The sequence below is a fragment of the Flavobacterium psychrophilum genome, from assembly GCA_001708385.1.
Taxonomy (GTDB): Bacteria; Bacteroidota; Bacteroidia; order Flavobacteriales; family Flavobacteriaceae; genus Flavobacterium; species Flavobacterium psychrophilum_A.
On the sequence record CP012388.1, the window covers coordinates 2,076,178 to 2,191,520 of the forward strand.

The 115,343-nt window shown below is 39.8% G+C and carries 89 protein-coding genes, 3 tRNA genes and 3 pseudogenes (1 of these 95 running past the window's edge); 47 read left to right on the forward strand and 48 right to left on the reverse strand.

Features of this window, described 5'->3' with window-relative positions:
* The 4 genes from ALW18_08990 to ALW18_09005 form a co-directional block, all read right to left on the reverse strand.
* Positions 1-361, reverse strand: the start of a protein-coding gene (locus ALW18_08990; protein ID AOE52632.1) for a multidrug ABC transporter substrate-binding protein. It extends 2,075 nt beyond the left edge of the window; 361 of the gene's 2,436 nt are visible here — the first part of the coding sequence; the start codon lies at positions 359-361; its stop codon lies beyond the left edge, outside the window.
* 147 nt (positions 362-508) lie between these two features.
* Positions 509-1,219 carry a phosphonate ABC transporter ATP-binding protein gene (locus ALW18_08995; protein AOE52633.1) on the reverse strand — a complete coding sequence of 237 codons (711 nt, stop codon included), beginning with the start codon at positions 1,217-1,219 and terminating at the stop codon, positions 509-511.
* A gap of 110 nt (positions 1,220-1,329) precedes the next feature.
* Positions 1,330-1,722 carry a hypothetical protein gene (locus ALW18_09000; GenBank protein ID AOE52634.1) on the reverse strand — a complete coding sequence of 131 codons (393 nt, stop codon included), beginning with the start codon at positions 1,720-1,722 and terminating at the stop codon, positions 1,330-1,332.
* A gap of 41 nt (positions 1,723-1,763) precedes the next feature.
* Positions 1,764-3,008, reverse strand: a complete 1,245-nt coding sequence (locus ALW18_09005; protein AOE52635.1) for an RND transporter — start codon at positions 3,006-3,008, stop codon at positions 1,764-1,766.
* A gap of 142 nt (positions 3,009-3,150) precedes the next feature.
* Here ALW18_09005 and ALW18_09010 point away from each other — a divergent pair, with 142 nt between their 5' ends.
* Positions 3,151-4,497, forward strand: coding sequence for an AAA family ATPase (locus ALW18_09010; GenBank protein ID AOE52636.1), 1,347 nt, complete (start codon positions 3,151-3,153; stop codon positions 4,495-4,497).
* Positions 4,498-5,826 carry a histidine kinase gene (locus ALW18_09015; protein AOE52637.1) on the forward strand — a complete coding sequence of 443 codons (1,329 nt, stop codon included), beginning with the start codon at positions 4,498-4,500 and terminating at the stop codon, positions 5,824-5,826.
* Between the two features lie 105 nt (positions 5,827-5,931).
* Here ALW18_09015 and ALW18_09020 read toward each other — a convergent pair whose 3' ends face one another.
* A complete protein-coding gene (locus tag ALW18_09020) occupies positions 5,932-14,061 on the reverse strand; it encodes a hypothetical protein (protein AOE52638.1) in 8,130 nt (2,709 codons plus the stop codon).
* 343 nt (positions 14,062-14,404) lie between these two features.
* Entirely contained in the window at positions 14,405-16,324 is a 1,920-nt protein-coding gene (locus tag ALW18_09025) for a hypothetical protein (GenBank protein AOE54365.1), read from the reverse strand.
* Positions 16,325-16,724: 400 nt separating this feature from the next.
* Between ALW18_09025 and ALW18_09030 the strand changes: the two genes are divergently transcribed.
* Entirely contained in the window at positions 16,725-17,474 is a 750-nt protein-coding gene (locus ALW18_09030) for a hypothetical protein (GenBank protein AOE52639.1), read from the forward strand.
* Between the two features lie 68 nt (positions 17,475-17,542).
* Here ALW18_09030 and ALW18_09035 read toward each other — a convergent pair whose 3' ends face one another.
* The 4 genes and pseudogenes from ALW18_09035 to ALW18_09050 all read right to left on the reverse strand — a co-directional run bounded on the left by ALW18_09035 (position 17,543) and on the right by ALW18_09050 (position 20,138).
* Entirely contained in the window at positions 17,543-18,601 is a 1,059-nt protein-coding gene (locus tag ALW18_09035) for a histidine kinase (protein AOE52640.1), read from the reverse strand.
* 191 nt (positions 18,602-18,792) lie between these two features.
* Positions 18,793-19,116, reverse strand: a pseudogene (locus tag ALW18_09040) (hypothetical protein).
* A 226-nt stretch (positions 19,117-19,342) separates the two neighbouring features.
* On the reverse strand, positions 19,343-19,906 hold the full coding sequence (locus tag ALW18_09045; GenBank protein ID AOE52641.1) for a hypothetical protein: 564 nt from the start codon (positions 19,904-19,906) through the stop codon (positions 19,343-19,345).
* 152 nt (positions 19,907-20,058) lie between these two features.
* Positions 20,059-20,138: transfer RNA gene (locus ALW18_09050), tRNA-Leu, on the reverse strand.
* A gap of 190 nt (positions 20,139-20,328) precedes the next feature.
* Here ALW18_09050 and ALW18_09055 point away from each other — a divergent pair.
* From ALW18_09055 to ALW18_09065, 3 genes are all read left to right on the forward strand, one after another.
* Positions 20,329-21,270 carry a ribose-phosphate pyrophosphokinase gene (locus tag ALW18_09055; protein ID AOE52642.1) on the forward strand — a complete coding sequence of 314 codons (942 nt, stop codon included), beginning with the start codon at positions 20,329-20,331 and terminating at the stop codon, positions 21,268-21,270.
* 32 nt (positions 21,271-21,302) lie between these two features.
* On the forward strand, positions 21,303-21,911 hold the full coding sequence (locus ALW18_09060; GenBank protein ID AOE52643.1) for a 50S ribosomal protein L25: 609 nt from the start codon (positions 21,303-21,305) through the stop codon (positions 21,909-21,911).
* A 207-nt stretch (positions 21,912-22,118) separates the two neighbouring features.
* Positions 22,119-22,685, forward strand: coding sequence for a peptidyl-tRNA hydrolase (locus ALW18_09065; protein AOE54366.1), 567 nt, complete (start codon positions 22,119-22,121; stop codon positions 22,683-22,685).
* A 92-nt stretch (positions 22,686-22,777) separates the two neighbouring features.
* Here the strand turns inward: ALW18_09065 and ALW18_09070 are convergent, their stop codons facing one another.
* Positions 22,778-23,386, reverse strand: a complete 609-nt coding sequence (locus tag ALW18_09070) for an FMN-dependent NADH-azoreductase (protein ID AOE52644.1) — start codon at positions 23,384-23,386, stop codon at positions 22,778-22,780.
* Between the two features lie 852 nt (positions 23,387-24,238).
* Positions 24,239-26,773 (reverse strand): annotated as a pseudogene (locus ALW18_09075) (hypothetical protein).
* Between the two features lie 121 nt (positions 26,774-26,894).
* Here ALW18_09075 and ALW18_09080 point away from each other — a divergent pair.
* From ALW18_09080 to ALW18_09165, 18 genes are all read left to right on the forward strand, one after another.
* Positions 26,895-27,398, forward strand: coding sequence for a hypothetical protein (locus tag ALW18_09080; GenBank protein AOE52645.1), 504 nt, complete (start codon positions 26,895-26,897; stop codon positions 27,396-27,398).
* A gap of 118 nt (positions 27,399-27,516) precedes the next feature.
* Positions 27,517-28,452 (forward strand): riboflavin biosynthesis protein RibF, encoded by a 936-nt coding sequence (locus ALW18_09085; protein ID AOE52646.1) that lies wholly within the window; start codon positions 27,517-27,519, stop codon positions 28,450-28,452.
* A complete protein-coding gene (locus ALW18_09090; GenBank protein AOE52647.1) occupies positions 28,449-29,777 on the forward strand; it encodes a hypothetical protein in 1,329 nt (442 codons plus the stop codon). The genes ALW18_09085 and ALW18_09090 overlap by 4 nt, the downstream gene beginning before the upstream one ends.
* Positions 29,778-29,962: 185 nt before the next feature.
* On the forward strand, positions 29,963-30,436 hold the full coding sequence (locus ALW18_09095; GenBank protein AOE52648.1) for a hypothetical protein: 474 nt from the start codon (positions 29,963-29,965) through the stop codon (positions 30,434-30,436).
* A 113-nt stretch (positions 30,437-30,549) separates the two neighbouring features.
* Positions 30,550-32,217, forward strand: coding sequence for a hypothetical protein (locus ALW18_09100; protein ID AOE52649.1), 1,668 nt, complete (start codon positions 30,550-30,552; stop codon positions 32,215-32,217).
* 151 nt (positions 32,218-32,368) lie between these two features.
* Positions 32,369-38,320, forward strand: a complete 5,952-nt coding sequence (locus ALW18_09105) for a hypothetical protein (protein AOE52650.1) — start codon at positions 32,369-32,371, stop codon at positions 38,318-38,320.
* A gap of 137 nt (positions 38,321-38,457) precedes the next feature.
* Positions 38,458-39,393, forward strand: coding sequence for a hypothetical protein (locus ALW18_09110; protein AOE52651.1), 936 nt, complete (start codon positions 38,458-38,460; stop codon positions 39,391-39,393).
* Between the two features lie 17 nt (positions 39,394-39,410).
* On the forward strand, positions 39,411-41,282 hold the full coding sequence (locus tag ALW18_09115) for a cell envelope biogenesis protein OmpA (protein AOE52652.1): 1,872 nt from the start codon (positions 39,411-39,413) through the stop codon (positions 41,280-41,282).
* A gap of 164 nt (positions 41,283-41,446) precedes the next feature.
* A complete protein-coding gene (locus ALW18_09120) occupies positions 41,447-42,319 on the forward strand; it encodes a cupin (GenBank protein AOE52653.1) in 873 nt (290 codons plus the stop codon).
* Positions 42,320-42,381: 62 nt separating this feature from the next.
* Complete coding sequence (locus tag ALW18_09125) at positions 42,382-42,846, forward strand: recombinase RecX (protein AOE52654.1); 465 nt, start codon at positions 42,382-42,384, stop codon at positions 42,844-42,846.
* Positions 42,847-42,929: 83 nt separating this feature from the next.
* On the forward strand, positions 42,930-44,786 hold the full coding sequence (locus tag ALW18_09130) for a hypothetical protein (GenBank protein AOE52655.1): 1,857 nt from the start codon (positions 42,930-42,932) through the stop codon (positions 44,784-44,786).
* Positions 44,787-44,808: 22 nt separating this feature from the next.
* Positions 44,809-46,626, forward strand: a complete 1,818-nt coding sequence (locus ALW18_09135; protein AOE52656.1) for a hypothetical protein — start codon at positions 44,809-44,811, stop codon at positions 46,624-46,626.
* 25 nt (positions 46,627-46,651) lie between these two features.
* Complete coding sequence (locus ALW18_09140; GenBank protein ID AOE52657.1) at positions 46,652-48,469, forward strand: hypothetical protein; 1,818 nt, start codon at positions 46,652-46,654, stop codon at positions 48,467-48,469.
* 550 nt (positions 48,470-49,019) lie between these two features.
* Positions 49,020-50,717, forward strand: coding sequence for a hypothetical protein (locus ALW18_09145; GenBank protein ID AOE52658.1), 1,698 nt, complete (start codon positions 49,020-49,022; stop codon positions 50,715-50,717).
* 699 nt (positions 50,718-51,416) lie between these two features.
* Positions 51,417-52,577, forward strand: a complete 1,161-nt coding sequence (locus ALW18_09150) for a transporter (GenBank protein ID AOE52659.1) — start codon at positions 51,417-51,419, stop codon at positions 52,575-52,577.
* A 310-nt stretch (positions 52,578-52,887) separates the two neighbouring features.
* On the forward strand, positions 52,888-53,400 hold the full coding sequence (locus ALW18_09155) for a hypothetical protein (GenBank protein AOE52660.1): 513 nt from the start codon (positions 52,888-52,890) through the stop codon (positions 53,398-53,400).
* 2 nt (positions 53,401-53,402) lie between these two features.
* Positions 53,403-53,630, forward strand: coding sequence for a hypothetical protein (locus ALW18_09160; protein AOE52661.1), 228 nt, complete (start codon positions 53,403-53,405; stop codon positions 53,628-53,630).
* Positions 53,627-53,965: a hypothetical protein gene (locus tag ALW18_09165; protein AOE52662.1), complete on the forward strand. Its 339-nt coding sequence runs from the start codon at positions 53,627-53,629 to the stop codon at positions 53,963-53,965. Before ALW18_09160 ends, ALW18_09165 begins: the two co-directional genes overlap by 4 nt.
* A 130-nt stretch (positions 53,966-54,095) precedes the next feature.
* Here the strand turns inward: ALW18_09165 and ALW18_09170 are convergent, their stop codons facing one another.
* From ALW18_09170 to ALW18_09200, 7 genes are all read right to left on the reverse strand, one after another.
* Positions 54,096-54,497, reverse strand: coding sequence for a hypothetical protein (locus ALW18_09170; protein ID AOE52663.1), 402 nt, complete (start codon positions 54,495-54,497; stop codon positions 54,096-54,098).
* A 138-nt stretch (positions 54,498-54,635) separates the two neighbouring features.
* Positions 54,636-54,923: an ATP synthase subunit delta gene (locus tag ALW18_09175; protein AOE52664.1), complete on the reverse strand. Its 288-nt coding sequence runs from the start codon at positions 54,921-54,923 to the stop codon at positions 54,636-54,638.
* A gap of 77 nt (positions 54,924-55,000) precedes the next feature.
* Positions 55,001-56,512 carry an ATP synthase subunit beta gene (locus ALW18_09180; protein ID AOE52665.1) on the reverse strand — a complete coding sequence of 504 codons (1,512 nt, stop codon included), beginning with the start codon at positions 56,510-56,512 and terminating at the stop codon, positions 55,001-55,003.
* Between the two features lie 284 nt (positions 56,513-56,796).
* Positions 56,797-57,225, reverse strand: a complete 429-nt coding sequence (locus ALW18_09185; GenBank protein AOE54367.1) for a hypothetical protein — start codon at positions 57,223-57,225, stop codon at positions 56,797-56,799.
* A gap of 216 nt (positions 57,226-57,441) precedes the next feature.
* On the reverse strand, positions 57,442-59,289 hold the full coding sequence (locus tag ALW18_09190) for a glutamine amidotransferase (protein AOE52666.1): 1,848 nt from the start codon (positions 59,287-59,289) through the stop codon (positions 57,442-57,444).
* 8 nt (positions 59,290-59,297) lie between these two features.
* Positions 59,298-60,923: a hypothetical protein gene (locus ALW18_09195; GenBank protein AOE52667.1), complete on the reverse strand. Its 1,626-nt coding sequence runs from the start codon at positions 60,921-60,923 to the stop codon at positions 59,298-59,300.
* Between the two features lie 20 nt (positions 60,924-60,943).
* On the reverse strand, positions 60,944-61,750 hold the full coding sequence (locus ALW18_09200; protein AOE52668.1) for a glycogen synthase: 807 nt from the start codon (positions 61,748-61,750) through the stop codon (positions 60,944-60,946).
* Between the two features lie 108 nt (positions 61,751-61,858).
* Here ALW18_09200 and ALW18_09205 point away from each other — a divergent pair, with 108 nt between their 5' ends.
* From ALW18_09205 to ALW18_09245, 9 genes are all read left to right on the forward strand, one after another.
* A complete protein-coding gene (locus ALW18_09205) occupies positions 61,859-62,704 on the forward strand; it encodes a pantoate--beta-alanine ligase (protein ID AOE52669.1) in 846 nt (281 codons plus the stop codon).
* A 13-nt stretch (positions 62,705-62,717) separates the two neighbouring features.
* Positions 62,718-63,068 carry an aspartate decarboxylase gene (locus ALW18_09210; GenBank protein ID AOE52670.1) on the forward strand — a complete coding sequence of 117 codons (351 nt, stop codon included), beginning with the start codon at positions 62,718-62,720 and terminating at the stop codon, positions 63,066-63,068.
* Positions 63,069-63,070: 2 nt separating this feature from the next.
* Complete coding sequence (locus ALW18_09215; protein AOE52671.1) at positions 63,071-64,033, forward strand: hypothetical protein; 963 nt, start codon at positions 63,071-63,073, stop codon at positions 64,031-64,033.
* Positions 64,034-64,075: 42 nt separating this feature from the next.
* Positions 64,076-65,221, forward strand: a complete 1,146-nt coding sequence (locus ALW18_09220) for a histidine kinase (protein ID AOE52672.1) — start codon at positions 64,076-64,078, stop codon at positions 65,219-65,221.
* Between the two features lie 176 nt (positions 65,222-65,397).
* Positions 65,398-66,759, forward strand: a complete 1,362-nt coding sequence (locus tag ALW18_09225) for a DNA repair protein RadA (protein AOE54368.1) — start codon at positions 65,398-65,400, stop codon at positions 66,757-66,759.
* 13 nt (positions 66,760-66,772) lie between these two features.
* On the forward strand, positions 66,773-68,767 hold the full coding sequence (locus tag ALW18_09230; protein AOE52673.1) for a glycosyl transferase: 1,995 nt from the start codon (positions 66,773-66,775) through the stop codon (positions 68,765-68,767).
* 68 nt (positions 68,768-68,835) lie between these two features.
* Positions 68,836-70,449 carry a hypothetical protein gene (locus ALW18_09235; GenBank protein ID AOE52674.1) on the forward strand — a complete coding sequence of 538 codons (1,614 nt, stop codon included), beginning with the start codon at positions 68,836-68,838 and terminating at the stop codon, positions 70,447-70,449.
* 74 nt (positions 70,450-70,523) lie between these two features.
* Positions 70,524-71,876: a hypothetical protein gene (locus ALW18_09240; GenBank protein AOE52675.1), complete on the forward strand. Its 1,353-nt coding sequence runs from the start codon at positions 70,524-70,526 to the stop codon at positions 71,874-71,876.
* A gap of 234 nt (positions 71,877-72,110) precedes the next feature.
* Positions 72,111-72,974, forward strand: coding sequence for a hypothetical protein (locus ALW18_09245; GenBank protein AOE52676.1), 864 nt, complete (start codon positions 72,111-72,113; stop codon positions 72,972-72,974).
* Positions 72,975-73,052: 78 nt separating this feature from the next.
* On the opposite strand, the gene ALW18_09250 is transcribed toward ALW18_09245, so the two are convergent.
* Both ALW18_09250 and ALW18_09255 read right to left on the reverse strand, forming a co-directional pair.
* Entirely contained in the window at positions 73,053-74,015 is a 963-nt protein-coding gene (locus ALW18_09250; protein AOE52677.1) for a cell envelope biogenesis protein OmpA, read from the reverse strand.
* A gap of 29 nt (positions 74,016-74,044) precedes the next feature.
* Positions 74,045-74,806 (reverse strand): exodeoxyribonuclease III, encoded by a 762-nt coding sequence (locus ALW18_09255; GenBank protein ID AOE52678.1) that lies wholly within the window; start codon positions 74,804-74,806, stop codon positions 74,045-74,047.
* Between the two features lie 190 nt (positions 74,807-74,996).
* Between ALW18_09255 and ALW18_09260 the strand changes: the two genes are divergently transcribed.
* Positions 74,997-76,817: a glycerol acyltransferase gene (locus ALW18_09260; protein ID AOE52679.1), complete on the forward strand. Its 1,821-nt coding sequence runs from the start codon at positions 74,997-74,999 to the stop codon at positions 76,815-76,817.
* Between the two features lie 32 nt (positions 76,818-76,849).
* Here ALW18_09260 and ALW18_09265 read toward each other — a convergent pair whose 3' ends face one another.
* Positions 76,850-77,233, reverse strand: coding sequence for a hypothetical protein (locus ALW18_09265; protein ID AOE52680.1), 384 nt, complete (start codon positions 77,231-77,233; stop codon positions 76,850-76,852).
* A 567-nt stretch (positions 77,234-77,800) separates the two neighbouring features.
* Positions 77,801-78,745: pseudogene (locus tag ALW18_09270) on the reverse strand (2-hydroxyacid dehydrogenase).
* Between the two features lie 120 nt (positions 78,746-78,865).
* On the opposite strand from ALW18_09270, the gene ALW18_09275 reads away from it, so the two are divergent.
* On the forward strand, positions 78,866-79,879 hold the full coding sequence (locus ALW18_09275) for a hypothetical protein (protein ID AOE52681.1): 1,014 nt from the start codon (positions 78,866-78,868) through the stop codon (positions 79,877-79,879).
* Here ALW18_09275 and ALW18_09280 read toward each other — a convergent pair.
* The 6 genes from ALW18_09280 to ALW18_09305 all read right to left on the reverse strand — a co-directional run bounded on the left by ALW18_09280 (position 79,868) and on the right by ALW18_09305 (position 86,245).
* Positions 79,868-81,220, reverse strand: a complete 1,353-nt coding sequence (locus ALW18_09280) for a magnesium transporter (GenBank protein ID AOE52682.1) — start codon at positions 81,218-81,220, stop codon at positions 79,868-79,870. The two genes, ALW18_09275 and ALW18_09280, sit on opposite strands and share 12 nt — an antisense overlap.
* Positions 81,210-81,989: a 16S rRNA methyltransferase gene (locus ALW18_09285; protein ID AOE52683.1), complete on the reverse strand. Its 780-nt coding sequence runs from the start codon at positions 81,987-81,989 to the stop codon at positions 81,210-81,212. The genes ALW18_09280 and ALW18_09285 overlap by 11 nt, the downstream gene beginning before the upstream one ends.
* 36 nt (positions 81,990-82,025) lie before the next feature.
* Positions 82,026-82,343 carry a hypothetical protein gene (locus tag ALW18_09290; GenBank protein AOE52684.1) on the reverse strand — a complete coding sequence of 106 codons (318 nt, stop codon included), beginning with the start codon at positions 82,341-82,343 and terminating at the stop codon, positions 82,026-82,028.
* Positions 82,344-82,407: 64 nt separating this feature from the next.
* Positions 82,408-84,186 carry a hypothetical protein gene (locus ALW18_09295; GenBank protein ID AOE52685.1) on the reverse strand — a complete coding sequence of 593 codons (1,779 nt, stop codon included), beginning with the start codon at positions 84,184-84,186 and terminating at the stop codon, positions 82,408-82,410.
* Positions 84,187-84,188: 2 nt separating this feature from the next.
* On the reverse strand, positions 84,189-84,896 hold the full coding sequence (locus tag ALW18_09300; protein AOE52686.1) for a hypothetical protein: 708 nt from the start codon (positions 84,894-84,896) through the stop codon (positions 84,189-84,191).
* Between the two features lie 77 nt (positions 84,897-84,973).
* A complete protein-coding gene (locus ALW18_09305) occupies positions 84,974-86,245 on the reverse strand; it encodes a seryl-tRNA synthetase (GenBank protein AOE52687.1) in 1,272 nt (423 codons plus the stop codon).
* A gap of 146 nt (positions 86,246-86,391) precedes the next feature.
* Here ALW18_09305 and ALW18_09310 point away from each other — a divergent pair, with 146 nt between their 5' ends.
* The gene (locus ALW18_09310) at positions 86,392-88,308 is read left to right on the forward strand and encodes a peptidase M1 (protein AOE52688.1); all 1,917 of its coding nucleotides are present in this window, start codon (positions 86,392-86,394) and stop codon (positions 88,306-88,308) included.
* A gap of 63 nt (positions 88,309-88,371) precedes the next feature.
* Here ALW18_09310 and ALW18_09315 read toward each other — a convergent pair whose 3' ends face one another.
* The 8 genes from ALW18_09315 to ALW18_09350 all read right to left on the reverse strand — a co-directional run bounded on the left by ALW18_09315 (position 88,372) and on the right by ALW18_09350 (position 96,329).
* Complete coding sequence (locus ALW18_09315; GenBank protein ID AOE52689.1) at positions 88,372-89,190, reverse strand: hypothetical protein; 819 nt, start codon at positions 89,188-89,190, stop codon at positions 88,372-88,374.
* A gap of 85 nt (positions 89,191-89,275) precedes the next feature.
* On the reverse strand, positions 89,276-90,496 hold the full coding sequence (locus ALW18_09320) for an MFS transporter (GenBank protein AOE52690.1): 1,221 nt from the start codon (positions 90,494-90,496) through the stop codon (positions 89,276-89,278).
* A 13-nt stretch (positions 90,497-90,509) separates the two neighbouring features.
* Positions 90,510-91,511 (reverse strand): alpha/beta hydrolase, encoded by a 1,002-nt coding sequence (locus ALW18_09325; GenBank protein AOE52691.1) that lies wholly within the window; start codon positions 91,509-91,511, stop codon positions 90,510-90,512.
* 17 nt (positions 91,512-91,528) lie between these two features.
* Positions 91,529-92,026, reverse strand: a complete 498-nt coding sequence (locus tag ALW18_09330) for a hypothetical protein (protein AOE52692.1) — start codon at positions 92,024-92,026, stop codon at positions 91,529-91,531.
* A gap of 3 nt (positions 92,027-92,029) precedes the next feature.
* The gene (locus ALW18_09335) at positions 92,030-93,007 is read right to left on the reverse strand and encodes a hydroxyacid dehydrogenase (protein ID AOE52693.1); all 978 of its coding nucleotides are present in this window, start codon (positions 93,005-93,007) and stop codon (positions 92,030-92,032) included.
* 100 nt (positions 93,008-93,107) lie between these two features.
* Positions 93,108-94,058 carry an alcohol dehydrogenase gene (locus tag ALW18_09340; protein AOE52694.1) on the reverse strand — a complete coding sequence of 317 codons (951 nt, stop codon included), beginning with the start codon at positions 94,056-94,058 and terminating at the stop codon, positions 93,108-93,110.
* A gap of 5 nt (positions 94,059-94,063) precedes the next feature.
* Positions 94,064-95,107, reverse strand: coding sequence for an oxidoreductase (locus tag ALW18_09345; protein AOE52695.1), 1,044 nt, complete (start codon positions 95,105-95,107; stop codon positions 94,064-94,066).
* 142 nt (positions 95,108-95,249) lie between these two features.
* The gene (locus ALW18_09350) at positions 95,250-96,329 is read right to left on the reverse strand and encodes an oxidoreductase (GenBank protein ID AOE52696.1); all 1,080 of its coding nucleotides are present in this window, start codon (positions 96,327-96,329) and stop codon (positions 95,250-95,252) included.
* A 240-nt stretch (positions 96,330-96,569) separates the two neighbouring features.
* Between ALW18_09350 and ALW18_09355 the strand changes: the two genes are divergently transcribed.
* The 5 genes from ALW18_09355 to ALW18_09375 all read left to right on the forward strand — a co-directional run bounded on the left by ALW18_09355 (position 96,570) and on the right by ALW18_09375 (position 99,475).
* The gene (locus tag ALW18_09355) at positions 96,570-97,895 is read left to right on the forward strand and encodes a zinc metalloprotease (protein AOE52697.1); all 1,326 of its coding nucleotides are present in this window, start codon (positions 96,570-96,572) and stop codon (positions 97,893-97,895) included.
* Between the two features lie 152 nt (positions 97,896-98,047).
* Positions 98,048-98,124 (forward strand) — tRNA-Asn (locus tag ALW18_09360).
* A 37-nt stretch (positions 98,125-98,161) separates the two neighbouring features.
* Positions 98,162-98,236: transfer RNA gene (locus tag ALW18_09365), tRNA-Arg, on the forward strand.
* A gap of 83 nt (positions 98,237-98,319) precedes the next feature.
* Positions 98,320-98,820 (forward strand): hypothetical protein, encoded by a 501-nt coding sequence (locus tag ALW18_09370; GenBank protein AOE52698.1) that lies wholly within the window; start codon positions 98,320-98,322, stop codon positions 98,818-98,820.
* A 106-nt stretch (positions 98,821-98,926) separates the two neighbouring features.
* Entirely contained in the window at positions 98,927-99,475 is a 549-nt protein-coding gene (locus tag ALW18_09375; protein AOE52699.1) for a hypothetical protein, read from the forward strand.
* 292 nt (positions 99,476-99,767) lie between these two features.
* Here the strand turns inward: ALW18_09375 and ALW18_09380 are convergent, their stop codons facing one another.
* A complete protein-coding gene (locus ALW18_09380) occupies positions 99,768-100,133 on the reverse strand; it encodes a hypothetical protein (protein AOE52700.1) in 366 nt (121 codons plus the stop codon).
* Positions 100,134-100,353: 220 nt separating this feature from the next.
* Here ALW18_09380 and ALW18_09385 point away from each other — a divergent pair, with 220 nt between their 5' ends.
* Together ALW18_09385 and ALW18_09390 are read left to right on the forward strand one after the other, a co-directional pair.
* Positions 100,354-100,920 carry a cyclic nucleotide-binding protein gene (locus ALW18_09385; GenBank protein ID AOE52701.1) on the forward strand — a complete coding sequence of 189 codons (567 nt, stop codon included), beginning with the start codon at positions 100,354-100,356 and terminating at the stop codon, positions 100,918-100,920.
* A gap of 79 nt (positions 100,921-100,999) precedes the next feature.
* Positions 101,000-101,725, forward strand: coding sequence for a short-chain dehydrogenase (locus ALW18_09390; protein ID AOE52702.1), 726 nt, complete (start codon positions 101,000-101,002; stop codon positions 101,723-101,725).
* A 58-nt stretch (positions 101,726-101,783) separates the two neighbouring features.
* Here ALW18_09390 and ALW18_09395 read toward each other — a convergent pair whose 3' ends face one another.
* Together ALW18_09395 and ALW18_09400 are read right to left on the reverse strand one after the other, a co-directional pair.
* Complete coding sequence (locus tag ALW18_09395) at positions 101,784-102,074, reverse strand: hypothetical protein (GenBank protein ID AOE52703.1); 291 nt, start codon at positions 102,072-102,074, stop codon at positions 101,784-101,786.
* A gap of 166 nt (positions 102,075-102,240) precedes the next feature.
* On the reverse strand, positions 102,241-102,744 hold the full coding sequence (locus tag ALW18_09400) for a damage-inducible protein DinB (protein AOE52704.1): 504 nt from the start codon (positions 102,742-102,744) through the stop codon (positions 102,241-102,243).
* A gap of 232 nt (positions 102,745-102,976) precedes the next feature.
* Here ALW18_09400 and ALW18_09405 point away from each other — a divergent pair, with 232 nt between their 5' ends.
* On the forward strand, positions 102,977-104,611 hold the full coding sequence (locus ALW18_09405; GenBank protein AOE52705.1) for an aldehyde dehydrogenase: 1,635 nt from the start codon (positions 102,977-102,979) through the stop codon (positions 104,609-104,611).
* Positions 104,612-104,680: 69 nt separating this feature from the next.
* Here ALW18_09405 and ALW18_09410 read toward each other — a convergent pair whose 3' ends face one another.
* The 5 genes from ALW18_09410 to ALW18_09430 all read right to left on the reverse strand — a co-directional run bounded on the left by ALW18_09410 (position 104,681) and on the right by ALW18_09430 (position 111,019).
* Positions 104,681-105,337, reverse strand: coding sequence for a metallophosphoesterase (locus ALW18_09410; GenBank protein ID AOE52706.1), 657 nt, complete (start codon positions 105,335-105,337; stop codon positions 104,681-104,683).
* Positions 105,338-105,483: 146 nt separating this feature from the next.
* Positions 105,484-107,949, reverse strand: coding sequence for a DEAD/DEAH box helicase (locus tag ALW18_09415; GenBank protein ID AOE52707.1), 2,466 nt, complete (start codon positions 107,947-107,949; stop codon positions 105,484-105,486).
* Between the two features lie 77 nt (positions 107,950-108,026).
* Positions 108,027-109,631: an ATP-dependent DNA ligase gene (locus ALW18_09420; protein AOE52708.1), complete on the reverse strand. Its 1,605-nt coding sequence runs from the start codon at positions 109,629-109,631 to the stop codon at positions 108,027-108,029.
* Complete coding sequence (locus ALW18_09425) at positions 109,628-110,668, reverse strand: mRNA 3'-end processing factor (protein AOE52709.1); 1,041 nt, start codon at positions 110,666-110,668, stop codon at positions 109,628-109,630. Before ALW18_09425 ends, ALW18_09420 begins: the two co-directional genes overlap by 4 nt.
* A gap of 138 nt (positions 110,669-110,806) precedes the next feature.
* Positions 110,807-111,019, reverse strand: a complete 213-nt coding sequence (locus tag ALW18_09430) for a hypothetical protein (GenBank protein AOE52710.1) — start codon at positions 111,017-111,019, stop codon at positions 110,807-110,809.
* A gap of 143 nt (positions 111,020-111,162) precedes the next feature.
* On the opposite strand from ALW18_09430, the gene ALW18_09435 reads away from it, so the two are divergent.
* Together ALW18_09435 and ALW18_09440 are read left to right on the forward strand one after the other, a co-directional pair.
* A complete protein-coding gene (locus ALW18_09435) occupies positions 111,163-111,645 on the forward strand; it encodes a hypothetical protein (GenBank protein AOE52711.1) in 483 nt (160 codons plus the stop codon).
* Between the two features lie 123 nt (positions 111,646-111,768).
* Positions 111,769-112,221 (forward strand): hypothetical protein, encoded by a 453-nt coding sequence (locus tag ALW18_09440; GenBank protein AOE52712.1) that lies wholly within the window; start codon positions 111,769-111,771, stop codon positions 112,219-112,221.
* 37 nt (positions 112,222-112,258) lie between these two features.
* On the opposite strand, the gene ALW18_09445 is transcribed toward ALW18_09440, so the two are convergent.
* Both ALW18_09445 and ALW18_09450 read right to left on the reverse strand, forming a co-directional pair.
* Positions 112,259-114,238 (reverse strand): hypothetical protein, encoded by a 1,980-nt coding sequence (locus ALW18_09445; GenBank protein ID AOE52713.1) that lies wholly within the window; start codon positions 114,236-114,238, stop codon positions 112,259-112,261.
* A complete protein-coding gene (locus tag ALW18_09450; GenBank protein ID AOE52714.1) occupies positions 114,231-114,437 on the reverse strand; it encodes a transcriptional regulator in 207 nt (68 codons plus the stop codon). The genes ALW18_09445 and ALW18_09450 overlap by 8 nt, the downstream gene beginning before the upstream one ends.
* 88 nt (positions 114,438-114,525) lie before the next feature.
* On the opposite strand from ALW18_09450, the gene ALW18_09455 reads away from it, so the two are divergent.
* Positions 114,526-114,831 (forward strand): hypothetical protein, encoded by a 306-nt coding sequence (locus tag ALW18_09455; GenBank protein ID AOE52715.1) that lies wholly within the window; start codon positions 114,526-114,528, stop codon positions 114,829-114,831.
* Positions 114,832-114,894: 63 nt separating this feature from the next.
* On the opposite strand, the gene ALW18_09460 is transcribed toward ALW18_09455, so the two are convergent.
* Positions 114,895-115,200: a hypothetical protein gene (locus ALW18_09460; protein ID AOE52716.1), complete on the reverse strand. Its 306-nt coding sequence runs from the start codon at positions 115,198-115,200 to the stop codon at positions 114,895-114,897.
* Positions 115,201-115,343 lie beyond the last annotated feature (143 nt).

The following is a 115,343-nucleotide window of genomic DNA, read 5'->3' on the forward strand; positions in this document are numbered from 1 at the left end:
TGTTTTGTGCACTTATAATCTTGCTGACAACCTGACCTTTTCCGTTATAACTTACTACGTTTTCATGGTACCAGTCGTCCATATAACAATAGTCGGCAACCTCAGGAAGCAGTGCCTTTGCCAATGCGCCTGTCTGTGCGATATTTGTTGCCCATACATTACCGTTCCCCAAATCGTTTATTACCTGAAAGGTATTGTCTTTATTGGGGTTCCATTGGTTGTACGAATGTTCGTCGTTCCAGTACAATATGGCAAACACCAGCCCGGCAATACCAAGGCTAAGCCCAAGCACATTTAGCGCCGTAAAGAACTTGTTGTTCTTTATCTGATATAAATATATTTTTAGCCAGTTCTTTAACATGTGATTTGTGGATTTGATTATCCGTGATTTGATTGATGATGATTAGTTTGTTGACGGTTGTCAGTTGATGGTTGTCGGAACTCACTCTGATGGAGGCATTCAGCCAATATCTGATCTGACAATCATCAACCGATAACCAAAAACTATTTATGCCTCATTCGTTACAAAAACATCTGTATTCCTGCTGTTTTTTCTTTCGCTAAGCACCATACCGTCTTTCATTATTATGGTTTTCTGCGAGAACGATGCATCATATTCAGAGTGGGTTACCATAAGTATGGTTGCCCCTGCTGCATGCAGGTCGGTAAGTAGTTCCATCACCTCATTACCGTTTTTACTGTCAAGGTTCCCTGTAGGCTCATCGGCAAGTATAATTTTTGGGTCGTTAACCAATGCCCTTGCTACGGCAGCCCTTTGCTGCTGACCTCCCGAAAGCTGCTGCGGAAAATGTTTCAGCCTGTGCGAAATGGCAAGCCTTTCTGCAATAGCTTCCACTTTTTTCTTTCTTTCGCCAGATGGTACATTGTTATAAATAAGGGGTAGTTCTATATTGTCGTAAACCGAAAGCTCGTCGATAAGGTTAAAGTTCTGGAATACAAAGCCTACGTTTTCTTTTCTCATTTTCGACTTTTCGCTTTCGCTGAGTCCGTTTATTTCTTTACCCAACAGCTGATAGCTTCCGCCCGATGCGCTATCCAGCATACCAACAATATTTAAAAGGGTCGATTTTCCACAGCCCGAAGCACCCATTATGGTTACGAATTCACCCTGTTTTACCTCAAGCGAAACATCGTTAAGTGCTTTGGTCTCTACTTCTTCTGTTCTGAATACTTTTGAAAGGTTTTTAATATGTATCATACTATTGATTTTTGGCTGCTGCCTGCCGGAGTTGATTACGCTCCATACATACAGCTTGGTTAATGATTGTTTTTTCTGATTTTTTTGATTGATGACTGAACTCTCCGCTGTTATTTACTCAAACCCCACTTACATTTATACGAGCCGCTGGTTTGCTTTCCTGTAAATTTAATTTTATACTCTTTGCCCGCTGCAAGAGAAATTATTTCAGTGTCTTTTTTGTTTTCATTAAAAGTGTGTTCTAACAATGTGTTACCATCGATGTCGGTTACTTCCATTTCCAGTTTACCTTCTTTTACTACAATATCGTAGGCAAGGTTAACGTTGGCAGCCTTACCGGGAGTAAGCGTAAAATATACCTGTCCTGTAAACTCTTTGTATGTTGCATCGCTATAGGTATCGGTATGATGGTTTGTCCATTGCTTATCTTTTACAGGCTGTATAAAATGCAGCCCCGTAGCCTTAATTGTCCCCTCCTGCGCTGCCATTTTTACTATTGACATAACTATGACAATAAATAATAAAACTAACTTCTTCATAATTCTTATTCGTTTGTTATATTTAAAACTTCTACTTTTTCATAATCTTTATATGATGATGTAACCACCTTTTCGCCAGGTTTAAGCCCTTCGGTAACCTCATAATACAGCGGATTTTCGCGCCCCGTTTTAATAGCCCGCTTTTCTGCCTTATCGCCATTTACCACAAAGATCCAACGCCCGGCTGTAACATCAAAAAAGCTTCCTTTAGGCAATACGGTAGTCTTAGATTTTTCAGAAAGTATAAGCCTTACTCCAAAGCTAAGCCCCTGCTTAACATCGGGCAATACTTTGCCAATAAAGTTAAGCTCTACAATAAAGCGGCCGCCCTTAATTTCCGGTATAACCTTCATTACCTCAACATCCAGCGTTTCGCCTTTAAAGTCTACCTTTCCTTTTTGCCCTACGCCTACACGCTCCAGGTAAAACTCATCAACATCTGCCATAAGCTTATACCCTTTCATAACGTCTATCTTACCTATGCTTTCGCCTGCAATATAGTTTTTACCCAGCACCGGCTCAAACGATGTTAACCTTCCTGCCATTGGCGCGGTAACCAAAAAGTTCTTTTTGTTGGTACGCAGTATGCCAAGGCTTTTGTACATTATCGCCTGCGACTGGCTCATCTGGCCTATCTGCATCAGGTTGGCCTGTTTTTCTTTCTGTATACTTTGCTGGATTATATTCTTACGCTCCTTTTGGAACCTGAAATTCTCCTTTGTCTTTTCCCACTCGTTTTTAGAAAGTATCTCTTCCTTAAACAACTTCTCATTAAGGTCATACAGGTTTTTGGCATCCTGATAGTCATGGTCTATTGCAACCAGGTCTTTTGCCATGTTAAGCTCCTGGTTTCTTAAATCCAGCTTGGCTTTGTTCAGGTTATTTATCTGTTCTATTATAGATGTTTCCTGCGTAACATAGCCCAGTTCGGTATTTGGGTTATACAATCTTGCCAACGGCTGCCCTTTGGTAACCATATCGCCGTTAGATACAAATATCTCCTGAATCGATCCTCCTTCAATAACATTTAGCAGCATCGCGTTTAGCGGCTCTACCTTTGCCTGAAATACAATAAAGTCTTCAAAATAATTATCCTCTACCGCCTTAATTGCAATCTCACTCTTTTTAACGGTTAGTCCTCTTTTTTTGGTTACCGATGCATACACAAAATAGCCTGCCAATAAAAAAGCGGGCAGCGCCATGAGCAGATACTTATTTTTTCTATTTTTACGGGTAACGATAGTGTCCATTTCAGCTTATTTATCTTACAGTAATGCAATTTTGTGCCACAATTTTAAAACCAACAATTTGCTGAAATTGAACAACTTATAAATTCACTTTACTTTGCAAGTGTCCGATAATGAACACCTTTTGTCCGAAAACGTACAGTACATGAAAAAAACACAGGCCAATATTTTAGTAATAGACGATCAGGAAGATATACTCTTTGCCTCTAAAATGGTTTTAAAGAAGCATTTTGAGACCATTTATACCCTGAGCGACCCTAAAAAAATACTCGCAACCCTGGCAGAACACCCCATAGATGTGGTGCTTTTGGATATGAACTACCGTATAGGTTTTGAAGACGGCCGCGAAGGTATTTATGCCCTTAAAGAGATAAAAACCTTTTCGCCACAAACCACAGTAATTTTAATGACAGCCTTTGGCAAGGTAGAAACTGCTGTAGAAGGGCTAAAGCTCGGCGCTTTTGATTATATACTGAAACCGTGGGATAACGAAAAGTTGTTGTTCGTGGTAAAATCGGCAGTAGAAGAAAGCCGCAAAGAGCGTAAAAAAGAAGCACGCCTGCCTAAAAAAGAAGCTTTTTTTGTGGGCGATTCGCCTGCCATAAAACGCGCGTATTCGCTTTCAGAAAAAGTAGCAAAAACCGATGCCAACGTACTTATACTTGGCGAGAACGGCACAGGTAAATATGTAATGGCAAATTACATTCACCAAAATTCTAACCGTGCTGCGCAGCCTTTTATGCATGTAGACCTGGGTTCGCTTAGCGACACCATTTTTGAGAGCGAATTGTTCGGTTATGCCAAAGGTGCTTTTACAGATGCCAAACTTGATACCCCTGGACGTTTTGAACTTTCCAACAACGGAACTATTTTTCTTGACGAAATTGGCAACGTTCCAATTCACCTTCAGTCGAAACTGTTGCAGGTACTACAAAATAAATCGGTTACCCGATTAGGCGAGGCCAAAGCCCGACCGCTTAATGTACGCATTATTACGGCTACCAATATCGACCTGAAGCAGGAAGCTGCACTTAAAAATTTCAGGGAAGATTTATACTACCGCATCAACACTATGGAAATTACCCTTCCGCCACTTCGCGAACGTCGTGAAGACCTTGTTCCACTGGCAGAATTTTTACTGGAAAAGATTGCGGGTAAATACGAACGTGACAGTATTGCCTTTGATGCCGATGCATTACAAAAAATGGCACTGCACTCCTGGAATGGTAACATCCGCGAAATGGAAAATCGTATAGAGCGTGCCGTTATACTTTGTGAAAACAACACTATTACTGCGGGCGACCTTGACCTTACACACGTTACTGCTGTATCTGCAAAAGAAGAGGCACAGCTTTCTGACATTGAAAAAGCAACTATAGAAAAAGCACTGCAAAAACATAGCTTCAACATTAGTAAAACCGCCGAAGAGCTCGGACTTTCGCGCGCTGCATTGTATAGAAGGATGGAAAAACACGAAATTGGCAACCACTAAATGAAACAACTACAACTTTACCAACTGCTCTTCCTGCGCATTGTGCTAATTATAATAGCCGTGGGCAGTGGCTTTCTGCTGTTACAAAAAGATTTGGTATATACCGCTTCTTTCATATTTTTGGTGTTCATACTATTGCTGTTCGAGCTGTTCGCCTTTATCCGTAATACATTCCTATTTTACGACAAGACCATAAGTGCTATACTCAACAATGATTTTTCTGCCGATTTCTCAAGGCTTAGCTCTTTCGAGAATTACCGGAATCTTTTCAGATTATATGACAGGCTTAAAAATATGCAGAACGAACAGGTATCTAAAGATATCGTGTATCGTTCTATCCTGAATAATATAGAGACCGGGGTGCTTATACTGGAAAAAAAGGAAGCCGACTGGGGTATTTTCCTGATGAATGATTACTTTTCTGAGCATTTTACTGTTCCTAAAGTTTCAAAGTGGAGCTACCTGCGCAACCAGATTCCGGCACTATGCTCTATTATAGAGGAGCGCGATTTTAGCGATATGCGTACCTCATTACAGGTGCGTGTTGGCAATACAGACAGCCAGACCTTTATGCTGCAAACCTCTAAAACCAAAACATACGATACCGATTATTATATTATCCTTTTAGATTCTATACAGAAAGTAATTGCAAAAAAAGAGAAGGATGCCTGGATTAACCTAATGAAGGTCATTTCACATGAGCTGATGAATTCCATCACCCCCATACGATCGCTGGCGCAGAATATGGAAGAGATCGTGGCGCAGGATGACCTTTCTAAAGACGATCTTAACGACATCAAGGAAAGTGTATCTGCGATGATACACCGCAGCGACCACCTTCAAAACTTTATAGACAGCTACCGAAAGCTTGCCATGCTGCCATCCCCCAATAAAGAGGTGCTGAACCTTGAAACAACGATGAATGGCGTGCTTAAAATTATGGCACCGCTGTTTAAAAATGCCGGGGTTACCATTCACAACACCATTGGCTTTAACCGCCGCTTTATGGCTGATGCACTGCAACTGGAACAGGTGCTTATTAATCTTTTCACCAACAGTATTTATGCACTTGAAGGGCTGTCTGAAAAAGAGATCACCATTACTGCCGAGTTTAGAAACGGGCGTATTTTTATTACTATTACCGATACCGGAAACGGCATAGACCCCGCCATTGAAGACAAAATATTCTTGCCATTTTTTACCACACGTAAAGAAGGCGCAGGTATTGGACTTACCCTCTCTAAAAATATTATTGAAGCCCACGGTGGCTACCTTACCTACCAAAACGAAGGTAACGTTACACAATTTACTATTTGTTTGATTGAGTAAAGTTTTAGCTACGCATGACACTCGCACCGGCACCCCGGCATAAAAAAAGAGGCCACGCAAATGCGTGGCCTCTCACTTTCAAAAAACTATCCTAAACTAAAACTACTACTTTCTTTTCATTAGTTTGTAAGAGCCTGTTTTCTCGCCTGCATGTACGCGGATGATAAATACCTGTTCTCCTTCAACGCCTGAAAGGTTGATGTCAATTTTCTGTGTTGCTCCGGCAGATTGTCCTTTAGCCTCGGTAACTTTCCTTCCAAGAAGGTCGAATACCTCAACAGAAACATTCTCTCCGGCTGCATCGCCGTTTACCTCTATAGTAACCTTACCATCGGTAGGGTTAGGGTAAAGGCTTACCATATTTTTAAGCGGATTCTCTTCCAGTCCAACAGTTTCGCTTACAAGGATGTAATCTACTTTCTCTGCTGCTGTACTTGTACCTGCCACGTTACCTGTAGTAAGGCTTACGTTATAAGTACCCGGTTCAGCATAAGTAACTGTTGGTTCTTTATCTGTAGATGTTGCAGGGTTACCACCTTCAAAAGCCCATGCCCATGTTGTAGGCTTGTTGGTACTTAAGTCGGTAAACGTTACCGTTTCGCCTGGTTTTACTGTTGTAACATTCGCTGTAAAGTCTGCCACCGGCGTGTGTGCTCCAAGATCCTGATCTAATGAGAACACTACCGACGCCGACTTGTTAAACGCTACATTACCAAAGGTTGCATCCTGTTGGTCAGGATTGTTACCGCTTGGGTGCTGTACAGAGAAAAATCCGTATTTAAAGTCTGGTGTAAAGGTTAAACCTGTTGGCTCTGAACCTGCAGGCATAGACGCGAATAATTTAATATTCGGATTGCTTTGCGTGTGGTCAGGGCGAATTACCCAGATGTAGTTTAATCCACCATCCTGAAGTACCCAAAGGTTACCTTTATTGTCAAACGTAAGGTTGTCGTTACCATCTCTCCAGTCTTCGGTTACAGTACCGTTAGCTGTTTCAATATCGTAACTTCTTCCACCTGCAAAAGTTTCGAATTCAGAGAATGTTTCTCCGTCATCTTTAAACCTATATACACGGTTAAGACCTTTACACGTAAAGTAGATCTTACCATCAAGCGGGCTTATCTCACAGTCTTCAACACCATTAAAACGTGTACCGCCTAAGTTAGCAGCCAGATTGGTAATATTGTTACGGTCTGCCTGTGTAGCATTAGGCACCTGTACCCATGTACCAATAGCAGAACTTGGCTCATCGTTAGATAGTGCAAGATCAAGCTTAAGTACATATACTTTACCCGAAGTAAGGTTACCCGGCGTATCGGCTACAAATTTGTATACACAGTGTGTACCGCCGTCTTCACCATAGTATGCTGTTTTCTGGTCGGCAGCAATCACTACGTTTTCGTGGTTCATTCTACCCATAGCCCACAGTTTCTCCTGTTTGCCATTACCGTAATCTTTAACCTTAGCAGTTGCAGGGTCTATTTCTACAAGCCATCCAAGATCCTGGTAACCGTCGCCGTTAGCGTCGCCACCTGCAGTATCTTCTTCAGCTGTAATTACAGTTCCCCAAGGTGTAATACCACCGGAACAGTTTCTTGACGTGCTTACAAGGTCATTATTGTAAAGGTCTACAGCCTGAGAGCTGTCTACCGTCCAAAGGTTTGTGTCTTCATTTAAATGAAGGTTAAGCATAGATACACCACCCGGTCCGTTTTCCTGGTTAACAGAAAGGTATCCGTTAGTGCTGCTACCCGCTTTCGGTATATAAGCTGTATAATCGTGGTTACCCGGTACATTACCGCCACCAATTGTATACTGCTCTCCTTCTTTAAATATCAGCTGGAAACGGTGGTCTTCCGCGATAATTAAACGGTTTTGCTGTGCTGTAGGCGCAATAGATGTAAAGCAGCCAATGTGTGGCGCATCACACTCAATACTTAAGTCCTGAGTGTTTTTAACATACATATCAAAACCTATATCAGAGCTTGACTGGTCACGGTTGTGAATCTCAACCGATATCCTGTTTACACCATCAACAAATGCTGCTTTTGGCACAAAGTGTATCTGATATCTTTTCTCATCGGCACCATCTACAGTGTTTACAGAATGTGTAAGATAATCTATAGCTCCCGCAGGCATATTGTCGCGGATAACCTCAACACCGTTTACATAAACAACAGCACCATCGTCTCTACGGATACCAAACTCTACCGTATCAGTAAGGTCTGCAGCAGTTACCTGCACATCTCTTGAGAAGTATGACGTGATGTATTTGTTACCTGAATCCGATCCGAAAGAAAGTACCGTTTTCATTGGGTCGCCATAACCAAGTGGTGCCGTTCCTTTGCTCCATGATGTATTGTCAAAAGAAGTAGTGTTCCATGTTGTGCCCTGGTTTGTTCCGTTATCAAGGTACGTCCAGTCACTTCCTTTTGGTAGCGGGAAAGCCGCTGCAGGTAATGGAGGAAGCTCAAAGTCTACCGCCATATCAAAACCAAGGTCAGAACTGTTTGCAGCAGCCTGGTGAAGCTCAACCGCAATTACGTTCTCTCCTGTTTGCAGCAGGTTAGCCGTTTCAAATTCGTAGAATGTAGTTTCAGCAGCATCGTTTACAGCAGCAAGCGCAACGGTAGCCGAAGTGATATCACCCTGAGGCATATTATCCCTGAATGCTTCTACACCATTTACATATACTACAACACCATCGTCTCTAAGTACCTTAAATTTAAGGTTACCTATAGCCGCAGCGTCTTCTACATTAAAGGTATGCCTTAGGTAGGTAGTTATGTGTTTGTTCTGAGCATTGTCTCCATAGCTAAGGGTAGTATTCTGGTTCGGGTCTCCGTAACCTAATACACCATTGCCAAAGAACCATTCGGTATCGTCATATTCGTTAGCCCTCCATTCGGTACCAAGGTTAGCACCGCTGTCGTTATATTTCCAGATGCTTTGAGCAGCAATAGGGAAAGTCCCAACAGGATATTCCGGCTCGTTTTTCCAGGCAAGGTACACAGGTGTGCCGTCAATAGCCATTTCAGAGAAGGTAATAATGTTACCTAACTTAGTACCTGTAGCTGCAATTTCTATCGCTTCGGCAGGATTGCCTTTTAGTAAGAAATACTGCTGAGCAATAAGCTGAACATCGTTAAGGTTTGTGAATATCTTAGAAAGGTCTGCTTTTGGCGAACCGTTCTCTATATATAGCGTAGCCATTTTCCATGGTGTGCTAAGGTATAGTGTATCGTTAACCGTTTCGTTAAGTACGTGAAGCACTTCGCCACCGGCTTGTTTACCAATAACAACATTGCTGTCTACGTTATCAATAACATCGGCAAGGTAAAGACCATTTCTGTTATCGTTTTTAAGGCTCCAGTTACCTGCAACTTTATTACGGAAAGGCGCTTCTATATTACGTACTGGGTCTGTTGCAGGAATAATTGAAGCATTAGTGTAAGCTACCTCAACCTGCTGCGATCCGCTGTTTACAATGAAACCATTGTCGTCATGGTTAAAGGTGTAGTTGTATGGCAGGTTTGCCGTACCTTCCGGCATGGTAAGGTGCATATCTTCACGAATTTCTTCGATCGTTTTTGCTTTTGTCCATATCCTGAATTCATCTATATTACTACGTGTCGGCGAGTTGTTTGCAACGTTTTTACCAAAAGCAAGGTCGTTTGCATTTGCTGTAAACTGACCCACCGGTGTACTGCTTGCAAGCTCTCCGTTGATGTAGAATTTAAACTCACCGTTTGGTGTAAATGTAACCGCTGTGTGGTTCCATTCGTTAAGTTTCCAAACGTGTGTAGAGTTTAGCGAGTTCCATCCTCCGGCAGCACCTTTACCTGTAATGGTTTGTAGTGTCTGGTTGTTCAAGAACTCCATTTCCCATCCAAAGTTACCACCTGTAAGACTTGTAAATCCTACAAGTTTGGTATTGTTACCCGCAGGCTGCGTTAAACGAGCCCAAAGCTCAATAGTAAACGGACCCGAAAGTGCTGTGTTAACACCATCTTTAGGGATTAGCACCGAGTGGTTTGCCTCAAGGTTAAGCGATCCGCCCTGTTGTGCAATTACCGAGTTTACGTCTGTTTTAAACGCAAGATAATAGTTACCGGCTGTAATTGCTACATCGGCAAAATCAATTAAACCATCTAACGCAACACCTGTTGCAACTGTCTGGTAGTTGCTTAACGGATCTCCTTTTATAAGCATAAACTGCTCTGCAAGGTTTTCTATTTGTGTTGGGTTAGCAAATATCTTAGAAAGGTCTGCCTGAAGCGTAGCCGTTTCAAGACCCATAGTATTAAAGTTCCATCCTCCTTTTACGTACGATGTATCTTCAACAGTACCAAGCGGCAATACAGTACTGTCTGTATTACTGCCTATAACAAGATTAGATGTAAAACTGTCAATATCTGTCTTAACATATAAACCTGTTCTTGTTTCATTCTGAACGCTCCAGTTACCTGTAACCGCAGGGAAAGCAGTATTAAATTCTGCTACCGGGCTTGTACCGTCTATAATCTGTGCGCTTGTATATGCTATTGTTCCGCCTTTAGTACCTGTGTTAGTAATTGTACCATTATTTTCCTGATCGAAAGTAAGGTTGTACACAAGGTTATCGTTAGGCGTTTTTATACCATAATGCATCTCAGCTTTAATCTCGTCAGCTGTCTTAACTTTATTCCAGATACGGAACTCATCCATTTTAGAAAGCGTCTGACCATTGTAGTTGGTGCTTCGTCCTAAAGCAAAATTCCAGTTGCTGTTAGGTGCAAAAGCAGTATACGCGCTTTTCGCTTTAAGATCTCCGTTAAGGTAAAGCTTAATAGAATCGCCCGGTTTAGCCGTAACGGTTACATAGTTCCACTCGCCAATAGTAAGCGGAGTACTAGAGTTTATACTGTTCCAGTTAGGTGTGTTAGTACCAAACACTGCAGATATTGAATTATTATCCGGCATTTCAAGTGTTAAACCTGTAGTGTTGTTGTTTACCCTTCCGTGACTAGATACAAGCGGAGTATTATTACCCGGATCCTGAGACATATTTACCCAGAATTCCATTGTAAACTCACCGCCTAATGTAGGGTTGATATCAGCATGAGGTATCTCTACAATGTGACCTCCTGTTAATGATAACGAACCACCTCTGCCTTGGCTGAATGTTGCAATATTCCAACCTAAGAAATACTCCCCTTCTGTAAGGTTCGCATTGTGGAAGGTAGCATTCTGTCCGTCAAAGTCACCTTCTGCAACAGTAAGGTACGATGTGTCAGATTCTTTTTTAAGCAACAGGTATTTACCTGCTACATTGCTTATAGAGTCATATTTAACCAATGCCTCGGCAAGGTTAACTTTTACGGTAGCAAACGGGTTGCTTACAGGATCTATCTTCCAGCCTCCTTTAAGGTAAGAAAGCGTAATGCTCCCCGGTACCGCTGCAACAGCAGTATCGTTGTTTTTACCAATAACCACATTGCTTGCGTAGTTGGTAATGTTATCTGGAAGGCTTAAGCCCGCCACATTTACTGTGTTGTTTTTGCTCCATTTACCTTTTACAACACTTTGGTAATCTGCTGCAACGTTAGCCACAGGAGATGTAGCCGGTGCAAGTATCCCACCATTAAGTGTTATTACATGGGGCGTGCTACCTTTACTTGTAATGGTATTAGCGCCTTCTGTTGTAGGTGCAAAATCGTAGTATAAAGCAAGATCCTGCTCTGTACCTGTAAGGCCATAGTGCATTGTCTCCTTAATTTCTTCGGGAGTAAGTACTTTTTTCCAGATACGCATATCGTCAAGCTCTGCCTGAACCGCACCCGAATATGCAGGGCTGTAACCAAGGCCAAGACCCCAGTCGTTACCAACATATCCTGCAAAGTTAGTTTGTTCCACAAACTCACCGTTTACATAATATTTAAGCTGTCCGTTTTTAACGGCAGTAACCGTTACCTGATTCCACTCACCTACATTCCATGTAGCACCCTGCTCAGAAATAGTGCTCCATCCCGATGTATTGTTACCAATAACAACGTTTAGCTTGTTACTGTCAGGAAACTCAAAAGATATACCGGTAGAGTTACCGTTTACCCTTCCGTTACTGGCAATCATCTTAAAGTTAGTACCCGGATCGCCGTTAAGCTTAGCCCAGAACTGTATAGAGAAGTTTTCCGCCAATAGTGGATTGATAACAGATCCCGGAATTGCCATTTGCGGAGCTCCCGCAACTTTAAGCACTTCGCCACGTGTTGTTTCAAAATCAGCTTCGTTAAGGATGCTGTCATCAGAGATGATCCTTCCGTAAAGTACTAATTTATCAAGCGCACCAATGAATTTTTTACCCTCAAAGTTGTTACCAACTTTAATCTCGGCAGACGACGCTACCGGAGAAATTACGTTACTCCAGGACTGGATAACAAAACCATTGTAGTAAAGCGTTAGCTTTCTTCTTACGTTGTCATACTTCCAAACAATATATGCCCATGTGTGAGGCAACAGGCTGTACTGGCTTGTATAACTTGCGTTAGATGCATGATCCTTATATGTAAGTTTACCATTGGCATCTATACCAAAAGATACACCTGCACCCGCAGCGCCGTTAGAAAGTATCGTCGATCCGTTGGCTGCAAATTCAGACGGGTTAACCCAGAATCCTAAGCTGTACGGACGGTTGTGGAAGTTTAACGATAATGCATTGGGTATAGTAACCGATGTGTTTGCTGTAAAAGCAATTGCTTCGTTAGCCACACCATCTTTATCGTTTACAAAAGTATGTCCTGTAGCAGTAGCTACATGGTTGTATGATGAAGCGTCTACTACCGAATTGCTAACATTCAGCTGAAGCTTAAGCGCATCGGCATCCTGGCTGGTAAGCATGTCTTCGTGAATGATAGTCTCAAAATAGGCAACCCCTGTTGGGCCTACATATTCTACTTTCATCCTACGGTCATCTTCCGGTCCAAAAACGTTTATTCTTAAATACGTTTGCTTAACACCTGTCATCAGGTAGTCGCTTCCGTAGTTTACGTTGTGTTGTCCGTTACCAATATCAGAGTTAAGGTTACCCGATAAGATATCGTAAAGCGGGTACTTAACATCGCTGCCTTCGCGTATCATGAATTTTTGCTCATGAATATCGGCACTTAAAGAAAGTACACCGTTAATGTTGTTATCCCTTATAAAGTTTACAAGCTCGTTACCCTGTGCACTTGCGCAAAAGTTTCTTCCGCCACAGTTACGCTCAAAAGTTGGCGTACCGTTAATTATCACTTTAAATTTAGCTGTAGATGCCAATAGCGCACCTTTAAACCAAGCCATCTGGTCAGGGCCAAGGTGTGCCAGCGTACCATCGCGGTAGCTACGGTTGTCTAACAAAAAGTATTCTACATCTTTGTATACATACGAAGAGAAAAGACCTGCACCTTCGGCAGTACTTTTGTACTCCGGGTTTGGCCACCAGTCTTTAAATATCTCTTTCATCTCACCAAGCGTAGGCATGGTTTTGTTGAATTCATTAGGTCCCGTATCATGATTATCGGTAATAGCCAGTTGCGGCATTGCCTTAGTAAGGTTATCATGATAATCCCTGTAGAACATATAACGGGCAAAAGCCATGTCTTTGTTCGCCCAGTCATCAACACCATCGGGACACTGCCCCATAGCATGCTGAAGGCCTAAAAGGTATACGGCATCGCCTAGCCATACCATCATGTCGCTGCCTTCCTGCGCCATAACGTTAAACATTTCCGGGTCACCGTTAATGTGTGTTGCAGATTCCGGTATGTCTATACAACGTGTAAGGTCGTATATCCTACCGCATCCGCCCGAAAGAAACTCGAAATCGTCTATGATCTCCTGTTCGTTCCTAACGGTTGCTACCCTGCTTGATGCCGTACCGTTAACCATAAGCTTGGCAGTGTAGTTGCCGCCCGGCACAAGGTTTGTGTACTCAAAAGAGCGCAGGTTATACCCTAAGCGGGTATCAGAATTGTACACCGTACCGGTTAAAAGTGTGCCCGGTGCGGCATTTTCGGACATGGAAATAGATAAAGCATTTCCTGATCCGGTGTTGTTTTTCGTTAGCACCCACACCCTCACCTTATTATTGTAAGGCGGGCTCATCATGGGGCCGTAAACTAACGAGTCTCCGGGAATGACCTGGGCCTGCAACCCGTAGCTCAATCCTAAGAAAAACAGTAAACCTAAAAAGAGTAATTTCTTTTTCATGTTTGTCATTAGATGTTTTTGTTGATTATTAAAAGGCCAAAATTAGCCCCGTAAAACGGCTGATGACGGGTAAACAGGTTTAAGATTAGTTTACCTAAACATGAAGAATCGCAGTTTTTTCCTATATATTAAACTTTTAGAAACGTAACTTAATGTGGAACGAAACTGCTGAACTGTTATATTTTTTTGAAATAACAGCATACTGAGTAGTAAAAGACAAAAAAACTGAGGGTGAGCACAAAATCATTACAAATTTCACGTGTCTTAATCATAATTTAACTATAAACAGAAAGGTTAAGACAAGTTTAAGAATAGTCTGCATGTAAATTCTAAAACCGCGAATTACCGTCTACTAAAACGGTTTAGTATCTATAGTAAGCGATTCTAAAAAAGCAATAAGTGCAGCCACTTCTTTTTTAGACAGGTTTAAATGATCGGGAGGAAGGGTTTGGTTGGGTACTTCATACGCCATGCCTACACCTGCTGCGCCGCCCGTATTGTAGAAGTCGATAACCTGCTCTAAAGTGCTATAAGCCCCGTTATGAAAGTAGGGTGCCGTAAGCTTTACATTGCGTACGGTCATGGTTTTAAAAGAGTGCCTGTAAATTTCTTCGGCGTCTTCTATAATGTTATTGGCTATGCGCCCGGAGTCGGTATCAACAACCATAGTAGACGGATTCGTCATAACCCCCAGTACTTCGCTTTCGTTTTCGTGGTACAACGGCGGAACGAGTCCGCTAAAGGTTGGTGCAAAATGACAGGTAGCACAGGCCGCTTTTCCCATAAACAGGTTAAAACCCTGTTTTACCTGCGGTGAAATTGTATTGGCCTCACCACGGGCAAACCTGTCAAACGGACTATCAAAAGACCGTAACGAAGCCACATAAGAGGTAAGCGCCGCCGAAAAGCGGTAACGGTTTGCCTCACTACCGCTACCAAATGCTTTTTCGAATGCAGCTTTATATTTTGTACTATTCCCCAGTTTTTTAAGTATCTCTGTAAATGTGGTATTAAACTCCAAGTGGTTTTCTATAACATGCTCTGCCTGCTCTTCAAGGTCTACCGCCCGCAGGTCGTAAAAATACTTATCGGAGAAGACAGAATTAATAAGCGATGGCGAATTGCGCAATACAATTTTACCTTCTGCACTGGCCAACGATTTTGGTACGCCGTCAGAAAAGGCAAGTTCGGGCTTATGGCAGGTAGCACAACTCATAGTGCCGCTGCTGCTAAGCGCTGCATCGTAAAACAATTCTTTTCCCAACGCCCTAAGCTCGGGGCTGTCGTCCTGCTCCTTTAATAAGGTATAGTAATACGGATTAAGAAAATCTTCGGCAAACAGGTTGTCGCTGTTAGCATTCCACGCCGATATTTCCCCGCTAACTTCCTGCGAGCTTTTAATGCTCAGTTTTAACTGCATATCACGCAGGGCTTTATATAACGGATTATAATAATCGGTCATAAACACCAAACGGTCAAAACTATCAAAGTCTTTATTTTTAGTTAGATATTTGACATTTTCATCAAGCAGCTTTTCTACCTGTTGTTTTTGAGTAGCATTTAGCCGTGATAAAAATGGCTGTAAAATTTCACGCATACCCTGTAGCGAAGCTGCCGCTTCCTCCATAGCATTAAGCGATCCTGGTGTATCAAAGCCGGTAATGCCCATTGTAAAAATACGCACCAGTTCCAGCCTTGCCGCTTCCATTATTTCGTGGTCGTAGTAGTAGTTTCTAAACTCAACCGCCTTAACTAAAATAGCATAGCGTTCTTTTAGGTCGGCAGTGAGTTGCAGTACAGCATTAGCTTCAACAGCATCGCCAAATACGGTTTCGTCAAGCACCTGAAGCCCAACGGGAGCCACAACACGCGGCGCACCACGGTAATGATCGGTATTTAAATGATCTATAGGCTGTGTTTTGCTGTATTCCTGCGGTGTTAACCCGTAGTAGTTGTTATCGTGAAATTCTTCTTTAACCGGATATGGATCAAGGTGATTTAACGGTGGCCCATTGATATAAGACTTTATATGTTTAGGATAGTAGTATTCTAATATGCATTCGGCTTGTTTAAATGCAATCCGTGTTTTAGCCACCTGTGCGCGAAGTTGTTTTAGCGTAGCCGACTTTTGTCCGTAATCTTGTGCAACGGCGTTAAGTGTTTCTATCTCTTTAGCAAGTGCAAATGCCTGATGGTTTACCACCGGACGAAATTCATCCTGGTAATATCCGGTGGTGTATACATCGGGCGAATGCCAAAACCACACTGCGATAACACAAAATAGTACGGGAACAGTCAGCTTTACGCTCATTAGCACTTTACATAAGAAATGCAAACTTAGGCTTAGCGGTAAAGCACGGGGTTAAGCGAGGGTTAAGGAATGATTAAACACAAAAGTATTATCTACATTTTGTAAAAACAGGTAAAAGTACGTGGTTTTTTATCGGCGCTATGCGTTAGATTTGCCATACAAACCAATTAAAGCTTAAAGCCGCATATGGTTGCCTTAGGCAAATCGCAACTTGTAACCCCAATACAATCCAATCACCAAAGACTAAAAGCATCCCGAAAGGGATGCTTTTTTTATTACAATGAAAATCAGGTATTTTTACTCATCTCAGAGTAAAGCGTAAGGTATACTTTTATAGACAACCAATTATAAACCTTACCTTATGTATTACATTATTTTAATAGCCTTTGCCATTTTAATGATATGGATATCTGAAAAATCATCCATGTTGAGAAATAACATATTTAATGCAGAAAATTTTGCTGCCATAGCCAAAACAGAAAAGATAAAGAAACCGAAAGCTTCTTATAGCCTTGGGCGGTCTCAGCTTGCTTTCTGGACGGTTATTGTAGCATCATCATTTGTATACCTGTTGCTATCGCAATCGGCATATCCTCAAATACTGGTTCCGGTGCTTGACACTGTAAATCTTACATTAATAAGTATTGCTGCCGGTACTACGGTAATTTCTAAAGTAATAGATTCGAGCCAGAAGGAAAACCAAAACGGAAGTGTACCTCAACAGGATTATCCGTCTGAAGGTTTCTTTATAGATATTATTTCCGATGAAAAAGGTGTGAGCATCCATAGGCTCCAAAATGTTATATGGACAGTTATTGTAGGAGGTATTTATATTGCTTATGTTTCGGGGCATACCACATTGCCGGACGACACCATATTAACCAGTAATCTTTTGGGGTTAATGGGTATAAGCACCGCTGCCTATCTGGGATTAAAACTGAATGAAAATAAAGGCACTCCAAATAACACAAACGTTACAAATGAAACCCCAAATAGCGTTAACACCATTGCGCCCTCTCCAACATTATCAACAACAAGTCAACCTATTAGTACTACCGTAAATGCACAACCTGAAACCGTTGCAGAAAGTCCGATACAAAACAACTCATAATAACAAACCTCTCAAAAATGAGAGGTTTGTTGTTTATCAGGTCAGTTTAAACCATTACTCTTAATCCTTTACTTTTTAAAGTCCGTTATGGTCTTTCCATTATAACGATATACTCCAGTCATAGATCCAAACCAAATATTTCCTTTATTGTCTTCTAAAATTCCAAATATCATTTTTTCATTTGCTTTTACTTCGGTTACAATCGGTTTTTTACCCGACAAGGACTTTTCATCATAACGGGAAAGTGCCCAGCCCTGTTTATTAGCATTTTCTGAACTGGTCCAGATATTACCCTTTTTATCTTCGTAGATGTATCCAACAAAATTCGGGGTAAATCTGGTAAATGTCTTGCCGTCATAACGCCAAAGGCCATCAGCGCCACCAAGCCACATATTACCTTTTTTATCTTTTAGTATCGACCGAACGTTTGTAAAAGGTTTGCCGTTATTATTTGTTATCGTGGTAAAAGCCTTTCCGTCATAAACAGTAGCATATCCCCTTGTACCAAACCATAGTTTCCCTGTATTTTCTTCAATAATAACATTAACATCATTGTGCATCCGATGAACTTTTGGAAGCGAATTTTGATACGATGAAACATGAACAGAATCAGCCTCATTAACGGGAGGGGCTTCGCTCATTTTAAAATTTTTAAAGGATTTTCCATCGTAACGGCTTGCCCCGTTTTCGGTACCAAACCAAACAACACCGGCTTTATCCTCATAAATGCTTGTAACTTCATTACTGGCAAGTCCGTTAACGATTGTGAAATTTTGAAACGATTTTCCGTCATAGTAATAAACCCCGGAACCTATAGAAGCGAACCAAAAATTTCCTTTGCTGTCTTCTAAAACAGAAAAGAAGCGTGCCGAACTCACATTACGGGTGATATTAGTAAACAATTTTCCGTCATATTTAAAAACACCATACCATGAGGTAACCCAAATATTGCCTTTTGTATCCTGCTTGATGGTGCGAACGATACCATTGGGACCATAAGAAGTGGATATACCTTCTATCTCAACGGCAGCCTGAGCACCATTTCTTTGTTGCGCCTGCGCGGAAAAAATCATTACACCTGCCAGCATGATAATCAGGCTATACAAAACATTCCTTTTATTTTTCATATCTTATCTAATTGATTTCTGCGAAATTAGTTCGGCAGCTGTCGACTTAATAGATTTGAATTGTAAATAAAAATGTAAATTTTGTAAATAAACACATGACATTATAGTGCTTAGTCAAATCTATCATAAAAGAAACAAGAATAGTCATAAATAAATGAGAGTCCCTTGAACAGATATAAAAAAACCTCTCATTATTGAGAGGTGTCGTATAACTTTAATTTTTCCAGTTCGGCGGCAATCTTCTTTATCCAGTTGTTCTGACGAACATCATTAAAATACACCTGTTTATCGTATAGCTCATTGTAAGCAATACATTCTTTAATAAGCTGACTGTATACTTTTTGGTATTCATTAAAATCAGAAATCTTCCTGTTATTCATTCCTGTAAAGGCCTTCCTTATCTTACGGGCGTAGACTTCATATATATCAAAATGGAGCTGCTCATGCGCCAGCGTTCTTTCATTTTTACTGTCAGTTCTTATCCATGATTCATTTTTAACGAAGTAGCAATGAACTATCGGCTTAGGTATCATATTTTCTACAGGAACATCTACAATTTCTATCGAGCCTTTAATTTCAGCACCAACAATATCACTTGTACCAACCGGGCGCATACCTGTAAAATCCTCGTAAGTGAGCTTCCTTTTACTCCACAATATCCTGTTCTCATCCTGCAGGTTAACTAAACAAAAAGAAGACATAACCATATAGGATATGCAAAAAACTGTATATTTAAAAAAACTAGTCTTCATTTATAGGAATAGAAAAACCTACCGCGACAGCTCCGGAGAACTGCTCGACAGCGTCATGATAATAATAGGTGAATTTTATTTCGGTACCACTCTTACGCCCTAATGCCAACCCCAGTGTAACCGGGATATGAAACAAAACACCATCTTTATTCAGGCTGGTATATTGTGTATTTGTCTGGAAAGAACCAATAGACATACCGGCGCCAACTTCAAAAAACGGTGCGACATATGGAATTGGCGCTGCCAGGCGAATTTTACCCCCCAATAAAAAAGCATTAGATTTTATTGACTCTCTTATTCCGTTTTCATCCGTTTTATCAGAAGCTATAATTACTCCTGCATATGGCCTTACTCCAAACCAGGTCTTCGGACTCCAGACGTATTCTGCCTGCGCATAAAATCCTGATCCTGTAATCTCTGACTCATCGTAGGGTGCAGCCAGGCCAAAACCTGCTGAAACATCGATAAACTCCCCTGTTCTCGGTTGTGCATACAGTGGGCTGCACAATATAAGTAGTAAAAATGTAGTGATTGAAAAATAAAGCTTGCTCATAATGACCGGTTTATCAGCGCAAACTTACTATTTATTTAAATATGGATTTTGTGATTTTGCTAATTTGTTAAATCTGCCCCCACGACCTTCGGAACCACAATCCGACACTATAAAAAAAAAGCTCCTCACAATATGTGAAGAGCTTCTTAAAGTACCTGAAGTGGGAATCGAACCCACACACCTAAGTACACGAGTTTGAGTCGTGCGCGTCTACCAATTCCGCCATTCAGGCTTGTAGATTGTAATGTCAATCTGTACAAATCAATTCGCGATGCCTTAATTTGTGGGTGCAAATGTAAAAATAAATATTTAATTTGAGTAAAAATACATTACAATTTACTTCCAGAGTTCAATTAAATTCCTAAATTTGCACCTTCGTTTATGAGTCACAAGACTAACTAACTACAAAACAACTATTTAAAATGTCATCCCACGAGCCTGAAGCAAAAATTTTTGCATGTTCTCAAAGTGTGTACCTGGCCGAAAAAATAGCTAAAAGCTATGGCGCGGAACTGGGTAAAGTTACGTTCTCAACTTATAGTGACGGCGAATTTCAGCCTTCATTTGAAGAGTCTATAAGAGGATTACGAGTTTTTCTTGTATGCTCTACTTTTCCAAGTTCAGATAACCTTATGGAGCTTTTGCTTATGATAGATGCTGCTAAAAGAGCATCGGCGAGGCACATTACTGCTGTAATACCTTACTTCGGTTGGGCAAGACAGGACAGGAAAGACAAACCAAGGGTACCAATAGGAGCTAAACTTGTGGCTAAACTGCTGGAATCGGCAGGTGCAACAAGAATTATGACTATGGATCTTCATGCTGACCAGATACAGGGCTTCTTCGAGAAACCGGTAGATCATTTATTTGCCTCTACTATTTTCTTACCATACGTTAAGAGCCTTAACCTTGAAAACCTTACTATCGCGTCTCCGGACATGGGAGGTTCTAAAAGGGCTTATGCTTACTCTAAATTTTTAGGGTCAGACGTAGTTATCTGCTACAAACAACGTAAAGAAGCAAACGTAATCGAGACAATGGAACTTATCGGTGAAGTAACCGGAAAGAACATAATCCTTGTTGACGATATGATTGATACAGGTGGTACGCTTGCAAAAGCAGCCGACCTAATGATAGAAAGAGGAGCGCTTAGCGTTAGGGCTATATGTACTCACGCTATACTTTCGGGTGAGGCTTACGAGAAAATTGAAAACTCTAAGCTTACAGAACTTATTGTTACCGACAGTATTCCTCTAAAAAAGACAACCTCTAAAATTAAGGTTGTAACATGTGCAGACCTGTTTGCAGATGTTATGCACATGGTGCAGAACAATACTTCCATAAGCGGGAAGTTTATAATGTAATTTATTTTTATTAACTATATTAATTATTTCAAATGAAATCAATTACGATCAATGGATCTGAAAGAGAAAGCGTGGGTAAGGCGGCAACGCGTACGGCACGTAATGCTGGAATGGTACCTTGCGTGTTATACGGAGGAGATCAGCCAGTGCATTTTACTGCAGAAGAAAAAGCATTTAAAGGCTTAGTTTACACTCCAAACGTACACACTGTAGTAGTTGACTTAGGTGGAAAAACTTACAACGCTATCCTTCAGGATATCCAGTTTCACCCGGTATCTGATAAAATTCTTCACATAGATTTCTATCAACTTGATGAAGCTAAAGAAATCACTATGGAAGTTCCTGTTAAAGTTACAGGTAATTCTCCAGGTGTTATGGCCGGTGGTGTTTTACGTCTTAACCAACGTAAACTTAAAGTTAGAGCTTTGCCTAAAAACCTTCCTGACTTTGTTGAAGCAAGCATCAGCGAGCTTCAAATGGGTAACAAACTTTATGTTACTTCACTTCCTGCTGAGAACTATAAATTACTTCACCCGGACAACACTGTTGTTGCACAGGTAAGAATTTCTCGTGCTGCTATGAAAGCTGCTCAAGAAGCTGCAAAAGCTGCAAAAGCTCCTGCAAAAGGAAAGAAAAAATAATTCGTTATTTTTCATATACAGAAAAGCGTCCTCAAAAGGGACGCTTTTTTTTGGTTATTAGTTTTTGGGATTATCAAACTATTGGCTGTCAAATAAGCAAATCCACAAATTACCAAATCACAAACTCCCTAAAAATTCTATCTTTGCACCATGAAATGGTTAAACACCCTTTTTAGTAAAAAAGACACTCAGGAAATTACAGACCCTATGAAGAAGTACCTTATCGTTGGCCTTGGTAATATTGGCGCAGAATATGTGAATACCCGCCACAATATAGGCTTTAAGGTGGTAGACAGACTGGCACAGCAGGAAGGCGGCTCTTTTGAAACCGCTAAGCTTGGCGCTATGGCCGAAGTAAAAATTAAAGGCAGGACATTATTCCTTCTTAAGCCTAACACCTACATGAACCTTAGCGGAAAGGCTATTAAGTACTGGTTGGATAAAGAAAACATTCCGATAGAAAATCTTTTGGTTATTACCGATGACCTTAACCTGCCATTCGGCACTATTCGTATTAAAGCTAAAGGCAGCGACGGAGGCCATAACGGACTTAAAAGTACACAACAGCTTTTAAACACTGCCGATTATCCTCGCTTTAGGTTTGGTATTAGCGATGAGTTTAAAAAAGGACAGCAGGTAGACTACGTTTTAGGCGAATGGAGCGAGGAAGAAAAAGCAAAACTATCCGAAAGACTGGACACCTCATCAGAAGCTGTAAAATCGTTTGTGCTGTCGGGGCTTGCCAACAGCATGAGCAGCTTTAACGGGAAATAAAATAGTTATAAAACCGCCACGAATTTCACTATTCACACTAATTAATGGTATTCTTGTGAAATTCGTTGCGGTTTTTTTATGTCTTGCACCCTTTAGAAAGCATATTCTGTTACCGCTTCAACAGCCTTTGGCAATGCCGTTTCTGCAAGTTGGGGAATCTTTACCCCTTCGGCACGGAAAGTGGTTACATCCGTCATACCCAAAAAGCCGAGAACGTTTCTTAAAAACGGTTCCGATGAATCGTATGCACTCATAGGCCCTTCTGAATATACACCGCCTGATGCAACCGCTAAAAATACTTTTTTACCGTTTACAAGACCTACAGGACCCTGCTCTCCATAGCTAAAAGTTATTCCTGCCCTTACAATGTGGTCTAACCACGCTTTAAGCGTAGACGGTATGCTAAAGTTATAAAACGGCACACCTATAACTACATAATCTGCTGCAAGAAGGTCGCTTATTGCTGTATCAGAATAGTGTGCTGCACCTTGCTGGTCGGCAGTACGAACATCGGCAGGTACATTAAAAGCTTCAAAATGTGCTGCATCAAGATGCGGAAACGGATTCTTGGCAAGGTCGTACGTTTTTACAGTACTACCCGGATATTCCGACTGAATACGGGCTATAATTGCATCTGCCAGCTTTATGCTATATGAGTTTTCTCCGCTTATGCTTGATGTGATATTGAGTATGTTTTTCATCGTTACTTCTTATTTAAATAATTCCAAAAGCAAATGTATAACACCCATCAGGCGGTTTTACGCTACTATAATTGCTGATAGCACTATCAGTGAGTATAGTGAATAAAAAAGGGATGCTATTGCATCCCCTTTCCATTATTGTATTACTATTTTTTTTGTTACTGTTTTATCACCATCCTGAATACTGACAAGATAAACACCTGCCTGCGCATTCCTTAAAGATATTGGCTGCTCTATAGCACCTGTATTAGCAAATGACGAAGCAAACAATTGCCTGCCGCCGATGTCAAACACTGTTACTTTAATATCGTTCCCGGTTACAGAAGTAAGCTTCACCGTAAAGTCACCCTTATTTGGATTAGGGTAAACCGATAGATTGTCGATAACATTATCCTTTAACCCTACGATCTCTTCTTCTGTACTGCATACTGTTAATCCCCAGCTTACAAGCTGGCCACCATCCTGTTCAAAACCATCAGCAATCCGCAGCGTCCATGTACCCTGAGGCGACTGTCCGTTAAAAACTGACAACACCTCTACAGGCAATACAGTTCCCGAAATAGCAGGAGTGTTTCCGCAAACCAGTACTGTACCATTATCGTCAAAAATCGCATCAACATTATTAAGGTCATCGCAGGCACCGGCAAAAAGCACAACCTCTGTCCCCGACGGGCTTTGTAATATTGCTGTAAGATCGCCCATATAACTGTGGTTTATTTTTAACTGAACCGTTAACTTCTCTATTGGGTCTGTTCCAACAATAGCAAGGGTAGAATTTATAGTTACTGCTTCTGAATCTGAAATAACTACAGGCACGTTTGCAGAAATAAGGTTTGTGCATACCGTATCTCCCGTAGTAAAGCTAAATGCAGCACTCGCTCTACCAGCACAACTAATGTTAACGGGGCTTAGCCTCCAGTAATACGTTGTGTCATTTTCCAGTGATGCACTAAACGCCGGTAAAGTTGTTGTTTCGTTAACCACTATATTATCAAAAGCTTCATCGGTGGCAACTTCAACTTGGTAAGCTGTTGCATTTTCTACCGCCTGCCACTGCAGGTTTACAGACGATAAAATATTTTCTGCGCCGTTAGCGGGCGAACTCAGTACGATTTCACCAAAATTGGTAGTAAGCACATTAAGATATACATTAATTGTTTTTAAAACATCACCCGATGTAGCTTTAACTGTTATAGGATAAAGACCTATAGCAACTGTTTCAGGAAGGGTTAAAGTGAGCGCAACCACTCCGTCTGCCGAAATAGTTTCCGGAGCAAAAACCGCAACAGATCCTTCCGGATTTCCCGTTACCGTGAAGGTAGTTTCACCTGTAAAGCCGCCAAGAGCTTCATACGTAAATTCATATACAACTTCTCCGCCAGTACAAATGGTTTTCTGCTGCTCCCCGTTTACGGTAACAGCAAAGGTAGATGCCGCAGATGTAACCGTAAAATTAGTATTGGATATATCATAGAACAAATTGCCATTTGCCCTTACCATAATTCTTTTGTCCGATCCGTTACCAACAGGAACCGTAATCACTTCGCTTCCGTCATTAGGCACTTTACTTGCCAGTACTACAGGATAGGTATATCCTCCGTCGTTAGACATTAAAATATCTACAAACGCGGTATTCACATTATTTGCTGTTGTACCCGCCACATCCCAGGCTACAGTCTGGTTACTGCCTGCCTGCCATGATACGTTAGTGTTGGGCGATGTTACCAAAAATGGACCCGCAATACCCGATACCGTAACCTGCATATCATCGTAAGCTACCTGACCGCCTTCTATATTATTATCCCTAACTGTGAAGGCAAAATTATAAGTACGTGCAACGTTAGCTATCACTTCCCATGTTGGAGCAAGATCGTTAACCAGTACTGCCGTTATACTCGGCAAATAACGCTCGGGTGTTGTTTTAGGCAATAGCGACCTAAAGTTTGGTCCTTCGGTCGATGTAGCCACCGGAGGCTGTATTGAAACTTCAATATCGCCTTGCTCCCAGCTGTAGGTTAACGCATCACTGTTAGCATCTGTAGCCGATCCCTTTAATATAAAGGGTGTCCCTTTCGGAATTGTATAATCTAAACCTGCATCGGCAACAGGAGCCGAATTGCCCGTTGCTGTATTTTGCGAACAATTACCCCAGTCTTTTATAAATTCGGTTATTTCTACAATACTACTGATATGAAAGTAAGCATCAGAATTATTCTGGACACTTGGGAAACATACACCGGCATATGCCATAATTGTGCTTCCGCTGCCGGTTTCAAAAGCGGTATCGCTGTTCCTGTTACCGTCACATGAATTATTAAAGGTATGGTTTGCCCCAAACTGGTGTCCCATTTCGTGGGCTACAAAATCAATATCATAGGGGTCGCCAACAGGTGCATAAAGTCCTGTAATACCCATGGCTTTATTGTCTGAACATGGCGAATATAGCTGTGCCACACCACCACCACCTGTACTTACTGTGTGGCCAATATCATAATTATTAAAACCTATAATATTATCTATAACCTGCTGGCTTTGGCTTAATAGTATAAAGTTTTCATTCTCATTATCAAACTCATCATCATCAATAAATATAAGCGAGTCGTTATTATCAACAAGTTCCAGTGTTATAGCCAATTCTTTTTCATAAACACTGTTAATGCGCGTTACAGTAACACTCATAGCTGCAAGTACAGCCTCTTTTTGTTGCGTTTCTGTTCCGTTTTGCAGATTAGCCGCTTCAATATGAAATGCAGCATACTCTATAGTACAAGCCATAGCAAGCCTATATTTTCTAAGTACACCGTCGCTGGCTGTTGTGCTAAACGTAGTGAGTTGCGGCTGTTTGTTTTTCTTTTTAGGGCTGGCTTCTGTAACACCACATTTAAAGGTGCGCGGTGCCGAAAGATCTGTCCTGTTGTATACAATATAAAACTGCTTGTCTTTTGTATACGGATCGGTATACGATGTTCCCTCTTCAGTAAACATCATATTATGAAGGCCAAATACTGTAAGGCTGAAACGTGTAATCTCTGATGGGTTATCAACACCCTGCCCCACATACGATTTTATATCCTGATATTTTTTAGAAAGGCCTTTCTGCACAACAGGGGCTTCGTATATCCTAAAGTTTTTCATTTCTCCCTTGCCATCTGGAAACTGAACAATAACCGAAGACTTGCCTTTACCCCTTAAAGGTACATTGACAAGTTCTTTTTTAAGGGCTTCAATATCCAGCGAAAAAAGCTGGTATTTCGATGGGACAGACATCCGGGAAACCACGTCAGACGCCTTAATATAGCCGCCATCTGCCTTTTGCCAAATTTTCTGTGCATACACTCCATTACAGAATAATAGTACAGAAATTAAGAAGAATAATAATTTTTTCATGAATTTTTCTTTTTTTTGCCGCTAATATAACAAATAACACTACACGTTTTGGTTAACGTCCTGATATATTCATCATTATGAAGCAATAGGGCGTCTCGACGATTTTTCGTATATTTAGAATATGAAAAACAAAATTGCCATTGTAGTATTAGCCATTCTGCTCGTTTCATGCAAAAGCCAAAATGCTAATTCATGGAAAAATGCATCTGCTATAAGTTCTTGTCCCGAAAACACCGAATGCACTTTCGAAGTACTTGAAAACAAAAGCCTGCTGGTAAAGTCTGACGATACAGGGCATTTGTATTATCAGATTCAGGATGAAGCCGGCAAAAAAGTGGTACAGTTTACGTCCAGTAAAGTAACCGACCCACAGCTTATGGATGCCGGCTACAGCGAAACCGTAATTTTTGAAACTGACGATAGGCTATCTAACCTTAACAATAGTGGCATAAATATGCAAAACACAAAAATGCTGCTTGGTGTACAATGTTTCTGCCGTGGCAAATCCGGATTTTACAAGATAGAAAGCGGTAAAATGACCTACACCGCAAACAAATTGCACATAGAAGTGCCGGGCATTGTCGAAGGCCAAAAGATACAGGAGGTAACCGTTACTTTCAACTAAACTTCACTATCAGCAATCTACTTTTTCTAAAACAGCCAAATATTGCTTAATTTTTAGCCACAGATGATAACTTTATTGAAAGCAGATAGTTAAATTTGCTGAACTTTAATGATTCGGTTTGAAAATCTTCAATTCAATACAAGAGTTTGATTCAGCTACAAAAACAATTGTTACGCTGGGTACTTTTGATGGTGTACATAAAGGCCATAAGAGTATACTTGATAAACTCATAACAAGCAGCAAAGCATCGGGCTGCGAAAGCGTTGTGCTTACATTTTTTCCGCATCCGCGGATGGTGTTGCAGCAAAATACCGACCTAAAACTCCTTAATACTATAGACGAAAAGGCTGCCCTGCTTGAAAAAGAAGGTATAGATAACCTTATCATTCACCCTTTTGACCACGCATTTTCAAGGCTTACTGCCGAAGAATTCGTAAAAGATATTCTTGTAGACAAGCTTAACATACACAAAATAATAATTGGCCACGACCACCGCTTCGGGCGAAACAGGACCGCTACTATAGACGACCTTATAAGGTTTGGCGAAGAGTTTGGTTTTGAGGTTGAGAAAATATCGGCACTTGCCGTAGACGAAATATCGGTTAGCTCTACTAAAATACGCAATGCCCTTAACGAAGGAAATATTGATTATGCCAATAACTTTTTAGGCTATCCATATTTTATAAACGGCAGTGTAGTTCATGGCAAACAACTGGGCAGGACCATTAACTTTCCAACAGCCAACATTCAGCCTACAGAAAGCTACAAGCTTATACCTGCAAATGGTGTTTATGTAGTATCATCTGTTTTAAACGGAAAAACTGTTTATGGCATGATGAATATAGGCAACCGCCCCACTGTTGACGGCGTTGGCACAACTATAGAAGTGCACTATCACGACTTTAACGAAGACCTTTACGGACAGCTGCTTAAAGTGAATATTCACCACAGGTTGCGCGACGAGGTTAAGTTTGAATCGTTTGACGCACTTAAGCTTCAGTTGGAAAAAGACAAGGAGCAATCACTCGCCTACTTTAAAGACCACAGCCTATGAAACAGCGCCTCTTCCTCCAAATAGATAACGCTCCGTTAATTATTTTCAGGATATTTCTGGGTTTCCTGCTGGCCTGCGAAACCTTTGGCGCTATTGCTACCGGATGGGTAAAAAGTAATCTTGTAGACCCTAAGTACACTTTTTCTTTTATTGGTTTAGAATGGCTGCAGCCACTACCCGGCTATGGCATGTATGCCTATTTTTGCACCATGGGGGTATTGGGCCTGCTTGTAATGATAGGATACAAATACCGCTTCAGCCTTGGGCTATACACCCTGCTTTGGGCAGGGGCCTATTTTATGCAGAAGACATCATACAATAACCACTATTACCTGTTATTACTGGTTTGCCTTGTTATGTTATTTCTTCCGGCGCACAAATATGCCTCTATAGATGCAAAGCAAAATCCTTCAATTAAAAAACTTACCATGCCCGCCTGGTGTTCGTGGGTTATGATTATTCAGATATTTATTGTTTACTTTTTTGCCACACTGGCAAAGTTTTATCCCGGCTGGCTCGACGGTACTTTTGTACGCAATTTACTGGACTATTCGGTAACGCATGAGGGCCTGAATAAAGTTATGACACACAAAGCCTTTTACCTGTTTATCACCTATGCAGGTATGGCTTTCGATTTGCTTGTGGTACCGCTTATGTTGTTTAAACGCACAAGGACAATTGCTTTTGTTGCATCTTTAATTTTTCACATCTTTAATTCAATTACCCTTCAGATAGGTATCTTCCCGTTCTTCGCTCTTAGTTTTGCGGTGTTCTTTTATCCGCCGGAAAAAATCAGGGCATTATTCTTTAAAAAGAAACCTGTCGCAACTGAGCAAGGACAGCCAACTACCGATGGCAATTCCGTATTCTATTATTTCTTTGTTCCCTATCTTATAATTCAGGTATTGCTTCCGTTAAGGCATTATGCCATTAAGGGCGATGTACTATGGACAGAAGAAGGCCACCGTATGAGCTGGAGGATGATGCTGCGCTCCCGTACCGGCTATACAAACTTTAGAATAATAGATAAAAAAACAGGACAAATACTGTTTTATAATTTTACTGAGGAGTTTACCCCGAAGCAAATAAGCAGTATGGAAACCAAACCTGATATGATCTGGCAAACCGCCCAGCACATTAAACAGCACTACCTAAAACAGGGCATAGAAGCTGCTGTTTATGCAGATACCAAAGTATCTATAAACGGTGGCCCGTATGAAAGGCTAATCGACGAAAAAACAGATCTTGCTGCCGCAAAGTGGGATTATTTTTTTCACTGCAAATGGGTCTTACTACCTGAAAATAAACAATCTGCAAAAGATTAAATAAATCGGTTATTTAATCATACTTGTTTTATTAAAATTTTATTAATCCTCATCCGTATATGCCGTATTATCGCTAAATTCGAGGATAAATACATCAATAACCATACAGTTCGTTTTGATGCGTTTTCAACAATATATTGTTACACAATTTATTAACTGAATATAAACACACAAAAACAAAAACTATGAACTATCAAAGAGTAATAATAAACGGCTTCATTATTTATATAGGCATTGCTCTATTTTTTATACTAATGGAACTTTTAGGCTGGTCGGATCAGGTATATCTGAGACTGGTAAACTTCATCTTCGTAATATACGGAGTAAACAAAACCATAAAATCAAACTACGAAGACCATACAGACGGATACTTTGCTAATCTTACCGCGGGTATCTTTACAGCTTTAATAAGCCTTGCGCTAGGTGTACTAAGCTTTATTGGCTATATAGAATACAAAGGCGGTAACGAATACCTTAACCGATTTGAACAAAGCTACATTTTTGGAGGTGGCGAACCGTCATTATACCAATTTTGTATAGGACTTGTTGTAGAAGGTGTTGCTGCATCGGTAATTGTATCTTTTGCACTAATGCAGTACTGGAAAGATAAAGTAGAAAAAATTAATAAAGTAGATGACGTTGCACACAATCAGCATTAATAGTAACGAGACATTAAAATCTTAATACAGAAAGGCTTTTCTTATACATAGAAAAGCCTTTTTTATTTGCATTTACTTTGTTTATATTTGGCGTACCATAACTCCCGCCTAAATTGAAAATACATATACATAACAGGATTATTACGGCAGTACAATTACTGCTGCTATGCCTTTTTATGTGTATTCCTGCACATGCTTCGAGTCCTGAGCAGTGCGAGATCCTCATCCAGAAAGGCGTAGACGCCATGTGGAAAAAAGATCATGTAAAGTCGCTGGAACTGCTAACAAAAGCCAAAAACATTGCCGAAAAAAACAATTGGTACAAACAGATGTTTTTAGCCACCAATAACATTGGCGCCAACTACTACGAAATGCTGGATTATGGCGAAGCGCTTAACCACTATCTTGAAAGTTATAGTATAGCACTTAAACACCTTGAACCAACATCTGAAATGGTGGTTTTAAACAATATTGCTATTTTATATTCACGCGAAAGGAACTATGAAAAATCCGGCGAGTATTTTAAAAAAGCCTATTTAATTGCCAAAGAAAATAAGAACAAGATTAAAATAGGACTGTATGCCATGAACCTTGGCAGTATGGCCAATGAAACCGGCGACGCTGCTACGGCAAAAAAATACATAATAGAGTCATTACCTTACCTTAAGGCAGACCCAAATCTCTATACATTAGGCCTTATTACGCTCGCCCAAAATGATTTACTTACGGGCAATGCAAGACAAGCCAGGGAAAACGCTCAGGAATTGTATAAAAATGCAAAAGACCTGGGGTTTAATAACATTGGCACCCAACTATCACTTATAATTATTGAAGCCTCTATTAAAGAAGGAAATTTTGAAACTGCCGAAACAGATGCTAAAAAGCTACTGGCGAAGAACGATAACAAAGACACGCGCAGGTCGTGCTTTAATTTATTATCTAAACTGTACACCCAAAAAGGCGAACTTCATCTTGCGCTGCAATACAAAGACTCTCTGCTAAAAACAGAAGAACAGCTTAACGACATAAAAAACGGAAGGCTTTTTGAAAACAACAGGGTTAAATTTGAAATTCAGAACTACCAGAACGAAATTGCAATAAATGAAGCAAAGCTATCAAGCGAAAGACGTCTGTTTTACTCTATTATTGTATTTATTGTAATATTGGTTATTATAGTTGTGTTATTTTTTAGAAACCTGTCTATAAAGCACAAACAGAAAAAACTTATCGCAGAACGTAATGAAAGGGTACTTGCCCTTGAACTGGAAAAAGAAAAAACGGACAACCTGCTGCTTGAAAAACAAATAAGCGAAAAAGAAACCAGTGCTCTTTTAGAACAGGAACGCCTTAAAAATGAAATTGAAGCCCGAAACAGAAAACTGTCTGCAAAGGCTTTATATCTTTCCGGCAGGAACCAGCTTATAGAAGAAGTGTTATCCTCATTATCCGAAGTTCCGGATCTGGCGAAAAATCCTGCGCTTAACAAACAGATAAAAACCTTAAAAGGACACCTTAAAACCGATGACGAATGGGACAGCTTTATTACCCATTTTGAAGAAGTGAATCACGGTTTTATAAATCAGCTAAAAAATCTCCATCCATCGTTAACTGCAAACGATATACGTTTTATTTCATACATATACATGAACCTCAGTACTAAAGAAATTGCAGCTATGCTTAATATCACCGCCGAGGCATGCCGTAAACGAAAAGAACGCATTGCTACAAAGATGAATATTCCTGAAAATACCTCACTGTACGATTATTTGTCAATAATTTAATGTTAAATAACAGGCTAATTGAATTTTGTCACATTATTTATGCGTTTTAACTCATTTTGTCACATAATTTAGTGCAATTTTAACATCGATATGTTGATTTTTTTTTAGAAATTTAGCCTTTACAATAAACTAAACATACTAAATTAACTTTATGAAGAAAATTACTTTAACTTTTCTTTTCTTTTTGTGTTGCCTTTTTGGCTATGCACAGATGGAAGAAACATTTGAAGGTGCCACGTTTCCCCCGCCAGAATGGGGAGTGTACGACAACGGCATCGGAATCAATTTTTCTTGGACAAAAAATGGACAGAACAACACGGAGCAACCTGCTTATCAGGGTACGAACGCTGCATTTATTCAGCGTGAAGACGTTTTAACAGGAATGCCGGAAGACTGGCTTGTAACCAAAAGGTTCACGGTACCTAATAACGGAAAAATTAGCTTTTACTCAAGGCTTACCATTGTTGGTGACCAGGGTGGCATTTACCAGGTAAAAATTTCTACTTCGCCTGATCAGTCTTCACTGGCAGATTACACACTGATGCAGGAATGGACAGAATCACAGATTAACGGTGTACAACAGCGTGAATATGTGCTTAAAACACTAAACTTTGCTCCTGAATTTTACAACCAGGAAGTGTATGTAGCCTTTATAATGAAAGCTGATTTTGCTGACAGGTGGCTTATAGATAATGTAAGCGTAACAGAAAACTGTTTAGATCCTGCCAACTTAATTGCTGGAAACTTTACTACTACAAGTGCAGAGCTTAGCTGGGATAACCCAAGCCTTGCAACACAATGGGAGGTTGAAATTGTAGAAGAAAACGCTCCTTTTACAGGAACCGGTACACTTTACTCAGGAACTTTACCTTATGTACCAACATTAGAGGAAGATACAAGGTATAAGTATCAGGTAAGAGCAGTATGTCCACTTGGAGGAAAAAGCGAATGGATAGGTGCTGCAAGGTTTAAAACCAGCCGAAAAGGAGATATATGTACAGATCCTATAGTTGTAAACACACTACCTTACAGTAATACTGATGATACAGCCGATGCTGCCAACAATTACAATGGCACTCCGGGTACAAACTGTGGCACATTCGAATGGGGTTCTTACATAGAAGGTAATGATGTTATCTATCAATTTACACCTACAGAAGATCAGATTATTACAATTAAAGCATCAGGATTAACAAATCAATATTCTTCTATGTTTGTTTATACTTCTTGCGCTGACATAGGAACAAACTGTTTTGCATCTGATTTTAATGAATTTTCTTTAGAAAACCTGAGTATACCATTTTTAAATGTTACGGCAGGAACAACTTATTATATTCTATTCTCAACATCTTGGGATACAACTCCTTATTTCCTTACAATTCAGAGAGAATACTGTGATACTCCTGCATCATTGCAGGCTACAGGCCTAACTACAAGCAGCGCAAACCTGTCATGGACAGAAACAGGTACTGCAACATCATGGCAATATTCACTTGTACCTAAAGGAACAGGTTTACCGCAAGGTGCTGGCACTACAACAACAGCATTATCATATAATGCTACAACATTAACGGCAGGAACTCAATATGAATTCTATGTTCGTTCTAATTGTGGTGATGGCACATTTAGTAGCTGGTCTGATCCATTGTATTTTAACACACAATGTGATCCTCTTGGTACGCCATACACCCAAAACTTTAACTCAGATTCTGCAACAGAGTTCTGCTGGAGCGTAGCCGACATAAATAATGACGGAAAGGTTTGGGATCTGAATACACAATGGACTACATCTGAGGGTGACCAAAGCGCAAGTTTTTTCACAGACGGTAGCGCAGATAATGACGATATGCTTATATCGCCTACATTAACTATTCAACCAAACTTAAGATTACGTTTTAGATACAGGACAGATTCATGGAATGAAACAGCTTTTAAAGTAACACTTTCTACAACGGGTACAGACCCTGCAGATTTTACCACAGAGCTGCTTCCGCTTCAAGCGTATAGCCTGGGCGAGTTTAAGACAAGAATACTTGACCTTACTGCTTATGCAGGCCAGAATGTAAATATTGCTTGGCATGTACCACCCGGAGAAGACGGCAGTGGTAACGTTTATATAGATGATATAATTATTGAGCCATGGCCTGCTTGTGCTGAGCCTACGGAACTTACGGCTAGTAGCATTACTACAACAACAGCACTACTTGGGTGGGTTAAAGGCCACAACGAAACTGCCTGGCAGATTGGAATAAAGGAAACACCTGCTACAGGCGGTCCTGTTCCTCCGGTACAGGGAGATACGCTTCTAAACGTTTCAACAAACCCTTACACAGCAACAAACTTAGAACCTAATACAAGCTACACATATTATGTAAGAGCTTCGTGCGGTCCTAACAATGTAAGCCAATGGGTAGGTCCGTTTACTTTCAGGACAGCATGTTTACCTTTCGCTGTACCATTCCAGGAAGGATTTAACTCAGATTCTGAAACAGAAAACTGCTGGAAAATAGTTAACGCTAATAACGACTGGTCTGTATGGAATGTTAACTCTGGCTTCCCAACTTCTTTTGAAGGTGATGAGCATGCATCAATTTATGCAGGCCCGGAAAATATAAACGACTGGTTAATCTCTCCTGCCCTTATGCTTACAGGTAACGACAGGCTGAAATACCATTATGAAGTTGGAGACGGCGGTGGTAGATTTAGAGTAATGCTTTCTACAACCGGAACAGATATTGCCAACTTTACCGAAGTACTTGTACCTTCAGAAGTATATGACGACACAGACGGTTTCCTTAAAAAGATCGTATCGCTTGAAGCATATTCAGGCACTGTATATATTGCGTTTCATGCTGATCCGCCATCAGGAGGATATTCTAATATAAACATCGATAATTTTATAGTAGAACCTATCCCATCTTGTCCTGAGCCACTGGAACTTGCTATTGACAACTTAACGAAAACTTCGGTAGACGTAAGCTGGACTGCAGGTGGAGCAGAAACACAATGGGAAATTTTTGTACAGCTACCGGGTCAGGGACTACCAACAGGCGCAGGAACACCTGCAACAAGTCCTTTCACTGTTACAGAATTAACAGACGGAACTCCACTTGAGTCGGGAACAACATACGAAGTGTATGTTAGAGCGATATGTAACCCTGGCGATGCCAGCGTTTGGAGTGATGTACTTAAATTTACAACTATAATAAGCAACGACGAATGTGTTGATGCAATTACAGTTCCTGTAAATCTAACCGGAGATTGTATTCTATTCCGTGCAGCTACAACAATAGGCGCTACGATGTCTGCAGAAGAACAATGTAACGAATGGTCATCTGACGATGATGTTTGGTTTACATTTGAAGCACTATCGGACATCCACACTATTAACTTTAGAGGTTTACCTGAATTCGACTCTGTACAGTTTGCAGTATACGAAGGCGGTTGCGGCGCATTAACGCCAGTTATCTGTCCTAGCAGCAGCTATACAGGAACAGTATTAAGAAACTTAACTGTAGGAGAAACGTATACGTTAAGAGTATTTAAATATGCGTTTGACGGGGGTAAAAATTTTGAAGTTTGTATAACAACGCCTGTTACCCCTATTGCAGTAAGCTCTACAGACTACACTCCTGAGCAGTTGGTAAGGGAATTACTTATAGGATCGGAATGTGCACAAATAAGCAACATTACGTATTCTACAGGAACAAACGTTGGAGGGCCTAACGGTATCGGATCATTCACTAAAAACGGATCTGATTTCCCTTTTGAGTCTGGAATAGTTTTAACTACAGGAGAAGCAACTCAGTCTCCGGGACCTAACCATGATAACCTGGGCGCAGGCGGAGAATTTGATTGGGCAGGAGACACTGAACTTGAAGACATAATCCTGGAGGGTACAGGTGTGCCTATGGATTCTCATAACGCAACTATACTTGAGTTCGATTTTATACCTCTGATAGATACCATGACTTTTGATTTCTTATTTGCATCAGAAGAGTATGGTCAGTACCAGTGTTTTTTCTCAGACTCATTTGCATTTATATTAACCGATTCACAGGGTGACAAGAAAAATCTTGCTGTACTTCCGAACACTGAAATACCGGTTTCGGTTGTTACAATTAGAGATGAGCTTTATAACGACGAATGTGATTCTCAAAATGTTGAATATTTTGATGTCTATAATGGTATCGTTGAAGGCGAAAACTTCGGTGATAAGTCTGCGACAAACTATAATGGACAGACTGTTGTATTACAGGCAAAAGCTAACGTTATACCGGGTAACTCTTACCACATAAAAATGGTAATTGCAGACAAAGGTGATAGCGGAGTTGACTCTGCTGTTTTCCTTGGGGCTGGTAGTTTCGATATCGGTGAAATGGATCTTGGAGCTGACTTATTAGTTTCAGAGGGTAACGCACTTTGTTCTGAAACCGAAACTACTCTTGTAAGTAACCTTGATGCTGAAGCATTTATTATCAAATGGTTTAAAGACAATGTAGAAATACCTGGTGAAACAGGATCATCTCTTGTAGTTTCAGAATCTGGATTATATACTATAGATGCTCAGCTTATTGGGTCGCTATGTAATGTAAACGATAGCATTAGAGTTGAGTACTTCCCTGATGTTGATGAAGATACAAATGCTCCTGAAAACCTGTCGGCTTGTAACGATGGTGGTAAAGCTACTTTTAACCTTGAGCTTAACACTACAGCTATACTTGACGGACTTGACGCAGATGATTATACTGTAACATACCATACAAGTGAAGCAGACGCTGAAGCAGGAGCTAATGCTCTTCCACTTTCTTACGAAAACACATCAACTCCTCAAACTGTCTATGCAAGGATAGTTGAGGACGGTAACCCATGTTACGCTGTAAAATCGTTTACTCTTAGAGTAGATGCTTTACCTGATTTTAGTATTGGAGAAGACTTTACTGCTTGTGAAGGCACAAATTCGACGATTGAAGTTAGCGCAGTTAACTTTGACGATACTGTTGCTACGTATGCATGGACTAAAGATGGCGTAGCACTTACAAATGTTACAAAAAGTATTGTTGTGACAGAATCTGGAGTCTACGAAGTTACCGTAACTAACGGAAACTGCGTTGCTACAAAAAGTGTTACTGCAACTATTCTACCAGCTCCTGTAGCAGATGCACCTGCAAATGCTGAAGCTTGCGATACTTACACATTGTTACCGCTAAGCGCAGGAAACAGGTACTTTACTGCAACAGGTGGCCCTGATGGAACAGGTACAGAAATTGCTGCCGGTTCGGCTATTACAACAACACAGACAATCTATGTTTTTGCAGAAAGCCCTACTACACCGGATTGTACATCAGAGAACAGTTTTGTTGTTACAATTAATGCAACGCCTAAGTTTACTCTTAGTAATCCTGTTGTATGTTTAGCTGAAAATGGTGTAATTACTATTTCGCCGGAGAACTTTGAACTTAATGAGGCAACGTACGAATGGACGCTAAATGGCGTTACTGTTGGCACAGGAAGCAGCATTGAAGGCACAGAATTTGGCACTTATGAAGTTACAATAACCATAGGAGATTGTACTACAACAAAATCTGCAACTATTACGCAGGATACTAATGGTGTAGCATTATCAATTTCTGATGATTGCGACACTGGTATTTACCAAGTTACTGCAAGTGATGACGATGGTTCGTTTAACGTTGATACAGCTACGTATGAATGGACAGGACCGGACGGATTTACTTCTACAGACCGTACAATTACACCTACTGTTCAGGGTATTTATACTGTAACAATAGTAACTGAGAACGGATGTATTGGTGAAGATTCTTACCCTGTTACAAGTACTACTTGTAAAATACCACGTGGTGTTTCACCTAACAATGACGAGAAAAATGACACGTTTGACCTTAGCTCTCTTGATGTAAGGAAACTAGCCATATTTAACCGTTACGGACAGGAAGTTTACACCAAATCTAACTATAAGAACGAGTGGCATGGACAAGGCAAAGGCGGAAACGAATTGCCAACAGGTACTTATTTCTATATGATAGAACGCGAAAACGGTGAATCAGTAACCGGATGGGTGTATCTTAACAGAGAGGAATAATTAATTTTTAAATACCGGATTAAACCTTTTGTGTTTAATCGAGTCTAAAATAATGTTGCTGTTGCCTATTAGTAGGTAGCAGCAGCATTTTTTATTAAATATCCTATATCGCTAACTAAAACTAACTTAACTACCAAATGAAGAAACTATACCTTGCAGCACTATTGGCGCTGGGCGGCCTTGCGGATGCTACTGCACAGCAGGATCCTCATTACACACAGTACATGTATAACATGAACGTGATTAACCCGGCATACGCCGGTAGTAAGGAAAACCTATCTTTCGGGTTATTATACCGTAAGCAGTGGGTTGACATTGAAGATTCACCCACTACGATGACCTTTTCAGGGAGCAGCCCTGTAGGTAAGAACGTAGGTTTGGGATTATCGGTTATCAATGACAAGATTGGTCCTGTAGAGGAGACCAATGCATACGCAGATTTCTCTTATACGCTAAACTTAGGTGGCGAGCACCGTTTGGCATTAGGATTAAAAGCGGGAGCTACTTTTCACAAAGTAGGTTTATTTACAGACATTGGACGTGACAATGTACCGCAACCGGGCGACCCTGCCTTTAGCGAAGACATCAGCAGGACATACTTTAACGTAGGTGCAGGTTTCTTTTACTACACCCAGAAGTATTATCTAGCGTTCTCGGTACCAAACATGCTTAAGAGCAAGCACCTTGATTACAGGGATGTTAACGGTACAAAGCAATTCGGATCAGAGACATCACACTACTTCTTAACAGGAGGTTATGTATTCCAGTTGGGCGATAACCTAAAGATGAAACCATCATTCATGTTAAAATCATCATTTGATGTATCACCATCAGTAGACGGATCGTTAAACTTCTTATTCTTTGAGCGTTTTGAGATAGGGGCAACTTACAGGCTTGATGATAGTTTTGGAGGAATGGTAAACTTTGCCATTACACCAAACCTAAGGATAGGTTATGCGTATGACCACATTGTGTCAGACCTTAATGTAACTACGCCTGCATCACACGAGGTAATATTACTGTTTGACCTGAACTTCCCTAAAAAAGTATCACGTTCACCACGTTATTTCTAATAACCTAAGTTAGCAACATGAAAAAATTATATATTTCCTTAAGTCTGCTTATGGCTATGTCTGTAGCAGCACAAAATAAAGACACCGAATCGGCAGATAAACTGTTTGCTAAGTTTGAATACCTGGATGCCGCCAAAGCTTACGAAAAGCTGGCATCAAAAGGTAAAGATCCTTACGTATACAAACAAATTGCAGAAAGCTACTATAACCTTTTTAGCGCAAAAGAGGCTACCAAATGGTACGCAAAACTTATAGAAGTTAAAAAAGACCAGGATGCCGAGACCTACTACCGTTATGCACAAATGCTAAAAGTAGAGGGCCGTTACGAAGAGGCCAATAAGCAAATGCAAAAATTTGCATCATTGGCGCCACAGGACCAAAGGGCAGTGTTGTTTAATCAGGATCCTGATTACCTGCCAAAACTTAAAACGCAGACAAAGTTATATGACGAGAAGATTCTTGACATTAACGACGCTAAATATGCCGATTTTGGTGGTTTTGTGACAGATGACAATACGTTTTATTTTGCGAGTACACGTAATACAGCCAGAAGAACATATGGCAGGAACGAGGAACCGTACATGGATATTTACACATCTACATACAATACAAACGGCTCACTTAGCGAACCTACTCCCCTTTCTGAACTTAATACAAAATGGCACGACGGGCCTGTATCTGTAACAGGCGACGGAAACACCATGTATTTTGCAAGCGAAAGTTTTAAAGAAGGTAGCTTTGAAAAAGAAACTCCGGGACAAAGAACAGGGCTTATTTACCTTTTTGTTGCTACAAAAGAAAATGGCAAATGGGGCAATGTCAGGGCTGTACCTTTCAATGAAAAAAAATTCTCTACCGGTAACCCCTCTGTAACAAAAGATGGCAAAACACTTTATTTTGCATCGAACAGGCCGGGATCTACAGGAGGAAGTACTGATATCTGGAAAGTAGAAGTTTTGGGTAACAACAAATATGGTAAGCCTGAAAACCTTGGGAAAAAAGTAAATACAGAAGGCAGGGAAAACTTTCCGTACATAACAGACGACAATAAACTATTCTTTGCCTCTGAAGGCAGAAAAGGTTTTGGTGGTATGGATATCTTCCTGATAGACCTCAATAAGGGTACCGAAGCTATAAACGTTGGTCTTCCGGTAAACTCCCCTAAAGACGACTTTGCCTTTACGTTTAATAACAGCAAAAACATTGGTTTCTTTAGCAGCAACAAAGCAGGTAAAGACAACCTTTACCAAGCTACCCCTATTTGCGGCGTAGAAGCTGTTGTAACGGTTAAAGATGTAAAAACAGGCAAAGTACTGGCTAACGCTACTGTAGCAATTCTCGACGACAAAAACAACGTAATAGAAACCACTACTGCCGATGCTAATGGTGTAGCCACTTATAATGTAGATTGCGACAGGGCTTATGTTATACAGGCATCTAAAGAAGGTTACCTGCAAAGTACCTTCCCGGTTGCAAAATCTAAAGAACGTATAGTAAATATCGCTGCCGATCTTGTTCCGGTTGAAACCCTTATTGTTGGCGATGTAGTTCAGCTTAAAGATATTTATTTTGAATACGACAAGAGTAATATAACACCTGAAGGCGCAGCAGAACTTGACAAACTCGTTCAGGTAATGAAAGCGAAGCCAAATATGGTAATTATGGCTAAAGCACATACCGATAACAGAGGAAGTGCCGAATATAACCTTGCCCTATCTGACCGCAGGGCGAAAGCAATGGCACAGTATGTAATTTCTAAAGGTATAGACAGCGCAAGGCTATCCGGACAGGGTTATGGCGAGAGCCAGCCGAAAGTAAAATGCGAAACTTGTACTGAAGAGCAGCATGCACAAAACAGAAGGATTGAATTCCTCATCGTTAAAAAATAATTCTGTTTAAAATGTTCAGCTAAAACCTCCCACTTCAGGGAGGTTTTTTTATTTAAATAGTCTTGTAATGAAAAATAACTTAAAATGGTTTTAAAATTTATGAAAACCTTGTTTTACAATTTCATAACGCTTTAGTAATTTTGTTTTCGCTAAATATTTATCTGATGCCTTTAGATCTGACAGAAATTGAACGTGTAAAAACCATCAGCAGAGATGACTTTTACAACAATTATGTAAAGAAGCAGAAACCTGTTGTTATTGAACAACTTACCCACGATTGGCCAGCTTATGAAAAATGGAAGCTTAACTATATAAAAGACATAGCAGGAGATAAAACAGTGCCTTTGTATGACGACCGCCCGGTATCACACAAAGATGGTTTTAATGAGGCACATGCCAAGATGAAAATGTCTGAATATATAGAGCTTTTGCAGTCTAAGCCTACCAACTACAGGATATTTCTTTACAACCTTATGAAGGAAGTACCTTCATTAAAAAACGACTTTAAGTGGCCCAACATAGGGCTACGGCTTGTAAAGCAACTGCCTATGTTGTTTTTTGGAGGCGAAAACTCTAAAGTGTTTATTCATTATGATATAGATTATTCTAACATACTGCATTTTCATTTTCACGGTAAAAAACGCTGTATCCTTTTCGATCCGGCCCAAACTCCATACCTGTACAAAGTTCCGCATGCATTAATATCGAGGGAAGACATTGATTTTGACAATCCGGACTTTGATAAATGGCCTGCACTTAAGCAGGCTAAAGGCCTTGTAGCCGACTTGGAACATGGCGAAATGCTGTACATGCCCGAAGGATACTGGCACTACATGAAATATGTAACACCGGGATTCTCTATGAGCCTAAGGGCTTTCCCTAGAAAAGTAACCAATCTGGGCAAGGCTGTATATAATCTACTAATTATGAGGCATTTTGATAATCTAATGAGGCGATATAAAGGCCAGGCATGGATAGACTATAAAAATCAGCAGGCAGTGGTTAACACCCACAAAAAGTTAAACTTACCGGTATAAAGACACATCCCATTCTTAGAATGGGATTTCTTTTTACCTTTAGCACGAATTAAGCCAGCACAATGTATAAATCGTATACGGTAGAAGAAGCCACAAAAAAACTGGAGCACTATTGCGCTTACCAGGAACGCTGCCATGACGAAGTTATACAAAAGCTGAAAAGCTATAACATGATACCACAGGCTATTGATACTATCGTGGTACATCTGCTGGACAATAATTTTTTAAATGAAGAGCGTTTTGCCTGTAGTTTTGCCCGTGGAAAATTTAGAATTAAGCATTGGGGCAAGCGAAGGATAACCAATGAGCTAAAAGCCCGAAATATTTCTAAATATAATATTGACAGGGCATTAAAAGAAATAAGCACAGATGAATATTATACTACATTTCATCTGATAGCCGATAAACAGTGGGAAATAATTACAGAAGTGAATATAATGAAGAAGAAAAAAAAGGTCATGGATTATTTACTAAGAAAAGGATATGAAAGTAATATCGTACAGGAAAAGCTAAGCGATTTATCATAATATTTTTTTACTAAACTATAAATTCAAAATTCACAAAATTTTGTTAATTTGCAGTTGCCAATTACCCAAAAATACTTAACCTAATGCCGCGTGCTATGGTAAAAAAACTACACATCCCCCTGTTATTTGTAGTTGCATTTTCATTTGCCCAAAATGAGGGCTACGACTTTAAAGCTGCCGAAAATTTGGCAGGAAGACTTGTTTATAATACTCCCGAAAAAGCACTCCAAATTATAAAGAAAACCCTTGCGCAGAAAGATGCGCATGATACTATTTATGGTGCTTCTTACAACTTGTATGGCACCTATTACGGTGTAAAAGGAAAGCCGGATTCCACTATTTACTACGTTAAAAAATCGCTTAAATATCTGGACGGCTACCCTAAGCTTAAGGTGAAGAGCCTTATGAACCTTGCCCTTGGCTATAGGAATAAAGGGGATTATAATAAATCTATAAACTTACTGGAAGATGCCGTTGCAATTCACCAAAAGCTGAAAAACAATACAGGCCTTGCCACCGCATATAGTGAACTGGCTAACAATTATAGCTACATGACCGATTATAAAACATCGGTAGATTTTCTTGTAAAGGCTATTAATCTGCTTAAAACAGACAAGAACAATAAACAACTGCCCGCTATAAAGCAAAAGCTTGCCAATACGTACCTGGCACAGCACAATTATGAATTTGCAATAGATCTTTACAGGGATTGCCTAAAAGATTTTAAAGCGGCTGATACAGACCAAAACTATTACCTTACACTTGTTAATCTTGGTAATGCTTTATCGCGTGCTAAAAAATACACAGAAGCAAGGCGTATTTTAAATGAAGCCGCAAATGGCCTTCAAACTTTTAATAACAGCGAACTTAAAGGCTTAAGTGCTTTTAGGATGGGCGAGCTGGAAGAAATGCAGGGACAAAATGCGAAAGCAGGTAATTTGTACAGCAATGCTATAGAAAATCTTAATAAAACCAAGTCGGTACATCTTATAGGCATGGGCGGGTCGTACATAAGATACCTCAATGATAAAAAGGATCATGAAAATGCCCTTAAGATCATTAGTATTGTTGAAGCTTCTAAAAAATTCAGGTATGCTACCCGTGAAGATCAGCTTACTTACCAAAATGCTATAGCCGATACTTACAAAGCAACTAATAATGACAAAGCGGCGATAAACGCCTATCAGAATACCATAACAATAATGGATTCTATTGCCAAGGTGCAGAAAGATGCTTCAATACAGGAAATCCAGGCAAAATTTCAGACAGAATTGCAACGTGAAAAAAACATAGCGCTAGAGGCCAACAATATGGCGTTGCAAAAGGAAATGGAAACCGAAAAGATGCTTATGCTTTTGTATGCATTTATAAGCTTATCTATCATTGTGCTTATACTGCTTTTCTTAAGGGGTTACTGGCTTAGAAACCGCCTTCAGAACGAAGAGCTCAAATCTATAGAGACGGAGAAAAATCTTATTCAGCAGCAGCACCAGCATGAGCAGGAACTTACCAATGCCCAAAAGGAAATTATAGAGGAAAAACAACGTGAATTAACTTCTACGGCACTGAGAATGGCTAATTATCAGGACAGCATTAGTGAGATTATAAACAAATGTGCCAATAATGCCGATATTAAAATAGCAGACGTTAAAAAAGACCTGCAGCACCTAATGAAACAAAAGGACTACTGGAAACAGTTTGAAACCCGTTTTAATAACCTGCATCCCGAATTTGGTGCTAATCTTAGTAACAGATTTGCTAAGCTTACTAAAAATGACATCGAGTTTTGCTCTCTGCTTAAACTTAATATGAGCAATAAAGAAATAGCGTCTTTACTACAGATATCGCACGAAAGTGCTATTACGAAAAAGTACAGGATTAAAAAGAAAATGGAGATTAATGATGATGCGGAATTCGAAAAACTTCTTACGGAAATTTAGCATAAAACAGCTTCTACTGTTTTTGCTGCTTGTTTGTCCTGTACTTATAAAGGCTCAGGATAAAGCTTTTAACTACAAGGCTGTAGAAGGCAAGATAAAGAAATACATTTATTCTGCCCCGGACAGCACGCGCTATTATCTTAATTATGCACTGGGTCAGAAGGTACTTCCGGACAGTATACGAGGAAACCTGTTAAACATTTACGGTATTTATTACATGAATCTTGGCAAGATGGACTCATCCATAGTCTACTACAAGAAATCGCTGTCTGCACTAAAAAATTATCCCCGAATAAGGGTAATGCCTTTAATGAACATTTCGGTAGCTTACAGAAACAAAGGTGAGTATGACACATCATTTCAGCATCTTGAGGACGGTCTTGAACTATGTAAAAAATTTGGACTAAAATCTAATCAGGCCAATATTTACAGCAACATGGCATCTAACTACCAATACATGCTTCAATATGACAAAGCTATAGAATATCTCCTGAAAGGTATAAATCTTTTAAAGAATGAAGAAGACAAGACATACCTGACAGGCCTTAGGCAGAAGCTGGCCAATACATACATGAAAATGGAAAACTTTACGTTTGCCAAAGACTTGTATGCCGAATGTCTGGCGTCTTTTAAAGCTGCAAACGATATTAAAAATCATTCGCTTACGCTGATCAACTATGCAGAATGCGTTAAGCATATGGACGAACTCGACAATGCAAAACGCGCCCTTAAAGAAGCAATAGTGCAGCTCAGCCAGGTCAATAACAATCCCAACCTCGCGATTGCTTACTCTAAATTGGCTAGCATTGCTAATATAGAAAAGAGAAAAAACGATGCCTACAAAAACTATAGTGCAGCCCATACAATACTTTTGCAGGAAAATTCATTAAATGTTGTTATTATTGCAGCAGAATTTATTGAGGTACTAAATGCACAGAAGAAATACGAAGAGGCTCTAAAAATTATTGAGACAACAAAAAAAGCACCTATCTTTAAAAGCGCAAATTCTGAGGATATGCTACGTTTTGAAGTAGCTGCCGCAGAAACGTTTAAAAACACACACAACGAAAAAGAAGCCCTTGAAGGCCTTACAAATGCATTGTTGACAAAAGATTCGGTAACTGCCAGTAACAATAGTGGCTATGTAAACGAAATGCAGGCTAAATTTCAGAATGAATTACAGAATGAAAAGAACCTTGCCCTCAAAGCAAAAAACAACAGGCTGCAAAAAGAGGTAGAAGCAAGAAGTAAGCTAACAAAAATGTATGTTTTTGCCAGCCTTGTTTTAATAATTATGGTATTGCTGCTGCTTAGAAGCTTATGGCTTAAAAGCAGGCTGACAAACCAGGCCTTTAAGAGTCTGGAGGCAGAAAAAAGTCTTATAGAAATACAGAAGGAGCATGAACATGAATATGCAAATGCATTAAAGGAAATAATAGATGAAAAGCAAAAGGAGCTATCATCTACCGCATTAAAAATGGCTGATTACCAGAATAGCATTAATACTATTATTGAAAAATGTGGCAATGATGCTACTGTTACAGATATAAAACAGGAATTGCAGCATTTAATAAAGCAAAAAGATTACTGGAAACAGTTCGAAAAACGCTTTAGAAGCCTGCACCCCGAATTTGAAAACACATTAACAAAACGCTTTTACAAGCTTACTAAAAACGACATTGAATTTTGTTCTTTACTTAAACTAAATTTATCCAATAAAGAGATAGCCTCTCTTTTACAGATATCGCACGAAAGTGCAATTACAAAAAAGTACAGGATAAAAAAGAAAATGGAAATTAACGATGATGCAGAATTTGAAAAAATGCTCATGGACATTTAATCTCCGCATAATCACTCCTGTGATTATGCTGTTGTTTTCTATTGCAACTACTGCACAATCTAAAAAATGCAGTTATCAGGATCTTTGGCTTAAAGCCGACTATAAGAATTTAAAACATGCTAAAACTGAAAAAGACAGGTACGCCAAAATTCTCAAAACAAAAAAGCTTCACGATACTGTCTATGCCAAAGCAAACAATGTAACCGGCCTTTACCATGATTTTTCGGGAAATGCAGATTCGGCAATTACATGCTTTAAGCGATCGCTTACTTTTTTAAAGAAGTATCCGGGAAAACAGGTTGCTGTTATGATAAATCTGGGCACTGAGTATAATATCACCGGCGATTTTAAAAACGCACTTATTTGGGCAAACAAAGCCCTGAAACTATCTCAAAAACATCCTAACGACTTTAAACAAGCGCAGGTATATCACCTGATGGCTGCATCATACCTATATATGGGCGATGTAGAAAAATCGTTAAGTAATATACTGAAAGGCATAAAAATACTGGAAACCAGAAACGACCATTGCTATCTGCCACAGTTAAAATTAACGCTTGCAGGGAGCTATCTTCAGTCGAACAACTATCGCTTTGCTGCCGACCTTATTGAAGAATACCTTAACGCCAACAAAGACCAAAAAGACAATAAAATTTATGCAATAGCAACTGTTAACTATACCGAGAACCTAATAGAACTTGGCCAGAAAGAAAAGGCACTGCAATTGCTTAATGAGATAATACCGTACGTAAAACAATCGGGAGATAAAGAGCTTGAAGCTGTTTTGTATGCTAAAGTTGCCTACATACATGATATTAGCGGCAATACACAAATGGCGTTAGAGGCATTTGACAGGGCGTATATTCTGTTATCGGAAAAGAAGTCTAAGTATTCTATGCTTATTATAAGCAACTACATAGAAACACTTAATGCCTCAAAAAAATACGATTTGGCCATACAGGTGATAAATGAATTCAGGAAATCGGCCGCCTATCGTAAAAGCCATCTTCACGAGAAGTTTGAATATGAAAAAGCTGTTGCTGCCATATATGAAGAAACAGGCAACACGAAAGAAGGGCTTATAGCTTACAAACGTGCAATGAATATGTGCGACACATTGCGCCAGTGGAAAAATGGCAGCATTACCGAGATGCAGGCTAAATTTCAGACAGATTTTCAGCGTGAAAAAAACACTATACTCTCTTCTCATAATGACGACCTTATAAAGAAAGTAGAGACAGAACAGCGACTTTTGGTAATGTACCTTGTTACAATGCTAGTCGTGATTATTCTTATTCTTCTTTTTCTAAGGGCTTATTGGCTTAAAAATAAATTACAGAAGGAGGAATTAAAATCTGTAGAAAATGAAAAAAGCTTTTTAGAACAGCAACATGAACTTGAATTACAGCTTAGCCACTCGCAAAAGCAAATCATTGATGAGAAACAGCGTGATGCCACAGCCATGGCATTGCAAATGGCTAATTACTACGACAGCTTATATTCTGTAATTGCAAAATTGGACACCGGCGCATTTTCTAAACTGACAGATGTAAAAAAAGAGCTTCAGCATTTAATCCGTCAAAAAGATTACTGGAAAGAATTTGAGGTACGATTCAAAAATGCAAATCCGTACTTTGAGAATAAACTGATGGATCGTTTTCCGGTACTAACCCGAAACGACATTCAGTTTTGTTCACTTCTAAAAATTAATCTGTCGTATAAAGAAATCGCATCTCTTTTACAAATTTCTTACGAAAGTGCTGTTACAAAAAAGTACAGGATTAAAAAGAAAATGGGCATAAATGACGATGAAGAATTTGAGAAAATGCTCACAGAAATTTAACCGCATTTTTAAAGCAGTCAAAATTTTATAAAATTGAATTTTCTGTTAACATAGTACAATTTTCTACTGACTGTCTATGCATTTTGTCTATTAAAACGCTTCATAATCTGAAACTAACTGATAATCAGCATAAAAAAATAACGCTATTTTGAAACTGTCTATACTTTGTCTATTAATATTTTGTTAAAGGATATGTTTTTTTGCTGTTACTTTGTCTCAGAAATAATAGAACGACAGCCCTTACAAAATGTAGTTTGTTATTTCTTTAAAAATATAACCTTAAACTAGTGACTAAATAAATATTTAAGAATTTTCGGTATGCTGTCATTTTGCCCCCATGGCAGTATACAAACCTTTGAAATGTAAAACGCGCCCCCCGTTCTACATTTTTTGCCCCCAAGCAGTGAAACATCTGATTAGTGAAATGTAGTTATTTTTTGTGCCCCCAAAACTTACCTATTCCATTATAGTAATTATTTATAGCTACAATTATGTGTGCATAATATATAATTTGTACTTTTGAAACTGATAATAAGTTATTCCCCCCCAAATGACTATTTACATACACAACGTAATAGCTAAATTGCTATTTACTTTACTATTGTTATTGCCTGTTGCAGGCTTTTCTCAGGATACCGGTATCTACTGTAGTTCTTCAACTACATGGAACGGAACTAACTGGAGTAATGGTCAACCATCTGCAAATAAAGATGTTATCTTTAATGGCAACTATACTTTTAACGGTGAAACACTAAATGCCTGTTCCCTTTTTGTATTAGACGGTGCAAATGTGCTTTTTACAGAAAAAGCCAACGCTGTTATTGTTCATAATGTAACTGTTGCGCAAACCGCGACTCTTATATTTGAAAGCGATAGCAACCTGATACAGACGCTTGGAGACAAAAACACAGGAAAAGTTACGGTAAAACGAAAATCATCTAAAGTAAAAAAAGACGATTTTACATTATGGTCTTCTCCGGTTATCGGACAAACCCTTCTTGGATTTTCTCCACAGACACTTACCAATCGTTTTTACACGTACAACTCAACAGAAAACATTTACAACACTGTACAAACGCCTGCTACAACTACTTTTGAAGCAGGAAAAGGCTACCTTATCCGTATAGGTGAAGATCATTCTGAATCTCCGGAAAAATGGGAAGCTACATTTACAGGCGTTCCAAACACAGGCGAAGTAACCATTCCGTTAAGCTATGTTAACGACACTAAAGCGTACAATGCAGTTGGAAATCCATATCCATCACCAATCAGCGTGACACGTTTTCTAAACGATAACAGCAACGTTATAGACGGTACTTTGTGGTTATGGAGAAAAACAGATGATCCTGCAAAATCGAGCTATGCAGCACTTACAAAACTAGGTTACCAGGCTAACACCCCCTACGATAGCAATAATTCAATACAGAATCCGTACCTATTGGATGCAGAAGGAATTATAAATACCGGCCAAGGCTTTGTTGTTAAGGCTAAAGTAGCAAAAGACCTTGTATTTAATAATACTATCCGTAAGGCTGTAAATACAGATATATTCTTTCGTACTGCGACCGAATCAGATCCTGTTACCGTAAGCCGTTTCTGGCTTAACGTTACAGCTAACAACGTATTCTCGCAAACCTTAATAGGTTACACACCGGAAGCCACAATTGATTTTGATTATGGTATGGATGGTGAGTCTATTATGGATGGCGGCATCACATTTTACAGCATTGCCGCAGGTAAAAATTTAGCAATACAGGCACGCCCTGCGTTTACAGCATCAGACGTTGTACGTATGGGTTTTAAAGCACAGTCGGCAGGCACATTTACAGTAGCTCTAGACCACATGGACGGACTGTTTGCGCAAGGCCAGGACATTTACTTAAAAGACAAAACAACCGGTGCAATACATGACCTTACTAACGGAAGCTACAGCTTTACGTCAGCTGCAGGTACATTTGAAGACAGGTTTACGATAGTGTACACCCAGACTTTGGGAACGAACAATCCGGGGAATGAATTTAATGAAGTTATTGTATATAGCAGTAACAACAAGCTTAAGATAGAATCTACAGAGCAAATACAATCGGTTGTTGTATATGACTTACTTGGCAGGACATTATTTGAGAACAATAATATAAATGATGTAACCTTTGCAAGCGACCAGATAAATACTAAGCAGGTTATTATCGCCAAAATCACACTTAGCAATACTAGTGTTATCTCAAAAAAAATAATACCTCAGTTATAAAAGCTTAGCCATAATGGCATTCAGAATAATTTCTGATTTAAGATTAATTATATTGGGTAAGGCCTTTATAATTATTTAGTAAATTTTTTAGTTGGAATAAACCCGGAGCGTTTAATTACGTTGCGGGTTTTTATTTTTGCGAAAAGTGTAAAAAAATGCTTTAAAATAGCTTTTTAAGTATCTAAAAATCACAGATACATGATGTATCAACACTTTACGTTCTTAAACTATTTGCGATATTTTTAAAGTATTTTGTTAAAATTAAATATAATGTGTAAATTTGATATGAAAAATATCTATTATTTAAATATATTGAGTTACTTATAAATAATTAGCAAATCTTCAGCCCCACCTTATTAAATGCTTACATATCAATATATTTGCAAAAAGTTTAAATAATTTTTAATTTATAATATTCATAAATTAAATAAAGATACTCCCACGGAGAACAATAGTTATGGGCCTCGCTCATAATGTTTTAGTAATTTTTTAGTTGGATGCAGAATCCCGGGGTAGTAGCCGGGATTCTATTTTTTTTTTTCAATTACGTAATTTTATATTTGCAACATTTCTCCATGAAAAATACGTGCCCCATCGTTTTATATGTACGCATAATTTTAATATAATATTATCACAAACGGGTTATATAATGACTAATTTTGATATAAAGTATTAAAAATTAACACGTTTTTACTGATTATGGACACCTTACGCGTACCCAATTACATTAAAACGGTTTACATAGCACTACTAATTATCATTATTGTTTTTTTCATGATAATTGCAAAGAAGCTGCTTGTGCCGTTACTTATTTCAGGATATATTGCCATGCTGCTAACCTCACCGTGCAATGCATTGGAAAGAAGAAAAATTCCAAGGTCGGTAAGTGCTGCAATATGCCTTATAATATTCATGACAGTTATCGGGGGTATACTGTTCTTTATATACCTTCAGGTTCGTGGTTTCATGGGCGATATTGGGGGCGATCTTTCTACAAAAGTAAATTCGTTTGTTATTGAGGCTAACAAGTGGACCATGGATAATTTTGGGTTTGACCTCGGTATGCCAAATGGTTTTGAAATGAAAAAAGCCGTGGAGATCGTTCAGCCGGAAAATGGAAAGCCCACGCAAATTATATTTAGCACACTAAGCACGGTTTCAGATATTATTCTACTTCCTGTGTTTATATTCTTCCTGCTTATTTACCGCGATCATCTGGCCGTATTTATTACAAAGGTATTTAGCAAACAGGACAATAATTTTCTATTGGAGAAGCTTACGTCTATTCGTAAAATTGTACACGCCTATATAATGGGTGCAGGAAAAGTAATGTTGATACTTGCGGTAGTAAACACAGGTATACTATTAGCTCTAGGTATTAAGCATGCCATATTTTTCGGTGTATTATCGGGGCTACTGAACATTATTCCATACCTGGGACCTTCGCTGAGCGTGGTATTACCTTTCACATTCGCTTTAATGACAAAAGACACATTATTTTACCCCATAGCAGTACTAGCATCATTTACACTGGTACAATTACTTGAGGGCGCTTATTTAACGCCTAAAATCACCGGAAGTAATGTTAATCTTAATGCCTTGGTTACGTTTCTTGGCTTACTTATTGGTGGCGCTATATGGGGGGTAACAGGCATGATATTGATAATACCAACTATTGCTATTCTTAAGAAACTATTTGAACTGAGTCCCGATACACAGCCATATGCTTACCTCTTTGGAGAGGAAGACAACAACTGGTTTAAAAAGAGGGAAAGAAGGTCGAAAAGGCCGCCTGCAGAGAAAGAACAGGATGAAAAGACTACACGCAAGGTAAAAAAGATAATGAAGAAGGATGATTAACTAGCATATCGCACAAAGGCGCTTTAAGCGATTTTCTGTATGCGTAACCTATACTTTCATGAAAAGGAAATAACTACACAGCACATATAAGGTTAAACACGTACAATGAAATATATGTGTAGTTTATATAGTAGTCACTACAGCAATGCTATAAAAATATAATTCGATATAACACATACCAAATTTAATAGAATCCTACTAAAACTACTTTAGCAGGATTTTTTTATGTTTACCTAATAGTAATTATTGTTTATCGATAATTTTAATATATTTGCGTCAGTATAACTACAGAAATTTTAAAACCAATTCCATGAAACGACTGCCAATATTAAAGACACTTACCGACATACTTTTTGTACTATCTGTAATCATCATGTTTTTTACTGTACCATTTGCATTTATATTGGCGGTAATGCCGCAAATGATCCCCTTTGAACTATTCGACGTTGCCCCAACAGATATACCGACCGGAGAAGTTATTGCCTTATTCATCGCTATCCCGGGGCTGGTGTTATATATGTACGCCCTGTATTTGTTCCGTAATACACTCACTCTCTTTAAAAAAAATAAATTTTTCGACAATCAGGTAATTATTAACTTCGACCGTATTGGCAAGGCTATAATCGCCGGATTTTTTATAACAACGATGCCCCTATATTTTTATACAATGTTTGCAGAAACGGTATTGCTGCTAAAAAACGATGAAAGCTGGTTTACAGGAGATACCTTATTCACCCTTGTGCTTGGATTATTTTTTATTGTGCTTAGTGAGGTGTTCCGAACTGCCAAAGCAATGCAGGAAGAAAACGACCTAACCGTTTAATTATGCCAATAATCATAAACCTCGATGTAATGCTGGCCAAACGTAAGATGCGCTCAAACGAACTGGCAGACAAAGTAGGCATAACCACAGCCAACCTATCCATCCTAAAAACCGGTAAAGCAAAAGCTATCCGGTTTTCAACGTTAGAAGCAATCTGCAAGATTCTAGAGTGCCAGCCCGGCGATATAATGGAGTATATTGAAGACGGTAATGAATCTAATGAAGTATGATTGCACTATTTTTATTAGCATATGTATTGCTTGCTTTTTTTGCAATAGTGGCTATTTTTGAAAAAAACCTAAAATTACATATCATCATTGTCTCGATTATGTATGCATACTATTGCTACTTATGGTACGATCGATTATTTTTGTCACATAATGTTAAACCGGCATGGATCGGGTTTTCACTACTACTGAATACAATATTTACCGCACCATTTTATGTTATTTTCCACATCCTCGCCATATATAAATCTTGGAACACAAAAAATAAAACAATAGTCTGTATAAACATTATCGGACTACTTTTATGCATCATTCACATAATCAACCTAATAACATAACTTTGTACAAAAAAGCCCTATTTCGCTACGCTGATAGGGCTTTCAGTTTATATTTCGTGGAGGACTAACCCCATATATTAAATATTGAATTGCTAAGAGTAAATTTTATAATTCAAGTGATTGCAATATGTCATTCTTTCTTTAGCAATAGTAAACGCATCATCTTCTCCTTACTCTTACATAATGTAGCTTCAGTAATATTATAAAGCTTTTTATCCCTTATTTTCAGATTAAGGTCATCAATTGAAGTCTCAGTATAATCCAGGATAAGAATTCTACCATTAACACTCCATATTCCTGAATGCTCTTTACTATTAATAGTATATAAAAAAGTACTGTCTTTTTTAATTATAAGCTTTATATAATCGTCGGGTATTTCTAAGAATGGATAATATCCTTTTAAATACATTAAACGTACAGCTTCCATACTTGTAGCTCTCCTGCTCACATAAGTACCCACAACTGTTTTTTCCTTAAGGCAAAATGCCAACAAAGAAACAATTATAATAATAAAGCCTCTATAGAATTTCATATTGGATTTAATTATTTACAATACAAGGGTAAATAATTAAATCACACAAAAACCAAGTAGATTTACCTGATTCATAAATTAAAAAAAGCCCTATCTCGCTACGCGGATAGGGCTTTTACTTTATATTTCGTGGAGGGATTAACCTACCAGGATAATAATTCTGTTGTCTTTAAGCTCCAGAGTACCTGATGTTATTGGCAAAAGGAATTTCTGGTCTTTGTCTGACTTTTGGAACTTAACCGAGAACTCGGTGTTTGTTTTAAAATCAGGCACTGCGATCTTGATGTTACCTTCTGTTAATATTGAAACAATATTAGCGTGGTTATTCAACATCTGGAATTCGCCATCTACACCCGGAACCGTTACCGATGTAACGCCTCCTTTAAACAAATGGCCTTCCGGAGATACTATTTCTAATAATAACATACTTTTTAGTTATTTTAGTTGTCGGTTGTCGGTTGTCGGAAGCTTTTGGCAGCCGTCAACAATCAACCATCAACCAATTACGCTTCAGCTAACATTTTCTGTCCTGCCTCGATAACGTCTTCAATGGTACCTTTAAGGTTGAAAGCCGCTTCCGGAAGGTGGTCAAGTTCACCATCAATGATCATGTTGAATCCTTTGATCGTGTCTTTGATATCTACAAGTACCCCAGGGATACCTGTAAACTGTTCAGCAACGTGGAACGGCTGAGAAAGGAAACGCTGAACACGACGAGCGCGTGATACAGATAGTTTATCTTCCTCTGAAAGCTCTTCCATACCAAGGATCGCGATGATATCCTGAAGCTGTTTGTATTTTTGAAGAATTTCTTTAACTCTTTGTGTACAGTTGTAGTGCTCATCACCAAGAATTTGCGGTGTAAGTATCCTTGAAGTTGAATCCAGAGGGTCAACCGCAGGGTAGATACCAAGCTCAGCAATTTTACGTGAAAGTACTGTTGTTGCATCAAGGTGGGCAAAGGTTGTAGCCGGTGCCGGGTCAGTTAAGTCATCCGCAGGAACGTAAACCGCCTGTACCGATGTAATTGAACCTTTTTTAGTTGATGTAATACGCTCCTGCATAGCACCCATCTCTGTTGCTAGTGTAGGCTGGTAACCTACCGCAGATGGCATACGTCCAAGAAGTGCAGACACCTCAGAACCTGCCTGTGTAAAACGGAAGATGTTATCAACGAAGAAAAGAACGTCTTTTCCTTGTCCGTCTCCGGCTCCGTCACGGAAGTACTCAGCGATTGTAAGACCAGAAAGCGCAACACGTGCACGTGCTCCTGGCGGCTCATTCATCTGGCCGAATACGAATGTAGCTTTAGACTGCCTCATACCTGGCTTGTCTACTTTAGCAAGGTCCCAACCACCGTTCTCCATAGAGTGCATGAACTCATCACCATACTTGATGATACCAGACTCAAGCATCTCACGAAGAAGGTCGTTTCCTTCACGTGTTCTTTCACCTACTCCAGCGAATACAGAAAGACCACCGTGACCTTTTGCAATATTGTTGATCAACTCCTGGATCAATACAGTTTTACCAACACCTGCACCACCAAATAATCCAATTTTACCACCTTTTGCATAAGGCTCGATAAGGTCGATTACTTTGATACCTGTGAATAAAACTTCCGATGAAGTTGATAGTTCTTCGAATTTAGGAGCCTGACGGTGAATTGGTAAACCATTCGCACCTTCTTTTGGCAAATCGCCAAGTCCGTCGATAGCGTCTCCAATAACATTAAACAAACGTCCGTAAACGTCAGCACCAATTGGCATTTGGATAGGAGCACCTGTACCGATAACTTCCTGGCCTCTGCTCATACCGTCAGTTGAGTCCATTGAGATAGTACGAACAGTGTCTTCACCTACGTGAGACTGTACTTCAAGGATTAATTTTGTACCATCTTTTTTAGTGATCTCTAATGAATCATAGATCTTAGGAAGCTCAGCGTTTTGGGTGTTAAACACCACGTCTACTACCGGCCCGATGATCTGTGCAACTTTTCCTATTACTTTAGACATTGCTTATGTATTTATTAAACAGCTATTTACGTTTTGCGAAAAAACCTATTTTTTCCGAGTGCAAAGATAGTTTTTTATCTGTGAATTATGCAATACCCTAATTGCATTTTTTTCAATAAAAAACAGGAATTTTGAAAATCACTGCGTCAATTCTTATCCGTTAGCCTGTGATATTGTTAATTTCAACGAATGAAACACTTATACACACACCACGATAAAACGAATAAAAAACCTCAAAGAAAATTATCTAATAGATTTTAGTATTATCTCCAACCAGAACACCCTTAATCCTTCCTCCTTTTATCCTGAGGAATATTAACTATACCGCTACCATCAACCAGCCAATCACCATTTACATTAGCAATCTTAATGGGTAGTGTAAATTCCTTCCAGTCTTTTCCCCGAACTACTACATATCCTTCCTTTTCATCAACCGACTTGATCTCAAAACCCTGGTCAGGATAATCCTGTCCGTCGAAAATCGGGTCAAAACCGAGTCCCATTTCAGGATCTACTTTATCTGCCTCGTCAAGGATTCTTTTTAGTTCAGATTTAAAACCAGGCGTTACATAAGGGCTTTCAGATATAAATACCCTTATACCCTTCCCATTACTCCGATTATCACAGTCTTCTGTATACGCATTGATGAATTTCAAGGCAACATCAGCATATTGCCTACCAATTGAATCTGTCACCTGTTCAGCATCATCCACTCCTTCTGCACCAGTAACTACAGAATCTGCTGCTGCTTCAACTTTCACAGTAGTTGAAGCGGCATCCTGCTTATTTCCCTGACATCCGAATAAAGCCACAACACTAACGAATGCCCAAATTAAATGTTTCATAAGTAGTTTTTTTCAGGACACCAAACTACAAAAAAAACCCGTTAAGAAAATTCCTAACGGGTTTTTTGTTTTATTGAAGAAAGACTACTCTACAGTAACCGACTTAGCAAGATTTCTTGGCTGGTCTACGTTACATTCCCTCAATACCGCAATGTGGTACGATAATAACTGAAGTGGAATTGTAGTAAGCAACGGCGATAAAGCATCTGATGTAGCCGGTATCTCGATAACGTAGTCAGCTAAAGCTTTTACTTGTGTATCTCCTTTTGTTACAACAGCGATAATTTTTCCGCTTCTTGATTTAATCTCCTGTATATTACTTACAATCTTGTCATAATGCTCCTGTTGTGGCGCGATAATGAAAACCGGCATGTGCTCATCGATAAGCGCAATAGGCCCGTGTTTCATTTCGGCAGCAGGATAGCCTTCTGCATGAATGTATGATATCTCTTTTAATTTAAGCGCACCTTCTAAAGCCACAGGGAAGTTATAACCCCTGCCCAGGTAAAGCGCGTTTGGTGCATCTTTATAAACAGCTGCTATTTGCTGTGCAACATCGTTTGTTTCCAATGCTTCCTGTACTTTCTCCGGAATAAGCTCAAGCTCCTGCAGGTACCTGTGGAAATCTGAGTTATTCATTGTTCCTTTAGCCTTAGCCAAACGAAGTGCTATAAGTGTAAGCACGGTAATTTGTGTTGTGAATGCTTTTGTTGAAGCTACACCAATTTCCGGACCTGCGTGTGTGTAAGCACCTGCATGTGTTTCGCGCGAAATAGACGAACCTACTACGTTACAAACACCAAACACAAAAGCACCGTTTTCTTTAGCAAGTTTAATAGCTGCAAGAGTATCAGCAGTTTCACCCGACTGCGATATAGCAATAACCACATCATTAGGTCGTATAATTGGGTTTCTGTACCTGAATTCGGATGCATATTCTACCTCTACAGGTATACGTGCAAATTCTTCAAATATATACTCTGCCACAAGGCCTGCATGCCATGAAGTACCACAAGCAATAATAAGTATCCTGTCGGCATTAATAAACTTCTGAAGGTTATCTTCTATACCTGCCATTTTAATAAGCCCCTCGTTAGCATGTAGCCTTCCGCGGTACGTATCTTTAATAACACTTGGCTGCTCATAGATCTCTTTAAGCATAAAGTGGTCGTAACCGCCTTTTTCAATCTGCTCAAGGTTCATCTGTAGCTCCTGGATATAAGGATCTACCAATGAGTCATCTTTAATTTTTCTTATTTTAAGTGCTTTATCCAGCCTTATAATTGCCATTTCCTCATCTTCAAGATAAATAGCATTCGATGTATATTCAATAAACGGCGAAGCATCAGACGCAATGAAAAACTCGTCCTTACCTACACCTATAGCTAACGGGCTGCCTAAACGGGCAGCTACAATTTCGTTAGGTTTCTTTTTATCAAAAACAGCAATAGCATATGCCCCTACTACCTGGTTAAGCGCTACCTGAACAGCTTTACCAAGTTTAAGGTTATCGTTTTTCTGAACTTCTTCTATAAGGTTAACAAGCACCTCTGTATCAGTATCCGAATGAAAAACATACCCTCTTTTAATAAGTTCTTTTTTTAACGGCTCATAGTTTTCTATAATACCGTTATGAACTATTACAAGGTTACCCGAGTTAGAAACATGCGGGTGAGAGTTTACGTCATTTGGCACACCATGTGTAGCCCAACGTGTATGACCTATACCAATAGCACCATTTAATGTTATCTCTTTTTCTGCCCTTGCTTCGAGGTCAGATACTTTTCCTTTAGTTTTAGAAAGCTTAAGGTCGGTGCCATCGTAAATAACCACACCGGCACTGTCATATCCTCTATATTCCAGTCTTCTAAGACCTTTAATAATTACGGGATACGCTTCTCTGTGACCTATATAACCTACAATTCCACACATATTTATAGTTAGTTTGGTTTAGTATAATAAATTTCTAATTTAAGACGCTTTTTCTCGTCTGCCGAATTACTTCCGTGAAGTACAGTTCCAAACGGATGTACTGCAGAAGAAGATGGAGTTCGTTTAACCTGTATATCACCCTCGCTAAATGGCTCTTTAATTAAGCCGCTCGAAATAACATTTATGTTTTCTGTAACCACGAGGCCAAGCTTAACATTTGTTGAATCTCCCCTTACAACCCTGCTAATGTAGTTTGTAAGTCTGATTTTGTATTGTGTACCACGTTTAGTTGTAGCATCTAAAGCCAGTATACCGCCATGAATTGCTTTATTATACTTAGGAAACGATGTACTCGACGTCGCATCGGCATAATAATCAAATATCGGTTGGTTATTTTTTAAATCATATAAATATACCCTGAATGGCTCAATAGCTTTACTGCCATTTGCAGTTTTACCCATACCATCCTGAGAATCGTCGACGTTGAAAACAAGGTTAGCCTCGTTTATAAGCAGGTTTTTGTCTGCTTTTAAAGCATTTAGTGCCTCGTTATCTATATCTATAACAGCCATAGATCCCGCTCCTCCTTTTACATAAAGGCGTTCGTCTCCTTTTTCTGCATTAGTAGTAGCTAAAGCATCTGTAAACGTAGAGTTATACGTATTATCAAAGAAATTCACTCTGTTACCGGTAAGGTTAAACACCAATGTTTTAACTATTTTTTCTTTGTCTTTATCGGCAACAACTGTTCCATCTGAATTTGTCTTAATTTGCCAGTCTGTATACTTAACAGTTACAGTACCTTCCTGAAACTTAGCCATAGCCATAACAGCATCCGTTTTTTGCTCTACTTTAAAATAAAGACCCCTAAAATAATTTTTAAACACGTTATTATTTAAACGGTTAGCAGCATCTGTGTCAAATATTTTTTGCTTTATTACTGCTTTATCAAGGTTAAGAAAAATACCCGGAGCAAGGCGCTCAATTACTTTATCACTAGTCCCTTTTTTGTATCTGCGAACTATTTCTAAAGGACTGAATTTAAAATTCTCATTTTCTGTAGCATCGCCATTGTTAAGAGCATTACCCACTTTACGCTCTTCCACCATAGTCCTGTCTCCTGAATAGTAACGCTGAACACCATCGGCAGCTGCAGGATCTGCATCACGAAGGTAATAGCCGTTTTCATATACCTGAAGTCTGAAAGACGCTTCTTTATTTCCGTATATTGAATCCAGCTCATACTGGGTTGATGTCTCCCCGGAAGTTGTAGTCGTTCCTGTAGCTCTACTGTAATACGGCACATAAAGATAGACTGAATCTACCGTAGGTTCAAACAATGTTGGGTTTTGGTTATTTGTTGCAAACTCCATCTGGGTTACAAAATGCGATACTGTTTTACCAAAAACAGGATTATCATAAACCCCAAGCTGATTTAAAGCAGCATTATTACTTTGTACAGAACCTAAAGCCCTGTCGTGAGCAACAACGGCAATTTCCTGCCTAAGAAGATCACTATGAATATCCTCATCGATAATATCAGATTCTAACTGGTTAAAATCTTTATCGCATGATATAAAAAATACAACGCTTAACGCTAAAATTAGTTTTTTAAAAAATGAACTGTTCGTCATTAGAATGTTTGTTAGATTTACTATAAAACCTGATTTCTATAGAAATTAGTATACGCCTCTGCAAATTTATCTTTGCCAACAAATGGAAGGAAAGGTTTTCCTGAGGCCTCAACAAACTTAACCAACGAATCTGAAAGGTTATCTGAAGCAATGATAACAGCATCAGAATGTGCTATCGAAGCCTTCATTACATTCTCGTAATTAGGCACTTCAAGCATTGCAACGTCATCTTTAGGCACATTATCAAACAATACCTTTTTAAGCATGTCTTTATCAAGTGTACCTTCAAATCCCTGATTGTATACAGAAGTAACTATTTTGGTGTCGGCAAACAATGCCTCATCTTTGTAATAGTGTTTCATGTAAACCGGCAGCATACCTGCAAGCCATCCATGAACGTGAATAATATCCGGAACCCAGTTAAGTTTCTTAACGGTTTCTACAACGCCCTTTGCAAAAAATATTGCTCTCTCATCATTATCCGGGTATAAAGTACCGTCTTCATCAGATAAAGTAGCTTTTCGCTTAAAGTATTCGTCGTTATCAATAAAGTATACCTGAATTCTTTCCTTTGGTATAGAAGCCACTTTTATAATAAGCGGCATATCCATGTCGTTAACCACCAAATTCATTCCTGATAAGCGTATTACCTCGTGAAGCTGATGCCTTCTTTCATTAATATTTCCGTATCGGGGCATAAAAATTCTTATCTGCCCACCCTGGTCATTAATCATTTTTGGCACATCGTACGACATTAAAGACACTTCATTCTCAGCCAAATAGGGCACTACTTCAGATGATACATATAATATCCTCTTATCCTCCATGTTCAAAACTTGTATTTAGTTGTTGGTGTAAAAACATGCAAAATTAAACAATTTTGCGCATTATGTAACTATTATATTAATTTTGCGGTGATATTTAATCCGAAATTGATGCTCATTTTCAATAATAAAGCAGGTTTGACCTCGCTATTATCTACTTACGTAAGCCGCAAATCTTCAATAGGTTTCGTGCCTACAATGGGTGCACTGCACATTGGCCATCTTTCCCTGCTGGAAAAATCGGCACAGGAAAACGATGTTACTGTTATAAGCATTTTTGTTAATCCTACGCAGTTTAATAACCCCGAAGACCTCGAAAAATACCCTAGAACGCTTGATGCCGACGTAGAAAAGATAAAAACAGTAAGCGATAAGATTATTGTTTTTGCCCCTTCGGTAGATGAAATGTATGATGGAAACACCGTATCCGGACACTTTTCATTCGATGGGCTGGAACACCAGATGGAAGGCAGCCACCGTCCCGGCCATTTTGATGGCGTGGGTACAATCGTTAAAAAGCTTTTCGAAATTGTTACCCCTACCCGTGCCTACTTTGGTGAAAAAGATTTTCAGCAATTGCAGATCGTAAAAAAGATGGTGGAAAAAGAAGCCATGCCTTTAGAGGTAGTAGGCTGTCCTATCAGTCGCGAAAAAAGCGGACTGGCAATGAGTTCAAGAAACCAGAGGCTGTCTGAAGATGACAAAACCAAAGCAGCCCTTGTTTATAAGATATTAAGTGAAGCTCGTGAAAAATTTGCTTCCGAAAGTATTGAAGACGTAAAAAGCTATGTAAACAACGCCTTCAAAGCGCATCCTGAATTTGCTATGGACTATTTTGAGATAGCTGCAGAAGATAATCTTTTGCCCGCAGTTATTAAGGAAAACAAGAAATACAGGGCTTTTATTGCGGTTTTTTTAAGCAATGTTAGGTTAATTGACAATATTTCATTAAATTGATTACCTTTGCGCCATGCAAATTGAAGTTGTAAAGTCCAAGATTCACCGTGTTACGGTGACTGGAGCTGATTTAAATTACATAGGTAGCATCACCATTGACGAAGTTTTAATGGAGGCTGCTAATATTATTGAAGGTGAAAAAGTAGCTATCGTGAACATTAATAATGGTGAACGATTAGAAACTTATGCTATTAAAGGAAACAGGAACAGCGGAGACATTACACTTAATGGCCCTGCTGCCAGAAAAGTGCAAAAAGGCGACATCATTATCATTATATCGTACGGTATACTAGATTTTGAAGAAGCTAAGACTTTCAAGCCGTCACTTGTTTTTCCTAATGAACTAAACAATACTCTTACGTAGGTTTGAACAAGAAATTAAGCAAAATTTTAAGTATAACACTCCCTCTAGCCGTGGGAGTTTTTTTAATTATATATACTTATAATCAGTTTACACCGGCACAGCTGGAAGAAATAAAAGGCTATTTTAAAAACGCCGACTATTTCTATATTTACCTTTCTTTATTTGTAGGCCTTACAGGTCATATTGCACGCGCATACCGCTGGAAGTACACCCTGGCACATATAGGATATACAAGTCCGTTTATGGTTAAATTCAGTGCCGTATGCATTACATACCTTATGAATATGACGGTGCCGCGTAGCGGAGAGGTGAGCCGGGCGCTTGTTTTAAAACGCTACAGCAATATTCCTTTTGACAAAGCCTTTGGTACTATAATTAGTGAACGTGTGGTAGATCTTTTCCTGTTGCTGTTTTGCGTTGCCGGAACGGTTATTCTTCAGTTTGGCACCCTTAAAGATTACCTTAGTGAAAACATACCCTACCAAAACCTTATTATATACGGCATTTGCTGCGCTGTACTTATGGGAGGTGCTGTACTTTTTTACATGTACAGTAAAAACAAATGGCTTTTAAAACTGAAACAAAAAATATCCGGCCTTATGGAAGGTGTTTTAAGTGTGATTAAAATGCCTAACAAATGGCCGTTTCTACTACTATCATTATATATATGGTTTAGCTATGTGCTAATGTTTTACATTACCATATTTGCATTGCCTCAAACAGCACAACTTAGTTTTGGCGTTGTATGTGTAGGTTTTGTTATAGGCAGCCTTGCCATAACTTTTAGCAATGGTGGTTTTGGAGTATACCCTGCCGCACTTGCCGGAGTGCTTGGCCTTTATGCCGTACCTAAAGCTGCAGGAACTGCCTTTGGATGGCTTACATGGGCATCGCAAACAGGTATGCTTGTGTTTTTAGGAGCACTGTCTTTTTTAATATTACCGTTACTCTACAAACGTAAATAATTGCTACCTTGCCTGGCGTTTCTATCAACTAACCGCTAAGCAATGAAAAACAAAACCTTACTATTTTTATTACTTTTTACCACTTCGCTTTTTGCTCAAAAAAAGACTACCGAAGACATTCAGTCGCAAAAATTAAATGCTGTCAGGCAGATTACCATAGTAACACCGGCATCGTATGATGCTCCTGCCAACAAGAATAAAAAATACCCTTTACTGGTTTTGCTTGATGGCGATTATCTTGTAGACCCTTTTGCCGGAACATTATCGTACACAGAATACTGGAACGACCTGCCCGAAGTTATTATTGTTGGTATTAATCAAAACAAAAATAACGAACGCAAGACCGACTGCCGTATTGATAAAGAAACCGGTCTACCTGACGAATTCGGAGAAAAATTCTTCGATTTTATGGTGACCGAACTACTGCCGCAAATAGAAAAAAAATACCGCGTTTCTCCGTTTAAAATGATTGCCGGACACGACCTTACTGCAGGTTACCTTAACTTCTTTTTGTATAAAGAAAATCCAATTTTTAGTGCATATATAGCGTTAAGCCCTGAACTTCCTAAAGAAATGGAAACAGACCTTGCTACACGACTTGGCGAGATTAAGACTCCTGTGTATTACTATCTGGCTACTGCCGATGGCGATGTGCCTAAAATGCAGAAAAAAGTAAAAACCCTTGACGAAAACATTAAAAAATTAAGCAACCCTACGCTTAAATATTATTTTGATGACATTAAAGGGGCGTCGCATTACTCACTGGTTACATATGCCATCCCTGATGCGCTGTACCACATATTTGCAGTATACCAGCCCATAACATCTACCGAATACCAAGAAAAGATAGTTACTCTTAAAAGCGGTTATGTAGATTACCTGAATAAAAAATATGATGTTATTCAGAAAGATCTTGGGGTTAAAATTCCTGTAAGGCTAAATGATTTTAGGGCTATTGAAGCTGCCATACTTAAAAACGGTGCTTACGAAGAACTGAAAACATTATCTGACGTGGCTTCTAAAAACTACCCTAAAACAACTTTTGCAGAATATTACACCGGACTGTATTACGAGAAAACAGGCGATAATAAAAAAGCTATAAATGCTTATATGAAAGCCTATAGCCTCAGCGAAGTTGGTGAATATTCTAAAGATATGATGCTGGAAAAGGCCGATAATCTTAAGTAAAGCTGCCTGACTATAGAAATGCCGATATACCATTTAAACATATGTAGAGACGTTGCTATGCAATGTCTCTACTGGTAATAAGGGAAGCAATACGCATAAAACAAAACAGCGTTTTTAACTTTAAAAATGAGTCCTTTTATCTATTTTTGAGGCTTATAACAGATTACACCCGTTACATGGCTAAACTTAAAACTTCCTTTTTTTGTCAAAATTGTGGCACCCAATACTCTAAGTGGCAGGGGCAGTGCAATGCATGCAAAGAATGGAATACCATTGTTGAAGAAGTTATACAAAAAGAAGAGAAGCAGGCGTGGAAACCCTCTAACGGAGAGGTTAAAAAAGCAGCACGCCCTTTAAAGATAAATGAGATTGATTCGGCTCAGGAAATACGTCTTAACACAGGCGATGCAGAACTGAACCGCGTTTTGGGTGGCGGCCTGGTACCGGGATCATTGACGCTTTTGGGCGGCGAACCGGGTATAGGTAAGAGTACACTTCTGTTGCAGATATCGCTTAAGCTGCCTTACCGCACATTATATGTATCCGGCGAGGAAAGCCAGAAGCAGATAAAAATGCGTGCCGAAAGGATTACACCTTCGGCAGACAATTGCTACATACTTACCGAAACAAAAACACAAAACATCTTTAAGCAGATAGAAGCCATAGAACCAGAAGTGGTTATTATCGACTCTATACAAACACTGCATACCGATTATATAGAATCTACCGCTGGAAGCATATCGCAAATCCGCGAAACCACTGCCGAACTTATAAAATTTGCCAAAGAAAGCAATGTACCGGTAATACTTATTGGGCACATTACCAAAGACGGCAGTATTGCAGGACCTAAGATACTGGAGCACATGGTAGACACTGTACTTCAGTTTGAGGGCGACCGTAATCACGTGTACCGTATACTACGATCGCTTAAAAACCGTTTTGGTTCTACTGCCGAATTGGGTATTTACGAGATGCTTGGCACCGGATTAAGAGAAGTTACTAATCCGTCGGAAATATTAATTTCGCATAAAGAGGAAGAACTTAGTGGTACCGCGATTGCTACTACTATGGAAGGCATGCGCCCGCTAATGGTAGAAATACAGGCTTTGGTAAGTTCTGCTGTGTACGGAACTCCACAACGTTCTACAACCGGGTACAATGCCAAGAGGCTTAACATGATACTGGCAGTGCTGGAAAAACGTGCCGGTTTCAGGCTTGGCGCGAAAGACGTGTTTCTTAATGTTACGGGTGGCATAAATGTTGATGATCCTGCTATAGACCTGGCAGTTGTAGCGGCAATATTATCCAGTAACGAAGACATTCCTATAAATAAAGATTTTTGTTTTGCGGGAGAAATTGGCCTTTCGGGAGAGATTCGCCCGATAAACAGGGTAGAACAACGCATACTGGAAGCAGAAAAGTTAGGATTTTCTACTATTTTTGTATCTAAGTACAATAAAATTTCATTAAAAAACACACTAATTGACATCAGGCTGGTGGCAAAGATTGAAGATGTAGCAGGCCACCTATTCGGTTAGACAATTATATATAATGCGAAAAAGAAAAAGCGGAAAACGCATAGCAATACTGGTATTAAAAATTGCTGTTGTAATCATCATACTTTCGGTAGCATCTTTTTTTGCTTTCCGTAACATGGTGCTGGATAAAGCAATTACAAAGATTACCAACAAGATGAACACCGAATACAACAGTACATTTACTGTAAAATCGGCAAAATTCAAAGGCTTTTCCAATATAGAAATGGAAGGCATTACTCTTGTTCCTAAAAATGCAGATACCCTTTTACAGGTAAAAGAACTTAAAACCAGTATAAATCTGGCAAAGCTGCTTACCTGCGATGTTCAGCTCGGTACGCTGGAAATGAAACATGGTTTTGTTCAGTTGGTAAAAAATTCGAATGGAAGAAACTTTGACGCTTTCCTGAAAAACAAAAACAAAGACGAGGAAGACGACAGCAGCGACGGTGCTAATTATGCAGACAGAGCATATAGGATACTTAACCGTGCGCTAAACCTTGTCCCAACAGACATGAACCTTACCAACCTTACACTTCGCCTTGAAGATATGGGCAGGAAGGTATCGCTGCACTTGGGTAACCTTACACTAGCCGATAAGCAACTGGAATCTACCATTGGAGTACGTGGCGAAAATATTGTACAGAACTGGAAAGTAAAAGGTTTTGCCGATCCGCGTAACAAACAGGCCGACCTTGACTTTTTTAATACCGACACAACCCGCATTGAGATTCCTTTTATCTATAAGCGTTACGGACTTAAATCTGGTTTTGATGCCATACATGTTAATGTAGATAAGATTGACATGAGTGGTGGTGAATTGCACTTAGACGGCTACGCATCTATCAAGAATTTTATGGTAAACCATAAGCGTATTGCTAATCAGGATGTAGTTATAGACGATGCCCGTTTTGATTACCGTTTTCTTTTCGGAGAAGATTTCGTTGCGCTGGATAGTACGTCTACAATGCAGCTTAATAAAATTAAGGTACATCCTTTCTTAAAATACAGCGTGGAAGAAGATACTATTTACGAAATGAAAGCCCGAATCCCAAAAATGCAGGCGCAGGATTTTATAGTATCATTACCTAACGGATTATTTACAAACTTTGAAGGCATGGAAGCCGAGGGAAGCTTTAGCTATAGCCTCGACTTTATGTACAATAAAAACAAACCTAACAAGGTGGTGTTTGACAGCAGCCTGAAAAAAGAAGGACTTAAGATTATAAAATATGGCGAGGCCGACCTTGCCAAACTTAATACAGGTTTTACATACAGGGCTATTGAGAACGGAAGGGCACAACGCGCTGTTTCGTTAACAACGGGCAATCCGTACTATACGCCTATGGAAAACATATCGCCCTACCTTCGTAAAGCGGTGTTAACCAGCGAAGACCCCTCATTCTTTAGTCACAGGGGTTTTATCAACGAGGCATTTAAACAGTCTATTGTTAAGAACATACGAACTAAAAAGTTTGCACGTGGAGCCAGCACTATAAGTATGCAGCTGGTTAAGAATGTTTTTCTTACCCGCGAAAAAACACTTTCGAGAAAACTTGAAGAGATATTACTGGTTTACATACTGGAGAACAACCGCATTGCCAGCAAAGAACGTATGCTCGAAGTGTACTTTAATGTTATAGAATGGGGACCCGATGTATATGGTATTGGCGAGGCAGCTGCGTATTATTTTGACAAAAGCCCAAGCCAGCTTACCCTTGACGAATGCGTATACCTGGCTAGTATTATACCAAGGCCAAAAGGCTTTATGTGGCAGTTTAATGAACAGGGCGAACTTAAGCCACATGCAGTTAGACACAGCGAATATATTAAAAACATTATGCTAAGGCGCGGATTGCTTACCCCAGAAGATACCATTGCACAATCCGGGCAGGTAAATGTTATAGGCCGTGCGCGCTCGCGAATAAGAATTAAAGAAGTTAACCCTTTTGAGAACGATTCTACCGGGGTACAGGATTTCCTTATTAACTTTACAAAACGCGCTTTTTAAAAAATATTTTGGGTTCGTCCCAACCTTTTAGGCAGCAGGATAATCTATAGTAATAAATACTCTTTATTATGAAAAAGATTTTCCTGCTATTTTTGTTGGTATCTGCAAGTACATTTGCCCAAAAACCCGTTTTTACAACCGCAAAGGTTAAAGCGGCCACCGTATATTTTAATGCTGCCGAAATTACACAGTCGGCGGCTGTTAGCCTGCCTGCGGGCACTTCTGAAATTGTTATTAAAAACGTTGCTAACTACCTTAATGAAAATACGGTTCAGATTGGTGTTCCTGCGAATATCACTGTTCTGTCGGTACAATTCACCAACGATTACATTTCAGAATTTGAACCCGATGAAACATCGCCCGTTATTAAAAAAGTGCGCGACAGCATAACACTGGTTCATAAGGAACTTGCATTAGTTGCCAATCAAAAAGCATCCGAACAAAAAATACTTGAACTATTAGACAAAAACAACCAGGTGTACGGTCAGCAATCGGGACTTAGTGTTGCAGAACTTATCAAGATGGTAGACTACTACAAAGCAAAACGTACCGAAACAGCGAACGCCATAAATGCCTTTACTTTAAAAGAGCAAAAACTAACCGAAACACTTTCGCGACTTAATAGCAAACTGGAAATCAACACCAGTAAGGAAGAAAAAACATCTACAGGCAAACTGGTATTGCAGGTAATGAGCGATGCCACCATAAGCACAAACCTCGACATTAGCTATCTTACGCAGAATGCAGGCTGGACTCCGTTTTATGATCTAAAGGCAGACAATACCACCTCCCCAATTAATATGCTGTATAAGGCACAGGTAGTACAACAAACGGGTATTGACTGGAAAAAAGTAAAGCTAACATTATCAAGCGGTATGCCCAACCAAAGCAGCTACGCCCCCGAGCTTAGCACATGGTTTTTGAGTTTAGCTACCAATACAGCTGAAGGCTCATTTGATAAAGAGTATGCCGTTGCTGCTCCTCAGGCACTTCAGGAAGTTGTCGTAGAAGGCTATCGTACTACTACCAAAACAAAATCTTCAATTTCAAATTATACGACTATTACTGAAAACCAAATGAATATTTCATTTGATATTGATTTGCCGTATGACATTCTTAGCAATGGGAAACAGCACAGCGTTACGCTTAAAGAAATAAAGCTGCCCGCTACCTACAAGCATTATACCGTACCTAAACTGGAACAGGAGGCCTTTCTGCTGGCAGAGATAAACGACTATTCTAAATACAATCTTCTTAAAGGCGAAGCCAATATTATTTTCGAGGGCATGTACATTGGTAAGACGCGTATTAATCCGTCGCAAACAACAGATACACTAAACCTTAGCATGGGAAGAGATAAGAAAATATCGGTTGAGCGCGAAAAAGTAGCCGAAAAATCGGGAACAAAATTCCTTTCTTCCGGCAGGGAGCAGATGTTTACTTATGACATTATTATCCGTAATAATAAAAAAGAGGGTGCAAAAATTACGGTTAAAGATCAATACCCTATCAGTACCGATAAGGAGATTGAAACCTTATTATTGCAAAGTGACGGCGCAAAAGTGGAAGCAGAATCGGGAATACTTACATGGGAACTTAATCTTAAACCGGGAGAAAATAAAAAACTGAGGATTAGCTACAAAGTTAAACATCCCAAAAACAGAAGTGTCGATAACTTATAATGTTTTGTTAACCAATATTTTAATATCAAATCTTCATAGTAATTTTAATACAATAACCAATTAACTTTTTTGCTATGAAGACAAAATTATTATGGCTATCCCTGTTATTTACCGGAATAGGATTTTCACAAACATTAGAGCTTGAAGAATTTGCAGATGGGTTTGAGAGCCCTTCTGAAATAGTTAATGCCGGAGACGCACGATTATTCGTTGCAGAGCAAAGCGGCCACATAAGGATACTGAATGCAGATGGTTCGGTTGAGGAAACAGATTATCTGGATTTAAGTTCTCTGGTATCTTTTACTGGTGAAAAAGGCTTACTGGGACTTGCCTTTCACCCCGACTATTCAAATAACGGCTACCTGTATGTAAATTATGTTAACACTGCCGGCAATACAGTTATTGCCCGCTATACAAGAGGCGCAAGTGCTACCAGTGCCGATCCTGAATCTGCATTGATTATGCTTACTGTAGATCAGCCTTATGACAACCATAAGGGAGGATGCCTTCGTTTTGGCCCGGGAGGCTATCTTTACATAGCTATGGGTGATGGGGGCAGCGCCGGTGATCCGGAAAACAGAGCACAGAATATAAACGTTCTTTTAGGAAAAATTTTACGCCTTGATGTAAATGCTGCTGCACCTTATATTCCTGCCGGTAACCCTTACGTTGGTATAGATGGCGCCGATGAAGTATGGGCTTTCGGATTGCGTAATCCATGGAAATTTTCATTTAACAAAGCCAATGACGATTTATGGATAGCTGATGTTGGCCAGGGGGCGGCAGAAGAAATAAATAAATCATTATCATCACTATCAAACCTTAATTACGGTTGGAGATGTTATGAAGGTACACTTGAATATAATCTTAGCCAATGTACAGATCCAATAAATTACACTGCCCCTGTAGCTCAATATATACACGAAGGCACATCACGCTGCTCTATTACCGGTGGATATGTGTATAACGGTACCGCATATCCTAATATGGTTGGGAAATACTTTTTTGCCGATTACTGTACCGGTGAAATAGGCACTGTAGATGCTGAAAACACACTTGCGTGGCTGGGCGACTTTGGCGGAAGTTTTACAACATTTGGCGAAGATGCAGATGGTGAGCTATATATAGCAGACGGAGGAGGAACTGTATATAAAATTACAGATACGTCTGTAGCAGGTCTTGACGATTTTGCAAATAACATGTTCACACTTTACCCTAATCCTGCGCACAGTGAAGTATACATCGGGCTTAAAGATGCATCTTCAGGCCGTGCAAGTATATATGATATACGTGGGCAATTGATTATTGACCAGCCGATAGCAGGTAACGAATCTAAAGTAGATACTTCAATGCTGCAAACGGGAGTGTATATACTGTCGTTAGAAGCATCAGGTACAAAAACCAACAGAAAGCTTATTATCAATTAATAGTTCCTTTTAAACACCAAAACCAAAAAGCCCTGCTGAACTATTCAGCAGGGCTTTTTAACATTATTGCTAAACATACTCCATCAATTACAATGCCGAAAAAAATATTTAACAGAAATACAACTAAAAATATGTTTTGTACTCAATTACGCCAAAATAAAACAAATTTGTGAAGGGTATCTTACAGACAGAAAAACATTGTAATTTAGGGATAACGATTAAATCCAATTAATTATGAAAAAAGTTTACATGACCGTGCTTGCGCTTGCTTCACTAACAGGCTTTGCACAAACCACAACTTGCAACACTGTGGTTATTAACGATACCGAAGAACAGAACGGTACATTTATCAGCGGACAACAAGGGCAAAGAGCTGCGGCAGACATTCCTATTACAGCCGGGCAGGAAATCATTATTTCCCAAATAAAGGTGACCCTTGCCAGTAAAGAAGTGCCTACTTACATCAATTTCCGTTTTTACGACAATATACTGGGTGTTCCTGAAGATCCGGAAGTTGCGTCTTCTTATGTTCCTAATGAAACTTTATTTGACGTTACAAATACAACAGTAGGCGAATTTGAAGTTATTGCCTACGATGAAATGCATGATTTCTACATTCGTAATATAACTGTAAATCTAGCCGAGCCAATTCACTTAAACGGTGACAATGTGGAAGACCGTTACTGGATGGGCGTACTCTCTGACGCTAATGCATGGGCAAGTACTTCACATTATTTAACAGGAGAAGGTGTAGTGGGTGAATCTTTAGCAATGGGAGCAGGAGAATGGTTTCAGCTTACAAATTTAGAACAGATATATGAGCTAACTGCCGAATGTAATTTCCTTGGCACATCAGAATTTAATAAAAGACTGGTTTCCTTATCTCCTAACCCTGCAACAGACGTAATTAACATTTCATTACCTGATGGTATAGGTGTTAAAAACACATCTGTTTACACGGTAGCAGGCCAGCTAGTACACGAAACTGCCGGCGATGCACAACAAATTGACGTTGCCCCGCTTGCAAAGGGTGTATATGTTGTTAAAGTTGCTGCTGCTAACAATGCGGTTTACAATAACAAGTTCATCAAGAATTAATACAATAGGTTGAGTTACAAATGAAAATACCATCCGCCTGCGCGGATGGTATTTTTTATTATACAATAACGAAATGTATTAAATCTCGTTAAGCATTTTAGAAATTTCATCCAGTTTAGGCGTAAGGATAATTTCTATCCTTCTGTTTTTCGATTTACCTTCGGCTGAATCGTTTCCGGCTACAGGAGCAAATTCACTTCGGCCCGCTGCCGTAAGATTTTTAGCATCCACACCTTTATTTTCGCGAAGTATGTGCACTATAGCAGTAGCACGTTTTGTAGAAAGATCCCAGTTATCATTAATCTGCCCGCTGCCGTTGTAAGCAACATTATCAGTATGACCTTCTATAAGCACAGAAATATCGGGGTTTGCAGCAAGTACTTTACCTACTTCCACTACCGCTTTTTTACCTTCAGCACCTACATTCCAGCTTCCGGACCCAAACAATAGCTTGTTTTCCATAGAAACATATACCTTACCGTTTTTCTGTTCAACGGTAAGACCCTTACCTTCAAAACCGTTTAGCGCTTTAGACAGCGTTTCTTTCAGTTTTTTAAGTCCGGCTTCCTGTGCAGCGATCATTCCTTCCAGTTCATCTACACGCTGAGAGCGATCCTGCAATTCCGCTTTAAGCTTATTAAGCCTTTCCTGCTCTGCGGTAAGTGCTTTTTGCTTTGCTTCAAGCTCTGCTAAAAGTTCACGGTTTTTCTTGCTTATAGTAGCATTGGTCTCGCCGCTGCTTTTTTCAAGATCATTGTAAGACGACTGTAAATTATCAAATCCTGATTTTGTAGAAGCGTAGTCTTTAGATAGTTTATCCCTTTCAGATTTTAGCTTATCCAATTGCGCCTGAAGGTCTTTTGACTTAAGATCAAGTTCATTACGCTCTTTACTAATGGCTTTATTTTCGTCAGAAAGTGTCCTGTTTTCTTTTTTAAGGTCGGCATATTTAGTCTCTAAATCGGTATATACCTTTTTAGACACGCAGCTGGTCATTAGTGCCAAAGCCAGCAATCCCGCCGAAATTGTTTTAATTCTCATTATGTTTCTGTTTTATTGGTAATCTAAATCTACTCAAACTCTACCAGTATGGGGCAGTGGTCGCTGTGTTTGGCTTCCGGTAAGATTACTGCACGTGTAAGACGCTCTCGCATAGGTTCTGTAGCAAGTGCATAATCAATACGCCACCCCTTGTTATTGCCACGCGCACCTGCGCGGTAACTCCACCAACTGTAATTGTGCGGCTCCTTATTAAAATGACGGAAAGTATCTATAAATCCGTTTTTAAGGAATGCGTCAAGCCATGCTCTTTCTTCGGGTAAAAACCCTGAAACTTTTGCATTACGCACCGGGTCATGAATATCTATTGCTTCATGGCAAATATTATAATCGCCACATATAATAAGGTTCGGGATCTCCTTTTTAAGGTTGTCTACATACGCATTAAAATCGCGCATGTACATAAACTTATGATCGAGCCTGTCTATGTTAGTGCCTGACGGAAGATACAGGCTCATTACAGAGAAGTCATCAAAGTCCAGCCTTAAATTACGGCCTTCAAAATCCATATGTTCTATACCAGTACCATAAACCACATTGTTGGGTTTGTGCTTAGAAAACACCGCAACACCGCTGTATCCTTTTTTTTGTGCCGAAAACCAATAATGGTAAGAGTAGCCTGCTTCTTCAATTTCATGAATAGCCACCTGATCATGGGTAGCTTTTATCTCCTGCAGGCAAATAATATCCGGGTCGGCCTGCTTAAGCCAGTCCATAAAACCCTTTGTAAAAGCGGCACGAATACCGTTTACATTGTAAGAAATAATCCTCATTGTGTGTAGTTTGAATTCCAAAAGTAACCAAAAAACCAAACAAATGGAATAGTTTGAAAATATTCAGCCATAATAGCCTTTACAGCAGGCAGATACACAACATTTTAATAAAAAAATTAAATAAAATAATCGTCCTATACGTTTCGCTATAATTGTTATCTTTGTTTTTCGCCCGAAACACGAAATGTAGATGAGTTTAGTTACAGCTAAAGAAGTTGCAAAAGCAATAAAGACTGACAAATATGGGTTTTTAGGTACTTTTTCAGGCTGGCTTCTGATGAAGATCCTAAAGATCTCCACAATGAATAAAATATACGACAGGAACAAGCATCTAACCGATCTTGAGTTCCTGAATGCAATACTTGATGAATTTCAGATAAAATTTGAAATTCCTGAAGAAGACCTTAAACGACTTCCTAAAACAGGACCATATATTACCGTTTCTAACCACCCCCTTGGTGGTATAGATGGTATTCTCCTTTTAAAATTAATGGTAGAAAGAGACCCTGATTTTAAAATTATAGCGAACTTCTTGCTGCACCGTATAGAGCCACTTAAGCCGTATGTAATGCCGGTTAATCCTTTTGAAAACCATAAAGATGCCAAATCGAGCGTTGCAGGTATTAAAGATGCGCTTCGCCACCTTAGCGATGGCAAACCCCTTGGAATTTTTCCTGCGGGAGAGGTTTCAACATACAAAGACGGCAAACTGGTTGTAGACAAACCTTGGGAAGAAGGCGCCATGAAGCTTATTAAAAAAGCAAAAGTGCCGGTTGTACCAATTTACTTCCATGCTAAAAACAGCCGTTTGTTCTACTGGCTTTCTCAGTTAAGCGACACATTAAGAACAGCAAAACTGCCATCGGAACTGCTTACCCAAAAAGACCGTGTTATTAAGGTACGTATTGGAAAACCAATTCCTGTATCTGAACAGGATGACCTTAAAACACTGGAATCTTACACCGAATTTATACGTATAAAAACGTATATGCTGGCTAACCCTTTTGAAAAAGAAACCAAACTTATAGACACTTCCCACCTTAACCTTAAGATGTCTTCACGAGGACCTAAGGACATTGCATTGCCTGCCAACCACGACAAAATTATGGCAGAGGTAGCTGCACTGCGCAAAGGTGATTACCGCCTGCTGCAAAGTAAAAACTATGAGGTGTTCTTTGTTTCGGCAGATAAGATACCCAATATCTTACACGAGCTGGGCCGCCTTCGTGAAATTACCTTTAGGGAAGTAGGGGAAGGTACTAACGAATCGCTGGATCTTGACCAGTACGACAAGTACTATCACCATATGTTCCTTTGGGACGATGAAACAAAACAAATTGCAGGAGCCTATCGCATGGGGCTTGGTACCGAGATCTATAAAAAATATGGTATAGACGGGTTTTATATGCATGACCTGTTCAGGTTTGAGCCTGAATTATACGACATGATGAGCAAGTCTATAGAAATGGGACGTGCTTTTATCATCAAGGCATATCAGCAAAAACCAATGCCTTTATTCCTTTTATGGAAAGGCGTTGTACACACTACGTTACGTTATCCTGAACACAAATTTCTTATTGGTGGTGTAAGTATAAGTAACCAGTTCTCTGATTTCTCTAAATCACTGATGATTGAGTTTATGAAATCGCATTATTATGATCCGTATATTGCACAATACATACACCCTAAGAAAGAATATAAAGTAAAACTTAAGGATGCCGATAAAGACTTTGTTTTTAACGAAGCTGAATCCGACCTTAACAAGTTTGATAAATTTATTGAAGAAGTAGAGCCGGGTAACCTTAGGCTGCCTGTACTGATTAAAAAGTACATTAAACAGAATGCAAGGGTTGTTGCTTTTAACGTAGACCCGCTATTCAACAACGCTGTTGACGGACTAATGTACATACGCATTGCCGATCTTCCTGAAAGTACTGTTAAACCGGTTATGGAAGAGTTTCAGGCAGAACTGGAACGCAAGGTTGCCGAAAAGGGAGAAGAACATATCTAAAATAAAAATGCCCTCTTGTGAGGGCATTTTTATTAGAATGAACTATTTGTAAGATCTGAAAAACCTGTTTCAACTGCTTTAGGATCGGGACCAAACTTATTAGGGCCGCGTACACCTTCAATAGTCCACAGGTAGATAACGTAAAAGTTAACAACAGGAATGAAGGCTAAGACGATCATAATAGTTTCTTTATCAATATCATGTAATCTTCTTACTCCAACAGCAATAGAAGGAACAAGCACTGCAAGTCCATAAATAGCTGCTAAAAACCCTATACCGGTCACACTATCTATAACTCCCAGAATTGCAGATATAATAAAATTTACCAGCATAAAATACCATAATTCGCTTCTTCTTGCGCGTCCTGAAAAGTTAGCGTAGTTTTCTTTAACTACTTTTAAATACCACTGTACCATGTTAATAATTATTTAGATGTTGGTTGTCCTACTCGTAAGGATTTTCGGCTACTCCCCGTTTTTAGGATGGATTCAGCTTCCATAATATGAATACTAAAATACGCCCTTTTATCCTACAATTTAATCTACAATTCCAACTCTAACAATTAATTAACTTTTATAAAGAACTTACCCAACAGGCTCCCACAATTCTATTTTATTGCCTTCGGGGTCTAAGATCCACCCAAACTTACCATAATCATAAGCTTCGGGTTCACCAATAATAGTGACACCTTCTTCTTTTAGTTTTTCTATAAGGTTATCAAAGTTGCTTACCCTGAAGTTCTGCATAAACTGCTTTTGCGACGGGCTAAAATAATTGGTATCGGCAGCAAATGGCGACCATTGCGTAGAAGCATCATTTCCGTTTGCATCCTTCCATAAAAAAGTACAGCCGTAATCGTTAGTATCCAGACTCAGGTGTTTTTTATACCAGTCCCGTAACGCTGCCGGATTTTCCGACTTAAAGAAAAAGCCACCTACTCCTGTTACACGTTCTTCTTGCTTGTCAATATCAGGTTCACCAAAATAAACAGCTTTTATTTTATCTATAATTACCTGTGCAAGTCTTTCATGGCTTTCAAAAGTCCAGCCTGCGATATGCGGCGACAACAATACGTTATCTGCTTCTAAAAGATATTGAAAAGCCTCCGGTATTGTTCCGTCACTAAACAAATGCTCAAATGACGATTTTTCGTATTCCAGTACATCAAGCGCAGCACCCAAAATCCTTCCGGACTGCAATGCTTCAGTCAGGTCATGTGTCGCCACACTTTTACCCCTTGCTGTATTTATTAACCAGAAGGGCTTTATAAATCCGTTAATAAAATCGGAATTTACCATTCGGTTAGTCTCAGGGGTCCACGGCGTGTGCAGACTAAGCACATCAGCCTTTTGCTGCAACTCTTCCAACGAAACCTGTTTAGCATTGGCATCGCCAACAGCTGGTTTTATATCATAGCAAAGCACTTCCACATCAAAGCCTCGTAACTTCTTTGCGAACGATTTACCCATGTTACCATAACCGATAATACCAACGGTCTTTCCATCCAACTCATGTCCGCGGTTGCCTTCACGAATCCACTGCCCGTTGCGAATTTGCCTGTCGGCACGGTTAAGATTATTGAATAACGAGAGTAACATCCCCAATGCCTGCTCCCCTACCGCATTGCGATTGCCTTCGGGTGCAGCAATCAGGTGAATGCCTTTACCCTCAGCATAATCGCAATCTATACTTTCAAGCCCTGCGCCAACACGTGCTATAAACTTAAGATTTGTTGCAGCATCAAGAAAGGTCTTATCAATATCAAAACGGCTGCGAATAACGATGCCATTGTAATCTGCTATCTTAGCCTCAATTTCTTCTTTAGATGATGTGTAGTCGGAATGGTTTTCAAAACCTGCTGCCTCCAGCTGATTCCATAGAATTGGATTGTTGCTATCTATGTGGAGAATTTTTACTGTGTTTTTCATTGTAAAAAAGTTATACAGCAAAGTTAATCACTTACTGTATAGCGCGCTTCATGCTACACTAAATATTTAATGACTACGTTGTAAGATAAATCATTACTTTTATTGTAAACTGTCAAAGCTATGAAACACCTATTACTTTTTTTATTACTTAGTAGTGTTTGTTCTGCTCAGCAGCAATTTAAAAACAACACAAAAGTTACAATTTGCAGGCTTGTAAATTATGATGAAATAGGACCTTGCAGCATAGAATATTACGCTAAAAAACTAAAGCGTACAGGCCATTACATACAGGCAATGGAATCTTTTAACGATACATTAGCCTATAACCTTTTGCAACTGAAAACTGAAGCCCTGACATGGAATAAAGAACCTTTAATCTGTGGAGAAGAATCAGTCGGAAAAGCACTTGTAACCAATATGTTTATTATAGAAGTAAATAGCCAGAAGGATACCGTATTTACTACACCCGATAACAAGGCAGTATTCTTTCCAAACGAGCAACATCAGTACCATGCTCCTCAAAATAATATTTCATCTGTATTTACTAGGGATATAACCGACTTTTTTAAAAGGGATTTCGCTACCGAGATTTATCTATGGAAGATGGATTCTATCCCTGCAAAAAGCATCAGACTCAAAGAAAAATCTTTTTATGGAATGACAAGAAAAGAGTTTGAAAAAGAAATAAGCTATTTTAGCTTTACGAGAACCGACTCTACCTATATGCCCAACGGAAAATTCTTCAGGGAAGTTAAGTCCTACTACATCGGCGATACCAAATTTAGTTTTGATGGACTCGAGGGTATGATAAGCGAACTTCTTATTGACAAGTATTCGGCCAATCCCGGAATTAACGATATCGTCTATATAGATGGCGTAAAATTGGGTGATCCCGAAGACGTGCTATGCAATAAATATGACAATTCAGTTTCGCTAAAAAATTGGGATGCGCCACTAAGTGCTATAAATAATTACTACACCTACGAGGTTTATCTCAACAACATGGAAGGCCTTGTCCGGTACACGGTGCGGAATAAAATAATATACTCAATCCATGTGGAGTTTAAATATCCAAACGGACCAAAGAAAAAGAACAAAATGGTAAAGGCAAAAAGTAAGTTGTTAAAACCCTAAAATAATCTTAGCGATTGAGAAATAAATAAGGATACCGCATATATCATTACTCGTTGTAATGAAAGGCCCTGTAGCCAAAGCGGGGTCAATACCAAATTTATTAAGAAGTATAGGCACAAACGTACCTATAAGCGATGCAATTACAATTACAGATATTAGCGATACGCTTACAGTAAGGCCAACCTCGTAACCAACATCCAAAAGGAAATGGCTTCCTAATATTAATATAATTGCCAGTATAGATCCGTTTAAAAGGGTAAGCAATACCTCTTTTACCAAACGGTTCCATAACGATCCGCTAATGCTGTTGTTGGCAAGACCCTGTACAATAATCGCCGACGATTGTACACCAACATTACCTGCCATCGCTGCAATAAGCGGGGTAAAAAAGAAAAGCTGTTTGTGGTTTTCCATAGCGCCTTCAAAAATGCCAAGCACTTTTACGCTTACAAAACCACCCAGCAATGCCAGTATAAGCCACGGTAAACGTGCTTTGGTAAGGTCAAGTATGCTGTCATCCGCCTCAACGTCCTGAGAGATACCTGCTGCTAACTGATAATCCTTGTCGGCTTCTTCCTTGATAACATCTACGATATCATCTATGGTAATACGCCCTACGAGCCTACCCAGCTCATCTACCACAGGAATAGCCTCAAGGTCATACTTCTGCATGATACGCGCAACCTCAACATCCGGGGTAGTAACTTTTACAAAATCTACTTTAGGGATATAAACATCGCTAATGGGCGCTTTGGTAGAGGTAACAAGTAAATCTTTTAGCGAAAGCCTGCCTTTAAGCTTGTTTTCGTCATCTACCACATAAATAGAATGCACACGCTGAACGTTTTCCGCCTGAACGCGCATTTCCCTGACACAGGTAAGGACGGTCCAGTTTTCGTTTACCTTTACAAGCTCTTTACCCATTAAACCACCTGCGGTATCTTCGTCGTAACGAAGCAGGTCTACAATATCTTTAGCGTGTTCTGCATCAAGAAGCTCCTGTATTACCTCCTCTTTTCTTTCTTCGGGAAGTTCGGCAATAATATCGGCAGCATCATCGGTGCTAAGCTCATCAAGCTCTTCTGCAATTTCTTTTGGCGAAAGGTCTTTTAATATCTTTTCACGTACTTCCTCATCCAGCTCAAGCAATATTTCTGCTGTCTTTTCACTGTCAAGGATATGGAACAGGTAGCTGGCTTCACTGCTGTCCAGCTCCTCCATAATCTCGGCAATATCAGCGTAGTGAATATCCTCGAGTAATGCAACTAATTGCTCCTCACGGTTTTCACTTATATATTGCTCAATCTGAGCAATAAAATCTTTGCTGATTTTAAACTCCATTCGCCGCTATTTTTTGGGTAAGATCTATAAACTGCTCCACCGAAAGCTGTTCCGGACGGAGGTCAAAGATAGTATCTTCCTTTAAATTTTCAGATAGGTTGTATGTTTTTAAACTGTTACGAAGGGTTTTCCTGCGCTGGTTAAATGCCATTTTTACTACTGCAAAAAACAGTTTTTCATCTACCGGAAGGTGATAGTTTTCTTTACGGATAAGCCTAAGCACTCCCGATTTTACCTTTGGCGGCGGATTGAACACATGCTCTGATACCGTAAAAAGATATTCGGCATCATAGAAAGCCTGTACCAGGACCGATAAGATACCATAGGTTTTACTACCCTTTTTCTCGCAGATACGCTCGGCTACTTCTTTCTGGAACATGCCCGAAAATTCCGGAATACGGTCGCGAAGCTCTAACGTACGGAAAACAATTTGCGTTGAAATATTGTACGGAAAGTTACCGATTATAGCAAAAGGCTCATCGGCAAAATCTTTGGTGATGTTGTACTTTAAAAAATCTTCAGAGATAATCTTACCATGAAGCTTTGGGTAATGCGCATTAAGATAGGTTACCGATTCGGTGTCAATCTCAATTACATATGTTTCTATGGGTTTCTCTAAAAGATATTTGGTTAGCACGCCCATACCGGGGCCTATTTCAAGCACTTTTTTATAGCCGTTTAGCGTTAGCGTATCGGCAATGTCTTTTGCTATGCTTTCATCCTTAAGGAAATGCTGCCCTAAGTGTTTTTTGGCTTTAACTTTATCCATATTTATAGCCCGCAGCAACAGGCCGGGGCGGCTTTTTTAAGCGTTAAATTCTTTTAGTACCTCAAGCTCCGTTCTAAAGGCAAGCATTTTGTCGCCAAACAGGCGTGCTCCTTCTTCCCTGAAACGGGGTGCATCTTCTTCATAATACGCTTCCAGCTTTTCTGCACTTTCAGCAAAATACTGGGCAGAATAGGTTGACCCTCCCATTTCTTCAACAATCAGTACTTTTACAAGCGTAGCTCTTATAAATTTTCCTGTTGAAAGAATCTCGGGAATATGTTTTTCAGTCATCCATAAAAGCCATTGGTCATGTACGCTGTCGTCTATATTTACGGTTACGTTATATATTATCATTGTTTTTTTGATTTTTGGTGATGCGGTAATTTGGTTATCAGTGATGCACAGTGCAAAGTTACAATTAACTATTGGTATCTCCGCGAAGTAATCTAAACTGCTTACGGGCCTCAACAAAATAGATGCTGTCCTGGTGCTCAAAGATCACTTTTTCATAGAGTGACTTTGCCTTTTCAGGATCGGCTAGCTTTTCATTGTAGATCTCTGCCGAGAAGAAAAGCGCCTCATCTACATAAATACCCTCTTTATAATTGTCTATAATCTGCTGGTAATTTTGCAGGGCAAGATCATACTGCCCCTGGCTTTCGTATATTTTACCAAGTCGAAGATGCGTAACATCTTTAATGCTTTTGGTCTGGTCTTTATCTATAAGCTCCTTAAACATGATAAGGGCTTCTGGTTTTTTATTTTGGTAGAGCTTAAAGTCGGCCTTGGCAAATTTTTTAAGTGCCGTTTGTGTACTGTCTTCAACAGTGTTATCAATGATAAGCAGGAAAATTTCAAGTGCATCATTGGCAATAAGCTGTGATGATGAGGATTTAAGCACTTTAAGCTGTTTCTGTGCCCAGTCGAAGTCGCCTTTAAAATAACTGGTGCGTGCAACCTTAAAACTCGCCTGATGCCCTACCGCATCATTTTTAAGATCTTCTTCAACCTGCGCATAGTAAATTATAGCCTGATTGAATTTTTCATCCAGCAGTAATATATCCGACAGCTTCATTTTGACCTCAGCAGTCTGATAACGGTTCAACTGTAATTTAAGCGCAGCGTTAAGGGTTTCTATGGCTGCTTTGGTGTTTTTAAGGTGAAAGCCTTCAAAGTCGGCTTTCAGTACCTGTAGATCTAATGTATAAGGCGTTGTACCATATTGTGCCAGCAATGCTTCTATACGCTGTTTTAATACAGGGTAGTCTTTATCTTTTGCTATTTCAATGTCCATAGCCAAAAGGTCAAACTGCGCCTGCATCTGCAAATCCGGCTCATCGGTATTTTTCAGGATGAAGTCCAGTATCTCGCGGGCAACCGCATCTTCATCTTCTTCAATAGCAAGATGGGCCAGGTTTACAATATTCATAAACAGTTCCGGCTGCCTTTTAAAGATTGCTTTCTCCTGGATAAACGCCTTACCGTAGTCTTTTTGCTGAACAAAGTACCAGCTTAAAAACTGGTTCCAGAAGATATCCTGCGTCTTCTGAGTATTTACCAACAAAGCTTTTCGCAGGGAAGCGTTAAATGTCTCGCTGCTTTCCTCATTCATAAAACGCCCTAACTGATTTTGAACCAGTGGAAGGCTTTGCTGATTGTTATATGCGTATGACAGCAATTTCTCTATCATCAGGTCGGTGTTACCTAACTGCCCCTGAATAAGCGCCAGTTGGTAATCAAAATTCATGCTTTTGTTTATGGCTGTTGCCGTATCATAGGCTTTAATAGCATATTCCAAAAGTACTTTCTGTTCGAATGCGCTGGCAATAGTATAAACATACGACGGATTATCGGTTACTGCTTTTATCGCCAGATCGTAGTTTTTATTTGCTTTAGATGTTTCTTTTTGTAACTGATAATTATACCCTATCTCGACATATAATAATGGCTGATTTGACCTCGCAAGTTTATCTGACAGGAATTTACCGGCCTCCGCATATTTTTGAAGCTGTTGGTAACAAGCCGCTATCTTCTGAATGAAAAACGTATTATTGGGCTGTTTCTGTTCCAGTTCCTGATACATTACCAATGCTTTTTCAAACTCCCCTTTTTCGAAGTAATTGTAGGCAAGCTGCTCGTTTTGCGCAAACACCGCAACCGAACAGAAAAACGCTATAATGGCAAGTATCTTTTTCATAGTTAAAAATCAATTTGTGTAGACCTGTCCAGGTCCTGCAATGTAATAAATTTATCGATTTTTATTGTCTTCCAAACCGTTTTGGGCTTATTTTGAGTTTCATCAAACATATTGCCACCTGTGGTGATTGCTTTTTTCTTTGTAATGAAGTTTATGCTTATCGAACTCTCATCACCAAGGCTTCGGCTATACTCACTGCTGTCGTAACCTATAAGCGTAAACTGCTCATTCTGCCATCTTAGCTTATACGTGCTATGGCTTACACCATAACTGCCGCAGCTTACCCAGTAATTAAAATCAACAGACAGCACTCCTTTTTTTATGTCTATACCGCCATCCTGTAAAAGTGGGTCGGCAAGGCAGGTAGCATCTTCATCATTCTCGGGCGGAATAAAACTTTTATGTAATGCAGCCAGCCTGTAGCCTTTACTATCCTTAAAAAGGATAACCAGATATCTAGGGTTAACATTAAGTGACCTTGCACCGAGCGATTCGTTCTCAATAAAGTTTTCCTTATTGGTGTCTTCAATAACAAGTGCAATATCGTCTTTCGCATCTTTGTTAAGATCGCCTGTTGCCCTGGCTACAATTCGCCATGCTTTTGGCACAAAGGCAAGGGTGTCTTTACCATGAGCTGGGAGCTGCACTTCGTTCTGTGCAAAAGTGTAGGACGAGGCCAATAAAAGAAGGATGCAGCATAGTTTTTTCATTCGGATCAAACCATTTAAATATCAAACGCGGATAACACCTTTTTAGCATTACCCGCGTTCGGTATAAAACAAATTTACTAATTTATTATATCAAATCCGGTGTACTTCCTCAAAACTTCCGGCACTACGATACCTTCCGGAGTCTGGTAGTTTTCAAGGATTCCTGCAAGCACCCTTGGCAATGCCAGCGAGCTTCCGTTAAGGGTATGCGCCAAATGATTTTTACCTTCTTTATCACGAAAACGCAGCTTAAGCCTGTTTGCCTGGAATGTTTCAAAGTTAGATACAGAGCTTATTTCAAGCCAACGGTCCTGCGCTGTAGAAAACACCTCAAAATCGTATGTAAGGGCAGATGTAAAGCCCATATCGCCGCCGCAAAGGCGTAACACCCTGTACGGAAGGCCAAGCTCTACAAGTAATTCCTTAACATGCTCTACCATACCGTCAAGCGCAGCATACGAGTTCTCCGGTTTTTCGATACGTACTATCTCTACCTTGTCAAACTGGTGAAGGCGGTTAAGCCCTCTTACGTGTGCACCGTATGAGCCTGCTTCCCTACGGAAACATGGTGTGTAACCTGTACACAATACCGGCAGGTCTTTTTCTTCGATGATAACATCCCTGAAAAGATTGGTTACAGGAACCTCAGCAGTAGGTATAAGATAAAGGTCATCTACACCTACGTGGTACATCTGCCCTTCTTTATCCGGCAGCTGTCCTGTTCCAAAACCCGAAGCCTCGTTTACAAGGTGAGGCACTTGGTATTCTTTATACCCGGCATCGGTATTTTTATCTAAGAAATAGGTAATAAGCGCACGCTGTAACCTTGCTCCCTTACCTTTGTAAACAGGGAAACCGGCACCAGTGATCTTAACACCCAGTTCAAAATCTATAATGTCATATTTTTTAGTAAGTTCCCAATGTGGCAAGGCACCTTCAAACAATGTTGGAATTTCGCCTTCGGCATAAACTTCAACGTTTTCTTCCGGGGTTTTACCAACCGGAACAATATCGGCAGGGGTATTTGGCAGTTTGTAAAGTGCCTGTAAAAGCTCTTCGCTAACCGATGCCAATGTATCACCCAGTTCTTTACTTCTTTCTTTGTATTGAACCGTTTTTTCTTTAATAAGCGCTGCTTTTGCTTTTTCGCCCGCTTTCATAAGTTCACCAATATCCTTAGACAGCTTGTTGGATTCGGACAGAACAGTATCTAGTTCTACTTGTGTATGCCTTCTTTTTTCGTCAAGGGCAATCACTTCGTCTACTAACGGGGCGGCATCAAAATTTCTTTTTGCCAGCGCCTCAATCACTTTTTCTCTGTTTTCTCTGATAAATGCTGTCTGTAACATGGTTATGTTTTTTAATAAAGGAAGCAAATTTAATGAATTGTTTTAATTAATCCCTTTGCAATTATGGTTTAAAACCGCTCATTTTAAAGTTTTTTACAACACCAACAATAGCGATTTCTCATTACATTTGAAGAAACCTTTTGCCTATGAAAAGATTTTTTACCCTCCTGCTCCCCTGTCTGTTATGCAGCCTTACTGCTTTTGCACAGCAATATGGCGATGATGTAAGCGAAATTGCAGAAGCCGAAAGAAAAGCCGCACATGCTTTAACTACTTTTACGGCAAACAGCAATACCGGCAATTATGACGTAATTTATCATAAACTGGATCTTTCTGCCGACCCCACAATGCATTTTATAAGCGGCACCATAACTACAGATTATATTGCCAAAGAAGACATGTCTTCTATTACCTTTGATCTATCACCACAGCTTACGGTTAGCAATATTGTACAAAACGGCAATGAACTGGCTTTTACTCAAAACTCAGACAACGAATTGGTTATTACGCTTCAGGGCATACAATCAGCAGGCACACAGGCTACTATAGCAGTTACCTATTCGGGTGCGCCGCCAACAGAAGATTCGTCTTTTGTTGTATCCCAACATGGCGATTCACCTGTATTATGGACACTATCTGAACCCTATGGCGCAAAAGACTGGTGGCCGTGTAAACAGGACCTCAACGACAAAATAGATAAGCTGGATGTATTTATCACTACCCCTGTTGGCTATGTAAGCGTTTCTAACGGAGTAGAGCAGCCTATGCCTGGTAATGGAGAGATTTCAAAAACCACACATTACCAGCATAACTATCCCATCCCAGCCTACTTGCTTGCCATTGCCGTGAGCAATTACAGTATTTACACCCAACAGGCGGGTACAGCGCCCAACGAATTTCCGATAGTTAATTACCTGTACCCGGAAACACAGGCACAAAACGAACAAAGCCTCGCCGTTACCATCCCAATAATGAACTTTTTTGAGGAACGTTTTGAACCCTATCCGTTTCATCTGGAAAAATACGGGCATGCCCAATGCGGTTTTGGCGGAGGCATGGAACACACAACCGTTTCTTTTATGGGAAGTTTTGGCCGAAACCTTATTGCCCACGAACTGGCACACCAGTGGTTTGGCGATAAAATTACCTGCGGATCATGGAAAGACATCTGGCTGAACGAAGGTTTTGCTACGTATCTGTCCGGATTGGTTGTTGAACACCTTGACGGTTTTGATGCCTTTAGAAGCTGGAAAGGCTCAAACATAAATAATATAACATCGCAGTCAGGTGGGTCTGTTTACCTTACAGATACCGATACGCTAAGTTCTTCACGTATCTTCAGCAGCAGGCTTAGCTATAACAAAGGCGCAATGGTGTTACACATGCTACGCCATAAACTAGGCGACGACGCGTTTTTTCAGGCACTTAAAAATTACCTTGCCGATCCTGAACTTGCTTACGCCTACGCAAAAACGCCTCAGTTACAGGCACACCTGGAAGCAGCATCAGGACTTAACCTTACAGGTTTTTTTGATGACTGGGTATACAAAGAAGGTTTCCCCATATATAACATAACTGTTGAAAACAGGGAAGAAGGCAAAGCAAAGATCATTATAAATCAATCGCAGTCCAGCCCTTCCGTAAGCTTCTTCAAAATGCCTGTTACCATATTACTCACAGGGAAAGAACAACAACTCCATTACTTAAATCTGGAAAACACAGAAAACGGACAGGAATTTACCGTCGACGTTCCTTTTGAAGTTGCAGATGCAGCTTTTGATCCCGACAGCGATATCATTTCAGGAAACAATACTATCGAAGTTTTTACGGGTAATTATTTTACGCCTTACCTGTCACCCAACCCAACAGGAAATACAATTTCTGCTATTCTGCCGGGTGGCGTTTTACCACAGGAAGCGATATTTTTTAATGCCATAGGGCAGAAAGTAGGCGAATCATATGGAGACTCCACCTGGAATGTTTCACACCTTGCCAATGGCGTTTATTTTATTGCGCTGCAAACAACCAAAGGTAAAACCGATTTAAAGTTTATTAAGAATTGATGATTTTAGTGGAACGCGGATGACGCGGATAAGGGCGAATCTACGCAGATTATTTATTCCGAATTACGGCACCCATATTAACCTTGTCATACCGCTTAGCCCCTGGTGCGAATGATTGGTTGCGGGTATTCCTGCCAGGAATCCTAAGCTTACTTTTTTAGAAAACTGAAGCTTAAACTGCGGCCGGAATACAAAAGATGGCTTTTCGTGAGAGAATTCCATATTGGTTTCCAATCCAACAAAATTACCGCCTGTAAAAACATAGTGCAGGTTAGCATTTACCTGTGCCGATGTTTCCCATGTGTTAGTGGCAAAAAATTGTTCAAAAACAGGCCCGGTATACAAAAGGGTATGAATATTTGGTGTCCAGCGTTTGGCAGCAATAAATATAGGGTTGTATAATGTTCCTTCAAACAACCTTCCGTTATGATCGATATCTGAAAACGAAGACAATTCAAATTCCTGAATATACCCTACCGCCATAGAAGTCTGGTATTTTTCTGAAACCATAAATGTATACTGAGTAGCCAGCTTAACACCCTCTATCTTGTTATCGGGCATAGATAGCGTTTGCTGATGGTTGTGTTGGTATATCTCAAAAGGTACTTCTATCTCAAGTCCAAGCCTGTTGGCAACAGCAAATTCGTACTCCACAAAACCAGTGTAAGACAGGTATTGCTTTTCGTCGTTAACACCAAAACCTACATTAATTTCTTTCTCGCCTTTGCGTGCGCCAAGGTCACGGATAAGATCTATAAATAGAGGCTCGGCATGGCTAAGCTTTAATGGTTTTGCAGGTGGTACAACAGAGTCTTTTAACTGTTGTGCATTCGCAGAAAAAACAGATAGTGTAAGTAAGAGGATTGTGATGATGTTCTTCATAATTCATTTCATTTGATACCAAAACTATTGGCGCAAATGGGAAAGAATTAGGAAAAAACGGGGCTTTAAGGAATATTTAGGATTTTTATTCGGTAATAGCTTTTACCCTGTATACTAAAAAAGCGATCATAACACCAAATACCCCTATTATTGCGAACGATATCCTAAGGCTGGTTAAGTGTGCCACGTGGCCTATAACCGGAGGGCCAAGCATAAAGCCTAAAAAGCTTACGCTCGATACAGTTTGCAGCGCAATACTCGGTTCTATATTAGGTCGCCTTCCTGCTATACTGTAAACGCTCGGCACAACAGTACTTACACCAAGGCCTACAAGCATGAAGGCAAATGTAGCAGGTAGTATATACGGAAACAGTACCGCCGTATACAAACCTGTAGAAATTAGGAACCCACTAATGATAAGCACTTTTTTCCTGCCCAGTTTTCGTATGGCTTTATCACCAAGAAAACGACCGGTTGCCATCATCGCCATAAATGATGCGTAGCCCAATACCGCCATTGGGCCATCGGCTTTTATAACATCGCTAAAATACACCCCACTCCAGTCGAACATTATGCCCTCGCTAAGCATACAGCAAAACGACATAACACCAAGCCATAGCAATACGGTATCGGGTTTAGAAAATAGCCTGTTCTTTTCGGCAGGTTTGGGCTGGCTTTTCACTTTCACAAGGTATTTATAGTTTAGCAGGATAACAATCCATACTGCCACTGCCACAATTATAAAATGTACTGAAGTAGTTAATTGCAGTGCTTTCATACCAATACCTATAAGTGCTCCGGTAAATCCGGCAAGGCTCCAGGCACCATGAAACGACGACATTACCGCCCGTTTAAAAAGCCCTTCGGTATAAATACCCTGCGTATTGACAGATATATTAGTGAGATTACTGCATACGCCAAAGAAAAACAGCACCAATGCCAGTTGCCATTTTTGTTCTGCAAAACCCAAAAAAATTAGTGTGGTTACATACAGGCTCAAACCAATAACCACTGTTTTGTGGCTGCCGTATTTTACAGCAAGCCTGCCCGAAAACGGCATAATACAAAGCTGCCCCACCGGGATAGAGAATAACATGGTACCCAAATCGCCTTCGGTAAGGCCAAGTGCCATCTTAATATCGGGAATACGGCTTGCCCAGGTGGCGAAGTTTAACCCCATAGAAAAGTAGAATAATGTAACCGCCCAGCGCACCCGGTTAAGGTAAGATGCTCTTACATCTTTATACGCTTTTTTATAGGCCAGTGCACCATTCGGCTTATCGGTTATTTTTACTTCTCCCTCCATGGGTGCAAAATTACTATTGTTGCTGCAAAAATGCTTTAAGCGGACCTATAAATTTATTATACGCCTCTATATGTGGCAGGTGGCCTACATTATCCAGTTCAGATAATTTTGCATTTGGTATTTTTCGTGCGGTTTCTTTACCCAACTCGGGGTAGTTGCCAAGGGTTTCCTGAACCTCTTTTGGCGCTTTGCCTTTACCTAATGCGGTACGGTCGCGCTGCCCTATTATAAGCAGTACTGGCATTTTAAGATTTTGGAATTCATAACAAACCGGTTGCGTAAATATCATGTCGTACGTAAGGGCAGAACTTTTAGCTACAATAGCGTAGTCGTTATTAACCGTCCATCCTGCAACAGGCAGCAGCCATTTATCATAGTCTTTCTTCCACTTATTGTCATAATAGAATTTAAGCTGATAGTCTTTCATCTTGTGGTAATCCTGTTTTAATTCGCCCTCATACCATTCGTCTACACTTTGGTAGGGCACAACGGTTTTCCAGTCTTCCAGCCCTATTGGGTTTTCAAGAATAAGTTTTTCAACAGTTTCAGGATACATCAGCGAAAAGCGTGTTGCCAGCATACCACCCATAGAGTGACCTACCACATTTACCTTTTCCAGCTTTAGCGTATCTAACAAAGTTTTAGTGTTTTGCGCCAACAGCTGAAACGTATACTGAATATTTCCAGGCTTTGACGATTTCCCGAAACCAATCTGGTCGGGCATTACAACACGGTAACCGTCTTTCGCTAAATCTGTGGCAGTATCCTCCCAATACATGGCAGGAAAGTTTTTACCATGCAGCAAAACTACCGTCTTTCCGTTAGGCTTTTTAGGCTGAAGATCCATATAAGCCATCTTAACGTCCTGTCCCTGTATTTTAAGCGAAAGTTCTTTTACCGGAAACGGGTACTTTATATTTTCCATCCTAATGCCTGTAGCCTCGATATTTTTTTGGGCAAAAGCCGAAGTAAATGAAGCAACAAGCAGTACAAACAGTAATTTTTTCATTTTGATTGATTTTTGAACAGGTTTTATCTCCAGAATTCTATTATACCTCCCCTTTCGCCCAAAACAGGATCGTTATCCGGGAATGGTACTTTAGCAATACGGTCGTCGGCAGCAGGACGGTCATCCTCATCGCCTTTCATAAGGTCATAATCCATCCCGTCAGGATATGCCCCAAGCACAGCAAAATCATCGGTAGCCGAAATTTTCTTATGCCCGGTTCCCGCAGGAATAATTATTACATCTCCGGCGACAACATCTACCCTCTTGCCGTTCTCTCCACCCAATTGCAATTCTGCCGAACCTTTATAAATTCCCAAAACCTCATGGCTTATACTGTGGTAATGATGGTACGGATACACACCATTGCGCCAAGAGTTTGTCCAGTTGTGCCTGGCAAAAGCCTTTTCCATTACATTATCCAGGTAATCGGCAAACGGAAAGGCATTTTTATAAATAATAAGCGGAAAAACACTGTTGGGTATCTTGCCGTCGTCTTCAAATTGAAATTGAAATGTTTCCATAGTTTATTTGTTATACACTTCGGGGTTTACACACGCAGGCAGTTTTTCGCCTTTTAGTCCCGCCAATATATTTCTGGTAGCCAACTCCAGCATTGCTTCCCTGGTTTCTTTTACTGCCGACCCAATATGCGGCAATACCGACACGTTAGGCATACCTAGTAATGGGTTATCTTTATCCATAGGCTCAGGGTTGGTAACATCCAGTCCTGCACCCCAAATAGTTTCGTTTTCAAGGGCAGTACGCAAATCGGTTTCGTTATGAATACCGCCACGCCCTGCATTAACAAATATGGCATTAGGCTTCATTTTGGCAAAAGCCGATGCATTAAATACCTCTTTCGTTTCGGGAGTAAGATTAGCATGTACAGATATAATGTCGCTCTGCTCTAATAATTCATCAAATGATACTTTTTTAGCTCCGAGTTTTTTTTCGGCCTGTTCATTATTGCTGCGGTTATGGTAAATAACATCCATCCCGTAGGCATTTTTACAGAGCTTTGCCATCTCAAAACCGATGTTTCCCAAACCAAAAACACCTAATGTTTTGTTCCTGATATCAATACCCACATTCGCCATCGGGTCAAAAAACTTCCAGTTGCCATCAAGAATACGTTTATGGTGGTAAAATGCTTTTCGCGAAGTGGCAAGCATCAGTAAAAAAGCAGTATCGGCAGTAGCCTGGCTTAATACATCGGGCGTATGCCCAACACCAATGCCACGCTTTGTAGCTGCCTTAATATTTACATTATCATAACCAACCGACATTAATGAAATTACCTTTAAATCCGGTAAAGCGTCAATAATCTCTTCCGTTATTTTAAAACCGCCCATAACAAATAGCCCTTCGGCATCTTTGGCATTTTCTATAAATTCTTCTTTGGTAAGTTCCCTTTTCTCTTGCCATAGGTTTACAGTTGCGCCTTCAGTTTTAAGGGTTTTAAGAACAGGGTCGGGAAGTTGTCGTGTTGCGAATATTTTCATTTTTTTTATTTAGGCCTCATTCCAGCCCCTTCAGTTAGAGACGGAGCGAGTAGGATATTGTAGAGCATTTACTAAAAACAAATTACCAAACTTACCAAACTTACCATGCGCTTTCTGATGTTAAGAAATGCAAGTGATCTGCCGTTATAGCCAAATCCGGTGCTTTGATTATGCTATCTAATTGTTTTGTGCTGGTAGCACTTACAATTGGTGCCGTAACCGACGGCCTGTGTATAAGCCATGACAGCGCCACCGTTGCAGGAGTTGCGTCCAGCTCGGCAGCAACTTCATCCAGGGCAGCAAGAATTTTAAACCCGCGGTCGTCAAGGTATTTTTCTACACCCCCACCACGCTGGCTTTTGTTCAGGTCATCTTTAGAACGGTACTTGCCGGTAAGGAATCCGCTGGCAAGCGAATAATAGTTCAGCACGCCAAGGTTGTTGCCCAGGCATACAGGCTCAAGTCCGTTTTCAAAGACTTCACGCTCGTACAGGTTGTAATGTGGCTGAAAAGTTTCGTATGCAGGAAGCCCATTTTCAAAAGCTATCTGTAACGATTCTTTAAGCCTGTCGGCACTAAGATTAGATGCACCAATGTGGCGTACCTTACCTTCTTTTATCAATTGGGCATAGGCCTCAAGTGTTTCTTCTATCGGGGTAGATTCATCATCAAAATGCGTCTGATACAAATCAATATAATCAGTCTGCAATCTTTTAAGTGAGTCTTCAGCTGCCTGAATAATGTACTTTTTAGCCAATCCTTTTTTACCGTTACCCATATCGCTGCCTACTTTTGTAGCAATGATAACTTTATCACGGTTGTTGTTTTTCTTCAGCCAGTTGCCAATAATTACTTCCGATTCTCCTCCCTCGTTTCCGGGAGCCCATCTTGAATATACATCGGCTGTATCTATAAAGTTGAAACCTGCACCTGTAAAGGCGTCCAGTATCTCAAAAGATTGTTTTTCGTCTATCGTCCATCCAAAAACATTTCCCCCAAAAGTTACGGGGTACACGTGCAAATTCGTATTGCCAAGCTGTCTTTTTTCCATGGTGTTTATTTTAATGCTATAATTTTTTTCTGTTCGCTGCTTGCACTTGCGGCGTCTATAATTTTCATGGTCTTAATACCATCTGCAGCAGTTACAGGTTCTTCTTTATCTTCTGTTATGGCTAGGTAAACACCATCAAACAGGTCGTAGTAATTACCCTGAAGCGTAGGTAGGGTTTTACGTACTTCTTTGCCGTTTATATCGGTATGCAGCAATCCTTCTTTACCAGCCGGCTCTGTACCCCATTCATTCCTGTTTGGCTTTTCGCCTGTCTTGAGTACATCTTCCTGAATATCGCCACGCTCTTTTAAGAACGATCCTTTCTTACCGTGAACCACATAGGCAGGAACTGCCTCCCTCACAAAAAATCCGGCTTTAAGCCTTACCCTTTTTTCAGGGTAGTATAGTGTAATATCAAACCAGTCATCAACTAATGAGTTTTCTCTTGTTATCCTTACATCGCCATGCACAGCTTCAGGATAGCCAAATAAATGCAATGCCTGATCTATAATATGCGGACCAAGGTCTCTCAATACCCCGGCACCTGCATTTGCAGTTTCTTTATGGGTTTTAGGACTAAGGCTGGGGTTATATCTATCGAAATGGAACTCTGCTTCAACAATATCGCCCAACAGGTTTTGGTCTACCACCTGCTTTACCGTTTTAAAATCGCTATCCCAACGGCGGTTTTGGTATACGGTTAGTTTCAACCCTTTTTCTTTGGCTATTGTATTAAGCTCTTCTGCTTCGGCTGCTGTAGTAGTAAATGCTTTTTCTACCAATGCATGCTTGCCGGCAAGTAAAACCTTTTTTGCGAATTCGTAGTGGGTTTCTACGGGTGTATTTACAACCACAAGGTCTACATCGTCTGCCAAAAGTTCTTCAAGCGAACTATAGCTTTTTACCTGTGGGTAATCGTTTTGTATTAGTTTTTTACTGCGCTCCCACGAGCCCGTGAGTTCAAAGCCTTCGTGCAGCGTTAAAAACGGCGCATGAAATACGCGCCCCGACATTCCGTAAGACAGCAGTGCTGTTTTAATTTTTTTCATTTTTTCTCCTCACCCCCGACCCCCTCTCCGAAAGAGAGGGGAGCGAGTGGCATTATATTTATTAATAAAATCTAAAGCAGTATTCAGCGACTCTTCCTTCGTCAGATTGACAAAACTGAAAACTGCGATTGATCACTGAAAATTAATCCTGTAGTTTAGCGCGTTCGTATTGTTTAGGCCACATTACCTGTTTGTTATGTAGGTCGTGGGCAAAAGTAAGCCCGATATAAGGGTCACGAAGTGCTTCGCGGGCAAAGAAAACCAGGTCGGCCTTGCCACTGCTTACTATCTCTTCTGCCTGTTCTGCCTCGGTTATAAGCCCAACAGCTCCCGTGCAAATGTGTGCTTCTTTCTTAACACGTTCTGCAATTGGCACCTGGTAGTTTGGCCCAACGGGTATTTTTTGATGTGAAACTGCCCCACCCGATGAGCAGTCTATTATATCCACGCCATTTTGCTTAAGCTCTTTAGCAAGCGTAACAGAGTCGTCTTCATTCCATCCGCCTTCAGCCCAGTCGGTACCGGAAATCCTTACAAACAATGGCAGGTCGCCCGGCCATTCCAGTTTTACTGCGTCAAGTATTTCTAAAAGAAGTCGGATTCGGTTTTCAAAGCTTCCGCCGTATTTGTCGGTACGCTGGTTGCATAGCGGCGACAGGAACTGGTGAATAAGGTAACCATGCGCAGCGTGAATTTCAAGTACTTTATAGCCTGCTTCGCGTGCACGCCCTGCTGCCTGTTTAAAATCGTGAATAACCTTGGCTATACCATCGGTATCGAGTTCAAGGGGAGGCAATGCTTCTTCATCATGGTAGCGTATAGAGCTGGGTGCAACAGTCTGCCAGCCATCTTCCTGAAGCGTTAATTTCCTGTTTCCCTGCCATGGTGACGATGTACTTGCTTTCCGGCCTGCATGTGCCAGCTGTATTCCGGGGAATGCATTTTGCTGAAGTATAAACGATGTTATCTGTTTGTATTTTTCTATGTGCTCATCTTTCCAGATTCCCAGGTCTTCCGGCGATATCCTGCCTTCCGGTGATACTGCTGTAGCTTCCTGTATGATAAGCCCTGCACCGCCCACTGCACGCGAGCCAAGGTGTACAAGGTGCCAGTCATTAGCAAAGCCGTCTTCGGCAGAGTACTGGCACATAGGAGATATTACGATTCTGTTTTTTAAAATGATGCTTTTTATCTGTAATAGCGAAAACAATGGTGAAGCCATAAGTTTTATCTTTTAGTAGTTAAGGTGAAGCCAAAAATGGCGCGGTAGGCAGTATTATAAGGGGTTCGCCCTTTGCAAGTAAATACGCGTACGGTAAATTTACCCTACAAAATTTAAACTGCAAGGGTAAAATTTAATTATTAACAAACATTTAAACCCTTAACGCTACAATTAAAGTAATCACTGTAAAACAGAAAACACTATTTTTGTGCGTTTATATAAGGAATTTAATACTTTAAAATGGATACACTCGTACAGATTGCCCAATTAGTTCTCATGTTGTCGATACTTGTAATTCTTCATGAATTTGGGCATTACATAACTGCTAAAATGTTTAAGGTAAGGGTAGAAAAGTTTTACCTTTTTATGGATGCCGGATTCGCGCTTTTCAAGAAGAAGATAGGTGAAACCGAATGGGGAATCGGGTGGCTGCCTATCGGCGGGTATGTAAAACTATCGGGGATGATAGACGAGAGTATGGACACCGACCAGATGAAAAGCGAGCCACAGCCGTGGGAATTCCGTTCTAAACCGGCATGGCAAAGGCTTATTATTATGCTTGGCGGTATTATTGTTAATGTAGTTCTTGCCTGGTTTATATTTACTATGGTGTATTGCACCTATGGTAAAAAATATGTTTCTACAGAGCTTATTCAAAAAGACGGACTTGCCTTTGGTGAGGTTGGAAAAAAAGCAGGATTTCAGGACGGTGACAAAATTGTTAGCGTAGATGGTAAATTTCAGGCGCGATTTGACCGAATGATACTTGATGTTCTTTTAGGAGATGACGTTAAAGTAGAACGCGACGGGAAAATTATCGACGTCAAGCTCACAGATCAAAACAAAAAGGACATACTTGACAAAGAAGGCAAGGAGTTTATACAGCCAAAAGCTGTTAAGACTGTTTATGTACAAGAAGTTACAGAAGGATCTAACGCTGAAAAGGCAGGTCTCGAAGCAGGTGATATGATTACGGCAGTTAACGACCGAAAATTTGAGAAATTTGGCGATAGCAACGAAATTATACAGAGTTATAAAAACGACAGTATTCGATTAAGCGTAATTCGCGACAACCGCCCCATAATTGTTAAAGGTTTGGTGAGCAATGAAGGTACTTTTGGATTCAGGCAGCTGCCTACAGGACTTATAGTAGAAAAATATAATTTCTTTACCGCTATACCTAAAGCTATAGAAGAATCATACAGCCTTATCGTTTATAACGTAAAACAGTTTAAGCTTATCCTTCGCCCTTCAACGGGTGCTTACAAGCACGTAAAAAGTGTTGTTGGTATTGCCAACGCTATGCCTACTTCATGGGATTGGGAATTTTTCTGGAAATTTACAGCACTATTTTCAATTGGTCTTGCCTTTATGAACATACTGCCAATACCGGGATTAGATGGTGGTCACGCCATTTTTACCATAGCAGAAATGATAACAGGAAGAAAATTAAATGATAAAGCTGCCGGAGTAGTGCAAACTGTGGGTATGGTTATTTTATTAAGCCTCATGGTGTTAACTTTCGGTAAAGATATCTACGAGATTATAGCTCGAAAATTCTTTTAAATTTTTTCCGATTTTGTTTGCAGAAACTAAAAATCGTTATATATTTGCACCGCAATAAAGGCATTACGCCAGTAAGCAAAACAAGTTCTTTACGACACATAATGTAATAAAATCTAACACTAGTTAGAACGTTACAACAACAATATACAGTTTCCTCCTTAGCTCAGTTGGTTAGAGCATCTGACTGTTAATCAGAGGGTCCTTGGTTCGAGCCCAAGAGGGGGAGCAACTAAAGGCTATCAGAAATGATGGCCTTTTTTTTTCATGGCTTCGTAGTTCAACGGATAGAATGGGAGTTTCCTAAACTTTTGATCCAAGTTCGATTCTTGGCGAGGCTACAAGACCGGAAAGGAGTGAGAAATCATCTTTTTTCCGGTTTTTTTTTATTTTGTAACTTTCTATGATCAATTTCTTAAATCATCTAATGAGGGTAAAAGTCAAGAAAAACCACAATCCGATTAACGAGAGGTTCACTATATACGATTGTATTAATAGTATTCCCTTTGAATTACAACTAGATAATTACGAAATGGGTTCCGGAATAATTTATGCCCGTAACCTGAATGATGGAAATTTTATTGAGTTTAATTTTGTAAAAAAATCAAAAATACTTTTTGGCATTCTGTTAGTGAGTGTCAATAAAGAAAATGTTGAAAGTGTAGACTACACACCATTATTTCCTAAGGATGATAACTTATATTTATGTTATATAGATGGACGTGTACCTATTAATACTTCAGCCCCGACTAAGATTCTAAAAGGTAATAGCTTTATTCAAATCTACTGGTCAGAGAATGTTTCCCAAATTAAATATTACAGGATAAGCGAAAAGTGTTCAATAGGATTAAACGATAATAACTATTTAGAATCGGTTGTAATAGAATCTATAGATAAGGAAACTATACACACCATTTTTGGCTATTAAAGCAGCTTTTTTATTTATATTCGTTTTTCTATTCAAGTAAAAATGGCATTAATCAATAATCAAATCATATAGCGGGAATAGAGAAACACATAAACAATCAAAACCTATGAACCCAAAAAGTATTTGTGCAATCGGACTATTCTTTTTTGTCCTGAGCTATATAATGTTCGCGCAGGGTTCTAAACTAGCATACTTTCAGAAGCCAATAGATTTTGCGCACTGGTTTAACCTCGTCGGCGCTATATTGCTTTTTTCATTTAACAAAGTATTTTCGAAGAACACTCTTAATACCACAGCAGCTTTTGTAACCACGCTAGGCATTATCGCTCATATAGGGCTATGTACCATCGACTTTATAATGTGGAGTTTCGGAAACGACGATATAGCGAGAACAGCATTAAGAGAACATATTAGCAATACCCCTTCCATTTTATATCCTTTTATAATAATTGGTCCATCGTTACTATTTGTAGGGTTAGCAATGCATGCCCTAAATTTTATTAAAGCCAATACAATACCTTCGTTAATGGTAATAATCGGAGCGCCTGCAGTAGGCTTTTCATTTTTTATAATAAAAAACGGAACTTACATGGTATTAAGCTGCCTGCTCTTTGCACTGGGATTATTGCTGCTTCTTTATAGAAAGGAAAAATAATTCGTGTAGTATTCACTTTCTCATCATCAATCAAAGCAGCTCATTTGGTTAAATTTTGTACAATTTGCAAAACCTGTTAAGGTAAAGGAAATCTGATCATGTATATGCTATATACTACTGATATTGACAACAAAATAAAGCAGGAAAGTTTGCCTATGAATTTTACCGATATAAAAGAATTAAATATCGCTGATATAAGTGTAGACGAAAAATAAGGTAAATCTCCATTAATTGTATAAAAAAAGAGACCTTCCTAAGAAAGCCTCTTTTCCAATTGTTTGCAGTCGGTTTATTAAGCCGCAACTTCTTTTATAAATTCACCGTTATTTTTGTAATAAGCGGCTACGTCTTTACCATCTTTAGTAAGTACTAATTTGTACTCAGATCCGTCTTCAGCTTTTAGTGCTTCAACCAACGAATATCCCTGGTACTTAGCTACCGCTTCTTTTAGTACTTCCGGGGCAATCTCTGCCTGCTGTACTTTAGTATATTCTTTTTCCTGATCAGCAGAAGCTGTCGTAGCAGGGGCTACTGTAGCTGCTGTTGCAGGCGCTGTAGAAGGTGTTGTTTGTGTTGTTACCGGTACTTGTGTTGCTGGAGTTTGTGCATTTACTGCTAGTCCTAAAACTAATGCAGCTGCTAAAAATAAATTTTTCATAATCTTATATTTTATATTGTTGTTATCTGCTTATAGTTAATGAAAGAACCATACCACAGCAATCAAAAACACCTAAATACTTTATTTACAGGCAAATAAACATTTTGTAAATGGCTGTTTTTCTGAGGAATTCCACAGATTTTTGTAGAACGTCCACAAAATATTAGCGTTTTTGCCATATGGCAAATAATGATGTACCCTCATTTATTACCTTTATTGTATGGAACAGATTATAAACAAGCTGCTGCAATTTGGAAATTTAAACCCGCAGCAAATAGAACTCATAACACAGCATGCAGCTGAACTTCATATTAAAAAGGGAGAATACTTTTCTGAGGCAGGGAAAATTTCAAAACGGGTAGGCTTCTTAACCGATGGTGTATTCCGTATATGTTTCTACGGAAAAAAGGGTGAAGACTTTACGCGCTACTTTATAATAGAAAATATGTTTGTGGTAGACCTTGACAGTTTTTATAACGAGATACCATCCTCTGTATATGTAGAGGCCGTCACCGATTGCACCTTAATTATTTTTGAAAAAGCAGATTTTCACCATCTTGCCAATACTATAATTGGCTGGAATGAGATATTCACTAAAATATCCACCAGTGCGCTTGGTTTTAAAGCCCGCGCCAGCAGTGTCATGCTCACACAGGATGCCTCGGAACGTTATCTTGCTTTCTTAACCCAATATCCGGGCCTGGCAAACAGGATACCACTTTCTAACCTGGCCTCCTATCTTGGTATTACACAGTCTTCCTTAAGCAGGATCAGAAAAAACATCTGATCATTGCTTTTTGCCAAATGGCAAAATTTTATTTGCTGCGCTGCTTCACCTTTGCATTATAATCTTAAAAGATGATACAATGAAAAAAACAGCATTAATTACCGGAGCCAATAAAAGCATTGGTTTTGAAACAGCAAAGCAACTGCTGGCTTTAGGATATAAAGTATTTATTGGCAGCCGCGATAAAGAAAGAGGACAAAAGGCTATAGACGAGCTTAACGCCGAAGGTTTTGACGATGTAGAAGTAATTCAGATAGAAGTAACCGATGAGGCATCAATAAATAATGCAGCAGCAGTACTTTCAGAAAAGATTCCCCATCTTGATGTGCTTATTAATAATGCCGGTATCCCGGGCATATTTCCGCAGGAGGCCAGCCAGGTATCTCAGGAAAATATTCGCGCTGTATTTGACACTAACTTTTTTGGGGTGATACAAACCACACAGGCTTTTCTTCCGCTATTAAAAAAATCAGATGAGCCACGCATCGTAAATGTATCAAGTGACCTGGGTTCTTTGGGAAATCACACTAACCCTGACTATGATCATTATGATGTTAAGCTTACAGCTTATTGTTCTTCTAAAACTGCACTTAACGCCTATACTGTTATGTTGGCTTACGAACTGAGAGACACTAACTTTAAAGTAAATAGCGTAAACCCCGGATATACGGCAACCGACTTCAATCACCATCAGGGTCCTAAATCGGTACAGGAAGGTGCCGAACCTATTGTTAAATACGCTACTATAGGAAGCGACGGCCCAACAGGAAAATTCTTTAGTGATTTTGGTGAAACACCTTGGTAAAATAAAAAAGTCCGCACTACGCATGGTGCGGACTTTTTCTCTATAAATCAGATGATAATTAATGTATAAAGAATAGGTTGGCTATAATCACAGCTATATTAAAAAGGACTGTGAATAGTAACATATTAAAAACAAACTTTGGTTTCATTTGTGCCAGTACAGTTCCGTTAAATATACTGGTAAGTATAATTACAAAGAACAACTGAATCATTTGATATAATGAATTTCCGTGGTGCAGTACTAGCATTGCTGCAAATCCGCCCAAAGAACTCTGGCCTAATATAGCAAGCGTGTTAAACCCCATGAAACCTCTTGTATAACTGTCTAAATATTTTTGATAAGTGCTCATAACTAAGTGTATTAAATTTTACCTACACAAATTTACCTCGCTTACCTTCAGCAGATTATGATATTTATCATGTTCTAAAAACTATTTATATTTTATATATAGTTAGTAAAACAAAAGCCGCTTAGTTAAGCGGCTTTTGTTTTTGAATGATTGATGCTGAACCCAATTAAGACCTGTCCCAGAAAAAAGGCGGTTCAACGCCTAGCGCACGCAGGTAAACATAGCCCTGCCCACGATGGTGAATCTCGTTGTCTATAAAATAAAATAGTGTGCTGCATACTGTACCCGGATACATACCAAAAGCAAGTACAGCTTTAGTAAAACGTTCCGGTGTCAGCTGTTCCCAAAGCCTGTCTATCTGTTGTGTCGTTTCATCCCAAAGTATAAGTAGTTCTTCCTTAGTCTTCGGCATGCCTTCTCCCGAGTGGTGCGGCAGGTCTTTCATGGCTGTCCATTTATCGGTAACCAAACCTATCATCCCGGGATTAGACAGGTCAATTATCTCCATTACCAGGTCGGCAAATGTTCGCATCCCTCCTATAGAAAAGGTAAACAAGTCTTTTTCAGGAAAGGCCTCAATCACTTTTCGGGTTAATCCCCTGTGCCCCTGCCAATGCTTTAATAAAATGTCAGATGTCATTACTGTTACTGTTGTTGTCTGAGTTTCCATGATGTCTTCGTTTAAAAATTAATGGTTGATATTTTATTCTGATACAAATTTAGGGGTGGTAAGTGACAGCCCTATGTCAGCAGGATTTTGCAATTGCGTATTTTTTTTCAACCGAAAACGATTTTTAGTAAAAAAGGACAATAATATGGTTGATTTGTACAAGTAATTGTTTGGCTATTAACATCTTTGTAAGACAATTTTTATTGAAATTTGTATATCTAAAATTCTCTATATGCAAACAACAAATAATCTGCAGCAGGCTTTTCCGCAGGAAAAAGATATCCCCGAGAGCGTAAGGCTGTCTCAGCCACTGCATCAAAAACGCATACTTATTAATGGTGAATTCCTCCCGTGGGAAGGACCCGTACATACTGTATACTCGCAAATATTCGTAAAGAAGGACGGACAGGAAGCTGCACCGCTCGAAATAGGAAGTTACCCGCTTGCCACCGAAAAAGAAGCGAGCCTGGCACTGGAAGCGGCTTTAGCCGCGCACGACTACGGTCGAGGCGAATGGCCATCTATGGGTGCCGAAGGCCGTATTAAAGCTTTAGAAGGCTTTACAAAAGGACTGAAAGAGCATCGCGAAGAAATTGTAAAACTCATTGTATGGGAAATTGCTAAAAGCGTGGCAGACGCCGAAAAGGAATTCGACCGTACTATCGAATACATAGAGGAAACGATCAAAACAGTGAAACAACTGCACAATGAATCTTCTATGTTTAAAGTTACCAGTGGTTTTATCGGGCAGATAAAAAAACTACCTTACGGCGTAGTGCTTTGTATGGGTCCGTTTAACTATCCGCTTAACGAAACCTTTACCATGCTTATACCGGCACTTATCAATGGTAACTCGGTACTATTCAAACCACCAAAATATGGCACGCTGTTGTTCAATCCGCTGTTAGACCTGTTTAAAGAACATTTCCCTAAAGGAGTTGTAAATACAGTGTATGGACGCGGACGAGACATTGTTCCGTTCCTTATGGAATCGGGCAAGATAGATGTGTTGGCACTTATAGGTTCAAGCCGTGTGGCAGACAGCCTTAAAAAAATGCACCCTAAATCAAACCGACTTCACGCCGTATTGGGACTTGATGCCAAGAACGCAGCTATAATATTGCCGGATGCCGATTTAGAAGCTACCGTAAAAGAAGTGGTTACAGGTACGTTATCGTTCAACGGGCAGCGTTGTACCGCCCTTAAAATACTTTTTGTACATTCATCTGTAGTAGATGAGTTCAACAAACTACTGGCTGCAGCTATAGACAAGCTGCCATTAGGTATGCCATGGGACAAGGGTGTTGCTATTACCCCACTTGCGGAACCCGAAAAACCGGGTTACCTAAAAGAATGCATAGACGATGCTATTGCACATGGTGCTAAAATCATCAATGCTGAAGATGGAGGAGGTAATCAGGGGTATTCGTTAATGAAGCCTGCTATACTGTACCCGACAAATCGCGATATGAAAATTTATTGGGAAGAGCAGTTTGGCCCGGTTATTCCGGTTGTAGCTTTTGATGATGAACTTGCTCCTGTAGATTATGTAACCGAATCGAAATACGGAATGCAGGCAAGTATTTTTAGTGAAAACCCGGAACGCATTTCATTCTATATCGATCAGCTTGCAGGACAGCTGGGCCGTATCAATATTAATGTACAATGCCAGCGCGGACCTGATACCTTCCCGTTCAACGGGCGTAAAGATTCTGCCGAAAATACTTTATCTGTATTTGAAGCACTTAATGCATTCTCTGTAGACTCTGTAGTGGTTACCAAACAAACACCATCTAACGAAGCGCTGCTTCATGAGATACTGGTATCTGAAAGTTCACACCGACTGAATAATAAGGTAATTTTCTAAGCTTAAATTTTTAAATACTGAAACCGCCTTCGAAAGAGGCGGTTTTTATTTTATAAAAGTAATTAATTGCTAATTTTTTGAACGCTCTTTCCGCGCTACCTCAACAACAATATCTTTCGTAATTACATATACCGTATCTTCTTCAGAAGGTTCCATAACATACGTACCCGTAAATTCGCCAAAAGCAGGAAGAATGATCTGATTTGGGGTACGGAAGAAACACGGTAGCTTTAAGAACTGCCTCCCTGATCCTGCCAATAGTACCGCCGGGTGTATATGTCCCGAAATGGTGTAATAATCTTCACGTTCTTCAGGATTGTGTGTCAGCAGAAAACCGCCAATCGTCCATTCGCTTACAACGGTTACACCCAGTTCCTCATACTTAATGGGCGAAATAATATCGTGATTACCCGCAACAAGTATAACCGGAAGTTGTGTCCGGTTTACCCATTCGGTGAAAAGATCCCATTCGTTGTTTAAGGTACTGTGAAAAAGGTCGCCTAAAAAGCAAATGCTTTCGGGATTAAAATATTCCACGGCACTATCCAGCTTGATAAAATTCTTAAAAATAGCGTTGCCCGGCAATGCTGATCCATATTTCCTAAAATGAGATATCTTGCCCAAATGCACATCGCTTATTAAAAGCATGCGTTTTTCTACCCAGTACATAGCCCCCGAGCAGTGCAGTACAAATGTATTATTGTTTATAGTTGTTTCTAATGTCATTCTTATTTACTAACCTGTAAGGTCTGGAATACCCAGTAGGTTTAAATATTTTACACCTACAGGTTTTAAAACCTTGCAGGAGATTATACTTACTTGTGTTGATGCCAAATATTAAAATGAAGTCCCCTCTACCAATAAGAAGATTATTAACTCCCCTTCATATAACTCGCCGTCATTTTTTGTATTCTTTCTGCCAGGGTTTCGCTGGTAAGCCTTTCGCGCAAACGGTCGGTTATTATAGGGAAGCTAAACGGCGTTGGCTTATCGCATTGCTTCCACACTATTTCCTGCTGCTTTATACGCTCCAACGCCATTAGCAAACGGCCTTCTTCCAACTGATGTTCGAAGGTTTCACGATAGGCCTGCTGAAATAATAAATTCTCTGGCTCATAATCGCGAAACACCTCAAATATAAGCTGCGAACTGCTTTGCAAATGTTTAGTCTTTACAACCTTGCCCGGATAGCCCGTAAACACCAATCCTGCTATCACGGCAATATCCCGGAATTTTCGCCTTGCCATTTCTGTCGCATTAAGGCTGGCCTGCAAATCCTGGTGCAGGTGTAACGGCGTAAAAAGTTCGTTATCCAGCACCTGTTGCATGTCTATTTCTTTATCCGATAATAATTCAAATCCGTAATCATTGTATGCCAAAGAGAAAGTTATAGGCATAAGCAAGCTTATTCGGTAGGCCATCAAACTTGCCAGTGCTTCGTGTACATATCGCCCTTCAAACGGATAAAATATCGCATGAAAACCTTCCCGGGTCTTAAACGTTTCTATTAGAAACTCATCTGCTGTTGGCACGATCGATTCCTTTCGCTGACGCTTGAACATCGGCGCAAGCGATTTCAGCTCTGTCGACATATTGGTGCCGTTTGCTGCATATAATTCTTCCCGAAGCAGTTCACTCATTTGTGCCGATAGCGTCATACGCCCACCCATCCAGCTGGCATGCTGCGCTTTGGCACCGGGGTCGGCACGGCGCACTAAAACTTCCATATTCTTTATACGGTATAGCTCCAGTTTACGCCCTGCAAAAATAAATACATCGCCAGGGTTGAGCTTAGAGATAAACCATTCTTCTATCGTGCCCAAAAATCCGCCGCCGAGAAATTTTACATTCATTACAGCATCGCCAACAATGGTTCCCATTTGCATACGATGGCGCAAAGCAATGGTTTTACTGTTCACTTTAAATTTTCCGTCGGCTTCAATCTCTACCTTTTTATATTCGTCATACGCCTGAAGGCTCTGGCTTCCTTTGGTAATGAAATTAAGGCAAAATTGCCATTCGTCTTCGTTAATCCCCTGAAAGCAAAACGTATCTTTCACTTCTTTAAATATCTGGTCAGGATAAAACCCGTCCGATACTGCCAGCGTCACGAGGTACTGTACCAACACATCCCAGCTGTTAAGGTACGGCACACGGTCTTCTACTACAATCTCCTGAACTGCCCTGCGCAAAGCTGATGCCTCAACCAATTCTATAGCATGGGTTGCCAGAAAGTAAATATTACTCTCCTGCCCCGGACGGTGGCCACTACGCCCTGCACGCTGCAAAAAGCGTGCTACACCTTTAGGCCCACCTACCTGCACTACGGTTTCTACAGGAGCAAAATCTACGCCTAAGTCAAGGCTCGAGGTACATACAACGGCACGCAACTGTTCATCGCGTATGGCCTGTTCTACCCATTGCCGGGTTTCGCGGCTTATGCTGCCGTGATGCATAGCCATATCACCAGCAAACTCAGGATATTTCTCTAGCAGTTTCTGATACCATATTTCGCATTGTGCACGCACGTTTGTAAATATCAGCGTAGTACGGCTTTGCTTAATGATCTTTGCAACCTCATCTACAAGATGCAACCCCATATGCCCGCGCCACGGATAAGCATCCATCTTTTCGGGGATTACTGAAAGTACATTTATCTTTTTATTGATGTGTGCCCTTATAAGTGTCGAATTTTTCAGGGCTTCAGAGTCGGGACCAAGCAGTACTTCCATTGCCTGTTGAAGGTTACCAATAGTGGCTGATATTCCCCATATGCGCATTTTTGGCGCAACGGTTTTTAAACGGGATAAAGCCAGTTCTACCTGCACACCGCGCTTTGTACCCAATAGCTCGTGCCATTCGTCAATAATTATGGCAGTGCACCCTTTAAATACCGCATCATATCCTTTAGATGCCAGCAATAGCTGAAGGCTTTCCGGAGTTGTAATCAGCAGGTCGGGCATTTTGGTTTTCTGGCGGCTCCGCTCGGTTGAAGAAGTATCACCTGTACGTACACCAACAGTTAATTGTGTACCCAGATCATCGGCAACACGTTCGGCGGCCTGTTTTATTTCTATAGACAACGCGCGAAGCGGGGTAATCCAAATGGCTTTTAGCCCAGGTTTATGCTTTGTTTTATACTCAGGATTCTTTTTGATATAGTCCATTACCACAGGAAACCACATGGCATAGGTTTTACCGCTACCGGTAGGTGCGTTAAGCAAGCCGTGTTTCCCTTGCAGGAAAGCGGTCCAGGTTTGTGTCTGAAACGGAAAAGGTTTCCATCCCCTGCCTTCAAACCAGCCGTTAGCAATATCAAATAGTTGTTCCCTGTTCATTTGTTATAGTTTTGCCACAAATTGTATTAATTTCAAAAATCATAGTGTGACGCAATTAGTGTAATTCGTGGCTTATCTTACTTCGGTATCATATTTTTCAGATCGTCAATAGTGTTTGCATCATCTATATTTTTATCAAGTCGCCAACGTAATATCCGCGGAAAGCGTGTTGCTACCCCGCTTTTATGCCTCCCGGAAAGCGATATGCCTTCAAAACCTATCTCAAACACCAGTTTAGGAGTTACGCTTCTTACAGGGCCAAAACGGTCGAGCGTATTTTTTTTAATGAAGTCATCTACCTGTCTAAATTCGGCATCGGTAAGTCCGCTATATGCTTTTGCGAAAGTCACAAGTTCTTTTGTGCCATCTTCATTGGTCTGCCAAAGGGCAAACGTATAATCAGTAAACAGGGTAGAGCGTCTTCCGCTTCCGCGCATAGCGTAAGTAAGTACGGCGTCTATAGCAAACGGATCTAGTTTCCATTTCCACCAATCGCCTTTTTTACGACCGACGAGATACGGAGAGTCTTTCCGCTTAAACATCAGCCCTTCGCTTCTAAGTTCGCGTGCCTGTTGCTTTTCGCGCTGGGCATCATCCCAACTATCAAATGCTATGCGTTCTGAAAGCTGTAACGGAATCGCAAAGGTTTTTACCTGTTCGTATAATTGCTCCAGTAGTTGCCTTCGTTCCTCGTATGGCTTCTGACGGATGTCTTCACCATTCCATTCCAACAAGTCATAGGCTTTAATAATAACGGGCGTCTTTTTTAGCAGTGCCGGTGAAACTGTTTTTCTTCCTATCCTTGTCTGCAAATCGTTAAAGGTACCAATGTTGTCATCCACCCAAGGCAGTATTTCGCCATCTATAACGGTACCGTCAGGAATTATACCCAAAAAATTATTGAACTCGGGGTACTTATCGGTTACCAGTTCTTCACCACGGCTCCACACATATAGTTGCCCTTCGCGGATAATAGTCTGCGACCGAATTCCATCCCATTTATGTTCGGCACTCCATTGCGAAACATCGCCTAGCGATTCGGGCTCGCCCTCTATGGCATACGCCAGATAGAACGGATACGGTTTTGAAAGGAAGTCCTGCGCTTTCTCATCGAGCACCAGATTTTGGAATGAAATACGATTCGGATCCCAGTCGCCCATAAGCTTATAAGCCAGAATATCTTCATCAACCCCAGTAGCTTTAGAAAGGGCACGGGTCATCAGTTTCTGGCTTACGCCGATTCTAAAGCTACCTGTAATAAGTTTAGTAAACACAAAACGTTCGTAATAATTCAGTGCCAGCCAGTTCGTGTGCAGGTACTCCCGCTTTTCATCATCGGGTTTCTTCTTGAGTGCAATCATTTCCTGAACATATTCGGTCAGGCTTTTATCAGAATGCTCTTTAGTTGTAGGGATTACCAATGCGATAGTCTCGGCAAGGTCGCCCACAATGTGATACGATTCCTCAAAAAGCCAAAGCGGAATATTTGCCAGTTCTGTAGCCCACATACGCAGTAGCGTAGTATTTACCGGGCGTGGCGGACGCCGGTGTGAAAGTATCGCGATTGTCCATACTCTATCGGTATCACCGGCATTGCGAAAGTATTCCGTTAAGGCATCAACCTTAACCGATGTTTTATTAGAGCTGTCGAGCGCTTTTATGAGTTCTGCAAAATTCTTCATAGCTCACCTCCTTCTTCACTAACTTCTGTCGGCGTTTTGGTTTCCGCTTCGCCTTCATCACCTTCATATTGAGTTTGTTCGGTACGCGCATCATAACCCTGCTCGCGCAGGTAAGCCGAAAATATATCGCTGTAACCGTGAGTACAAATTATTTTCTCTGCCCCTGTGGCTTTAATGCTTTCCAGTAATCCCTGCCAGTCGCAGTGATCGCTTAGTACAAAGCCTTTATCTATAGCCCTTCTGCGCCTCGCACCACGAAAAGCCATCCATCCGCTCGCCGACCCGGTTACGAAGGGTGTCATTTTTCTTATCCATGTACTGCCATGCGCACTAGGCGGTGCAAGTACAATTGAACCAAGTAAATCGTCTTTTTTAGTATCGCGTGTTACCAGTGTAGTGGGTGGAAAATCGACCATAGTACGCAGTACTTCCGTCATGTTTTCAACAGCGCCGTGCGTGTATATTTTGCCAATATCGGTATCCAGGTATTTAAGCAATCGCTGAGCCTTACCTAATGTATACCCAAATAGCACAGACGTTTTGCCTTCTGCCTTATTTTGCGCCCACCAGTTATTAACGTCGGTCATTACCTCAGCCTGTGGCAGCCACTTAAAAGCAGGAAGTCCAAAAGTATTCTCGGTAATAAAGGTGTGGCATTTAACCACTTCATACGGAGTAGATATTCCGTCGTCTTCGGTTTTGTAGTCGCCGGTAAACACCCATACTTCGCCTTTGTATTCAACGCGTATTTGCGCACTGCCAATAATATGGCCCGCAGGATGAAACGAGAATTTTACGCTGTTAATGGTAAATGTTTCTCCCCAGTCTTTACCGGTTACATTAATATCACCAAGCCTGTGCTTAATAATAGGCACGTTCATATGATGGGTAATGTACTGCTTGTGCCCCCACCGCGAGTGATCGCTATGCCCATGCGTAATAATGGCGTTATCCACCGGACGCCATGGGTCGAGGTATACATTGGCCTGAGCGCAATAGATACCTTTATCGTTGAAAGCCAGCAGGGGTTGTTTCATACCGTTGTTGTTGAGTACTTATAAAGTTACAACGGTACTATTTATTTATGGAGGGGCTTTCAGGGAAGTTTAACTTTTATATATCTTTTGGCCTCACCTCCGAGCCTTTCCAAAGCAGGGGAAATGAGAATACGTATATTATCGTTCCGGATGCTCTAAAAGGTAATCCTTAAGCATTTCGTCTATCGTTTGATAATACTTCGCAAGTGCTTCTGCATCTACATCCGGATGTTCAAAAGTAGGCAGGGTGTCTTCTACTTCGCTAAGGTATTTAGAAAGCTCAGGGTATTTTTCCTGTATAAGTATCGTTATCTTAAGTATTTTTTCGGTGAGTTCTTTTTTGCTTTCCATAACTATAGGTTTTGAGTATACTGTAAATTTAGTAATAAATTTTATGTGTTATTGACCTTTGCAGTATCCTAAATTTTTCTTAACAAAATTACATTGTCAAAGGAGTTGGATTTACCTTTACGTGAACACAAAATCTTACTACTATGAAAACCTTCCAAAAATTACTGGTTGCAATAGCGTTTATCGTTTCTACCGGCGCGAGTGCGCAAGTATCGGTAAATGTAAATATAGGCACACCTCCGGCATGGGGACCTTCCGGATATACCGAGGCGCGCTACTATTACCTACCTGATATCGAAACGTATTATGACGTAAATACCAGTGAATACATTTACCTGACCAATGGCAAATGGATGCGTACTGTAACAGTGCCTGCTCCTTACAGAACATATAACTTTTATAACGGATATAAAGTTGTAATGACAGACTATCGCGGTGCGACACCTTACACGTATTATAATACATACAAGGTAAAATACCCTAAAGGTTATAAAGGAAAACCACAGAAAAATATTGGTGTGCCTCCCGGCCATGCTAAAAAAATGGCGGCAGGCCCCAACGGTGGAGGGAAAGGAAAGGGACACGGGAAAGGTCACGGCAAGGGCCATGATAAAGGGAAACACTAAATCGGCTAAGGCCGATTTTTTTATATTACAATATGATCGGTATTGCTAAAATTTTCTTAACGAAAAAGTATTGGCACAAAAGTTGGTTTTAGCATCATAACTAATAATCTAAATCGAGAGATCATGAAAACGTTTCAAACATTGCTGATAGCAATAGCGTTTATAGCTACCGGCAGCACTCAGGCACAGGTTTCCGTTGGCCTAAATGTAAATATTGGTTCGCCACCGGCATGGGCTCCCCCACCGCCTGTACACACAGAAGTACGTTACTACTACCTGCCCGAGATACAAACTTACTATGATGTTAACACCAGACACTATATTTACCTTGACCGTGGCCGATGGGCACGCCGCACTTACCTGCCAGTTGCCTACAGAGACTATAACCTTTACCGCGGTCCCAAAGTAGTTGTTGAGAACTATTACGGCGCCACACCTTACACCTATTACAAACCTGTAAGGGTAAAACATTACAGGCCTGCTCCAAGAGTGGTTAAGCATTACGATAAACACCACGGACACCACAAAAAACACAGAGGTCCCGACCGTCATCACGGGCATCATGGAAGACATTAACGTAAAAACCGGCTTAGAGGCCGGTTTTTTTGTGAAGTTAAATTTCTCTTATCCCTATCTGTTTGAAAAATTGATATGTTCCATCATACATATTTTGTTTCCGTGTAACATCGGTGTTGTCTCCGTTTGGAATATATAAAATCATTCCCTGTCTTGCTCTAGTCAAAAGCACACGATATGAGTTAAATAGATAATTGATTATTTCCACGCTACCAATATTCTGCCATTTAGTACCTTTGAATTTTTGATAATTCCATCTATCATCAGAATAATACAAATCTGCATCCCATGCGACACAAGTCCAGTCCAATTCTAATCCTTGAATATCAAATTCCGTAGCGACCTCTTCTAAAAATGACGACGATCTTATATCATTCTTATCATTAAGAAACCATTTCGGAGCGTCAACTTTTACCTTAACATTCAACCCAATCGGTCTCAACCTGATAGCTCCAGAGGAAGCAATTATACCAATCCTTTCATTACCTTTAGCTTTAGATTTTAACCATCCCTTCGCAATAGCTAAATCTCTTGTTAGCATAATTGGATATTGTTTTATTATAAAATCTAAATAGATTTTTCTAGCAGCATTAGCATCATTACTAATTAACTTTTGAATAAAATTTGACAACTGAGCGCTACGGAACGACCTCAAAGAAACTGATAAATGAAGTTCTTCCTTTTTTACAGCATTATCCTCTAAAATTTTAAGCACCGACGATTTTTTTATATAGTTTTCATCTTCAATAATCTTAGACGAATAATAAATACTCCAATCTTTAAATTTATCTGAGAATGGTCTAATCCATTCTTCCAATCCTGCTTCACCAGTGTTAATTTCTTGCCCACCACCAATTAAGCAAATTATTGTACACCAATCTTTATGCCTATCCATCACTTCAATTAGAAATTCAGGCTCGGACTTATTAAAATCAGAATATCCTTTATTCCTTTTCATAAAATTTGAAGCCTGTTCTTTAGTCCAAGCTCGTTGGGCTTCATCGAATATCGTAACTTTTTCAATCGGAGCCTTAGAATCTCTAAGCGAAGCATCTCTAAAATGGTGTATGTTTTGAATAAACGATTTCACCTGCGATTTGGCCGATTCTTTAGTCAGTTGTTTACCTTCTATTTTGGATGATTCATATTTATCTCTAGCAAGAGCTTCTCTTAAAACGTCTACCAATGGTCCATTGCCTGATAAAAAGACTGCATGTTCTTCCTCATTATAATTAGACCTTAAATTAGCAATATTCAACCCTGCCAAAGTTTTCCCCGCTCCTGGCACACCTGTTACAAAACAAATCGATTTCTTCTTATGCAGTTTTGAATAGTCAATTATTTTAGAAATACATACTGACGTTAAAGCCAAATTTTCAGCTCCTGCATCATATCTAGCAATTTCTTCAACATTATGATTTTTATATAGAGCTGTTGCTGCCTCTATAATTGTCGGAGTAGGTTTGTAAATGGAAGTTACCCACTCTTGCACATTAATCTCAGTCTTATTTTGACTAAAGTACAATAGTGTACTCCGAATAACTTGTGCCAAGTTTTCGGAATTTGCATAGATCGTGTCGTATAAATTATCTAAGCTTTTACTATAAATGTTATTTACATCTGCAGCCGAATCTGCAATCAAAATTGGAATTAGAATCTTGTTATGACTTCCTTCATGAAAGTTATTTAAATCTAATGCATAATTGAACACTTGTTCCTGCCCATAATTACCATACTTTGAGGATCCTATTTTAAACTCTATAACGAAAATACAATTGTCAATAATTATAACATTATCAACTCGTTTACCCATTCTTGGAATTGAAAACTCAAAGTAAATTTCTCCATCAAAACCTACTAATTTTTTTTGAAGAGTTATAACTTGTGATTTCCAAGCGTTAGACTGCTGTATTATTAATTTATTTAAATCATAGTGACCTGAGATTTTCCCATAAATCTTATCAGCATCCTCTTTTAAAAAATCAGCTATAGAATTAGCATAGTAAGCCCTATTCATCAAACAAATCTTTGATATTTATACCCAGAGCTATTGCCAATTTTTCGATCACAATTATAGACACGTTTCTCTCTCCTTTTTCAATCGTAGGAAGATAGGTTCGGTCTATATCAGCTAAGTTGGCAAGTTTTTCCTGCGAAAGTCCTTTAACCTTTCTTAATTGTTTTATTCGAAGTCCAAATTTTTGCTTAATATCCATATTAACAAAATTTGAAAAATGTAGACTATAAAACAACGGAGTATAGTCGGGGTATTTTTATATTTGTATTTAATTTCAAGCAGCTGAAATGATAAATTTAAATACAAATATTCTATTCAATTATCTATATCGAGATTACAGCAACTACAAAAAGTATGGAAATGTGGTATTCAGTAATCCTAATAGCATCTCATTGCTAGATATCGAAAATACATTAAGAGGTTATTTTATTGACGGAGAGTATTTTGACGCAGCAAAAGTTGGATTACCTTTATTATTCTTCGAAGTTTCAAATATAGATGATCATGAACTACATGAATTTGAAAGCATTCAAACCACGAAAGATGAAACGTATTTTACAACTATCGAAGAGTTCCTCTCTAAACTCATATAAATGAAACGGCTGCGTTGCCTTGATAGACAATGCAGCCGTTTTGGGGGCTAAACAACCTAAGGATTACTGAAGATCGACTCTAAGCTTGTGGCCTGTGAAAGCCTCAATGGCTTCCTGATAATCGATCTCATCCCAATTGGTTTCTTCGTGTACACCCTCAAACTCTTTTGCCCAGGTAATAAACTCGGCAATGTCTGTTCTTGAATCTCCGGAGAAAAATCCTTTTTGTCCTGCAATAAACGCAATGTCTGCGATTGCTTCGAAGAGCTTGAAGTCTTCGACGGTGTGTTGTAAAGTGTTCATTTGATTGGTTTGATTTTGGTTTTTATTATTGATTGAGGTTGCAAATGTTGTAAAAATACCCGACACGCACACTATAAATGTTAAAGAATTTTACAACTTTAACACTCTCACTTACAGAAGGTTGTCGAACGTTTCTTACATTTTTTAACTTAATTTTATGATACAATTACTTTGCCAAAAATTTACGGAAAACCTCATTGTAAACCTTG

Bases quoted from the DNA above. Each gene is read 5' to 3' on its own strand.
- ALW18_09350 (AOE52696.1), bottom strand. From the start codon at position 96,329: ATGGCTTCACCATTGTTTTCGCTATTACAGATAAAAAGCATCATTTTA.
- ALW18_09415 (AOE52707.1), bottom strand. From the start codon at position 107,949: ATGAACAGGGAACAACTATTTGATATTGCTAACGGCTGGTTTGAAGGC.
- ALW18_09275 (AOE52681.1), top strand. From the start codon at position 78,866: ATGAAACACCTATTACTTTTTTTATTACTTAGTAGTGTTTGTTCTGCT.
- ALW18_09210 (AOE52670.1), top strand. From the start codon at position 62,718: ATGCAAATTGAAGTTGTAAAGTCCAAGATTCACCGTGTTACGGTGACT.
- ALW18_09125 (AOE52654.1), top strand. From the start codon at position 42,382: ATGTATAAATCGTATACGGTAGAAGAAGCCACAAAAAAACTGGAGCAC.
- ALW18_09450 (AOE52714.1), bottom strand. From the start codon at position 114,437: ATGGATATTAAGCAAAAATTTGGACTTCGAATAAAACAATTAAGAAAG.
- ALW18_09265 (AOE52680.1), bottom strand. From the start codon at position 77,233: ATGGTACAGTGGTATTTAAAAGTAGTTAAAGAAAACTACGCTAACTTT.
- ALW18_09020 (AOE52638.1), bottom strand. From the start codon at position 14,061: ATGACAAACATGAAAAAGAAATTACTCTTTTTAGGTTTACTGTTTTTC.
- ALW18_09335 (AOE52693.1), bottom strand. From the start codon at position 93,007: ATGAAAATATTCGCAACACGACAACTTCCCGACCCTGTTCTTAAAACC.
- ALW18_09155 (AOE52660.1), top strand. From the start codon at position 52,888: ATGAAACGACTGCCAATATTAAAGACACTTACCGACATACTTTTTGTA.
- ALW18_09285 (AOE52683.1), bottom strand. From the start codon at position 81,989: ATGGATAAAGTTAAAGCCAAAAAACACTTAGGGCAGCATTTCCTTAAG.
- ALW18_09230 (AOE52673.1), top strand. From the start codon at position 66,773: ATGCGAAAAAGAAAAAGCGGAAAACGCATAGCAATACTGGTATTAAAA.
- ALW18_09205 (AOE52669.1), top strand. From the start codon at position 61,859: ATGCTCATTTTCAATAATAAAGCAGGTTTGACCTCGCTATTATCTACT.
- ALW18_09245 (AOE52676.1), top strand. From the start codon at position 72,111: ATGAAAAAAGTTTACATGACCGTGCTTGCGCTTGCTTCACTAACAGGC.
- ALW18_09290 (AOE52684.1), bottom strand. From the start codon at position 82,343: ATGATAATATATAACGTAACCGTAAATATAGACGACAGCGTACATGAC.
- ALW18_09280 (AOE52682.1), bottom strand. From the start codon at position 81,220: ATGGAGTTTAAAATCAGCAAAGATTTTATTGCTCAGATTGAGCAATAT.
- ALW18_09190 (AOE52666.1), bottom strand. From the start codon at position 59,289: ATGTGTGGAATTGTAGGTTATATAGGTCACAGAGAAGCGTATCCCGTA.
- ALW18_09170 (AOE52663.1), bottom strand. From the start codon at position 54,497: ATGAAATTCTATAGAGGCTTTATTATTATAATTGTTTCTTTGTTGGCA.
- ALW18_09345 (AOE52695.1), bottom strand. From the start codon at position 95,107: ATGAAAAAAATTAAAACAGCACTGCTGTCTTACGGAATGTCGGGGCGC.
- ALW18_09005 (AOE52635.1), bottom strand. From the start codon at position 3,008: ATGGACACTATCGTTACCCGTAAAAATAGAAAAAATAAGTATCTGCTC.
- ALW18_09150 (AOE52659.1), top strand. From the start codon at position 51,417: ATGGACACCTTACGCGTACCCAATTACATTAAAACGGTTTACATAGCA.
- ALW18_09070 (AOE52644.1), bottom strand. From the start codon at position 23,386: ATGAAAAACATACTCAATATCACATCAAGCATAAGCGGAGAAAACTCA.
- ALW18_09260 (AOE52679.1), top strand. From the start codon at position 74,997: ATGAGTTTAGTTACAGCTAAAGAAGTTGCAAAAGCAATAAAGACTGAC.
- ALW18_08995 (AOE52633.1), bottom strand. From the start codon at position 1,219: ATGATACATATTAAAAACCTTTCAAAAGTATTCAGAACAGAAGAAGTA.
- ALW18_09140 (AOE52657.1), top strand. From the start codon at position 46,652: ATGCTGTTGTTTTCTATTGCAACTACTGCACAATCTAAAAAATGCAGT.
- ALW18_09405 (AOE52705.1), top strand. From the start codon at position 102,977: ATGCAAACAACAAATAATCTGCAGCAGGCTTTTCCGCAGGAAAAAGAT.
- ALW18_09445 (AOE52713.1), bottom strand. From the start codon at position 114,238: ATGAATAGGGCTTACTATGCTAATTCTATAGCTGATTTTTTAAAAGAG.
- ALW18_09305 (AOE52687.1), bottom strand. From the start codon at position 86,245: ATGTTACAGACAGCATTTATCAGAGAAAACAGAGAAAAAGTGATTGAG.
- ALW18_09105 (AOE52650.1), top strand. From the start codon at position 32,369: ATGAAGAAAATTACTTTAACTTTTCTTTTCTTTTTGTGTTGCCTTTTT.
- ALW18_09385 (AOE52701.1), top strand. From the start codon at position 100,354: ATGGAACAGATTATAAACAAGCTGCTGCAATTTGGAAATTTAAACCCG.
- ALW18_09175 (AOE52664.1), bottom strand. From the start codon at position 54,923: ATGTTATTATTAGAAATAGTATCTCCGGAAGGCCATTTGTTTAAAGGA.
- ALW18_09440 (AOE52712.1), top strand. From the start codon at position 111,769: ATGAAAACGTTTCAAACATTGCTGATAGCAATAGCGTTTATAGCTACC.
- ALW18_09060 (AOE52643.1), top strand. From the start codon at position 21,303: ATGAAATCAATTACGATCAATGGATCTGAAAGAGAAAGCGTGGGTAAG.
- ALW18_09035 (AOE52640.1), bottom strand. From the start codon at position 18,601: ATGAAAAATAAAAGGAATGTTTTGTATAGCCTGATTATCATGCTGGCA.
- ALW18_09110 (AOE52651.1), top strand. From the start codon at position 38,458: ATGAAGAAACTATACCTTGCAGCACTATTGGCGCTGGGCGGCCTTGCG.
- ALW18_09400 (AOE52704.1), bottom strand. From the start codon at position 102,744: ATGGAAACTCAGACAACAACAGTAACAGTAATGACATCTGACATTTTA.
- ALW18_09455 (AOE52715.1), top strand. From the start codon at position 114,526: ATGATAAATTTAAATACAAATATTCTATTCAATTATCTATATCGAGAT.
- ALW18_09380 (AOE52700.1), bottom strand. From the start codon at position 100,133: ATGAAAAATTTATTTTTAGCAGCTGCATTAGTTTTAGGACTAGCAGTA.
- ALW18_09095 (AOE52648.1), top strand. From the start codon at position 29,963: ATGAACTATCAAAGAGTAATAATAAACGGCTTCATTATTTATATAGGC.
- ALW18_09045 (AOE52641.1), bottom strand. From the start codon at position 19,906: ATGAGCAAGCTTTATTTTTCAATCACTACATTTTTACTACTTATATTG.
- ALW18_09030 (AOE52639.1), top strand. From the start codon at position 16,725: ATGTATTACATTATTTTAATAGCCTTTGCCATTTTAATGATATGGATA.
- ALW18_09425 (AOE52709.1), bottom strand. From the start codon at position 110,668: ATGAAACAACCCCTGCTGGCTTTCAACGATAAAGGTATCTATTGCGCT.
- ALW18_09310 (AOE52688.1), top strand. From the start codon at position 86,392: ATGAAAAGATTTTTTACCCTCCTGCTCCCCTGTCTGTTATGCAGCCTT.
- ALW18_09395 (AOE52703.1), bottom strand. From the start codon at position 102,074: ATGAGCACTTATCAAAAATATTTAGACAGTTATACAAGAGGTTTCATG.
- ALW18_09090 (AOE52647.1), top strand. From the start codon at position 28,449: ATGAAACAGCGCCTCTTCCTCCAAATAGATAACGCTCCGTTAATTATT.
- ALW18_09055 (AOE52642.1), top strand. From the start codon at position 20,329: ATGTCATCCCACGAGCCTGAAGCAAAAATTTTTGCATGTTCTCAAAGT.
- ALW18_09300 (AOE52686.1), bottom strand. From the start codon at position 84,896: ATGAAAAAACTATGCTGCATCCTTCTTTTATTGGCCTCGTCCTACACT.
- ALW18_09240 (AOE52675.1), top strand. From the start codon at position 70,524: ATGAAGACAAAATTATTATGGCTATCCCTGTTATTTACCGGAATAGGA.
- ALW18_09330 (AOE52692.1), bottom strand. From the start codon at position 92,026: ATGGAAACATTTCAATTTCAATTTGAAGACGACGGCAAGATACCCAAC.
- ALW18_09195 (AOE52667.1), bottom strand. From the start codon at position 60,923: ATGACGAACAGTTCATTTTTTAAAAAACTAATTTTAGCGTTAAGCGTT.
- ALW18_09165 (AOE52662.1), top strand. From the start codon at position 53,627: ATGATTGCACTATTTTTATTAGCATATGTATTGCTTGCTTTTTTTGCA.
- ALW18_09220 (AOE52672.1), top strand. From the start codon at position 64,076: ATGAAAAACAAAACCTTACTATTTTTATTACTTTTTACCACTTCGCTT.
- ALW18_09375 (AOE52699.1), top strand. From the start codon at position 98,927: ATGAACCCAAAAAGTATTTGTGCAATCGGACTATTCTTTTTTGTCCTG.
- ALW18_09065 (AOE54366.1), top strand. From the start codon at position 22,119: ATGAAGAAGTACCTTATCGTTGGCCTTGGTAATATTGGCGCAGAATAT.
- ALW18_09130 (AOE52655.1), top strand. From the start codon at position 42,930: ATGCCGCGTGCTATGGTAAAAAAACTACACATCCCCCTGTTATTTGTA.
- ALW18_09225 (AOE54368.1), top strand. From the start codon at position 65,398: ATGGCTAAACTTAAAACTTCCTTTTTTTGTCAAAATTGTGGCACCCAA.
- ALW18_09420 (AOE52708.1), bottom strand. From the start codon at position 109,631: ATGAAGAATTTTGCAGAACTCATAAAAGCGCTCGACAGCTCTAATAAA.
- ALW18_09295 (AOE52685.1), bottom strand. From the start codon at position 84,186: ATGAAAAAGATACTTGCCATTATAGCGTTTTTCTGTTCGGTTGCGGTG.
- ALW18_09320 (AOE52690.1), bottom strand. From the start codon at position 90,496: ATGGAGGGAGAAGTAAAAATAACCGATAAGCCGAATGGTGCACTGGCC.
- ALW18_09255 (AOE52678.1), bottom strand. From the start codon at position 74,806: ATGAGGATTATTTCTTACAATGTAAACGGTATTCGTGCCGCTTTTACA.
- ALW18_09180 (AOE52665.1), bottom strand. From the start codon at position 56,512: ATGTCTAAAGTAATAGGAAAAGTTGCACAGATCATCGGGCCGGTAGTA.
- ALW18_09430 (AOE52710.1), bottom strand. From the start codon at position 111,019: ATGGAAAGCAAAAAAGAACTCACCGAAAAAATACTTAAGATAACGATA.
- ALW18_09355 (AOE52697.1), top strand. From the start codon at position 96,570: ATGGATACACTCGTACAGATTGCCCAATTAGTTCTCATGTTGTCGATA.
- ALW18_09160 (AOE52661.1), top strand. From the start codon at position 53,403: ATGCCAATAATCATAAACCTCGATGTAATGCTGGCCAAACGTAAGATG.
- ALW18_09410 (AOE52706.1), bottom strand. From the start codon at position 105,337: ATGACATTAGAAACAACTATAAACAATAATACATTTGTACTGCACTGC.
- ALW18_09315 (AOE52689.1), bottom strand. From the start codon at position 89,190: ATGAAGAACATCATCACAATCCTCTTACTTACACTATCTGTTTTTTCT.
- ALW18_09010 (AOE52636.1), top strand. From the start codon at position 3,151: ATGAAAAAAACACAGGCCAATATTTTAGTAATAGACGATCAGGAAGAT.
- ALW18_09235 (AOE52674.1), top strand. From the start codon at position 68,836: ATGAAAAAGATTTTCCTGCTATTTTTGTTGGTATCTGCAAGTACATTT.
- ALW18_09015 (AOE52637.1), top strand. From the start codon at position 4,498: ATGAAACAACTACAACTTTACCAACTGCTCTTCCTGCGCATTGTGCTA.
- ALW18_09145 (AOE52658.1), top strand. From the start codon at position 49,020: ATGACTATTTACATACACAACGTAATAGCTAAATTGCTATTTACTTTA.
- ALW18_09435 (AOE52711.1), top strand. From the start codon at position 111,163: ATGAAAACCTTCCAAAAATTACTGGTTGCAATAGCGTTTATCGTTTCT.
- ALW18_09080 (AOE52645.1), top strand. From the start codon at position 26,895: ATGAAAAACAAAATTGCCATTGTAGTATTAGCCATTCTGCTCGTTTCA.
- ALW18_09120 (AOE52653.1), top strand. From the start codon at position 41,447: ATGCCTTTAGATCTGACAGAAATTGAACGTGTAAAAACCATCAGCAGA.
- ALW18_09370 (AOE52698.1), top strand. From the start codon at position 98,320: ATGAGGGTAAAAGTCAAGAAAAACCACAATCCGATTAACGAGAGGTTC.
- ALW18_09340 (AOE52694.1), bottom strand. From the start codon at position 94,058: ATGGAAAAAAGACAGCTTGGCAATACGAATTTGCACGTGTACCCCGTA.
- ALW18_09115 (AOE52652.1), top strand. From the start codon at position 39,411: ATGAAAAAATTATATATTTCCTTAAGTCTGCTTATGGCTATGTCTGTA.
- ALW18_09390 (AOE52702.1), top strand. From the start codon at position 101,000: ATGAAAAAAACAGCATTAATTACCGGAGCCAATAAAAGCATTGGTTTT.
- ALW18_09200 (AOE52668.1), bottom strand. From the start codon at position 61,750: ATGGAGGATAAGAGGATATTATATGTATCATCTGAAGTAGTGCCCTAT.
- ALW18_09000 (AOE52634.1), bottom strand. From the start codon at position 1,722: ATGTCAATAGTAAAAATGGCAGCGCAGGAGGGGACAATTAAGGCTACG.
- ALW18_09250 (AOE52677.1), bottom strand. From the start codon at position 74,015: ATGAGAATTAAAACAATTTCGGCGGGATTGCTGGCTTTGGCACTAATG.